Origin of the sequence: Arthrobacter sp. AOP36-A1-22 (genome assembly GCF_052377615.1) — a bacterium.
GTDB lineage: Bacteria > Actinomycetota > Actinomycetes > Actinomycetales > Micrococcaceae > Arthrobacter_H.
In genome coordinates this window covers 57,672-160,272 of the sequence record NZ_JBQSWX010000007.1, presented here as the reverse complement: position 1 = coordinate 160,272, position 102,601 = coordinate 57,672, and the positions used below count along the sequence as shown (strand labels likewise).

Annotated in this window: 96 protein-coding genes and 1 tRNA gene (1 of these 97 running past the window's edge); 48 read left to right on the top strand and 49 right to left on the bottom strand. The window is 66.0% G+C overall.

The features are described from left to right. Nucleotides 1-139: 139 nt before the first annotated feature. From ACT3S2_RS06645 to ACT3S2_RS06630, 4 genes are all read right to left on the bottom strand, one after another. Nucleotides 140-1,318, bottom strand: a complete 1,179-nt coding sequence (locus ACT3S2_RS06645) for a MalY/PatB family protein (protein ID WP_444561445.1) — start codon at nt 1,316-1,318, stop codon at nt 140-142. Nucleotides 1,319-1,448: 130 nt separating this feature from the next. Next, nucleotides 1,449-2,126, bottom strand: a complete 678-nt coding sequence (locus ACT3S2_RS06640; protein WP_444561444.1) for a CbiQ family ECF transporter T component — start codon at nt 2,124-2,126, stop codon at nt 1,449-1,451. Beyond that, nucleotides 2,126-2,848 carry an energy-coupling factor ABC transporter ATP-binding protein gene (locus ACT3S2_RS06635; RefSeq protein WP_444561447.1) on the bottom strand — a complete coding sequence of 241 codons (723 nt, stop codon included), beginning with the start codon at nt 2,846-2,848 and terminating at the stop codon, nt 2,126-2,128. The genes ACT3S2_RS06640 and ACT3S2_RS06635 overlap by 1 nt, the downstream gene beginning before the upstream one ends. Before the next feature lie 3 nt (nt 2,849-2,851). Next, nucleotides 2,852-3,469, bottom strand: a complete 618-nt coding sequence (locus tag ACT3S2_RS06630; protein ID WP_444561443.1) for a biotin transporter BioY — start codon at nt 3,467-3,469, stop codon at nt 2,852-2,854. 150 nt (nt 3,470-3,619) lie between these two features. Here ACT3S2_RS06630 and ACT3S2_RS06625 point away from each other — a divergent pair, with 150 nt between their 5' ends. Beyond that, complete coding sequence (locus ACT3S2_RS06625; protein ID WP_444554701.1) at nt 3,620-5,221, top strand: ABC-F family ATP-binding cassette domain-containing protein; 1,602 nt, start codon at nt 3,620-3,622, stop codon at nt 5,219-5,221. A gap of 82 nt (nt 5,222-5,303) precedes the next feature. Here ACT3S2_RS06625 and ACT3S2_RS06620 read toward each other — a convergent pair whose 3' ends face one another. The 3 genes from ACT3S2_RS06620 to ACT3S2_RS06610 are packed head-to-tail and all read right to left on the bottom strand — an operon-like array spanning nt 5,304 to nt 7,034. Then, a complete protein-coding gene (locus ACT3S2_RS06620; protein WP_444561442.1) occupies nt 5,304-6,197 on the bottom strand; it encodes an SURF1 family cytochrome oxidase biogenesis protein in 894 nt (297 codons plus the stop codon). Between the two features lie 4 nt (nt 6,198-6,201). Next, nucleotides 6,202-6,444, bottom strand: a complete 243-nt coding sequence (locus ACT3S2_RS06615; RefSeq protein ID WP_444554699.1) for a hypothetical protein — start codon at nt 6,442-6,444, stop codon at nt 6,202-6,204. Then, a complete protein-coding gene (locus ACT3S2_RS06610; RefSeq protein ID WP_444561441.1) occupies nt 6,441-7,034 on the bottom strand; it encodes a DUF3099 domain-containing protein in 594 nt (197 codons plus the stop codon). The genes ACT3S2_RS06615 and ACT3S2_RS06610 overlap by 4 nt, the downstream gene beginning before the upstream one ends. Before the next feature lie 107 nt (nt 7,035-7,141). Here ACT3S2_RS06610 and ACT3S2_RS06605 point away from each other — a divergent pair, with 107 nt between their 5' ends. Further along, entirely contained in the window at nt 7,142-7,867 is a 726-nt protein-coding gene (locus ACT3S2_RS06605; RefSeq protein ID WP_444561440.1) for a beta-ketoacyl-ACP reductase, read from the top strand. Between the two features lie 142 nt (nt 7,868-8,009). Then, on the top strand, nt 8,010-8,753 hold the full coding sequence (locus ACT3S2_RS06600; protein ID WP_444554696.1) for an SDR family oxidoreductase: 744 nt from the start codon (nt 8,010-8,012) through the stop codon (nt 8,751-8,753). 86 nt (nt 8,754-8,839) lie between these two features. On the opposite strand, the gene ACT3S2_RS06595 is transcribed toward ACT3S2_RS06600, so the two are convergent. Together ACT3S2_RS06595 and serB are read right to left on the bottom strand one after the other, a co-directional pair. After that, nucleotides 8,840-10,528 carry a VanW family protein gene (locus ACT3S2_RS06595; RefSeq protein WP_444561439.1) on the bottom strand — a complete coding sequence of 563 codons (1,689 nt, stop codon included), beginning with the start codon at nt 10,526-10,528 and terminating at the stop codon, nt 8,840-8,842. A 137-nt stretch (nt 10,529-10,665) separates the two neighbouring features. Beyond that, the gene (gene serB, locus ACT3S2_RS06590) at nt 10,666-11,613 is read right to left on the bottom strand and encodes a phosphoserine phosphatase SerB (protein WP_444554694.1); all 948 of its coding nucleotides are present in this window, start codon (nt 11,611-11,613) and stop codon (nt 10,666-10,668) included. Nucleotides 11,614-11,723: 110 nt separating this feature from the next. Here serB and ACT3S2_RS06585 point away from each other — a divergent pair, with 110 nt between their 5' ends. Genes ACT3S2_RS06585 through ACT3S2_RS06575 form a run of 3 tightly spaced genes read left to right on the top strand, consistent with a single transcriptional unit; the run spans nt 11,724 to nt 14,130 of the window. Then, nucleotides 11,724-12,515: an ABC transporter ATP-binding protein gene (locus tag ACT3S2_RS06585; protein ID WP_444561438.1), complete on the top strand. Its 792-nt coding sequence runs from the start codon at nt 11,724-11,726 to the stop codon at nt 12,513-12,515. A gap of 14 nt (nt 12,516-12,529) precedes the next feature. After that, nucleotides 12,530-13,324 carry a sulfite exporter TauE/SafE family protein gene (locus tag ACT3S2_RS06580; protein ID WP_444554692.1) on the top strand — a complete coding sequence of 265 codons (795 nt, stop codon included), beginning with the start codon at nt 12,530-12,532 and terminating at the stop codon, nt 13,322-13,324. Beyond that, nucleotides 13,324-14,130 carry a TrmH family RNA methyltransferase gene (locus tag ACT3S2_RS06575; RefSeq protein ID WP_444554691.1) on the top strand — a complete coding sequence of 269 codons (807 nt, stop codon included), beginning with the start codon at nt 13,324-13,326 and terminating at the stop codon, nt 14,128-14,130. Before ACT3S2_RS06580 ends, ACT3S2_RS06575 begins: the two co-directional genes overlap by 1 nt. A 468-nt stretch (nt 14,131-14,598) precedes the next feature. Here the strand turns inward: ACT3S2_RS06575 and ACT3S2_RS06570 are convergent, their stop codons facing one another. Then, the gene (locus ACT3S2_RS06570; protein WP_444561437.1) at nt 14,599-15,252 is read right to left on the bottom strand and encodes a hypothetical protein; all 654 of its coding nucleotides are present in this window, start codon (nt 15,250-15,252) and stop codon (nt 14,599-14,601) included. Between the two features lie 361 nt (nt 15,253-15,613). Between ACT3S2_RS06570 and ACT3S2_RS06565 the strand changes: the two genes are divergently transcribed. Beyond that, nucleotides 15,614-15,868 (top strand): type B 50S ribosomal protein L31, encoded by a 255-nt coding sequence (locus ACT3S2_RS06565; RefSeq protein ID WP_444554689.1) that lies wholly within the window; start codon nt 15,614-15,616, stop codon nt 15,866-15,868. Nucleotides 15,869-15,992: 124 nt separating this feature from the next. After that, a complete protein-coding gene (locus ACT3S2_RS06560; protein WP_444561436.1) occupies nt 15,993-17,099 on the top strand; it encodes a lipoate--protein ligase family protein in 1,107 nt (368 codons plus the stop codon). A 71-nt stretch (nt 17,100-17,170) separates the two neighbouring features. Here the strand turns inward: ACT3S2_RS06560 and pepN are convergent, their stop codons facing one another. Genes pepN through glgC form a run of 3 tightly spaced genes read right to left on the bottom strand, consistent with a single transcriptional unit; the run spans nt 17,171 to nt 22,631 of the window. Continuing rightward, nucleotides 17,171-19,807 carry an aminopeptidase N gene (pepN, locus tag ACT3S2_RS06555; protein WP_444561435.1) on the bottom strand — a complete coding sequence of 879 codons (2,637 nt, stop codon included), beginning with the start codon at nt 19,805-19,807 and terminating at the stop codon, nt 17,171-17,173. A gap of 58 nt (nt 19,808-19,865) precedes the next feature. Next, nucleotides 19,866-21,344: an SDR family NAD(P)-dependent oxidoreductase gene (locus tag ACT3S2_RS06550; protein ID WP_444561434.1), complete on the bottom strand. Its 1,479-nt coding sequence runs from the start codon at nt 21,342-21,344 to the stop codon at nt 19,866-19,868. Nucleotides 21,345-21,389: 45 nt separating this feature from the next. After that, nucleotides 21,390-22,631 (bottom strand): glucose-1-phosphate adenylyltransferase, encoded by a 1,242-nt coding sequence (glgC, locus tag ACT3S2_RS06545; protein ID WP_444561433.1) that lies wholly within the window; start codon nt 22,629-22,631, stop codon nt 21,390-21,392. Nucleotides 22,632-22,734: 103 nt separating this feature from the next. On the opposite strand from glgC, the gene glgA reads away from it, so the two are divergent. Next, nucleotides 22,735-23,943, top strand: a complete 1,209-nt coding sequence (glgA, locus tag ACT3S2_RS06540; protein ID WP_444561432.1) for a glycogen synthase — start codon at nt 22,735-22,737, stop codon at nt 23,941-23,943. Nucleotides 23,944-24,033: 90 nt separating this feature from the next. On the opposite strand, the gene ACT3S2_RS06535 is transcribed toward glgA, so the two are convergent. Together ACT3S2_RS06535 and ACT3S2_RS06530 are read right to left on the bottom strand one after the other, a co-directional pair. Further along, nucleotides 24,034-26,145 (bottom strand): acyl-CoA dehydrogenase family protein, encoded by a 2,112-nt coding sequence (locus ACT3S2_RS06535; protein ID WP_444561431.1) that lies wholly within the window; start codon nt 26,143-26,145, stop codon nt 24,034-24,036. Next, nucleotides 26,142-26,894 carry a TetR/AcrR family transcriptional regulator gene (locus tag ACT3S2_RS06530; protein WP_444561430.1) on the bottom strand — a complete coding sequence of 251 codons (753 nt, stop codon included), beginning with the start codon at nt 26,892-26,894 and terminating at the stop codon, nt 26,142-26,144. Before ACT3S2_RS06530 ends, ACT3S2_RS06535 begins: the two co-directional genes overlap by 4 nt. A 64-nt stretch (nt 26,895-26,958) precedes the next feature. On the opposite strand from ACT3S2_RS06530, the gene ACT3S2_RS06525 reads away from it, so the two are divergent. From ACT3S2_RS06525 to ACT3S2_RS06515, 3 genes are read left to right on the top strand one after another with little or no spacing between them, the layout of a single operon-like run. Further along, nucleotides 26,959-28,287, top strand: a complete 1,329-nt coding sequence (locus ACT3S2_RS06525) for an acetyl-CoA C-acetyltransferase (RefSeq protein ID WP_444561429.1) — start codon at nt 26,959-26,961, stop codon at nt 28,285-28,287. A gap of 2 nt (nt 28,288-28,289) precedes the next feature. Next, nucleotides 28,290-29,627 (top strand): 3-oxoacyl-ACP reductase, encoded by a 1,338-nt coding sequence (locus ACT3S2_RS06520; RefSeq protein WP_444561428.1) that lies wholly within the window; start codon nt 28,290-28,292, stop codon nt 29,625-29,627. Next, nucleotides 29,624-30,499 (top strand): MaoC/PaaZ C-terminal domain-containing protein, encoded by an 876-nt coding sequence (locus ACT3S2_RS06515; protein WP_444561427.1) that lies wholly within the window; start codon nt 29,624-29,626, stop codon nt 30,497-30,499. Before ACT3S2_RS06520 ends, ACT3S2_RS06515 begins: the two co-directional genes overlap by 4 nt. A 72-nt stretch (nt 30,500-30,571) precedes the next feature. On the opposite strand, the gene ACT3S2_RS06510 is transcribed toward ACT3S2_RS06515, so the two are convergent. The 4 genes from ACT3S2_RS06510 to ACT3S2_RS06495 form a co-directional block, all read right to left on the bottom strand. Next, a complete protein-coding gene (locus tag ACT3S2_RS06510) occupies nt 30,572-30,982 on the bottom strand; it encodes a DUF308 domain-containing protein (RefSeq protein ID WP_444561426.1) in 411 nt (136 codons plus the stop codon). A 122-nt stretch (nt 30,983-31,104) separates the two neighbouring features. Continuing rightward, nucleotides 31,105-32,382 carry a glycosyltransferase gene (locus ACT3S2_RS06505; RefSeq protein WP_444561425.1) on the bottom strand — a complete coding sequence of 426 codons (1,278 nt, stop codon included), beginning with the start codon at nt 32,380-32,382 and terminating at the stop codon, nt 31,105-31,107. 74 nt (nt 32,383-32,456) lie between these two features. Continuing rightward, nucleotides 32,457-34,157: a peptidoglycan DD-metalloendopeptidase family protein gene (locus ACT3S2_RS06500; RefSeq protein WP_444561424.1), complete on the bottom strand. Its 1,701-nt coding sequence runs from the start codon at nt 34,155-34,157 to the stop codon at nt 32,457-32,459. Nucleotides 34,158-34,383: 226 nt separating this feature from the next. Continuing rightward, nucleotides 34,384-34,468, bottom strand: a tRNA-Leu gene (locus ACT3S2_RS06495). A gap of 159 nt (nt 34,469-34,627) precedes the next feature. Here ACT3S2_RS06495 and ACT3S2_RS06490 point away from each other — a divergent pair. Then, the gene (locus ACT3S2_RS06490; RefSeq protein WP_444561423.1) at nt 34,628-35,956 is read left to right on the top strand and encodes a M20/M25/M40 family metallo-hydrolase; all 1,329 of its coding nucleotides are present in this window, start codon (nt 34,628-34,630) and stop codon (nt 35,954-35,956) included. 71 nt (nt 35,957-36,027) lie between these two features. Here the strand turns inward: ACT3S2_RS06490 and ACT3S2_RS06485 are convergent, their stop codons facing one another. Then, a complete protein-coding gene (locus tag ACT3S2_RS06485; protein WP_444561422.1) occupies nt 36,028-36,273 on the bottom strand; it encodes a DUF5703 family protein in 246 nt (81 codons plus the stop codon). A 41-nt stretch (nt 36,274-36,314) separates the two neighbouring features. Here ACT3S2_RS06485 and ACT3S2_RS06480 point away from each other — a divergent pair, with 41 nt between their 5' ends. The 3 genes from ACT3S2_RS06480 to mshC all read left to right on the top strand — a co-directional run bounded on the left by ACT3S2_RS06480 (nt 36,315) and on the right by mshC (nt 38,811). Then, complete coding sequence (locus ACT3S2_RS06480) at nt 36,315-36,614, top strand: hypothetical protein (RefSeq protein WP_444561421.1); 300 nt, start codon at nt 36,315-36,317, stop codon at nt 36,612-36,614. A 72-nt stretch (nt 36,615-36,686) separates the two neighbouring features. Further along, complete coding sequence (locus ACT3S2_RS06475) at nt 36,687-37,511, top strand: undecaprenyl-diphosphate phosphatase (RefSeq protein ID WP_444561420.1); 825 nt, start codon at nt 36,687-36,689, stop codon at nt 37,509-37,511. Nucleotides 37,512-37,551: 40 nt separating this feature from the next. Beyond that, nucleotides 37,552-38,811: a cysteine--1-D-myo-inosityl 2-amino-2-deoxy-alpha-D-glucopyranoside ligase gene (mshC, locus tag ACT3S2_RS06470; RefSeq protein WP_444561419.1), complete on the top strand. Its 1,260-nt coding sequence runs from the start codon at nt 37,552-37,554 to the stop codon at nt 38,809-38,811. Nucleotides 38,812-38,833: 22 nt separating this feature from the next. Here mshC and ACT3S2_RS06465 read toward each other — a convergent pair whose 3' ends face one another. Further along, on the bottom strand, nt 38,834-40,063 hold the full coding sequence (locus ACT3S2_RS06465) for an FAD-dependent oxidoreductase (RefSeq protein WP_444561418.1): 1,230 nt from the start codon (nt 40,061-40,063) through the stop codon (nt 38,834-38,836). A gap of 44 nt (nt 40,064-40,107) precedes the next feature. Then, nucleotides 40,108-41,007 carry a PAC2 family protein gene (locus tag ACT3S2_RS06460; RefSeq protein ID WP_444561417.1) on the bottom strand — a complete coding sequence of 300 codons (900 nt, stop codon included), beginning with the start codon at nt 41,005-41,007 and terminating at the stop codon, nt 40,108-40,110. A gap of 60 nt (nt 41,008-41,067) precedes the next feature. Here ACT3S2_RS06460 and ACT3S2_RS06455 point away from each other — a divergent pair, with 60 nt between their 5' ends. The 18 genes from ACT3S2_RS06455 (at nt 41,068) to ACT3S2_RS06370 (ending at nt 61,618) form a co-directional block, all read left to right on the top strand. Further along, the gene (locus ACT3S2_RS06455) at nt 41,068-41,799 is read left to right on the top strand and encodes an HAD family hydrolase (RefSeq protein ID WP_444561416.1); all 732 of its coding nucleotides are present in this window, start codon (nt 41,068-41,070) and stop codon (nt 41,797-41,799) included. Next, a complete protein-coding gene (locus ACT3S2_RS06450) occupies nt 41,796-42,974 on the top strand; it encodes a site-2 protease family protein (RefSeq protein ID WP_444561415.1) in 1,179 nt (392 codons plus the stop codon). The genes ACT3S2_RS06455 and ACT3S2_RS06450 overlap by 4 nt, the downstream gene beginning before the upstream one ends. A 29-nt stretch (nt 42,975-43,003) precedes the next feature. Next, a complete protein-coding gene (locus tag ACT3S2_RS06445; protein WP_444561414.1) occupies nt 43,004-44,098 on the top strand; it encodes a tRNA (adenine-N1)-methyltransferase in 1,095 nt (364 codons plus the stop codon). A gap of 114 nt (nt 44,099-44,212) precedes the next feature. Beyond that, nucleotides 44,213-45,985 (top strand): proteasome ATPase, encoded by a 1,773-nt coding sequence (arc, locus tag ACT3S2_RS06440; protein WP_444561413.1) that lies wholly within the window; start codon nt 44,213-44,215, stop codon nt 45,983-45,985. Continuing rightward, nucleotides 45,982-47,589, top strand: a complete 1,608-nt coding sequence (dop, locus tag ACT3S2_RS06435; protein ID WP_444561412.1) for a depupylase/deamidase Dop — start codon at nt 45,982-45,984, stop codon at nt 47,587-47,589. Before arc ends, dop begins: the two co-directional genes overlap by 4 nt. 102 nt (nt 47,590-47,691) lie before the next feature. Continuing rightward, complete coding sequence (locus tag ACT3S2_RS06430) at nt 47,692-47,889, top strand: ubiquitin-like protein Pup (protein ID WP_444561411.1); 198 nt, start codon at nt 47,692-47,694, stop codon at nt 47,887-47,889. Between the two features lie 2 nt (nt 47,890-47,891). Continuing rightward, nucleotides 47,892-48,671 carry a proteasome subunit beta gene (prcB, locus tag ACT3S2_RS06425; protein ID WP_444561410.1) on the top strand — a complete coding sequence of 260 codons (780 nt, stop codon included), beginning with the start codon at nt 47,892-47,894 and terminating at the stop codon, nt 48,669-48,671. Further along, on the top strand, nt 48,671-49,390 hold the full coding sequence (gene prcA, locus ACT3S2_RS06420) for a proteasome subunit alpha (protein ID WP_444561409.1): 720 nt from the start codon (nt 48,671-48,673) through the stop codon (nt 49,388-49,390). The genes prcB and prcA overlap by 1 nt, the downstream gene beginning before the upstream one ends. Before the next feature lies 1 nt (nt 49,391). Beyond that, nucleotides 49,392-50,765, top strand: coding sequence for a Pup--protein ligase (gene pafA / locus ACT3S2_RS06415; protein WP_444561408.1), 1,374 nt, complete (start codon nt 49,392-49,394; stop codon nt 50,763-50,765). 114 nt (nt 50,766-50,879) lie between these two features. Beyond that, entirely contained in the window at nt 50,880-51,842 is a 963-nt protein-coding gene (locus tag ACT3S2_RS06410) for an FKBP-type peptidyl-prolyl cis-trans isomerase (RefSeq protein ID WP_444561407.1), read from the top strand. 33 nt (nt 51,843-51,875) lie between these two features. Continuing rightward, nucleotides 51,876-52,271: an FKBP-type peptidyl-prolyl cis-trans isomerase gene (locus tag ACT3S2_RS06405; RefSeq protein WP_444561406.1), complete on the top strand. Its 396-nt coding sequence runs from the start codon at nt 51,876-51,878 to the stop codon at nt 52,269-52,271. A gap of 77 nt (nt 52,272-52,348) precedes the next feature. Continuing rightward, complete coding sequence (locus tag ACT3S2_RS06400) at nt 52,349-54,406, top strand: helix-turn-helix transcriptional regulator (RefSeq protein ID WP_444561405.1); 2,058 nt, start codon at nt 52,349-52,351, stop codon at nt 54,404-54,406. After that, nucleotides 54,403-54,765: a hypothetical protein gene (locus ACT3S2_RS06395; protein ID WP_444561404.1), complete on the top strand. Its 363-nt coding sequence runs from the start codon at nt 54,403-54,405 to the stop codon at nt 54,763-54,765. The genes ACT3S2_RS06400 and ACT3S2_RS06395 overlap by 4 nt, the downstream gene beginning before the upstream one ends. Before the next feature lie 26 nt (nt 54,766-54,791). After that, the gene (gene tatA / locus ACT3S2_RS06390) at nt 54,792-55,037 is read left to right on the top strand and encodes a Sec-independent protein translocase subunit TatA (RefSeq protein ID WP_444561403.1); all 246 of its coding nucleotides are present in this window, start codon (nt 54,792-54,794) and stop codon (nt 55,035-55,037) included. 48 nt (nt 55,038-55,085) lie between these two features. Then, nucleotides 55,086-55,847, top strand: coding sequence for a twin-arginine translocase subunit TatC (gene tatC / locus ACT3S2_RS06385; RefSeq protein ID WP_444561402.1), 762 nt, complete (start codon nt 55,086-55,088; stop codon nt 55,845-55,847). Nucleotides 55,848-55,898: 51 nt separating this feature from the next. After that, a complete protein-coding gene (locus ACT3S2_RS06380) occupies nt 55,899-58,745 on the top strand; it encodes a DEAD/DEAH box helicase (protein ID WP_444561401.1) in 2,847 nt (948 codons plus the stop codon). Nucleotides 58,746-58,837: 92 nt separating this feature from the next. Continuing rightward, the gene (locus ACT3S2_RS06375) at nt 58,838-60,454 is read left to right on the top strand and encodes an amidohydrolase (RefSeq protein WP_444554675.1); all 1,617 of its coding nucleotides are present in this window, start codon (nt 58,838-58,840) and stop codon (nt 60,452-60,454) included. Between the two features lie 432 nt (nt 60,455-60,886). Then, on the top strand, nt 60,887-61,618 hold the full coding sequence (locus ACT3S2_RS06370) for a polyprenol monophosphomannose synthase (RefSeq protein ID WP_444554674.1): 732 nt from the start codon (nt 60,887-60,889) through the stop codon (nt 61,616-61,618). 107 nt (nt 61,619-61,725) lie between these two features. Here the strand turns inward: ACT3S2_RS06370 and ACT3S2_RS06365 are convergent, their stop codons facing one another. The 4 genes from ACT3S2_RS06365 to ACT3S2_RS06350 form a co-directional block, all read right to left on the bottom strand. After that, nucleotides 61,726-62,073, bottom strand: coding sequence for an RNA polymerase-binding protein RbpA (locus ACT3S2_RS06365; RefSeq protein ID WP_444554673.1), 348 nt, complete (start codon nt 62,071-62,073; stop codon nt 61,726-61,728). Between the two features lie 206 nt (nt 62,074-62,279). Further along, nucleotides 62,280-63,206, bottom strand: a complete 927-nt coding sequence (locus tag ACT3S2_RS06360; protein WP_444554672.1) for an SPFH domain-containing protein — start codon at nt 63,204-63,206, stop codon at nt 62,280-62,282. A gap of 86 nt (nt 63,207-63,292) precedes the next feature. Beyond that, the gene (locus ACT3S2_RS06355) at nt 63,293-63,760 is read right to left on the bottom strand and encodes an NfeD family protein (protein ID WP_444554671.1); all 468 of its coding nucleotides are present in this window, start codon (nt 63,758-63,760) and stop codon (nt 63,293-63,295) included. Nucleotides 63,761-63,882: 122 nt separating this feature from the next. Then, the gene (locus tag ACT3S2_RS06350) at nt 63,883-64,740 is read right to left on the bottom strand and encodes a putative RNA methyltransferase (RefSeq protein WP_444554670.1); all 858 of its coding nucleotides are present in this window, start codon (nt 64,738-64,740) and stop codon (nt 63,883-63,885) included. 40 nt (nt 64,741-64,780) lie between these two features. Between ACT3S2_RS06350 and ACT3S2_RS06345 the strand changes: the two genes are divergently transcribed. After that, complete coding sequence (locus ACT3S2_RS06345; protein ID WP_444561400.1) at nt 64,781-66,886, top strand: prolyl oligopeptidase family serine peptidase; 2,106 nt, start codon at nt 64,781-64,783, stop codon at nt 66,884-66,886. A 20-nt stretch (nt 66,887-66,906) separates the two neighbouring features. Here ACT3S2_RS06345 and ACT3S2_RS06340 read toward each other — a convergent pair whose 3' ends face one another. The 3 genes from ACT3S2_RS06340 to ACT3S2_RS06330 all read right to left on the bottom strand — a co-directional run bounded on the left by ACT3S2_RS06340 (nt 66,907) and on the right by ACT3S2_RS06330 (nt 68,990). Beyond that, nucleotides 66,907-67,593, bottom strand: a complete 687-nt coding sequence (locus tag ACT3S2_RS06340; protein ID WP_444554668.1) for a peptide deformylase — start codon at nt 67,591-67,593, stop codon at nt 66,907-66,909. After that, on the bottom strand, nt 67,590-68,738 hold the full coding sequence (gene zapE / locus ACT3S2_RS06335) for a cell division protein ZapE (protein ID WP_444554667.1): 1,149 nt from the start codon (nt 68,736-68,738) through the stop codon (nt 67,590-67,592). The genes ACT3S2_RS06340 and zapE overlap by 4 nt, the downstream gene beginning before the upstream one ends. Nucleotides 68,739-68,804: 66 nt before the next feature. After that, nucleotides 68,805-68,990, bottom strand: a complete 186-nt coding sequence (locus ACT3S2_RS06330) for a hypothetical protein (protein WP_444554666.1) — start codon at nt 68,988-68,990, stop codon at nt 68,805-68,807. A 163-nt stretch (nt 68,991-69,153) separates the two neighbouring features. Between ACT3S2_RS06330 and ACT3S2_RS06325 the strand changes: the two genes are divergently transcribed. From ACT3S2_RS06325 to ACT3S2_RS06315, 3 genes are all read left to right on the top strand, one after another. Further along, complete coding sequence (locus ACT3S2_RS06325) at nt 69,154-69,531, top strand: GNAT family N-acetyltransferase (protein ID WP_444561399.1); 378 nt, start codon at nt 69,154-69,156, stop codon at nt 69,529-69,531. A 2,663-nt stretch (nt 69,532-72,194) separates the two neighbouring features. Next, nucleotides 72,195-72,452 (top strand): DUF302 domain-containing protein, encoded by a 258-nt coding sequence (locus ACT3S2_RS06320; RefSeq protein WP_444561398.1) that lies wholly within the window; start codon nt 72,195-72,197, stop codon nt 72,450-72,452. 185 nt (nt 72,453-72,637) lie between these two features. Continuing rightward, nucleotides 72,638-73,882, top strand: coding sequence for an NAD(P)/FAD-dependent oxidoreductase (locus ACT3S2_RS06315; protein WP_444554663.1), 1,245 nt, complete (start codon nt 72,638-72,640; stop codon nt 73,880-73,882). A gap of 169 nt (nt 73,883-74,051) precedes the next feature. Here ACT3S2_RS06315 and ACT3S2_RS06310 read toward each other — a convergent pair whose 3' ends face one another. After that, a complete protein-coding gene (locus ACT3S2_RS06310; protein ID WP_444554662.1) occupies nt 74,052-74,405 on the bottom strand; it encodes a VOC family protein in 354 nt (117 codons plus the stop codon). Nucleotides 74,406-74,569: 164 nt separating this feature from the next. Between ACT3S2_RS06310 and ACT3S2_RS06305 the strand changes: the two genes are divergently transcribed. Further along, on the top strand, nt 74,570-74,920 hold the full coding sequence (locus ACT3S2_RS06305) for an SdpI family protein (protein ID WP_444554661.1): 351 nt from the start codon (nt 74,570-74,572) through the stop codon (nt 74,918-74,920). Here ACT3S2_RS06305 and ACT3S2_RS06300 read toward each other — a convergent pair. Together ACT3S2_RS06300 and ACT3S2_RS06295 are read right to left on the bottom strand one after the other, a co-directional pair. After that, a complete protein-coding gene (locus ACT3S2_RS06300) occupies nt 74,913-75,509 on the bottom strand; it encodes a hypothetical protein (protein ID WP_444554660.1) in 597 nt (198 codons plus the stop codon). The two genes, ACT3S2_RS06305 and ACT3S2_RS06300, sit on opposite strands and share 8 nt — an antisense overlap. A 3-nt stretch (nt 75,510-75,512) precedes the next feature. Further along, nucleotides 75,513-76,112: a hypothetical protein gene (locus tag ACT3S2_RS06295; protein ID WP_444554659.1), complete on the bottom strand. Its 600-nt coding sequence runs from the start codon at nt 76,110-76,112 to the stop codon at nt 75,513-75,515. Nucleotides 76,113-76,204: 92 nt separating this feature from the next. On the opposite strand from ACT3S2_RS06295, the gene ACT3S2_RS06290 reads away from it, so the two are divergent. Beyond that, nucleotides 76,205-76,594 carry a DUF3054 domain-containing protein gene (locus ACT3S2_RS06290; RefSeq protein ID WP_444554658.1) on the top strand — a complete coding sequence of 130 codons (390 nt, stop codon included), beginning with the start codon at nt 76,205-76,207 and terminating at the stop codon, nt 76,592-76,594. Between the two features lie 59 nt (nt 76,595-76,653). Next, a complete protein-coding gene (locus ACT3S2_RS06285) occupies nt 76,654-76,932 on the top strand; it encodes an Lrp/AsnC family transcriptional regulator (RefSeq protein WP_444554657.1) in 279 nt (92 codons plus the stop codon). A gap of 65 nt (nt 76,933-76,997) precedes the next feature. Here the strand turns inward: ACT3S2_RS06285 and trpD are convergent, their stop codons facing one another. After that, nucleotides 76,998-78,014 (bottom strand): anthranilate phosphoribosyltransferase, encoded by a 1,017-nt coding sequence (trpD, locus tag ACT3S2_RS06280; protein WP_444554656.1) that lies wholly within the window; start codon nt 78,012-78,014, stop codon nt 76,998-77,000. A 192-nt stretch (nt 78,015-78,206) separates the two neighbouring features. On the opposite strand from trpD, the gene ctaE reads away from it, so the two are divergent. From ctaE to qcrB, 4 genes are all read left to right on the top strand, one after another. After that, nucleotides 78,207-78,845 carry an aa3-type cytochrome oxidase subunit III gene (gene ctaE / locus ACT3S2_RS06275; RefSeq protein ID WP_444554655.1) on the top strand — a complete coding sequence of 213 codons (639 nt, stop codon included), beginning with the start codon at nt 78,207-78,209 and terminating at the stop codon, nt 78,843-78,845. Between the two features lie 56 nt (nt 78,846-78,901). Then, a complete protein-coding gene (gene qcrC, locus ACT3S2_RS06270) occupies nt 78,902-79,690 on the top strand; it encodes a cytochrome bc1 complex diheme cytochrome c subunit (RefSeq protein ID WP_444554654.1) in 789 nt (262 codons plus the stop codon). A 73-nt stretch (nt 79,691-79,763) separates the two neighbouring features. Then, complete coding sequence (gene qcrA, locus ACT3S2_RS06265; protein WP_444554653.1) at nt 79,764-80,807, top strand: cytochrome bc1 complex Rieske iron-sulfur subunit; 1,044 nt, start codon at nt 79,764-79,766, stop codon at nt 80,805-80,807. A 2-nt stretch (nt 80,808-80,809) separates the two neighbouring features. Further along, complete coding sequence (gene qcrB, locus ACT3S2_RS06260) at nt 80,810-82,477, top strand: cytochrome bc1 complex cytochrome b subunit (RefSeq protein ID WP_444554652.1); 1,668 nt, start codon at nt 80,810-80,812, stop codon at nt 82,475-82,477. Between the two features lie 408 nt (nt 82,478-82,885). Here the strand turns inward: qcrB and ACT3S2_RS06255 are convergent, their stop codons facing one another. The 6 genes from ACT3S2_RS06255 to ACT3S2_RS06230 all read right to left on the bottom strand — a co-directional run bounded on the left by ACT3S2_RS06255 (nt 82,886) and on the right by ACT3S2_RS06230 (nt 88,888). Beyond that, the gene (locus ACT3S2_RS06255) at nt 82,886-83,659 is read right to left on the bottom strand and encodes a GntR family transcriptional regulator (protein ID WP_444554651.1); all 774 of its coding nucleotides are present in this window, start codon (nt 83,657-83,659) and stop codon (nt 82,886-82,888) included. A 141-nt stretch (nt 83,660-83,800) separates the two neighbouring features. Continuing rightward, a complete protein-coding gene (locus tag ACT3S2_RS06250) occupies nt 83,801-84,202 on the bottom strand; it encodes a cytochrome c oxidase subunit 4 (protein WP_444554650.1) in 402 nt (133 codons plus the stop codon). A 2-nt stretch (nt 84,203-84,204) separates the two neighbouring features. Beyond that, nucleotides 84,205-85,923 carry an aa3-type cytochrome oxidase subunit I gene (ctaD, locus tag ACT3S2_RS06245; protein ID WP_444561397.1) on the bottom strand — a complete coding sequence of 573 codons (1,719 nt, stop codon included), beginning with the start codon at nt 85,921-85,923 and terminating at the stop codon, nt 84,205-84,207. A gap of 6 nt (nt 85,924-85,929) precedes the next feature. Beyond that, nucleotides 85,930-86,805 (bottom strand): aa3-type cytochrome oxidase subunit II, encoded by an 876-nt coding sequence (ctaC, locus tag ACT3S2_RS06240; RefSeq protein WP_444554940.1) that lies wholly within the window; start codon nt 86,803-86,805, stop codon nt 85,930-85,932. A gap of 208 nt (nt 86,806-87,013) precedes the next feature. Further along, nucleotides 87,014-87,391 (bottom strand): HesB/IscA family protein, encoded by a 378-nt coding sequence (locus ACT3S2_RS06235; RefSeq protein WP_444554939.1) that lies wholly within the window; start codon nt 87,389-87,391, stop codon nt 87,014-87,016. An 81-nt stretch (nt 87,392-87,472) separates the two neighbouring features. Then, nucleotides 87,473-88,888: a dipeptidase gene (locus ACT3S2_RS06230; protein ID WP_444554938.1), complete on the bottom strand. Its 1,416-nt coding sequence runs from the start codon at nt 88,886-88,888 to the stop codon at nt 87,473-87,475. Between the two features lie 61 nt (nt 88,889-88,949). Here ACT3S2_RS06230 and ACT3S2_RS06225 point away from each other — a divergent pair, with 61 nt between their 5' ends. Continuing rightward, a complete protein-coding gene (locus tag ACT3S2_RS06225; protein ID WP_444554937.1) occupies nt 88,950-89,534 on the top strand; it encodes a DUF3043 domain-containing protein in 585 nt (194 codons plus the stop codon). Nucleotides 89,535-89,606: 72 nt separating this feature from the next. Here ACT3S2_RS06225 and ACT3S2_RS06220 read toward each other — a convergent pair whose 3' ends face one another. Beyond that, a complete protein-coding gene (locus ACT3S2_RS06220) occupies nt 89,607-90,680 on the bottom strand; it encodes a quinone-dependent dihydroorotate dehydrogenase (protein WP_444561396.1) in 1,074 nt (357 codons plus the stop codon). 60 nt (nt 90,681-90,740) lie between these two features. On the opposite strand from ACT3S2_RS06220, the gene ACT3S2_RS06215 reads away from it, so the two are divergent. Then, nucleotides 90,741-91,853, top strand: coding sequence for an alpha/beta hydrolase (locus tag ACT3S2_RS06215; RefSeq protein WP_444554935.1), 1,113 nt, complete (start codon nt 90,741-90,743; stop codon nt 91,851-91,853). Nucleotides 91,854-91,866: 13 nt separating this feature from the next. On the opposite strand, the gene ACT3S2_RS06210 is transcribed toward ACT3S2_RS06215, so the two are convergent. The 7 genes from ACT3S2_RS06210 to ACT3S2_RS06180 form a co-directional block, all read right to left on the bottom strand. Beyond that, on the bottom strand, nt 91,867-92,676 hold the full coding sequence (locus ACT3S2_RS06210) for an isoprenyl transferase (RefSeq protein ID WP_444554934.1): 810 nt from the start codon (nt 92,674-92,676) through the stop codon (nt 91,867-91,869). Between the two features lie 3 nt (nt 92,677-92,679). After that, on the bottom strand, nt 92,680-93,432 hold the full coding sequence (gene recO, locus ACT3S2_RS06205) for a DNA repair protein RecO (protein ID WP_444554933.1): 753 nt from the start codon (nt 93,430-93,432) through the stop codon (nt 92,680-92,682). 59 nt (nt 93,433-93,491) lie between these two features. Further along, on the bottom strand, nt 93,492-95,240 hold the full coding sequence (gene leuA / locus ACT3S2_RS06200) for a 2-isopropylmalate synthase (protein ID WP_444554932.1): 1,749 nt from the start codon (nt 95,238-95,240) through the stop codon (nt 93,492-93,494). Nucleotides 95,241-95,450: 210 nt separating this feature from the next. Further along, nucleotides 95,451-96,545: a GTPase Era gene (gene era, locus ACT3S2_RS06195; protein ID WP_444554931.1), complete on the bottom strand. Its 1,095-nt coding sequence runs from the start codon at nt 96,543-96,545 to the stop codon at nt 95,451-95,453. A 5-nt stretch (nt 96,546-96,550) separates the two neighbouring features. Next, complete coding sequence (locus ACT3S2_RS06190; RefSeq protein WP_444554930.1) at nt 96,551-97,876, bottom strand: hemolysin family protein; 1,326 nt, start codon at nt 97,874-97,876, stop codon at nt 96,551-96,553. After that, a complete protein-coding gene (ybeY, locus tag ACT3S2_RS06185; protein ID WP_444554929.1) occupies nt 97,873-98,346 on the bottom strand; it encodes an rRNA maturation RNase YbeY in 474 nt (157 codons plus the stop codon). Before ybeY ends, ACT3S2_RS06190 begins: the two co-directional genes overlap by 4 nt. Before the next feature lie 3 nt (nt 98,347-98,349). After that, the gene (locus tag ACT3S2_RS06180) at nt 98,350-99,489 is read right to left on the bottom strand and encodes a PhoH family protein (protein ID WP_444554928.1); all 1,140 of its coding nucleotides are present in this window, start codon (nt 99,487-99,489) and stop codon (nt 98,350-98,352) included. 275 nt (nt 99,490-99,764) lie between these two features. Between ACT3S2_RS06180 and ACT3S2_RS06175 the strand changes: the two genes are divergently transcribed. Next, nucleotides 99,765-100,694, top strand: coding sequence for a GerMN domain-containing protein (locus ACT3S2_RS06175; RefSeq protein ID WP_444554927.1), 930 nt, complete (start codon nt 99,765-99,767; stop codon nt 100,692-100,694). Between the two features lie 15 nt (nt 100,695-100,709). Here ACT3S2_RS06175 and ACT3S2_RS06170 read toward each other — a convergent pair whose 3' ends face one another. Further along, the gene (locus ACT3S2_RS06170; protein WP_444554926.1) at nt 100,710-101,513 is read right to left on the bottom strand and encodes a 16S rRNA (uracil(1498)-N(3))-methyltransferase; all 804 of its coding nucleotides are present in this window, start codon (nt 101,511-101,513) and stop codon (nt 100,710-100,712) included. After that, nucleotides 101,513-102,601: the 3' portion of a molecular chaperone DnaJ gene (gene dnaJ, locus ACT3S2_RS06165; RefSeq protein ID WP_444561395.1), read on the bottom strand. 33 nt of this gene lie beyond the right edge of the window; the window shows 1,089 of its 1,122 coding nt (coding positions 34-1,122); its start codon lies beyond the right edge, outside the window — the gene reads right to left on this strand; its stop codon occupies nt 101,513-101,515. The genes ACT3S2_RS06170 and dnaJ overlap by 1 nt, the downstream gene beginning before the upstream one ends.

Genomic DNA, 102,601 nt, shown 5'->3' with positions numbered 1-102,601 from the left:
GCAGCCACCGGGGTGTGCAGAACACGACCCGGAAGCGGGCCGGTGAGGGGAAAGAGAGCCGGACAAAGAGCCGAACGGTGTACTCACCTAGTGACTCGGCCAAGGTGTCGATGCCGCTCGGTGGGCACCGCGATCCTCTTTACTTTGCGGCGGTGTTTTTGCGGAATGCCTCGCCCATTTGTCGTACGGCGCGTTTGAGGATGGGCGTCGGCATGGCCAGGTTGAAGCGAAGATAACCCGCACCGTTGTCCCCGAACCCGGCACCGTCTGAACAAGCGACTTCAGCATTTTCGAGAAAGAACTCAGCCGGGTGGTTGCCGAGGTCGAGACTCCGACAGTCGAGCCACGCGAGGTAGGTACCTTCAGGGGCGTGATACCGGACCTCGGGAAGGTGCTCGGCAAGCAGGACAGCCAACTGTTGTCGGTTGTGATCCAGATAAGTGATCACCTCGTCCAGCCAGGGTTTACCCTCGCTGTAGGCGGCAGTCGTCGCCAGGACACCCAGATATCCGACGCCGTGTTCGGCCATGAAGCTCGCCGATGACCAGGTGTGCTGATCAGTACTGTTGCTGAAGATGATCTGTGCGCATTTGAGACCCGACATGTTCCAGGCTTTGGTGGCGGAAGCCACTGTCACCGTGTGTTTGGCGGCTGCTGGTGAGACCGAGGCGTAGGGGACGTGGCGGCTACTCGAGAAGACCAGCGGTGCATGGATTTCATCGGAACAGACTCGTGCACCGTGTTTTTCCACGATCTCGGATAACTCGAGCATCTCGGCCCGTGAGTAGACCTTCCCGATCGGGTTGTGGGGGTTGCAGAAGATCAGGAGGCCCCCGCCCGCGGCGAACGCGGCATCGATTCCCTCCAAGTCGAGCTTCCACTCGTCGGCACCGAAAGTCATGGGGACCTGGATGATGCGGCGATTCAGGCTCGCTGGGATCTTCAGGAACGGCATGTGGGCCGGAGTCGGAAGGACAATCGCCGACCCGGGTGCCGAGTAGTGGGTGATGGCGAGGACGATGCCGGCCAGCACATCCGGGATGGGACGAATATCAGTGGCGGGAACAGTCCAGCCGTAGACGCTCTCGAGCCAGGCCGAGCAGGCACGTGTCATGTCGTCCACGGCGGTCACCGGGGCGTATCCGAGGGCGGCGGATCCCACCGGCTCCTGAAGCGCTGCCTGGACCTCCGGGGCCGTACCGAAATCCATCTCTGCGATGAAGGCGCCGATCGCGTCCGGGTACGTAGTCCACTTCCTGCTTCCAGCGCCTCGTAGTTTGGTCTCCGTCAGACCATCGAAGTAGTCCGCGTGATTCATCTGGGTCCCTCGCTGGTTCGTGGATATCGGCGTAGCTGTGGTTCCCAAGATACACATAAAAGTACGTACATTTAGTGCTGGGAGGACATAGTCAGCACCTTCTTTTTTCGCGCCCTGGTCCGAAAGGGAGCTACAAGCGGTGGTGGACGCCTTTTGTGGGGGTCACGTCGGCAGCTTCGTCGCGGAGGCCTTGTTCAAGGATCCCGCGGGCAGCCAGTGCGTCCCCGGTCTGATGGGCGAAGGCGACGGCCGAAACCACGACCGGGCCCGCCAGCGCAATAGGATTCCGGCCCAGGCCCCGGGCTCGCGCCGCGTCGGACACATCGGCGATGCACCCCAGTACGGCGGGGATGCTGCGCAGCATGAGGCCTACCGCCAGGGCCACCAGCTCCGGGTTGACCCCCACCTTGCGCAGCGGGGAACACGCCCAGGCCATACCATCGATCAGATCGGATTGGTCGGTGGTCAGCAACAGGAGGCGAGCCAGTTGCAGCGCCGCGAACATGCCTCCGACGACCATGAACGCGGTCCACGGGCCGTTCATCCACCATTGGTAGGCCGCGAGCAGGGCGAAGATCCACCACAGCAGCCGCAGTGGGGACGCCCAGGCGGCGAGGACCCGTGCTCCGGCGACCGCATACAGCAGCAGGCCCACCACCAGCAGGGCGGCCGCCGTGGTGGGGGAGCGGAGGAAGACGACGGCGGTTCCTGCCGCGACCAGCACCAGGTACTTCAACCACAGCGGGGCCCGGTGGACCATCGAGGTTCCGGGGATTCGCAGGCCCAGCAAGAGGGCCTGGCCGCGCATCAGGAACCTTCCCTCGACGCGGAAAGCGCCAGCTGTCGGTAGTGCTCGATGGCCTCGCAGGGTGTTCCATCGTGCACGATGTGGCCGCCCTCGACGACCAGGACCCGATCGGCACGGGCGGCGAAGTCCAGGTCATGGGTGGCGTAGATGATCTGCTGATCGAGGGCGAACAGGGTGTCCTGCAGCAGGATGTTGTTGCGTAGATCCAGCAGGGTCGTCGGCTCGTCGGCGACCAGGATGTCCTGTCCCGCAGCCAGCACGCTGGTCAAGGCGACGAGCTGGCGTTCGCCGCCCGAGAGGTCATGGACGCTACGGTCGGCCAGGTGGGCCAGGTCCATGGAATCCAGATGATCCATGGCGACCTGACGACGTCGTACCTTGTTCTTGAGGGTGGGCTTCAGGGACAGTTCCACGTCCTCGCGAACCAGCGGCATGACCAGCTGGGAGAGCGGGTCGCTGAACAGGAAGGCAACGCGTCGGCGCACCGCCGCGACGTCCCGGGCCACATCCTTCCCGTCGACCACGACACGGCCCGTCGACGGGCGGGCCAGCCCGTTGATGAGCCGGAGGAGAGTCGATTTGCCGGATCCGTTGGCGCCGATCACCGCCACTCGGGACTCGCGTAGGTCCAAGCTCACCGGGGCGAGGATGACGGTGTCGTCATCGCTGCCATCGGGGTTCGGGACGCTGAGGCCTGCGGCGTGGAAACTGATCACTTCAATAGCCTAGGCATCGAATTCGCGCCGGGCCATGCGGGGGAACGCCTTGAAGACCATGACGGCCACCAGGGCCGCGATGATGTTCTTGATGATGTCTCCCGGCCAGTACGCCAGGTCGACGACGACTGCCTGCGCCCAGGGGATCTGCCCGTTGATGCTCATTCCGAGGATGCCCAACGGGTGGGTCATCAGGATGGACCCCGCCATCGCGGCGGCGAAGAGCCAGGGCATGCCGGCCGTCCGCTTGCGGCGCAGGATGAACGTGGCCAGGGAGCCGGCCACCAGCGCCGCCAGGGGGAAGGCAAGCAGGTAGCCGGCCGTCGGGCCGGCCAGGACGCCGAGTCCGCCGGTGAATTTCGCGAATACGGGAACACCGGCCAGGCCGACCACCACATAAAGCAGGACACTGACCGAACCGCGGAGGCCGCCGAGGCAGAGGGCCACCAGCGACACCGCCAGGGTCTGCAAGGTGATCGGAACGCCCAAGGGGCCGACCGGGATGGCCGGGACGAGGGTCAGGGCGGCCATCAAGGCGGCGAAGACCGAGATCAAACCCAGGTCACGGGCGCCCCATCTGCTGCGGCGGGCGGACAGCCGAGGGGCGTCGAGATACGAATTCGTCATGCTGCACATAATACTTGATCACTGTTCAAGCCGGTATTTTGGGGTGAGATGGCACTCGTGGGGTGGATCGGCCTTAGGCGGTCATCGCTCGCACGCGTACACTGGAAAGGTTGCGTGACAGCGCATCACATTCCATTTGAGAGGTTCCCATTGATTTCCGTTGCCGACCTTGAGCTCCGTGCCGGCGCTCGACTCCTGATGGAGGGTGTCAACTTCCGCATCGATCAGGGAGACAAGATCGGCTTGGTCGGACGCAACGGCGCCGGCAAGACGACGATGACCCGCGTCCTGGCGGGCGAAGCGGAGCCCACCGGAGGAACGGTGACGCGGAACGGATCCATCGGATACCTTCCGCAGGATCCCCGGACGCCGAACATGGGACAACTGGCCCGCGACCGGATCCTTTCGGCCCGCGGCATGGATGAGATCGTGACCAAGCTGCGCAAGTGCACGGACGAGATGGGCAGCGAGGACGAATCCATCCGCACCAAGGCGATGAACCGGTACGACCGGTTGGACGCAGAGTTCATTTCGCGCGGTGGCTACGCCGCCGAAGCGGAAGCCTCGGCGATCTGCAACAACCTCGCCTTGCCCGAACGGCTCCTCGACCAGACGCTGGACACGCTCTCCGGCGGTCAGCGCCGACGCGTCGAACTGGCACGGATCCTCTACGCCGACGCCCAGACGCTCCTGCTCGACGAACCCACCAACCACCTTGACGCCGACTCGGTGGCCTGGCTGCGCGAGTTCCTGCGCAACCACCAGGGCGGGCTGATGGTCATCTCCCACGACACCGACCTGCTTGAATCGACCGTCAACAAGGTCATCCATCTCGATGCCAACCGCGCGACGATGGACCTCTACAACCTCGGGTGGAAGCGGTACCTCGAGCAGCGGGAAACGGATGAGCGTTCCCGCAAGCGCGAGCGTGCCAGCACCGAGAAGAAGGCCGGCGCCCTGCTGGCCCAGGCCAATAAGATGAAGGCCAGGGCCTCCGGCGCCTCCGCGGCGCAAAGCATGCTCAAGCGCGTGGATCGCCTCATGGGCGGCCTGGAGGAAGCCCGGGCCCAGGAAAAGGTGGCCGCGTTGCGGTTCCCGGAACCGGATCCCTGCGGCAAGACCCCCATGATGGCCAAGAACCTGAGCAAGTCCTACGGCTCCCTGGAGATCTTCATGGACGTGGATCTTGCCATCGACCGCGGCTCCAAGGTGGTCATCCTGGGCTTGAACGGTGCCGGCAAGACGACCCTGCTGCGCATGCTGGCCGGGGTTGCCGAGCCCGATACCGGCGAAGTCATTCCCGGCCACGGACTCAAGGTGGGGTACTACGCCCAGGAGCACGACACCCTCGACGTGGAACGCACGGTGCTGGAAAACATGCGCTCCTCCGCGCCGGATAAGCTCGGCGACGCTGAAGTACGCGGTATCCTCGGCTCCTTCATGTTCAGCGGAGACGACGTCAACAAGCCGGCAGGGGTCCTCTCCGGCGGCGAGAAGACGCGTCTGGCACTGGCCACGATCGTTGCTTCCAGCGCCAACGTGCTGCTCCTCGACGAACCGACCAACAACCTGGACCCGGCCAGCCGCGCCGAGATCCTCAATGCGTTGAGCAACTACAGCGGCGCCGTCGTCATGGTCAGCCACGATGAGGGTGCCGTGGCCGCCCTGAACCCGGAACGGGTGGTCCTCTTGCCCGATGGCGACGAGGACCTGTGGAACGAAGGCTATCTGGACCTGGTCACCCTGGCCTGAGTCACCTTGGCCTCAAGGCCTGCAAGCCCCGCCGGTGAATCCGGCGGGGCTGCTTCCTTTTAAGACCGGCGCGCCCGGCTCACTAGCGTCGGGCCTGGTCCTCGAAGCGGTCGAGGTAGGCGTCCTCGAGCTCTTCGTCGGTGGGCACGTTGCCCTTCCTGCGGGTGGGGCGTTGACGGGGTGCGCGGTAGGCGGAATGGATGACTTCGGTGCCCGCCGCGGCGGCCTCTGCCGCCTCCTGTGCATCCTCGCGATTGAGCCGGGCCTGCTGCCGGGCCGCGTATCCCAAGCCGATGAAGGACAGGACCCCGAAGGCGAACCACTGCAGCGAATAGGACAGGTGGTTGCCCTCATCGATCGAGGGCCGTTCCAAGGCGGTGGGGGTCGTCGCCGGGGCCGGTTGCTCCCGGGCGATCACCCCGTAGGCGCCCGTCGCGATGGGATAGCCCAGATCCTCTTCCAGGGCGGGAAGCTCGACCGAGGCCACCTGCCCTTCGGGGGCCGAGCGGCGGACCGCCGGCTCACCGACCTTCATGCGGGCCGTGATCTGAACCTGGCCCTCCGGCGGGGCAGGGACGCTGTCGGGCCTGCCGGCGGAGTCGTCCCCGATGGGCAGCCAGCCGCGATCGATGACGACCCGGGTTCCTTCATCGGTTTCGAAGGGAACCAGGACCTCATAGCCGGGTTGTCCGTTGGTGGTGCGGTTGCGCACGATGCGCGTATCCCCGGGGAGGTAGCTGCCCTTCATCGTGACCGGGGTCCAGGCCCGGTCCGCCGGAAGCGTGTCGAAGTAGGGGAGCGCCTGCCGGAAATCCAGGGGAGCGGCGTCGTAATTGGCCTTGACCAGGTCGTTGGCGGCCCGGGCTTCATCGAGCCGGTTCATCTGCCATTTGCCCAGCCCCACGCAGGCCGCCGCAAAGACGCAGACCAGCAGCAGCCAGCCAAGCCAGCGGGTGCTGGCCAGGAATCGGTACACGGATTCACCCCTCCTGGGCGTCGGCGGGGAGCGGCTGTGATTCCTTGAAGAGACCGCGTTCCGTGAGGTAGGTGGTCAGCCATCCGCGGTGGTCGTCACAGGCCAACCAGATCTTCCGGCGCTCCGGGGTATGGATCCTGGGGTTGTTCCAGAGCAGTTGCCACTGGGCGGACTGCCGGCATCCCTTGCGCGAGCACTTCGGCACCGCGGGGCCCTCAACGCCTGAGAGTTGGTCGAAAATGCTCATCCGTGCTCCCTTTCGCTTCCTGGCCGGTGGCGGTGGCCGTGATGGTGATGGACCCGTTCTTCCTGCTGTGGTTCCTCCGCCTCGTCGGGGACGTACCAGTGCCCCGAGAGCAGGTCGGGTTCGGCGTCGTCCTGCGGGCTGGTCGAGCCGGAAGCCGGGTCGAAGGGTCCGGTGGTGGTCCCTTCGCTGCCTTCCGTCGGGTCATCAGTGTTCGACTCGTCCTTCGCCGTGGGGTCCTGCGGGGCCTCGTCCTTCGTGCCGTCGGCTGCGGCGCCGGCGAGCATGGCGGGCTCCGTCGGACCGCCGTCGTAGTAGTTGGTCTCCGTACGTTTGGCCAGATCGGCACCGCTGGCGTTGGCCACGACCACCGCGAAGTAGGGCAGGATCACCGCCAGGATGAGCATGACCACCTGGATCCACCCATGGACGAAAAAGGCAGCGATGAAGCAGGCCATGCGCACGGACATCGAAATCGTGTATTTGACGGTGCGCGAATGCATGTCCGCCGAACGTGACTCATCGGCGTCGGTGATCCGCTGCGGGTGGCCGGCGGGGACAGGCTGGTTCAAAGGATACGAATGCTGGCTCATGTCTCTTCCATGGTGTTCCCCTCCATTGTGTCACCGTCGCGACGATCCGCCGAACCCTCCACGGCTAGAATGGTGCGGAACCGTTGACGTACCGACTTGGAGGACCCATGACCGAAACCGCCCAGCCCGCCCCGCGCAGCGTATTGATCACCGGTGGCAACCGGGGTATCGGCCTGGCCATTGCCCGGGCATTCGAAGCGAACGGCGATCAGGTGGCCATCACCTATCGCAGCGGCGAGGTCCCCGAAGGTCTGCTGGGGGTGAAGGCGGATGTGACCGACTATGCGTCCATCGACGCGGCGTTCACCGAGGTCGAACAGGCCCACGGTCCCGTCGAGGTCCTGGTGGCCAACGCCGGGATGACCAAGGACATGCTGTTGTTGCGCATGAACGAGGACGACTTCAGCTCGGTGGTCGACACCAACCTCACCGGCGCCTTCCGGGTCATCAAACGGGCCTCGAAGGGAATGATCAAGCTGCGCAGGGGCCGTGTCGTGCTGATCTCCTCCGTGGTGGGCCTGCTGGGCTCTCCCGGTCAGATCAACTACGCGGCGTCGAAGGCGGGGCTGGTGGGCATGGCCCGGTCGTTGACCCGTGAGCTGGGGTCCCGGGGCATCACCGCCAACGTGGTGGCCCCGGGGTTCGTCAACACCGACATGACCGCCGCACTGCCCGAAGACACGCAGAAGGAGTACCTCTCGGGCATCCCCGCGGGACGGTTCGCCGAGCCCACCGAGGTGGCAGGAGTCGTCCGCTGGCTGGCCAGTGACGAGGCCGCCTACATTTCCGGCGCCGTCATTCCGGTCGACGGCGGTCTGGGCATGGGGCACTAGGCCCACCTGCCGTTCGTCTTTGGAGCATTCCCACAACGGCACGACGCCGGATGGGCTGGCAAGATGGAGGAAAGTGCCCGCGACAGCGGGCTCCCTTGCCGCATCCGCGCCATGGCCGCGTGAACCCCAACTAGGAGAATCCATGTCAGAACTCAACGGAAAAACAGCCATTGTCACCGGGTCCTCCCGGGGCATCGGCGCAGAAGTGGCGAAGAACCTCGCAGCGGGGGGTGCCTCCGTCGTGGTGAACTACCGGCAGAAGGCTCCCCGTGCCCATAAGATCGTCCAGGGCATCACCGATGCCGGGGGCCGGGCCGTGGCCGTCGGTGCGGACCTGACCGCCGAGGGGGGCGCCCAGTCACTGGTGGATGCGGCGCAAGAGAACTTCGGGTCCCTCGATGTGCTGGTGCTCAACGCCTCCGGCGGCATGGAAGCCGATCTCGGCGAGGACTATGCCCTGCGACTGAACCGCGACGCCCAGGTCGACATGCTGCGCACCGCGGCCGCCGTCATGCCCGCCGGTTCGCGTGTGGTGTTCGTCACCAGCCACCAGGCCCACTTCATCGACCAGACGGCGACGCTGGATGCCTACGAGCCCGTGGCCCGTTCCAAGCGCGCCGGGGAGCTGGCCCTGCGTGAGGAGATCCCGGCGCTGGAGGCCAAGGGCATCTCGTTGGTGGTGGTCTCCGGGGACATGATCGAAGGGACCGTCACCGCCACGCTGCTGGACCGGGCCCAGCCAGGGGCCATCGAGGAGCGCCGGCAGGCTGCCGGCAAACTGCTCACCGTCCAGGAGTTCGGGGTCGAGGTCGCCGCGATGGCCACGGCCGACGTCCCCACCGGACATACCGAATACGCTGGGGGAGCAGGACACTTCCTGGACTAGAACACACCGGCAGTACACGGAGCATCAAAGGCGGCGGCTCCACCCTCCCACGGGTGGAGCCGCCGCCTTTGGCGTCGGTGCGGGGGTTAGGGCTTCTTCCCGCAGACGACCTTGTTCCAGGGCTGATACGTCCAGTGCAGGCTGTCCTTGAGCGTCTCCGAGCCCGCCGTCCGGGTGCGGTGCACATCGACCGAGAACCCCTTCTGGCCACCGGACTCCGCGACACACTTCTCGGCGTCGTTGTAGGTGGTCTTGGGGTTGGTCTTGTTGTAGTGCCCCGAGGTCTTGGAGGTGACCTTGTACTTCTTGGTCCCCCAGAGACGGGTCTTCACATGGCTGTCGGTCACCCAGGCCTGGATCATCACGGCGTGGCCGGTGTTGTTCTTCCAGGCCATGTCGATCTGGCCTTCCCACAGGGTGGATTCACGCCCGGCGGGGTAGCGGTCGAACCAGCGGCTATGCGGCCGGTGGGTGACATCGTCCATGCCCCCGAGCCATCCCACGTTGAACAACTGGGTGGAGATCTGCGACAGACCACCGCCGATGGCTTCGGTGGTGAAGCCGTCTTCCACCACGCCGGACTTGAAGTAGCCGTTCGCCTCCGTGATGGGGGCCAGCGCCTTGGTCAGCGAGAAGGTGTCGCCGGGCATGACCAGCATGCCGTTGAGCTTCGAGGCCCCGGCGCGCAGGTTCTTGGTCCGGACCGTGTCAAAGGTGGGGTACGGCGTGGAGAACTCGACGATCACCTCCTTCACACCCAGCTTCTTCGCCTTCGCGGTCGTCAGTTCCGGCTTGGTGACGGCGACGTCGATCTTCGCGGTCCGTGAATCGGTGGTCGCGGCGGTGAGGATCTTCTCGGTGAGGTTCTTCGTCTCGACGCCATGGCCCTTGACCGCGGGGATGATCTTCGGCTTCCCGTCCTTCAGGACGATGCGGGCGTCCTTGGCCGTCGACGCCATCTTGGGATTGGCCTTGAGCAGACGGTCGGCGAGCTGCTGGTTGTCCAACGACATCTTCACCGCGCCGTCAGAGACCTTGAAGGACGCCGCCTGGGCCAGCTCGGCCGGCTTCAAGGTGGCCTTCAGGTCATCGGCGGCCACGGTCACGTTCCCGGCGACCAGGGGCTTGGCCTGCTCATCGCGGACCTTCTCGAACGCCGAGGCGGGGGTCTTGGGCTCCACCGTGGTGGTGGCCACCTCGATGGGTTCGCTCGCGCCGAACCAGGAATTGCCGATGGCGTCGCCGGCCTGGTCCGCGTCGACCTTCTCGCCTTCGGACGGGGCGTCGTACTGGACCTTGGAGTCCTTGAAGGCAATCTTGCCTTCGGTGGCCTTGGTGTCCAGCTTGGGACGCAGATCCTCGATGGCGGCGTGCAAGGCGTCGTCGTCCTGGGTCAGGACCGGCTTGATGGCCGAACCGCCGGTCAGGCGTTGAAAGAGGACCATGGGGTTCAGGGTGTACCCGGTCCGGCCCTGCAGGGTGGCCTCGATGTCCAGGCCCAGGCCGGATTCGTCGGGGGTCAGCGGCGCGGACTGTTCCCCGGCGGCGATCGTGACCGGTTCGGAAGCCAGCGGGTCCAGGTCCCGGTGCAGTCGGGCGGCGGCGTCGGAACTGCTCAGACCGCCGATCTCGACCCCGTGGACCGTGGTCCCGTTGGGGATCTGGTCGCCGAGCAGCGACGCCCCGCCTGCGTAGGCGCCCGCCAACAGGATGATGGCGCCACCGCCGATCAGCCAGCCCTTTTTCTTCTTGCTCGTGTCTTTTTTGTCCCGCATGATTGCCCGCGAATGCTCCATGTTCATCGACGCCGTGCGCCCGTCGGAACGCGCACCACAAAAGATCCTAGCGCCGCGGGCTCGCGCAGATGCGCCGTTGATGTCCGCGGGGCCCGGTAGTTATGCAATCGTCATGATCAAATACCTGCCAGATGACGAATGATGTCCAGCCGTGGCAGATCGATCACCGCGTCGGCGGCGGTACGCAACGCGGGTTTGGCGCAATAAGCGATCCCGAGTCCGGCAGCCCGGACCATCAACAGGTCGTTGGCTCCGTCGCCGGCGGCGATGGTGTGTTCCACGGGGAGGCCCGCCTCGACGGCCCACTGCCGCAGGGACGACTCCTTGGCGGCGGCATCGACGATCTCCCCGTTCACGGTTCCGGTCAGCCGGCCTTCGCTGACGCCCAGATCGTTGGCCCGGGCGAAGTCCAGCCCCAACCCGTCGGCCAGCGGCCGGAGGATCTGGAGGAACCCGCCCGAGACAACGCCCACCAGATGCCCGCCCTCGTGGCAGGCCGCGATCAGTTCCCTGGCCCCGGCCGAGAGAACGACGGCGTCGCACACCCGATCGATGACCCCGGCCTCCAGCCCGGCCAGGGTGGCCACCCGGGCGTGGAGACTTTCGGAGAAGTCCAGTTCGCCGCGCATCGCCGCCTCGGTGACGGCGGCGACTTCGGCCTCACGCCCGGCATGGGCGGCCAGCAACTCGATGACCTCCTGCCGGATCAACGTGGAATCGACGTCCATGACCAGCAGCTTGCGGGGCGCCTCGATCAGGCTGGCCGGGACCAGGGCATGCTGCGCGGAGTCGGCGGCGAGCCGGTCCAGCAAGGCGGCGGAGCGGTCTGCGTCGGGGCCTTCCGGCGTCGTGCGGGTCAACGCCCTGCGTGTTCCGGCGTACCCCAGCCCCGAGAACGCCGTGGAGGAGGCCGTGGAGAACCCGTGGTCCCCCAGGAGCGCCTCGATCCGTGCCGGTTCGAACCGGGTCGCCTCCGGGCCGTCGGCGGCCGTCGGAGTCGCGGCACCGTCGTCGGGGGAGGACGCGGTGCCGTGATGGGAGACGAGGTAACTGCTGATCTTCATGGAACGATTCTCCCGTGCGGTGCCTGCTAGGCGCTACTTCGCGACGTCGCGGGGCGGCACACCCGGTAGCATTTGGCCGATCACCTAGGTATTGCCTTAGTGTTTTGACCATGAATGATGTGCTCTCCTTTACCGGTATCGACGTGGTCCGGGGTCAAAAGAACCTCTTGACGAGCATCGACTGGCAGGTGAAGGAGGACGAACGATGGGTTGTTCTGGGTCCCAACGGGGCCGGGAAGACCACCCTGTTGCAGATCGCCGCGGCCCGCATGCACCCCACCCGGGGCACCGCCGAGATCCTCGACGAGACCCTGGGACGGGTCGACGTCTTTGAACTGCGTCCGCGGATCGGGTTGTCCTCCGGGGCCCTGGCCACCCACATCCCCGCCCACGAGAAGGTGTTGAACGTCGTGGTCACCGCCTCCTGGGGCACCACCGGCCGCTGGCGTGAACAATATGAGGCCATGGACGAACGCCGGGCCTTCTCACTGCTGCACGACTGGGGGATGTCCACCCTGATCAACCGGAAATTCGGGTCACTGAGCGACGGCGAACGCAAGCGGGTGCAGATCGCCCGGGCCCTGATGACCGACCCCGAACTGCTCCTCCTGGACGAACCCGGGGCAGGACTGGACCTGGCGGGGCGCGAGGACCTCGTCGCCCGCCTCTCCGAGCTCGCCGCCGCCGACGAGGCACCGGCCATGGTCCTGGTGACCCACCACCTCGAGGAGATCCCCCCGGGCTTCACCCATGCCATGCTGCTGAACGAGGGCAACATCGTCTCCGCCGGCCCCATCGCCACGACACTGACCGAAGCCAACCTCTCGGAGACCTTCGAGATGGATCTGCGCCTGCGCGTCGACGACGGCCGCTACTCGGCCGTCGCCCGACTCGGCGCCTAGGGCCAGCGCAGCGCATGGATTTATGGAGGGAACTGCTCGTCCTCTTTGCCGGGCTCTGGGCGGGCACGATCAACACGATCGTCGGCTCCGGCTCGCTGGTGACGTTCCCGGTCCTTGTGGCCCTGGGCTTCGCGCCGGTCAACTCCATCATCTCCAACGCCATGGGCCTGGTCGCCGGCGGGTTCTCCGGCGCCTGGGGATACCGGCAGGAAGCCCGCACCGTCCCCAAGACGATGCTCAAACTGGTTCCGGCCTCGCTGCTGGGCGGCATCCTGGGCGCCTTCCTGCTGCTCCACCTTCCCGAAACGGTCTTCGGGTATGTGGCCCCGGTCCTCATCGCGATCGCAATCCTGCTGGTCATCTTCCAGCCGCGGTTGGCCCGGTGGGTGCGTGAGAGGCAAAGCGGCGGGGCCCTGCGGCCTTCCCATGCGGACGAACAGAAACTATCGCCGCTGGTCTACGTCCTGGTCTTCCTCATCGGGGTCTACGGAGGCTACTTCACCGCGGCCCAGGGCATCCTGCTCATGGCCGTGCTGGGCATCTTCTTCCATGGTTCGCTGCAGCAGTCCAATGCGATCAAGGTCATCCTCTCGCTGGTGGTCAACCTGGTCGCCGCCGTGTCCTACCTGCTCTTCGCCTTCGACCGCATCAACTGGCTGATCGTCCTGCTCATCGCCGGCGGTTCCCTGGTCGGTGGGTTCATCGGCGCCCGGGTCGGCCGGAAGCTCTCACCGCTGCTGCTGCGTTCGTTCATCGTGGTGCTCGGGCTCGTGGCCCTGGCGGTCATGATCGGCAAGCTGGTCTCCTGATGCCGATCATCACCCTGGAATCTGCCTCCGACCCGCGCGTCTCCGATTACGTCCGGCTCTCCGATGCGGCCCTGCGGCAACGAACCGATCCGGGGCGCGGGCTCTACATCGCCGAAAGCTCCAAGGTCCTGCGTCGGGCCCTGGCCGCCGGACACGTCCCGCGCTCCTTCTTCCTGGCCGATAAATGGCTCGAGGGGCTCTCCGATGTCCTCGAAGCCCACCCCGAGGTTCCGGCCTTCGTAGGGGCGCCGGGCGTGTTGGAGGAGATCACCGGCTTCCACCTGCACCGGGGTGCGCTGGCTGCCATGAACCGGCCGCAACCGGTTCCGGTGGCCGACGTCGTCGCCGGGGCCCGCCGGGTGCTGTTGTTGGAGGACATCGTGGACCACACCAACCTCGGCGCGATCTTCCGTTCGGCGGCCGCCCTGGGAATGGACGCCGTCCTGGTCTCCGCCCGCTGTGCCGATCCGCTGTACCGGCGTTCCATCCGGGTGAGCATGGGTGGGGTCTTCCAGATCCCGTGGGCGCGGCTGGAGGACTGGAATGAGGGGCTGGACCGGCTGCGCGGGGACGGATTCCGGTTGGCGGCCATGGAGGTCACCGACTCGGCCCGGCCCATCGATGAAGTAGCCGCCGAGAACATCGATCGGTTGGCCCTGGTGCTGGGCACCGAAGGGGCCGGTGTCTCGGACGACACCCTGGCCCGGGTGGACGAGGCCGTGATGATCCCCATGCGCCCGGGCGTCGATTCGTTGAATGTCGCTGCGGCCTCCACCGTGGCCATGTGGGAATTGCGGGCGAGGTAGGCGCGGCGAATGTCGTGGGCGCAGGCCGGGTCTCCTGGATGGTTCGCCGGAGTGGCTCCGGCCCTCTCAAAACGCGCCCTAGAAAGCTGGCATGACTCCAGCAGGGGAGTGCGAGCCCAATGAGAGGCGTGATGGTCGTGGTTCATCAGAGCCAGACGTGGACGTTGGCGCTCGGCACTGAAAGCCAGGGCTTGAATCCGACTGCAGGCCATGGACTCGTTGATCCTGGGCTGACGCCTCGGACGTACTCGAACAACCGGCGCTGAATATTACCCGATGAGCAGTTGGTGAGCGCCCAACGCCGAGTAGTGCCGGCTTTGAGCGGGATCCCGGTAGTGCAAACCATCAGCAGCAGGGCGACGAACCGATCGTTCTTCTACCTGGCGAGAGGGTGTTGTTGTGGCAGCTCGTCCCTGTCCAGGCACTCAGGTCTTCACCAACGACTGGGGCGAGTGGCGGACCGCCGAATCATCCAAGGTCGAGGTCGCCCGTGAGCCACTCATATGCACGATGCTTTTCGGCAGTGAGGGTGAAGTTCAGGACGTCGTCTAAATACGGGTCGAATGCGTCAAGTGTCAGTGAGTCGCCAAGGGGGATAAATTCGGCGTCGTCGTCTTCGGCGCCGAAATCAGCGGTCGCTATTGCCGTACCGGCAACAACGAGCGAGGTGAACAGTCTTGCTTGTCCGACAAGGTGGACCAGTCGAACTTGGACTTCGTTTGTTCGGTTGTTGACGGCAACGTGTTCGAGCGCGGCTGCGGACTCGGGAATTTCCGAGTAGTCGTAGTGACCGTTGCGTTCGCAGTAGCGCGCCAGTTCGATTTGATTGATTGCCGGGCGCGCGTCGCCCAGCAGCTCGGTCAGGAACTCGTCTCTGGGGTGGAGCCCGGTATAGGCATCCTGGAATTTGTCGTAGAGATGGCCCAAGGCAGCGAGCGTGATGAGTTGGGATGCATAGTCAGGACTGGATTCGTCCACGATCGGCTCGAGGTCCCCCTCTCGGGAAATCGCCGCCCAAGCCCACGGGATCCAATGGTGCTTATCGTGGTACTCAAGACCAGAGGTGATGATTTCCAGTGTTTCCTCGGGAATCTGGACGTGCATCTGTGAAACGGTATCCATGGTTGTCCTTTCGTGTGTTGCTCGCTTGACTGTGAAAGCAGGCTGTCATGCAGCCCTGACATTTTGCCCGCGCAGGTAAGCGCTACGTGCGGATGTCAGTGAAGCTGTCCCACGAAACCATCGGGCTGCGGATCCCAGCGTCGATGCCCCCCATCCGGGGACCAGCCAGGGAGGTAGCCGGTGGGGTGCAGGAGGGGCGTGGCTTTTCGTGTTGGCACCGGACTACGCACCCAGTAGGCGCGGCGATTTTTCCGGGCATCTGTCGATGGGATACAGTGAATGGTCGGTTCCGTGACGAACGGAACGGCTGTACCCGTATGGCTGCTGGCAAAATCCAGTGGCTCGAACAAAGGTTTTCCACATGAAGTCCAATACCCACCCGAAGTACGAGGCGGTCGTGTTCAACGACCTCGCCTCCGGCGAAAAGATCCTGACCCGCTCCACCCGGTCCTCGAGCAAGACGATCGAGTGGGAAGACGGCAAGACCTACCCGGTCATCGACGTCGAGATCTCGGCAGCATCACACCCGTTCTACACGGGTAAGCAGCGCATCATGGACTCGGCCGGCCGCGTCGAGCGCTTCAACGCCCGCTTCAAGAACTTCGGCAAGAAGTAAGCGGACCCTTCATGTGGCAAAAGGACCCTTCGGGGTCCTTTTGTCGTTAACGGCCCGGGGCCGACGCCGCCCCGCCGGGCCGTTCCGGGACCCGTGGGCCCGGCGGGTTCACTAGGATGGAACCATGCCAGTCGAGAATCTTCCCCAGCCGGACAGCACGCCCTACACCCACCACGGAGAATTCAAGGTCCACGGAGGAAAACTCGTGGTCGCCGATCTCGAGGTCGCCGGTGAAGGGGCGGAGGCGCGGATCGTGCGCGCCAACATCAACGGGGACTTCTTCCTCGAACCGGATGAGGCGCTGGATGACATCAACTCGGCCCTGGTCGGAATGGAGGCCTCGGCACCGCATGCGGTGATCAGCGGAGCCGTCGGCAGGGCGGTCGGCCACGACGCGGTCATGTTCGGTTTCGATCCCGCGGCCGTGGCCACCGCGGTGCGCCGGGCCCTGGGCCTGGCGACGACGTGGGCCGACCACGACTGGGAAGTCATCGGACCCCGTTCGTTGCCCATCGCCGCCAACGTCGCCCTGGACGAGATCATGACCCGTGAGGTCATGGAAGGGACCCGGAAACCCACCCTGCGGATCTGGGACTGGAACGAGCCCGCCGTAGTCATCGGCAGTTTCCAGTCGGTCCGCAACGAAATCAACCCCGACGGGGCCCGGAAGCATGGGGTGACCGTGGTGCGGCGCATCAGCGGGGGTGGGGCCATGTTCATGGAGGCCGGGAACTGCGTGACCTATTCCCTCTATCTTCCCGCGTCGCTGGTGGATGGCATGAGCTTTGCCGACTCCTACCCGTTCCTGGACGCCTGGGTGATGGAGTCGTTGAAACGCCTAGGCGTGGAGGCGTTCTATAAACCATTGAACGACATCGCGACCGACCAGGGAAAGATCGGCGGTGCCGCGCAGAAGCGTTTAGCCGGGGGAGCGATCCTGCATCACGTCACGATGAGCTACGACATCGACGCCGAGAAGATGACCGAGGTGCTGCGCATCGGGCAGGAGAAGATTTCCGATAAGGGGATCGCCAGCGCCAAGAAACGGGTGGATCCACTCAAGCGGCAGGCGGGCATCCCGCGGGCCGAGATCATCGAGACGATGATCTCGACCTTTGCCGAGCGCTATGGGGCGACCCGGACCGAAATCGATGAGGCCACGTTGACCCGGGCCGAGCGTCTCGCCGACGAGAAGTTCCGGACCGATGGATGGCTGAACCGGGTTCCCTAGCCGGACCGGGCCCCTGGACGGGCCGGCGCCGGATTGGGCCCGGCGCCCGCCTCATCCGATTGCCGGTGAGCTCAGTCCCGTGACGCCAGGACGGCGGCCTGCCCGTGCAGGGTGCGCACCAGCTGGTCGCGCTGTTCGATGATGATCCGACGCAGGGCCCGTGGAGCCTCTGCGTGGTCGGCGAGCCAGGCATCGGCGCTGCGCACGACGCGATGCTGCTCCGGTGCCTCGGTGCCCAGATCCTGATCCAACGGGAACAGGCCCTGCACGATCCGGGTGGCCAGGCCGATGCTCATCTTCTCCCAGATATCGGCCAGGGCCGGCCAGTAGCGTTCGTAGTAGCCGTCGATCTGCTCATGTGAACCGATCAGGAAACCGTTGACCGTGGCACTGAGGACATCGTTGGAGAGGACCGCGCCGTCGGCGTCGGTTCCGGACAGGGCGGCGTCGAAGGCCGCCTGCTTCACCTGCGCCTCCGGGCGTGCTGCCCAGGCGAGCGCCTGCCCCACGGTGGCGACCGCCGACGGGTTGGCCTGGCGCTCGGCCTCCAGGGTGGAGGTGGAGATGTGTCCCCGGGCCGCACCGGCCTGCAGCAGGGCCCAGCGCAACTGCTCGTCGACGGTAAGTCCTTCGACCCGGAGGCTGCCGTCCAGCAGCCCGGCCACGACATGGTCGAGTTCGCCGGCGCGGGCCAACTCGGCCAGGGCCCTGGCGAAGGCCAGCTGGGCGTCGGATCCGGGATCAGCAGCGAGCAGGAAATCATGCAGCGACTGGGCCAGCTGCCGGTGTTCGGCATCCCTGACATGGGGAGGGCAGTACCGTTGGACGGCGGTCTCGGCCTGCCCCAGGATCATCGACAGGACTCCGACATCGGTGATCGTGGAGACATGTCGGCGGACCGCGCTCAGGAAGACCGGTGCCGGAAGCAGGCCATCGCGGACCATGGACCAGAGGGCTGCCCAGGCGGTGGCCCGCGACAGAGGCTCTGTCAACGTGCCGAGGTGTTCGAGCAGGACCTGCAGGGAGGACTCGTCGAATCTGACCTTGGCATAGGTCAGGTCCCCGTCATTGGGCAGGACGACGGCGGGGCGGGGCCGGCCGACGAGTTCGGGGATCTCGGTCCGGGCCCCGGTGGCATCGAGCCTGAATCCTCCGGTGCGCTCCAGCTTGCCATCGCGCAATTCGAAGGTGCCCAACCCCAGGGTGTGTGGACGGATGGCGGCGGATCCCGTCGTGGGATCCGCGCCCTCCTGGACGATGACCGCCGAGGTGACTGCGCCGTCGTGCTCCTCGAACTCGACCTCCAGGGAACCGACCCCCGCGGTGCGGAGCCAGGATTCGGACCAGGCCCCCATATCGCGGCCGGAGGCCTCGGCCAGGACGGCCAGGAAGTCCGCCAGGGTGGTGTTGCCGTATTCGTGGCGACGGAAATAGGTACGGGCCGCGGAGACGAAGGCCTCGCGCCCGACGTAGGCATCGAGCTGCTTGAGCACGGAGGCGCCCTTGGCGTAGGTGATGCCATCGAAATTCTGCCGGGCCGCTTCCAGATCGGGGATGTCGGCGACGATCGGGTGGGTGGTCGGCAGCTGGTCCTGGACGTAGGCCCAGGCCTTGCGGCGGTTCGCGAAGGTGACCCAGGCGGTATCGAAGTCGGTGGCTTCGGCCACGGCCAGGGTGCCGATGAAGTCGGCGAAGGATTCCTTCAGCCACAGGTCATCCCACCAGCGCATCGTGACCAGATCGCCGAACCACATATGGGCCATCTCGTGCATGATCGTATTCGCCCGGCCCTCGTACTGGGATTCGGTGGCGCGGGAGGTGAAGACGTAGTTCTCAGTGAAGGTGACCAGACCGGGGTTCTCCATGGCGCCGAGGTTGTATTCGGGGACGAAGGCCTGGTCGTATTTGCCCCAGGGGTAGGGGTAGTCGAAGAGGTCATGGAAGAAGTCCAGCCCCTGCCGGGTGGTGGTGAACAGGGCATCGGCATCGAAGCTTGCCGCCAGCGAGGCCCGGCAGCTCAGGCCCAGCGGGACGGTCAGCGTGCTGCCGTCCTCGAGGCGGCGGGACCAGCTGTCGGTGACGTAGTGGTATGGCCCGGCCAGGATCGTGGTGATGTAGGTCGAGATCGGCAGCGTCGGGGCGAAGACCGAGGTGGCCATGCCGTTGTCGTGCTCGGTGCGTTCGGCCACCGACTGGTTGGAGGCGACATGCCAGTGGGCGGGCGCCGTGACGGTGAAGCTGAAGGGTGCCTTGAGGTCGGGCTGTTCGAAGTTCGCGAACACCCGGCGGGCGTCGGCCGGCTCGTACTGGGTGTAGAGGTAGGTCTGGCCGTCCACCGGGTCCACGAAGCGGTGCATGCCTTCCCCGGAGGTCGAGTAGAGGGCCGTGCCATCGACCTCGACGAGGTTGTGGCCCGCCGTGGGAGTGAAGTGGATCCGTGACCCACGGACCGCGGTCGCGGGATCCAGGGGCTTGCCGTTATGGACCACCGAGGCGACGCCACCATGGATGAAGTCCAGGAAGGTCTCCTCGCCGGCGACCTGGGCGGTGAGCGCGATCCGCGTCCGGGATCGGTAGCCGGAGACCGTGGGATCCGGGGCGCCGGTCAGATCGAGATCGACTTCATAGGAGTCGACACTGAGGATCCGGGCGCGCTCGGCGGCCTCATCGCGGGACAGGTTCTGGTTTCTGGGCTGCTGATTCTCCACGGGGCCATTCAACCATGAAACAGGTGTTGAAGATCACCGTCCGGCGTGGATCCGTGGATTACCAGGGGGAGGGACGGTAGTCCTTGATGAAGCAGCCCCGCAGATCCGTGCCCTCCTCGCCGGCAACGATCGGATGGTAGACCCGGGCCGCGCCGTCGATCAGATCCAGGGGTGCATGCCAGCCTCCGGCGGCGTGTCGGATCTTGGACTCGTGCGGGCGTTCGTCGGTGATCCACCCGGTGTCCACGGCCGTCATCAGGATGCCATCGGTGTCGAAGAGCTCCTCGGCGGACGTGCGGGTCAACATGTTGATCGAAGCCTTGGCCATGTTGGTATGGGGGTGACCGGGGCCCTTGTAGACCCGGGAGAACTGCCCCTCCATCGCCGAGACATTCACGATGTACTTGCGGTTGAACGAGGAGGCGGCCATCGCCGGACGCAGCAGGCTCGCCAGCAGGAACGGTGCCGTGACGTTGCAGAGCTGGACCTCCAGCAGTTCCAGCGCCTCCACTTGGCCCAGCGTGTGGGTCCAGCTGTTCACGCTGACCAGATCGGGGACCAGCCCGCCGGCATCGATCGCGGTTCCTGCTTCCACCCGGTCCAGGGAGGCCGATCCGGCGGTCATCGCCAGCTCGGCCAGCCGTGCCGGATCCCAGGCGGCGGAGGATTCCAGGGCGTCGGTGTCCAGGTCGAAGGCCGCGGCCAGGGCCCGGGGGTGGGCTTGTGGTGCCTGGCCGGCGCCCCAGAGTTCCGGGCCACCTCGGGCCTGGCTGAGCTCGGGGGGCAACGGCCGGGCCTCGGCATCGATGAGGTGGCGGTAGGCCTGGCCGGAACGGCGGACCGTCTGGGCCGCATTGTTGATCAGGATGTCCAGCGGCCCGGCGGCGATGAGTTGCTCGGTCAACGACACCACCTGGGAGGGGTCGCGCAGGTCGATCCCGACGATGCGCAACCGGTGCAGCCAATCGCCGCTGTCATCCAGGGCGGCGAACCGGCGGGCCGCATCGGCGGGGAAACGGGTGGTGATGGTCGTATGGGCCCCGTCGCGCAGCAGCCGCAACGCGATATGCATGCCGATCTTGGCCCGCCCGCCGGTGAGCAGGGCCCGGCGTCCGGTCAGGTCGATGCGGGCCTCGCGCCAATGCCTGCCGGCGGTGGCGCAGTCGGGGCACAGCAGGTGGTGGAAGGCATCGACCTTCGTGAAGGGCTGTTTGCAGACGTAGCATTTGCGCGGCTGCTGGTATTCCCCGGCGCTGGAGCCCGCGGAGGTCGAGGACAGGTCCAGCCCCTCGGTCTCGTCGTCGAGCCGGTTCGCGGCGCCGGTGGCCGTGCGTTCCATGACCTGGCGGTCGGCCTCGACCACCGCCTGGCGGGCCTCGGTCCGGCGGGCGCGTTTGACCTCCTTGAACATCTTCGCAGTGGCCCGGCGCACGGCGATGAATTGTTCGTCGTCGTCGGGGAGTTCGTGGATGCGTTCGAGGACGCCCAGGCAGGCGGCCAGATCGGCGGCGGCGATGGGGGAGGAATGCTCAGTCATGACGGCAGAACTATACCGCCCCGGCGCGACATCCACCCAGTCGGGTCAGCCGTCGATCTGCTGTCCCTTCGCCAACACGGTCAGCCCCGAGTCGGTGACCAGGAATCCGCGGGCCCGATCCACCGCGTGGTCGATGCCGATGCTGGCGCCGGCGGGGACCACCACGTTCTTGTCGATGATCGCGTGGTTGATCGTGGCACCGGCTCCGATGACGACGTCGTCCAGCAGGACCGAATCGGTGACGCAGGCCCCGTGCTCGACGCGGGCGTCGGTGGAGATCACCGAGCGGGTGACGACGCCTCCGGTGATCACCACACCCGCAGCCAGCAGCGAATCGTGTGCTTCGCCGGGGACGCCGTTCTTATCGCGGACGAGCTTCGAGGGCGGGGAGCTGTGGTGCCGGGTGTGGATCGGCCATTCCTTGTTGTACAGGTTGAACTTGGGGATGGGGGAGACCAGATCCATATGGGCGTCATAGTAGGAATCCAGCGTGCCGACGTCGCGCCAATAACGCACCAGCCCGTCGTCCTCGCCCGGGACGGGGTTGGAGGAGAAGTCATAGACCCCGCAGTCACCGCGTTCGACGAAGCCCGGGATGATGTCCGCGCCCATGTCGTGTTTGGTGTCGTCGCTGAGGTTGTCGGCGTCCAGGGCCTCGAGCAGGGCATCGGTGCTGAAGACGTAGTTGCCCATCGAGGCCAGGAAGGAATCCGGGTCATCGGGCAGCCCGGGGGTCGATGCGGGTTTCTCACGGAAGGCGGCGATACGCCCTGGGTCGTCGTCGTCGACCTCGATGACCCCGAATTGATGGGACTGGTCGATGGGCTGGCGGACCGCGGCGACGGAGGCCGAGACCCCGGCGGCGATATGGGCGTCGATCATCGCCGAGAAGTCCATCCGATACACGTGATCGGCGCCGACCACCAACACGTATTCTGGTTTGGCGTCGTGGATCAGGTTCAGGGACTGGTAGATCGCGTTGGCCGAGCCGAGGAACCAGTCCTTGCCCAGCCGCTGCTGGGCAGGAACCGAGGCGACATAGTTGCCCAGTTGGGTCGACATGCGCCAGGTTTCGGACACGTGGCGGTCCAGGCTGTGGGATTTATATTGGGTGAGCACCACGACCCGCAGATATCCCGAATTCACGACATTGGACAAGGCGAAGTCGATCAGCCGGTAGCTGCCGGCGAACGGTACGGCCGGTTTGGCACGATCCGCCGTCAGGGGCATCAGCCGCTTGCCTTCCCCACCGGCCAGAACCACGACGAGGACTTTTCTCCGGGGCATGCCGTCTCCCTGCTCCTTGTTGCCTCCCGGCGACGTGGACGCCGGGCTTCACCTGCACGCCTCAGACTATGGCAGAAGTCACTTAAACGGCTACGTTGGTGCTGTGAGAGTAGACATTGTGACCAAGGAATTCCCGCCGGCCATCTATGGCGGGGCCGGTGTCCACGTCGCCGAGCTGTCGCGGGTGCTGGCACCGCTGGCGGATCTGCACGTGCACGCCTTCGGAGCGGAGCGCCCCGCGGACTACCACGGCGCCACCGTGGCCAGCTATGCCGAGCCCGGGGACCTGGGGGAGGCGAACCCCGCACTGGCGACCCTGGGGACCGATCTGCGCATCGTTCCCGCGCTGGCCGGGACGGATATCATCCACTCGCATACCTGGTACGCGAATTTCGCCGGCCACCTCGGCTCGCTGATGCATTCGGTCCCACATGTGCTCAGCGCCCACTCGCTGGAGCCCCTGCGCCCCTGGAAGGCCGAACAACTCGGCGGGGGATACGCCGTCAGCTCCTGGGCCGAATCCACCGCCTACCACGGGGCCGACGCCGTCATCGCGGTATCCGCGGGCATGCGCCGGGACATCCTGCGCGCCTACCCCGACGTCGATCCGGAACGGGTCCACGTGGTCCACAACGGGGTCGATGTCGAGGCGTGGCATCCGGCACCGGATCTACAGGCACTGCCCGGACTGGGGATCGACCCGGACCGACTCACGGTGGCCTTCGTGGGACGGATCACCCGACAGAAGGGGGTGCCCTATCTGCTGCGGGCCGCGGCACTGCTGCCGCCCGACGTCCAACTGGTGCTCTGTGCCGGAGCCGCCGACACCCCCGAACTGGCCGCGGAAGTCGCCGGGCTGATCGCCACGTTGCGGGCCACCCGGGAGGCCGTGGTCGTCATCGAACGCATGCTGCCACGCAACGAACTCATCCAGGTCCTGAGCCAGGCGACCGTCTTCGCCTGCCCGTCGATCTATGAACCGCTGGGGATCGTGAACCTCGAAGCCATGGCCTGCGGCACCGCAGTGGTGGCCAGCGCGGTCGGGGGGATCCCCGAGGTGGTCGCCGATGGCGAGACCGGACTGCTGGTGGCCCTGGAACAGCTCGACGACGCCTCGGGCACGCCGGCGGATGTCGAGGGTTTCGTCGCCGATTTCGCCGCAGCGCTGACCCGGGTGCTGGAGGACCCCGAACGGGCCCGGGTGATGGGCGCCGCCGGCCGGAAACGCGCCGCCAGCAACTTCAGTTGGGATGCCATCGCCCAGCGGACGTTGGAGGTCTACCAGGACGCGATCGACTCCTACCGACCCTGAGGGCCCGGGCGCCGTCACGGCCCCGACAGACGACGACGGCGGTGCCTCCGGAATCCGGAGGCACCGCCGTCGTGCCGTGGCCGGGTCGGTCTAGGCGCCGACCTTCTTGCCCTGGGTGGCCGCCGACTTCGCGGCCTTGCGCTTGGCCTTCTCGGCCGCCTTGCGACGGGCGACGAGGATCTTCTCGTCGATGGGGGCATCGGGTTTGGCCCGTTCCCGGCGCAGGTACTCGGCCGCTTCGTCCTGACGCTCCGCCTCGATGCCCGAGGAGATGTCGGCCCGCAGGTGCTCGGGGCCGTAGCCGAAGGCGTCGACCAGGTCCTGGGCGTGCGGACGCAGACGGGCCAGCAACCGGTTGATGTACGGGCCCAGGGTCCTGGCCCGCTGGTTCGAGAGGCGTCCGTGCATCACATACCAGGACAGGTCCTTCTCGATCAGCTGCAGGCCGTAGAGGTCCCGGACCCAGGTCATGACCTGGCGGGTGCCCTCGTCCTGGATCTTGCCCAGGGCCGTGGTGAACGACTCCCAGAGCAGCAGATCGGCGTGGGCGCGGGCCGCCTCGATGATCTCGTTCTGGTGCTCGTTGAAGACCTTGGCGCCTTCGGCCTGGGGCAGCTTGGCGGCCCCGCGCATCGCGTCGGCGACCTCACCGACCGCGGTGCCGACACGGTCGGTCAGCAGACCGCGCTGGGTCTCGGCATCCTTGAGGAAGTTTGCCGAGCGCTTCTCCGAACCGGTATCGGAGAAGGTCTGGGCCAGCTGGCGCAGACCCGAACGGTTGATCGCCACGTTGCCGGCCTGCCGGACCACATAGCGGGCCAGGACGCCGGCATCGAGGTGGCGGAACTCCTGGGCGTAATCGGTCAGCAGGCGCTTGGCGACCAGCTGCAGCAGCACCGTGTTGTCGCCTTCGAACGTCGCATACACGTCGAGGTCCGCGTAGAGGGAGGTGAAGCGGTTCTTCGTCATGTAGCCGGAACCACCGGTGGCCTCGCGGCACTCCTGGACGATGTCCAGGGCGTTCCACGTGGATGTGGGCTTCAACGCGGCAGCCAGGGTCTCCAGGTCCTGCCGGTCCTCATCGGAATCGGCGGTTCCGGAGAACACGCCGTCGAACTTCTCCAACAGCTCCTCGTGGGCGAAGGACATCGCATAGGTGGTCGCGATCCGCGGGATGAGGCGACGCTGGTGGCGCTGGTAGTCCATCAGGGTCTCCTCCTGCACCGTGGAGGTCGCGTTGAACTGGCGACGCTGGTGGGCGTAGGTGGTGGCGATCTGCAGGGCCACCTTGGAGGCGGCCACCGCGGCACCGTCGAGGGAGACCCGCCCCTGGACCAGGGTTCCGAGCATCGTGAAGAACCGGCGCCCCGGGCTGGAGATGGGGGAGGTGTAGGTCCCGTCGACGGCGACATCGCCGTAGCGGTTGAGCAGGTTGGTGCGCGGGATGCGGACCTGGGTGAAGTGCAGGCGGCCGTTGTCGATGCCGTTGAGCCCGCCCTTCAGGCCGTCGTCCTCGCCGCCGACGCCGGGCAGGAACCCGTTGTCATCGCGGATGGGTACGTAGAAGGCGTGGACCCCATGCTTGACCCCGTTGGTGATCAGCTGGGCGAAGACCACGGCGGCGCGACCGTGCTTCGCGGCGTTGCCCAGGAACTCCTTCCACGCGGCCCGGAAGGGGGTGTGGATGACGAATTCCTCGGTGGCCGGGTCATAGGTCGCCGTGGTGTCGATGCTGGCGACGTCCGACCCGTGGCCGATCTCCGTCATGGCGAAGGCCCCGGGGATCTCCAGGTTCATGATCCCGGGAAGCCACTTCTGGTGGTGTTCGGTGCTGCCCAGGTGCTGGACCGCGGAACCGAAGAGGCCCCACTGCACGCCGGCCTTGATCTGCAGGGACGGATCGGCGACCACGAGTTCCTCGAAGGCGGCGATGTTCCCACCGTGGTTGTTCGCACCGCCCATCGTCTCGGGGAAGGCGCGCTGGATGGCGCCTTCGTCCACGAGGATGGACAGCTGGTTGAAGACGCGTTCGCGGTGCTCGTCCATGGACTGGCCCTCGATGCGCTGGAGGTCGTCGCGGCCGGCGAGCCGGCGTGAGGTGCGGCGGTCCTCGGCCCACTGGCCCAAGAGCTGTTCGGCGAGTGCGGCGACGTCGATGCGGGGGTCTGTCCGGCCGGAGCCGGCGGTGTTCTGCTGGGTCACGTCGTGTGCCTTTCCAATTCGGTAGCTTCGTTGCTGGGATGTCGGGGCTGTTCGGTCCCACCGGGGGGATGCCCGGTGATACCGGAGACCAGCCAGGTCGTGATGGTTTGGGTCAATTCGAGTTCATCGGGTTTGCCGGGGCTCGCGGCGGTCCGCAGCCAGGCTTCGCCCGCGGCCCGGACCATGCCGATCGAGGCGGTCGGCCAGAGTTCCAGCGCCGGGCTGGTCGCCCCTGCCGCGCCATGCCGGCCGTTCAGGTAGGCATGCATGCGTTCCTTCATCATGGAGGTGATCTCCGCGAAGAAGTCGTCCAAGGGGGCGTCGCCCGTCGTGGCGGGGGTCGGCCGGAACGGATCACGGGCGGTGTCGGTGACGAAGAAGTAGACGTTCGGTGACGTCTGGGCCATCTGCAGGTAGGCCTTGACCATGGCCCGCAGACCGGCTTCCTCGGTGGTGGCCCGGCGGGCGGCGTCGACGACCTTGGCCCGCATCTGGCCGATCGCCATCTCACCCATGGCCTGGCGCAATCCGTCCTTATCGCGGAAATACCGGTAGAACACGGATTTGGAGGTTCCGGCGGCTGCGGCGAAGTCGTCCATCGAGGCCGAAGGGCCCATGCGGTGGATGACCGAACGGGCGGCTTTGACCAGTTCGGTGCGCCGGGACTGACGGTGGGCGTCCCACCGGGCGGAGCGCCCGTCTCCGGTGGCGCCCGCCCCGCCGGTTGCGGAGGGCTCTGAAGTGTTCACGATACCCAGCGTATCAGGTACGCTAGGTATCGGTAATCAACTTCACATCGTCAGGAGTCATTCCATGGCCGACCCGGCTTCCCCCGCCCAGTCCACGACGACCGGCACCACCGGTCCGCGTCCCGCCGTCGTGATCGGCGGCAACCGCATCCCCTTTGCCCGGTCCAACGGCAAATACTCCACCGCCTCGAACCAGGAGATGCTCACCGCCGCCCTGGACGGCCTGGTGGCTCGTTTCGGGCTGCAGGGCCAGCGCATCGGGGCGGTCGCCGCCGGAGCCGTCCTGAAGCACTCCAAGGACTTCAACCTGGTCCGCGAATCAGTCCTGGGAACGGCACTGTCGCCGACCACGCCCGCCTATGACGTGCAGATGGCCTGTGCCACCGGCATGGAAGCGATCGGGTCGCTGGCCAATAAGATCCGCCTCGGGCAGATCGAATCCGGGATCGGCGGCGGGGTGGACACCACCTCCGATGCGCCCATCGCCGTCAGCGAGGGCCTGCGCGCCGTCCTGCTGGAACTGACCCGGGCCCGCACCCTGCAGCAGCGGCTCTCGGCACTGTCGAAGTTCCGTCCCAAGGATCTTTCGCCCGCCGCACCGGGCACCGGGGAACCGCGCACCGGGCTGTCGATGGGCGACCACCAGGCCGTCACCACGGCCGCCTGGGGCATCACCCGCCAGGCCCAGGACGAACTCGCGCTGGCCAGCCACAAGAACATGGCCGCGGCCTATGACCGGCACTTCTTCGATGACCTCATCACCCCCTTCCGCGGGGTCAGCCGGGATACGAACCTGCGTCCGGACAGCACGTTGGAGAAGCTGGGCACCCTGAAGCCGGCCTTCGGCAAGAACCTGGGGGATCAGGCCACGATGACCGCCGGGAACTCCACCCCGTTGACCGACGGGGCCGCGACCGTGCTGATCGGTTCGGAGGACTACGCCCGCGCACACGATCTGCCGATGCTGGCCAACTTCGTGGACTTCGAAGCCGGGGCCGCCGATTTCGTCAACGGCGGGGACGGCCTGCTGATGGCCCCCGCCTACGCCGTGCCGCGCCTGCTGGCCCGCAACGGACTGACCTTGCAGGACTTCGACTTCTACGAGATCCACGAGGCCTTCGCCGGGACCGTGCTCAGCACGCTGGCCGCCTGGGAGGACGAGGATTTCTGCCGCAACAACCTGGGGCTCGAAGCCCCGCTGGGGTCGATCGACCGCAGCCGATTGAATGTCAACGGCTCCTCGCTGGCCGCCGGCCACCCGTTCGCCGCCACCGGCGGACGCATCGTGGCCACGCTGGCCAAGATGCTGCATGAGAAGGGTTCGGGCCGTGGCCTGATCTCCGTCTGCGCAGCCGGCGGCCAAGGCGTCGTGGCGATTTTGGAGGCACGCTAACCATGGCCGACAACTACCTGAAGCTCGTCAACACCGGGTTCACCAAGGATCTGGCCAAGACGCTGGGTCTCCCGCGTCCCACGATCCTGCGCCGCTATGAGCCCGGCAAGCCGCTGGTCCCGGGACCCGTCGTCGTCCTCGGCGCCGGCTCCGCCGCCCATGACCTCACGGAGACCCTGTTGGGTTGGGGACTCGACGTCCGCCGCCATGCCGGAGGCCCCGAGAAGCTCGGCGCGCTGATCCTGGCCCTGGACGCCGTGGAGGCCCCCGGCGATCTGTCGGCCGTTGCCCTGGAGGCGGGTGCCGCGTTGCGCAGCCTGCTACCCGGTGGGCGCGTAGTCTCCATTTCACGCCCGGCGACCGTCAACGACGCCCCCGCCCGGTCGGCCGCCCGGATGGGCGTCACCGGTCTGCTGCGCTCCCTGGGCCGTGAAATGCGCGGTGGTGCCACCGCCAACGGGATCCTGCTCGCCGAAGGCATCGGCGCCGCAGCCCCCTCGGGGGCAGCCGCCCTGCACTTCCTGCTCTCCGGACGCAGTGCCTACGTCGATGGACAGTTCATCAACGTCGAGTCCGAACGCGGTGTCCTGCCGGCGGACTGGGACCAGCCGCTGGCCGGCAAGGTCGCCGTGGTGACCGGCGCAGCCCGGGGCATCGGTGCGGCCATCGCCCGGACCCTGCACCGCGACGGTGCCACGATCGTGGCCGTCGACGTCCCGCAGGCCGGGGAATCACTGGCCGCGGTCGCCAACGGGATCGGCGGTACCGCACTACAGCTCGACATCACCCGGGACGACGCCGCAGCGGTGATCATGGAGCACGCCTTGGGCCGCCATGGACAGCTGGACATCGTCATCCACAACGCCGGGATCACCCGGGACAAGCTGCTGGCCAACATGGACGCAGCACGCTGGGATTCGGTCATCGCAGTGAACATCCAGTCGCAACTGCGCATGAACGAGGCGTTCCTGGCCGCAGATCTGCCGGGGCTGCGCATCGTGTCTCTGGCCTCCACCAGCGGCATTGCCGGGAACCGCGGTCAGACCAACTACGCCACCTCCAAGGCCGGGGTCATGGGCATGGTCGCCTCCACTGCGTCGGCGATGGTCGAACGCGACGGTGGCATCAACGCCGTCGCCCCCGGCTTCATCGAAACCGAGATGACCGCCAAGATCCCCGTGGCCACCCGGGCCGTGGGGCGGATGCTGCTGCCCTCGCTGATGCAGGGCGGCCAGCCGCTGGACGTTGCCGAAGCCATCGGTTTCCTGGCCTCCGACGCCGCCGGGGGCATCAACGGACAGACCCTGCGGGTCTGCGGACAGTCGCTGGTGGGCGCATGAGCCGCCGCCTCGTCGACCTGGATGCCGTCCCGGCGCTGCCGAAGCTCTACGCCGAAGCGGTGGCCCATCAGGTCCGCAACCAGCTGAGCCGCTCGAGCAGCGAGCTGGTGCTGCCCGAGGTCGAACACCGGGTCCATGGCGTGGTCCCCGACCAGACGCGGTTGGAGGCCTACCAGCGACTGGTGGGCGATACAGTGCGTCCGAACCTGCCGAGCGTCTTCATCCACGGGACCGTCTTCCCGGTGGCCATGTCCGTGTTGGCCTCACGCGACTTCCCGTTGCCCCTGCTGGGGATGGTCCACCTGTCCAACCAGGTCGAGCATCTGCGCCCGGTGGGTGTCGATGAGGTCCTGAAGGTGCGGGCGTGGACAGAGAAGCTGCGCGACCACCAGGCCGGCACCCAGCTGGACGTGGTGTGCGAGGTCAGTGTCGGGGAAGAAACCGTGTGGGTGGGCACGTCGACGTACCTGGCCAAGGGCGTCTGGGCCGGGGAGCGTCCCGAACGCCGGGGCCAACGACCCGAATTCGTCCCGCTCCGGCAGACGGGCGCCTGGCGTTTGGGGGCGGGGACCGGGCGTAAATACGCCGCGGTGCTGGGGGACTACAACCCCATCCACCTCGGGGCCCTGCCGGCCAAGGCCCTGGGCATGAAACGCCAGATCGCCCACGGCATGTTCCTGGCCGGCAAGGCACTGGCCCAGACGGCACCGCTCGAGGGCGGATACCACTGGGACATCGTCTTCGAATCCCCCGTCCTGCTGCCGTCCACGGTGAGCTTCGGGGTGATCAGGAACGAGAAGCTCCTCGGCTTCGAGGGCTGGAACGCGAAGAAGGGCCGCCGGCATTTCCACGGAGCGGTGCGCGCGCTCTAGGTCACTGCCGACCCGGCGAGGCGGCCGGTGGTTTGTGGTCGGAGCAAAACCGGCGACACACCACCGGCCAGGCTAGGCGCGCCGGATGGATCGACGGATCTGGAGGCCCGCCAGCCCGAAGAGGATGGCCAGGATCCCGGAGACCAACCCCGCCCACCAGCAGGACGTCGTCCAGCGGGCGGCGATGGCGACGACCACTTCCGTGATGCCCAGCATCATGGCCCAGGCACCGACGAACAGGGCCACGGCCAACGCCGTCAAGCCGGGGGCGACCAGGCCGGCCAGGACTGAGATGACGGCACCGGCCAGGATCCATTCCGAGTGCCGCCGCGGCCTCGGATCGCGGCGCGCGCTGAACCACTGGGAGCCGGCCGCCACGCCATCGACGATCGCGTGGATCCCGAAGACGATCGACACCAGTCCACGCCACCACAGGGCATTCCCGACGGGCCTGGACGGGGCAACTGTCAGACTATTGGCCACTTTAACTTCTTCGACCGAAACCCCGGTGCCTCCCGAACGGGGGAGCCGGGCCGTGGGAGACTTCGGGCCGGGAGTCGGGGCGTCCTTCGTGGAACCGGCAGGGCACCAGCACACCCTCGGGGTCAGGGGGCTACCTCGTCCGAATCGATGGTGGCCCTGGCATAACTCGCCCGGGTCGCCGTGGCCGTATGCATCCAACTGAATCCATGCGATCTCGCGACGGCCGTATGGCCCATCCGTGCGACGTCGTCCCGGTGCGTCGCCGCGTGGGCGATGGCCTCGGCCCAGCTTTCCGCCGAGAGATCGGGGACGAGGACCCCGGTGGAGCCATCGGCGACACTATGGCGCAGGCCGCCGACGTCATGGGCCAGCACGGGGGTCCCGCAGGCCTGTGCCTCCATGGCGACCAGGCCGAAGGATTCGCTGTAGGAAGGCACGGCCACCACATCGGCGGCCCGGAACCAGGCAGCCAGCTCGTCGGCCGGCGACGGCGGAAGCAGGTGGGCGATCTCCTGGAGCTGTTCTTCATCGATCAGCCGCGCCAGGTCCAGGTCCTTCGAGCCGCTGCGGGAGCCGATGATTGCCAGCTCCACCTCGATGTCCGGCCGGGTGCGCGCCAGCAGCCCCAGGGCGCGCAACAGCACCTGGGGTCCCTTGAGCTTCTGGATGCGCCCGGCAAAGACCAGCCGCAGGGGATCCACTGCCGGACCAGGGGTGTGTCCCGCGTCGGCGACCCACATCCGGGGCCCTTCGGGGTGGAAGGTCTGCAGATTCACTCCGGGGACCACCAGGTCGATGCGGGAGGGCTCGGCGCCGTAGTCGGTGACCAGCTCATCGGCCTCGGCTTGGCTGTTGGCCGTCAGTCGGGTGGCCCGGCGAGCCAACTGCGTCTCGGCCTCGACCCGGCGATCCGATTCCTCAGCATCCTGTTGGAGCCGGCGTTTGACCTTCGCCAGGGTGTGCATGGTGTGGACCAGGGGCAGTTCCCACCGGCTGGCCAGTTCCAGACCGACGATCCCCGACATCCAGTAGTGGCTGTGGATGATGTCGAACGGTCCATGGTCGCCGCCGGCGATCCTTGCGGTGATCTCCGGAAGGTGGTCGGGCAGATCCTCCTTGGCCAGCGGGCCGTCGGGGCCGGCCGGGACATGGTGGACCCTCACCCGCTCGTTCAAGGACACCGACTCGGTGCCCCGGGGGCCACGGGTGAAGATGTCCACCAGCAGTCCGGAGGAGGCCATGGCCAGGGCGACCTCACGGACGTAGACGTTCATTCCCCCGGCATCCCCCGAGCCCGGCTGGTCCAACGGAGAAGTATGCAGGCAGAGCATCGCCACATGCAGCGGTGGCGAATTCTCGGGATCCGGCAGGTGGGTGGCCGGATGAGGGGCGTGCGTCATGGAGGTCCTGGAAGGGCTGGGTGGAGGATGGCCAAGCGTTCCCCTGAAGACTAGTCCGAACGGCCGCCCGGGTACTACTTGCCGGTGTCCCCGGTGTCCTTCGTGCTCTTGGTTTTCGCGATGAAGGCCTTCACCAGGGCCGGGACATCAGCCGTCGGCGTCTGGCCGTCAACTTCGTCAGGGAACCATTCGCCGCAGTGGCGGGCCACCTCCTCAACGGTCAGGGGCGCCGCGAATTCCTCCGTATCGGGCGAGTCGCCGGCCCAGGGGTGGGCCTTGACAGCCCGGGTCAGGAGAGTCATCTCGATCGTCCCCAGGACACGGGATGCCGGGGGCTCCGGGGCCTTTGCCGTGTCCTCTTCCCCGCTGAGGTATTCGTCCTCGTAGGCGAGGCAGAGCCCGTCCAAGGTCGCTGGCTCATCCCTGCCCGGATCCGGCGAAGCGCTCGGCTCACCGGCGGTCGGGGACGGTGTCGGGGTCGGAGTGGAGGTCGGCGGCACCGAGGGCGTCGGGGTGACCGTGGGGGTCGGCGCCGCGGAGGGGGTGGGTTTGGCCGGCGGTGTCTTCGTCGGCGTCTTGGCCGGTGCCTTGGTTGGTGGTTTGCCCGGTGTCGGCGAGGGGGATTTCACCGGAGTCGTGGTCGGGGTGCTGGACGGAGCAGGAGCCGAGGGGGTGGGCTTCGTCGAGGACGAGCGCGGTTTCCGTTCCACGTCCGTGGAATGTGCGGGGGCCTGTTGCTTCGCGGATTCCTTGGTTTGCCCGGGCCGTGGGCGTGTACCCGGTGTGGGGTCCTTCGGGGCAGGGCCGGCAGCGGTGGGGCTCTTCGACGCCGAGGGCTGCGGGGCCGCCGCGGCCCGGTGCGATGCGGCCGGAGCGCTGGAGGAGGCCGCCGTCGTCGTACGCGAGGGGGTGGGCGAGGGGGACGGGGAAGTCCGGCTCTTGGCGATCTGGCGTAGCTCCTGTTCGGAGACCGGCCGCTTCTGGCCCGGGACCCGGGGCAGATACTTCGCCGGGTCGACCCATTTGCCGTGCAGGTAGACCTCGAAATGCACATGGCACCCGGTGGAGTTGCCCGTGGTGCCTGACAGTGCCAAGAGGTCGCCCCGGTGCACGCGGTCACCCTGATGGGCCACGAGCAGCGAATTATGGCTGTACGCGGTTTCGACGCCGCTTCCATGATCCACGCGGACGCGTTGGCCTGAATGTCCGGCCCAGGCCGATTGGACGACGCGCCCATCGGCAGCCGCCCGGACCGGGGTCCCGCACGCGACCCCGTAGTCCTGACCGATATGGATGTAGGAGCCGGGGCCCGTCGGATTCAACCGCCAGCCGAAACCGCTGGTGATCCGGGTGGTTTCCACCGGTGGGGCGAGGGCCAGTCCGCCGGGCAACAAACCCGCCGGACCGGTGGTGACGTGCTCGGCGCCGCGTCGGGAGGGCAGGCCCTCTCCATCGGCCGGGCTGCCGTCGGGGCTGACGATGGAGGTGATTTCCGGTTGGTAGCCCGGGGACCAGTCCCCGCCGCCGAGGCCGGAGCCGGCAGAAGGGTCACGGAGCGGGGAGGTGCCGGCGACCATGGCGAAGACGGGTTGGACCGTACGGCTCGGGCTGGATTCCGTGGAGGCGGTGCTGGTCGCAGCGGCCGCGGGGTCGGGTGCGGGAAGGCTGCCGGCGGCCGGGGCCGTGCCGATGAGCAGTGCGCCCGCCGTGGCCAGACCCAACCATTTGAGCAGTGGGCCTTTGCTGGACGGGCGTGACGGAGCGTGGCGAGGCACTTGCTGGTGCTCTGGCACCCGTGCACCCATGTTTCCCCCGAGTGGTCGGCCCCTATGCCCGCATTGCGACACTCATTGTCGTCCGCGGAGTGGTGGAGATCACGCTACCCGTGCCCGGGAGTTTGGACCAGAGGTGCCGACCGGAAATCGGAGGGAGGGGTGAGCGCCGCGGGGTGGGGCAGCGCCCGGGCATGAAAAAAGCCCCGGAGAACCGGGGCTCATTTCGTGCGCGGAGGGGGACTTGAACCCCCACCCACTATACGTGGACTAGCACCTCAAGCTAGCGCGTCTGCCTATTCCGCCACCCGCGCAGGTGGTGCGATTCGGCCGGTCGGGAGTACTCGTGGGACTTCCTGCCCGGCGAAAGCAGCGAGTAAGACTCTAACATGTCGGTGAGGCAGTTCCCAATTCCACCCTCTTTCCACGGATGACTAGGCTGGAACCACCCGAACAACCCGGAAGGCCAGGCCATGACCGAGCTAGGAAACCACGGTGCCGCAGGCATCACGGCAGCCGACGAAGTCGAAGAAATCTGCCGTACCTTGATCCGTTTCGACACCAGCAATTTCGGCGGCAACGACGCCCGCCCCGAACGTCCGGCAGCAGAGTACGTCGCCGAGCTGATGACCGGGGGAGGGCTCGCCCCGAAGATCTATGAATCCTCCCCGGGCCGTGCCAGCGTCGTGGCCCGGATGGAAGGCACGGATCCCTCGCTGCCGGCCCTGGTAGTCCACGGCCATCTGGACGTGGTCCCGGCCCAGGCCGAGGACTGGAGCGTCGACCCGTTCGCCGCCGAGGTCAAGGACGGGCTGATCTGGGGGCGGGGCGCGGTGGACATGAAGGACATGGACGCCATGATCCTGGCCGTGCAGCGGCAAATGCACCGTGAAGGGGTGAAACCCCAACGCGACCTCATCTTCGCCTACTTCGCCGATGAGGAGGCCGGCGGGACCTACGGGGCCGGGTGGATGGTCGAGAACCATCCCGAGGTCTTCGCCGGTGCGGGGGAGGCCATCAGCGAAGTCGGGGGGTTCTCCTCGACCGTCGGCGGGCGACGGGCCTACTTCCTGCAAACCGCGGAAAAGGGACTGCACTGGCTCACCATGCACGCCGGGGGCCGCGCCGGACACGGATCGCAGATCAACGACGAGAACGCGGTGACCCGGCTGGCTGGGGCCATCAGCCGCATCGGCGCCCATGAATGGCCCATCGAATACACGAAGACCACCCGGGCACTGATGGAAGGTGTCTCCGAGCTCACGGGCATCGAGTTCGACGAACGGAATCCGGAACCGTTGCTCGATGCGTTGGGCAATGTGTCCCGGTTCGTCGGGGCCACCTTGCAGAACACCTCGAATCCCACGGCCCTGAAATCCGGCTATAAGCACAACGTCATCCCCGGCGCCGCCGAGGCCTTCCTGGATTGCCGGACCCTGCCCGGACGCGACGAACTGCTGCACGAGACCCTGCGCGAACTGGTAGGAGCCGGAGTCGATTTCTCCACCGAGCACTCGGATACCTCACTGGAGGTCCCCTTCTCCGGATCGCTGGTGGACAACATGGTCGCGTCGATCTCCGCCGAGGATCCCGGGGCCGTCGTGCTGCCCTACATGCTCTCCGGCGGCACCGACAACAAATCGTTGTCCCGGCTGGGAATCACGGGATACGGCTTCGCCCCGCTGCAGTTACCCGACGAGCTGGACTTCACCAGCATGTTCCATGGTGTGGACGAACGGGTCCCGGTGGACGCACTGAAATTCGGCACCCGGGTCCTGTCCCGGCTGCTGCGCACCTACTAGGGTGCCCCGGGGCCCGAAGGGCGGCTGGGCAGGGTCCGGAAGGATGAAGCCCGGCCCCGCTTCGGCGTTGTTCAGGCGGGGAAGCTGTCCAGGGTGCTGGTCACCCGCATGACGCGGCGGCGCATCCAGTATCGGCGCATCCCGCCCATGTAGATGCGGGTGGTGCGCAATTCCCATTTTCCGTATTCGGCGTGCTCGGCCAGTTCACGCCGGGCATCGGCGATCGACTGGCCGGGACGGACCGTGAGGACCAGATATTCGAAGCCCGCCGCGTGGTCGGTGGACTTCCGTGCTGCTGTGGGGGAGTTTTTCATCATCTTGCCTCCATTCTGCTCGCTCTACGGGTAACGTCTAGACCATGAGCACTGATCCGCGTGTTGCACTGCAGGCACTGGTTGCCTCGTTCGAAGAACATCTCTCCGCCGTGTCCTCACGCCGGGGCGATGACGACCCCGCGGTGGAGAGCGCCGCCTACAGGATGATGGACGCCTTCGAGGAGTACGAGGACTCCCTCTACGACACCTATGGTGAAGTCACCCCGCTGGACGTCTACGACGACTCCGACGATGACGACCTCGACGACGATGACGACGATGGTCCCGACCTGGACGACTCCGACGACGAGGACGACGCCTCCGAGACGGACGACCGCCGCTGAACCGTCCCCTTCCATGCGGCACACCCCACATAAGTGGGCCCGGGCCCTGCCGGGTGAAGTAGTGTTTCACGCGTGAATTGGTTTGAAGCGGCCTTTTTGGGCCTGATCCAGGGACTGACCGAGTTCCTCCCCATCTCCTCCAGCGCCCACCTGCGCATCGTGGGGGAGTTCCTGCCCAATGCAGCGGATCCGGGGGCCGCGTTCACCGCGATCACCCAACTCGGCACGGAAACCGCCGTCGTCATGTTCTTCTGGCGTGACATCGTGCGGATCATCCGGGCCTGGTTCCGGGCCATCACCGGCAAGATCCCGCATAGCGACCCCGACGCACGGATGGGCTGGCTCATCATCGTCGGTTCACTGCCGATCGGCGTGCTGGGGCTGCTCTTCCAGGACGATATCGAGACGACCTTCAGATCCTTGTGGCTCGTGGCCACGATGCTCGTGGTCTTCGGCGTCTTCCTGGCCATCGCCGACTATTACGGCAAACAGAAGCGCGAGCTGAAGGAATTGACCGTCAAGCACGGCATCCTCTTCGGCCTGGCCCAGGCGCTGGCCCTGATCCCGGGGGTCTCCCGCTCGGGAGGCACCATCACCGGTGGTCTGCTCATGGGCTACTCCCGCGAGGCGGCCGCCCGCTACTCCTTCCTGCTGGCCATCCCGGCGGTCTTCGCCTCCGGGCTGTTCCAGGCATTCAAGAGCTTCGGTGAGCCGAGCGTCTATTCCGGGGCGGAAACCATCCTCGCCACCGTCATTGCCTTCGCCGTCGGTTTCGTGATCATCGGGTGGTTCCTGAGATACGTTTCCACCCACAGCTACAGTGTCTTCGTGTGGTACCGGATCGCTTTGGGTCTGGTGCTGTTCCTCCTCCTGGGTTTCAACGTCATCAGCGCCTGATTCCCCCTTCCATACCCCGCTTTCGAAAGGCCGATCCTTCGTGCACGCATGGCCCGCGCCCAGCATTCCCACCCTCCCTGGAACCCCTCCGCCGTTGCGGATCTTCGACTCCTCACGGGGAGAGGTCCTCACCCCGGCCACGGAGCAGCAGGCGGGCATGTACGTCTGCGGGATCACTCCGTACGACGCCACCCACATGGGCCATGCCGCCACCTATGTCGCCTTCGACCTGCTCTACCGTTTCTGGCGCGACGCCGGACTGGACGTGACCTACGTGCAGAACGTCACCGACGTCGATGACCCGCTGCTCGAACGGGCCACCGAAACCGGCGTCGATTGGAAGGACCTGGCCGAAGGACAGACCGATTTGTTCCGCGGGGACATGGAATCGCTGAACGTGATCCCGCCCGAGCACTACATCGGCGCCGTCGAGTCCGTGTCCTGGATCGTCCCGGTGGTGGAGAACCTCCTCGAGGCGGGATTGGCCTACCGGGTGCCCGGCCCCGGGGACGAGCCCGACGGCGACGTCTACTTCGACTCCGACGCGGCCGCCTCCGAGGTCTGGCGCCTGGGTTCGGTGAGCGGTTACGACCAGGAGACCATGGCCACGTTCTTCGCCGAACGCGGCGGGGACCCCGAGCGGGCGGGAAAGAAGAACACGCTGGACCCGCTGCTATGGAGGCTGCGCCGACCCGGCGAACCCTTCTGGGACGGAGCGGGCCTGGGTGAAGGCCGCCCGGGGTGGCATATCGAATGCTCGGTGATCGCCCGGCGTTTCCTGCCCGCCCCCTTCACCGTCCAGGGGGGAGGAAGCGACCTGATCTTCCCGCACCACGAATTCTCCGCGGGCCACGCCACGGCGGGCGACGGGAAGCCGCTGGCCGAGCATTACGTCCACACCGGGATGGTGGGCCTGGACGGCGAAAAGATGAGCAAGTCACTGGGCAACCTCGTGTTGGTGTCGAAGCTGCGGGCCGCGGGGGAGGACCCCATGGCCGTTCGCGCCGTCCTGGTGGGCCAGCACTACCGCACCGATTGGGAATGGACCGATGAACTGCTGAGCCAGGCCAAGGACCGCTTGGCCGCCTGGCGCTCCCGGGCTGCCGGGACGACGCCGGAACGGGCCGAAGCACTCGTGGCACAACTGCGCACGCATCTGGCCGACGACCTGGATTCCCCCTCGGCACTGGCGGCCCTCGACGAATGGGCCGCCGAAGCACCCGGCAATGATCCCACCGCCCAGGGAGCCACCACGGTCCTGGCCGCACTGGATGCCCTGCTGGGGCTGAAACTGGCGTAGCGGCGCCCCCGCGCCCCGGGGCTCACCTCCGGGGACGGAGGGACGAAGTCAGCGGGGCGCGCCGGTGCAAGGAAATGATCGGGCCCAGCGCCGTGGAGACCGTCATGAAACGTGCCGCCAGGTCCCGCAGACTACAGAACGCCCGCCCGGTGGCGAACATCAGTTTCGCGAGCCGGCGGGAATTCTCGTGGGCGGCCAGTACCCGCGGGCGTTGGGCCTGCTCATAGTCCAGCAAGGCGCGGGCCACGCCGGTGGCCGGGACCCCGGCCAGATGGGTATCGAGCACCGCCGCCGATTCGATGGCCATCGCGGCGCCGACCCCTGCGGTCGGCAGGAAGCCGGCGGCCGCATCCCCCAAGAGGATGACCCGCCCCAGCGCCCAGCGGGGGCTGCGCGCATCAGCGAGCTTCCAGAGAAAAGGCGAATCGGCCGATTCGATGGCGACCAGGGCGTCCGCCGTCGGACGGTCCAGCTCGGCGATCCGGGTCCGGAGATGGTCGACGAAGGCGGCCGGACCGGCGTCGGTCCGACCGCGGGGCCCGCCGACGAAGACACCCACCCGGTGACGGACCGGATAACGTCCGATGAAAAACCCGCGGCCCCAGGTTTCGGCATAGAGGTCGTTGCTGGTGGTGTCCGTCCCGGCGTCGGACCAGGCGACCCAACCACCCCACCCCGTATCGAACCTCTCGACGTCGGCGGGATCCACCACCAGCGCCCGGGTGGTCGAGTTCATCCCGTCCGCGGCAATGACGAGATCGAAGCGGGCCACCACCGGGCCGTCGGGGGTCTGGATCCTCGCGGTGGCCCCGGCGGCATCCTGGACCAACGCAGCCACCGACGCCCCCAGGGTGGCCGGCAGTCCGGGGCCGGCCATCGCCTCGATCAGCTCCCCGCGCCCGATGCCGCCGTACCTGCCGTAGCGGGCGAACACCCCGTCGAAGGAGTAGGTGCGGATCACCCGGCCCCGGCTGGAGCGCAATTGGTAGCGATGCATCGCCACGCTCTGCCGGAGGTAACGGTCCCTGGCCCCCAGCCGGCGCAACGGTGCTTCGACCAGCGGCATCAGCCCCAGCATGTAGCCCTCGTCCGCACCGCGGGGGGATCGTTCCAGTACTACGGGATGCAGCCCGCGACGCCGCAGCAGTCCTGCCACGCAGACGCCGGCGACCCCGGCCCCCACCACGAGTACGCGCAACCGGTCCCGGGCCGCGGCCTCGAGCTGCCCGGTGAGCGGGGTGTCCTCCACCATGGTTCCGTGCCTTTCCCCGGCCTGTTCCGGACGCTGCGGTGGGGCTAGCCTTCGGTTCCGCCGTCGCGCCGTTTCAGATAGCGCTCGAATTCGCGGGCGATCGACTCTCCGCTGGCCTCGGGCAGCTTGGTGGCGTCCTGGGTCTCCTCCAGCTGCTGGACATAGGCGGCGACCTCGGGATCCTCCTCGGAGAGTTCGTTGACCCCGCGTTGCCAGGCCTCGGCCTCCTCGGTGAGCAGCGTCAGATCGAAGGGCGTGTGCAGGACCGCCTCCAGCTGGGTCAACAACGCCAGGGTCGCCTTCGGGGAGGGTGAATGGCCCACATAGTGGGGGACCGCGGCCCAGATCGACAGGGTCGGCAGGCCCGCCGAGTCGGCGGTCTCCGCCAGGACGCCCAGGATCCCGGTGGGTCCCTCATAGGTGGTGCGGTCCGCGCCGAGAAGCGCCCGCAGATGCCCGTCCTCACTGGTGATGCTGGCCGGCAGCGGGCGGGTGTGCGGGACATCGGCCAACAAGGCCCCCACCAGGACCACGGCCTTCACGTTCTGCAGTTCGGCCTGGGTGAGCAGTTCCGCAGTGAAGGCCTGCCAGCGGTAGGTCGGCTCCGCCCCGCGCACCAGCAACAGGTCCACGCCGGTATCGGGGATCTCGGCCCGGAACATCCGGGTGCTGGGCCAGCGGATCGTGCGCTTGCCTGCGGCATTGCGCCGGACCGACGGACGCGAATACTGGTAATCGTAATAATCGTCTTCCGAGAGTTCGGCGACCTTCTTGGCCTCGAAGTGCCGGGCGAGGAATCGCAGGGAATCACTGGCGGCCTCGCCGGCGTCGTTCCAGCCACCGAAGGCGACCACCATGATGGTGGGCCGTCGGCCGCTTCCCGGAGGCGCCTCGGCCGCAATCAGCTCGGTGAGCGAGCCCTGCGAATCATTATTCTCAGCCACGCTCTCACCCTAACGCGAACGGTGGCCGTGGCAACGTGCCCGCCCACGTAGAATCGAGGCATGAGTGCCTTCCCCACCCACGCCCCACGGACCACGAACGTTTTTGATGCCCATGACGGGTTGCAAGCCGTACTCTGGGACATGGACGGGACCATCGTGGACACCGAGCCGTATTGGATCGCCGCCGAGAAGGAACTGGTCCACCGCCATGGCGGGACCTGGAGCGATGAAGAAGCCCAGGAACTGATCGGCCAGGCGCTGCCCACCAGCGCAGCGGTCCTGCGTGAGGCCGGCGTCGACCTCGAGATCCGCGAGATCATCGACGAGATGACCGCCAGTGTGGTCCGTGGTTTGCGCGAGCACATGGTCTTCCGTCCCGGCGCCCGCGAGCTGCTGGCCGATCTGCGCGCCCACGGGGTGCCGTGTGCCCTGGTCACCATGTCCGAGGGCCCGATGGCCCAGCTGGTCGCCGATTCCCTCCCGTCCGGGACCTTCGAATTCCTGATCACCGGGGACCAGGTCCCCGCCGGCAAACCGGATCCGGCGCCGTACCACCTGGCGATGGACCGGATGTCGGGGCAGGTCCCCTCGCTGCAGCGCCACCGGGTGGTGGCCATCGAGGACTCCGATCCCGGGGTCCGCTCGGCGGCGGCCAGTGGAACCCCCACCATCGCCGTTCCGCATTATTCGACCCTGCCCGCGACAGGCAACTGGACGGTCTGGCCGACACTCGCCGGTGTCACCGCCGGCGACCTGGACTCCTTCGTCGCCCCCGAAGGCGCCGCCGGATGAGCGGTTCCGCGCAGCAGTCGGGCCACCACGACACCCCGGTCCCCGGCCAGGAGAAGTCCCGCCGCCCCGGCATCCCGTTGGGACGCATCGGCGGCATCCCCGTTTATCTGGCCTGGTCCTGGTTCCTGATCGCCGGCTTCATCCTGTTGGTCTTCACCCCCGATGTGATGCGGATCCTGCCGGGAATCGGTCTGGGCGCCTACGCGGTGTCCTTCGGCTATGCGGTCCTGCTGGCCCTGTCGATCCTGATCCACGAGCTGGCCCATGCCCTCTGTGCCACTGCCTTCGGCTGGCCCAACGCCCATATCGTGCTCACCCTGTGGGGTGGACACACCCAGTTCGGTTCCTTCCATGCCACCCCCGGGAAGTCCCTGCTCGTGGCATTGGCCGGGCCGGCAGCGAACTTCCTGCTGGCGGGGTTGGGGTATCTGGCCATCGTGAACCTGGATCCGATCGGGGTCACCGGGCTGCTGCTGACCATCCTGGTGTGGGCGAACCTCCTGGTCGCGATCTTCAACATCCTGCCCGGGTTGCCGCTCGACGGCGGCCGACTGGTCGAATCCGCCGTCTGGGCGGGAACCGGTTCGCAGGAAAAGGGGACCGTGGCCGCCGGCTGGGCGGGACGGATCATCGTCATCGCCCTGGGCCTGTACTTCGTGGTGCTCCCGCTGTTCAACCGGGAACCGATCAACCTGCAAGTGACCATCATCGCGGTGCTGCTCTGCGGGTTCCTCTGGGTGGGGGCCAGCGGGGCCATCAACGATGCCCGCATGCGGTTGCGGCTGCCACGGATCGGGGCCGGGGAACTCATGGAGCCGGCCACCGCCCTGCCCGGCACCGCCGTCGTCACGGACATCGACCACCGGCTGGCCCGCTCCCCGGGGCATGTCCTGCTGTGTTCGGCCACCGGCCGGCCCGAAGCCGTCGTGGACCGCACCTCGCTGGCTGCCGTGCCCGGGACCTTGCGCTCCACCACTGCGGCGGGGACCGTGGCCCGGGCCCTGGCCCCCGGGGCCGTCGTGGCCGCCAGCCGGTCCGGGCGGGACCTGGTGACCTACCTGGCCAGCCTGGACGGCAGCGAATATGCCGTCGTCGACGGCAACGGCAGGATCGTGGGCCTGCTGCTCCAGCGGACCGTCGTCTCCGCCATCACCGGCAAGAAGTCCGGTTCATGAACCATCCAGCCAACGGAACGAGCCCCAGCATGAACGAAACCCCCCACCAGCCCGCCACCCCGCATGGCGCCGCTCACCGCCGCGGGCCCTTCGCCCCGGGGGACCGGGTCCAGCTCACCGATGAGAAACGGCGGATGAACACCCTGACGTTGACTCCCGGGGGCCAGTTCCACACCCACCGCGGGGTGTTGGACCACGATGCGTTGATCGGCCAGCCCGAAGGCATCGTGCTGGAGAATTCGGAGGGACGGCGCTACCAGGCGCTGCGCCCGCTGCTGAAGGACTTCGTGCTCTCCATGCCGCGGGGGGCCGCCGTCGTCTACCCCAAGGACGCCGCGCAGATCGTCACGATGGGCGACATCTACCCGGGCGCCCGCGTCCTGGAAGCCGGCGTCGGTTCCGGGGCCCTGTCGATCTCCCTGCTGCGGGCGGTGGGAGATGGCGGATACTTGCACAGCATCGAACGTCGTGCCGAATTCGCCGAGATCGCCCGTGGCAACGTGGAAACGATCTTCGGCGGTGAACATCCGGCCTGGAGGATCAGCCTCGGCGACTTCCAGGACCAGGCCACCGCCACCGAGGAACCCGGTTCCATCGACCGCGTCGTATTGGACATGCTGGCTCCCTGGGAATGCGTGGATTCCGTGGCCACCGTGCTGGCCCCCGGCGGGGTCTGGGTGAACTACGTCGCCACCGTCACCCAGCTTTCACGCACCGCCGAGGCCATCCGGGCCAATGGCCGGTTCACCGAACCCGAATCCTGGGAATCGATGGTCCGCGGCTGGCATCTGGACGGTTTGGCCGTGCGCCCCGACCACCGAATGGTCGCCCATACCGGGTTCCTGCTCACCGCCCGCCGGCTCGCCGACGGGGCCGCGGGGATCCCGGGGCAGAAACGCATGAAGAACACCGAATTCGCCGCCGAGGACGTCCAGGCCTGGACCAAGGAGCACGACGACGGGGCCTGGGATGCCACGGGACTGGGCGAACGCGGGGTCTCGGACAAGAAACTGCGTCGGGCCGCCAAGGACGCGAAATCGATGAAGCAGCGCGGGGCCTTCCGTGATGCCGACGGCAACGGCCTGGATCCCGCCGACTTCCCGAAGCCGACCCCCGGGGAGTGAACCCCGGCCTGGACGGCGACACTTGCGGTTAACATCGATGCCCTGACGGGCCGCGGGTGGCTACGATGAAGGGGACGGACCCCATCGGGGCAAGGCGCGACGAAGGGTGCTCATATGCCGGACAACACATCGACCCCAGCCTCCGGGGCGGCCGAGGGGGACGGGCGGCTGCAACGCCAACTCGAGATCGCCGAACGCCAGCTCAACGTCCTGCGCGACAAGTCACGGACCTTGGATCGCCAACTGGGGACGACGACGGCCAACAACGCCCGGCTGACCGCCATGCTCGAACGCACCCGGGAACAGATCGTCACGCTCAAATCGGCGTTGGATCGGGACGGGGACACCCCGTTCAGTTTCGGCACCATCGTGGGGATCAACGCCCGCAGCCATCCCGCAGCCGGAACCGCCATCTCCTCCACCGGGGTCCCGGGGGCGGACATCGTCCAGGGCGGCCGGAAGCTCCGGGTGGCGATCAGCCCGCTGCTGGACCTGGAGAGCCTGCAGCTGGGGCAGGAAGTGCTGCTGAACGAATCCTTGACCATCGTCGCCGGACTCGGCTTCGAAGCCTCCGGGGAACTGGTCTCCGTCAAGGAGGTCATGGAGGACGGGCGGGTCCTGGCCGTGGGCCGGGCCGACGACCAGAAGGTCATCCGGCTGGCCGGGCCGCTGCTGCGCGAAAAGGTCAGGGTGGGCGATTCACTGGCCATCGACCCGCGGACCGGGCTGGCCACCGAACGGGTGCAGCTCTCGGAGATGCAGTCGCTGGTCCTGGAAGAGGTCCCGAACATCTCCTACGCCGATATCGGCGGGCTGGGCCCGCAGATCGAACAGATCCGCGACGCCGTCGAACTGCCGTTCCTGCACCAGGATCTCTACCGCGAACACGGGCTGAAGGCCCCCAAGGGCATCCTGCTCTACGGCCCCCCGGGCTGCGGCAAGACGCTCATTGCCAAGGCGGTGGCCCATTCACTGGCCGAACGGACCGCCGAACTGCGCGGCGGGGAAAGCGCCCGCAGCTACTTCCTGAACATCAAGGGCCCCGAACTGCTCGATAAATATGTCGGCGAAACCGAACGACATATCCGGCTGATCTTCTCCCGTGCCCGGGAAAAGGCCGCCGGGGGCAACCCGGTGGTCGTGTTCTTCGACGAAATGGATTCGCTGTTCCGCACCCGCGGCACCGGGGTCTCCTCCGATGTCGAAACGACGGTCGTTCCCCAGCTGCTCAGCGAGATCGATGGCGTGGAGAAGCTCGACAACGTCATCATCATCGGCGCCTCCAACCGCGAGGACATGATCGACCCGGCCATCCTGCGGCCCGGACGGTTGGACGTGAAGATCAAGGTGCTGCGCCCCGACGCCGAGGGCTCCGCCGAGATCTTCGCCAAATACCTCACCACCGACCTGCCCCTGCACGCCGACGACCTGGCCGAACACGGGGGCAACGCCGAGGCCACCGTGCAGGGGATGATCCGCCAGACCGTGGAGGCCATGTACTCCACGGGCACGGAGAACGAGTTCCTGGAGGTCACCTACGCCAACGGCGAGACCGAGACGCTCTACTTCAAGGACTTCAACTCCGGGGCGGTGATCCGCAACGTAGTCGATCGGGCCAAGAAATCGGCCATCAAGGAACTGCTGACCTCCGGGGAGCGTGGATTGCGGATCGACCACCTGCTGCGCGGTGTCGCCGAAGAATTCCACGAACACGAGGACATGCCCAACACCACCAACCCCGACGACTGGGCGCGGATCTCGGGCAAGAAGGGCGAACGGATCACCTACATCCGCACCATCGTCGCCGATAAGAGCGGCTCCGGCGTCGGACGCAGCCTCGAGACGGAACCGGGGCAGGGATACTCCAATACGGGGCAGTACCTGTGAGTGTCCGGCGGGTCATCGGTCTGGAAACCGAATTCGGGGTGCTGGCCCCCAGCCAGCCCGGAGCGAACTCCACGATCCTGTCCGCGCAGGTCATCAACGCCTATGCCGCCACCGTGCGCCAGGGCTACGGGCAGCTGGCGGGGACGCGCTGGGACTATGCCGATGAGGCGCCGTTGGCCGACGCCCGGGGTTGGAACATGCCCCGGGCCGTGGCCGACGCCTCCCAGCTGACCGACACCCCGCGCGAACTCACGGCCGAGGAGATCGCCTTGGCCGGCGGGGACGTCAGGGCGGGGGAGACCCTGTATGCCGAGCAGGACACGGACGGTCATGTGCTGATGAACATGGTGCTGGGCAACGGGGCCCGGCTCTACGTGGATCATGCCCACCCCGAATACTCCTCACCCGAGACCACCGGACCCCATGACGCGGTCCTCCACGACCAGGCGGGGGACCGGGTCGCCCTGGCCGCCCAACGACGGATCGCCGAGTCCCCGGGCTTCGCCGAGGTCCTGCTGTACAAGAACAACACGGATAACAAGGGCGTGAGCTACGGGGCCCACGAGAACTACCTGATGCCGCGGTCCACCCCCTTCGACGACATCGCCGCAGGACTGATCCCGTTTTTCGCCACCCGGCAGGTCCTGTGCGGTTCCGGACGCGTGGGCCGGGGGATGACCGGGGCGGAATCCGGCTACCAGATCAGTCAACGCGCCGACTTCTTCGAAGCCGAGGTCGGACTGGAAACCACCATCAGGCGTCCCATCGTGAACACCCGCGACGAGCCTCATGCCACCTGGGAGAAGTACCGGCGGCTGCACGTGATCGCCGGGGACGCGAACCTGGGCCAGGTCTCCACGCTGCTGCGGGTCGGGACCACCTCCCTGGTCCTCTCGCTCATCGAAGCCGGTACCGCGCCGCGGATCCAACTCCGTGAACCGGTGGCCGCCCTGCAGCAGATCAGCCACGACCCCACCTTGCAGACCGTCGTCGAACTCTCCGACGGCCGACGGGTCACCGCCCTGGAGATCCAACGGATCTACCTCGACGCGGCACGCGCCCACTGCCGGACCACCGGGGCCGAGGATGCCGCGACCACCGATGTGCTGACCCGCTGGCAGGACACCCTCGACACCCTGGGCCGGGACGTCTTCGCCGCGAAACGCACCGTGGACTGGGTTGCCAAACTGGATCTGATGAACCGCTACCGTGACCGGGATGGCCTGTCCTGGCAGGACCACCGGCTGGCGATGATGGACCTTCAATGGGCGGATCTGCGCCCCGAACGCGGTCTCTACCACCGGTTGGCCGGACGCGGGATGGTCGAGACGCTCTTCAGCGAGGAACAGATCGCCCGGGCCGTCGTCGAACCCCCGGAGGACACCCGCGCCTACTTCCGCGGCCGCTGCCTGAGCCAGTACCCGCAGGATGTGTTGGGGGCCAGCTGGGATGCGGTGATCTTCAGCATCCCCGGCCGCCCCGGCAGCCACCGGGTGGCGACCCCCGAACCGCTGCGCGGAACCAAGGAGCGGGTCGGGCGGCTCTTCGACGCGGGACTCGACGTGGGCCGGTTCGTCGACGAGCTGGCCCGCGGGCGGACCTGAACCGGGCAGGACCGCGGTCCCGCCGATCCACCAGCAGCCGGAACCACCAAGTGAGACGATAGACAGACCGGCGATTCGTCGCCCCGAGGAGAGGAGCAGACCATGGCACAGGAACAGCAGCGGCCGCAGCCGTCCACGCAGGAGCAGGAAGTCGAGGAGACCCCGGCCCCGGCCGCGGCGGCACCGGCCACGCAGGAGCAGACCCAAGGTGTGGACGACCTGCTGGAGGACATCGACGGCGTACTGGAACAAAATGCTGAGGAGTTCGTGCGTGGTTTCGTGCAAAAGGGCGGACAGTAGCCATGCAGATTCCCGAGGGGCCTTCCTTCGTCGAGCATCTGCGGCGCGAACGCCCTGACCTGCTGCCGGCGGCCGATACGGCCGGGGCCACTGAAGGGCTCCGGCATGCCACCACGATCGTCGCGCTGACCTATGACCAGGGGGTGGTCATGGCCGGTGACCGGAGGGCGACCATCGGCAACGTCATTGCCAGCAGGCATATGCAGAAGGTCTTCGCCACCGACCACTTCTCAACGGTCGGGATCGCCGGTTCGGCCGGCATAGGACTGGATCTGGTGAGGCTCTTCCAGGTCGAACTCGAGCATTACGAAAAGATCGAAGGGGCCCTGCTCAGCCTCGACGGCAAGGCCAACCGGTTGGCCGCCATGATCCGTTCGAACCTGGGCCGGGCCATGCAGGGCATGTCGGTGGTCCCGTTGTTCGCCGGCTACGACCCCCGCCAGCAACTGGGCAGGATCTTCTCCTACGACATCACCGGCGGACGTTTCGAGGAGATCGAACACCACAGCATCGGTTCGGGCTCGGTCTACGCCCGCGGGGCCCTGAAGAAGCTCTGGCGCCCCTCACTGGGCGCCACGGGCGCCATCCGGGTGGCCATGGAGGCCCTGTACGATGCGGCCGACGATGATTCGGCCACCGGGGGCCCGGATCTGGTCCGCCAACTCATGCCGATCCTCTACCGGGTCGACGCCGACGGCTCGGCACGGATCCCCGACGACGAGCTGGTCCGTCTCGCCCGGGAAATCGTCGCCGAACGCTCGGCCACAGCCAGGGAGGCCTGATGAGCGCGCAGTTCTACGTTTCACCCGAACAACTCATGAAGGACCGGGCGGATTTCGCCCGCAAGGGCATCGCCCGGGGCCGTTCGGTCATCGTGGCCAGCTGCCGGGACGGCATCGCCCTGATCGCCGAGAACCCCTCCAGGACGTTGCGCAAGATCGGGGAGATCTACGACAGGATCGGTTTTGCCGCCGTCGGCAAATACAACGAATTCGAATCCCTGCGCCAGGCAGGGGTCAGGTACGCGGACACCCGGGGCTACTCCTACGACCGGGAGGATGTCACCGGCCGCGGGTTGGCCAGCGTGTACGCCCAAAGCCTCGGCGCGGTCTTCACCGCCGAATCCAAACCCTTCGAAGTCGAACTGGCGATCGCCGAAGTAGGGGAGGAGCCCGCCTCGGATGAGTTGTACCGGGTGAATTTCGACGGTTCGATCTCCGACGAACCCGGACTGGTCGTCATGGGCGGTGACGCCCGGTCGTTGGCCGAGGCCATGGATGCCGCCTGGGCCGGCCGCGAACTGGCCACCGCCGGATTCGACGAGGTCATCCGGACCGCGGCCGCCGCCTTGCCCGAGGTCTCCGGGCCCGACGCCGTGGACCTGTTGGAGGTCGCCGTCCTCGAGCGCAGCCCGGTCGACCGGCCGCTGACCGGCAGGACCTTCACACGACGGGGCAAGGACGAGATCCTGCGCGCCCTGGCTGGAAAGGACGGTGCCTGAGATGGACCGCCGCATCTTTGGAATCGAAACCGAATACGGGATCGCCTACTCCGATCCCGGAGGACGACCGCTGACCCCCGAGGAAGTCGCCCGCTACCTCTTCAAGCCGGTGGTGGCCTGGGGGCGCAGTTCCAACGTCTTCCTGACCAACGGTTCCCGGCTCTATCTCGACGTCGGATCCCACCCCGAATACGCCACCGCCGAATGCGACGACGTCGCCCAACTGATCGCCCACGACCGGGCCGGGGAGTCGGTCCTCAACGATCTGGTGGCCAGCGCCGAGGAACTCATGAAGGCCGACGGGCTCCGGGGATCCATCTACCTGTTCAAGAACAACACCGACTCGGCCGGGAACTCCTACGGCTGCCACGAGAACTACCTGATCCCGCGCAAACTGGAATTCGCCCGACTGGCCGAGATCCTCATCCCGTTCCTGGTCACCCGCCAGCTCTTCGCCGGGGCCGGGAAGGTGCTGCCGGTGGACGGCGAACACCGTTTTGCCTTCTCCCAACGTGCGGACCACGTCTGGGAAGGCGTCTCCTCGGCGACCACCCGGTCCCGCCCGATCATCAACACCCGAGACGAACCGCATGCCGATGCCGAATATTATCGGCGCCTGCACGTGATCGTGGGGGATTCGAACATGTCCGAAACGACCCAGCTCGTGAAGATCGGCGCCACCGATCTGGTCCTGCGCATGATCGAGGCCGGCACGATCATGGAGGACCTGCGATTGGAGAACCCGATCCGCAGCATCCGCGATATCTCCCACGACCCCACCGGGCGGCACCGGGTGCGGTTGGCCAGCGGCCGCGAGCTGAGTGCCCTGGAACTCCAGGAGATCTTCCACGCCAAGGTGACCACGTTCATCGAACGCCACGGGGCCCATAACGAGCACGTGCCCCGGGTGATGGACCTGTGGCGCCGCGCCCTGGATGCGGTGGCCAGCGGGGACGCCTCGGGGATCGACACCGAAATCGACTGGGCCATCAAACAGCGGCTGATCCGGCAATACCAGGAAAAGCACTCCCTGGAACTCTCCTCCCCGCGGATCGCCCAACTGGATCTGACGTATCACGACATCGATCCGCACCGCGGGCTGTTTTCGCTGCTGCGCCGGAATGGGCGGGCGCAGGCGGTGGTCTCCGAAGCCGAGATCGCCGCCGCGACGACGACCCCACCCCAGACCACCCGAGCCAAACTACGCGGGGACTTCGTCCGGGCCGCCCAGGAAGCCGGCCGCGACTTCACCGTCGATTGGGTCCATCTCAAGCTCAACGACCATGCGGGCCAGACGGTCCTGTGCAAGGACCCCTTCGCCCAGGTCGACCCGCGGGTGGAGGAACTGACGGCCCTGATCCGGCCCCAAGACTGATTTTCCGGCGCGGCCTCAGGACATTCACAGGCGGGAACCTTAAGCTGGACGGGGCCCGGGCGGCGCTGTGGTGCCCCCGGGTCGATTGTTGACCATTGATGTACGACGACGAAAGTGGATTTTGTGCGCAAGCTGCTGGCACTGGTTCTCGGGGTCGCGCTGCTAGCGCTGACCGCCTGTGGAGCCGGAACCCCGAGGACCGTGGGCGCGGCCGAGCCGCTCTCCTCCATCAAACTCACGCCCGGGGAGGATGAGGACTCGGCGCCGAAGGTCGAGTTCGATACCCCCTTGGAAGCCACCGAGCCCGGGGCGAAGGTCCTCGAGGAGGGTGACGGGGCCAAGGTGGAGGAAGGCCAGGACGTCTCCTATAAGTTGGCCGGATACAACATGAAGGACGGCAGCGAGGTCGGCAACACGTTCAAGGAACCGGCCATGACCCTCAGCGTCAATGACGACTTGAAGGAACAGGACGAGCAGATCCACGAGATCCTCGTCGGGACCAAGGTCGGTTCCTGGGTTGCCTACGTCCATCCCAAGAACGCCGACGAATCCGATGACGACGGCGCCTCCGCCAACCCGAAGGATCCGTCCCAGATCGATCAGCTGCTGATCCTGAAGGTCGTGGACGCCAAGGACAAGATCAAGGTCGACTTCACGAAGGAGGACGGCGACGCGAAGAAGGACGCCGAACCCACCGCCGACATCGCCGAAGACGGCAGCGGCACCGTGAAGATCCCCGCCGGCAACGAACCGCCCGTCGACCTGAAGGTCACCACCTTGAAGGAAGGCGACGGCGACAAGGTCAAGAAGTCCGACACCATCACGGTGGACTATGCCGGGGCCCGCTGGGAAGACGGCGAACAGTTCGATTCCAGCTACGAGAAGGGCTCCCCGGCGACCTTCGGCCTGGATCAGGTCATCAAGGGGTGGACCGAAGGCCTCGAAGGGGTCAAGGAAGGCTCCACCGTCCTGCTGACGATCCCCAGCAAGCTCGCCTACGACGGCCAGGACGGCATGCCGCAAGGTACCCTCGTCTTCGTCGTCGACGTGAAGTCGATCGACAAGCCCGCGAAGTAGAAATCCCGGAACGGAAACAGGAGAAGGACGAATATGTCTTTTGGCAAACGCGAGTACGACCGCACCAAACCCGAAGTCGACTTCCCCACGGAAGGCGCACCCACCGAATTGCGTTCGGAGGACCTCATCGTCGGTGACGGCGCCGAGGCGACCGCCGGCGCCACGGTTTCGGCACACTACGTCGGGGTCGCCTGGTCCACGGGCGAGGAATTCGACGCCTCCTGGAACCGCGGCGAACCGCTGCAGTTCCGGGCCGGTACCGGACAGGTCATCCAGGGCTGGGACGAAGGCATCCTGGGCATGAAGGTCGGCGGACGCCGGCGCCTGGAAATCCCCTCGCATCTGGCCTATGGCGAACGCGGGGCAGGGGCCGCCATCGCCGGCGGCGAATCGTTGATCTTCGTGGTCGACCTGGTGGACGTGCGCTAGCAGTCCTCCCGCCACGACGGCGCCGTCCCCCCACCGGGGGGGGCGGCGCCGTCGTGCTTTCTAGTAACGTGGGTCCGGTGTCTGCCAAACGTAATGCGGGTGCGCCTTCGCGCACGGAAAAGCTCGTCAGCCTCACCTATGCCCTGATGTCCCGACGCCGGGGCTACACCCGGGCCGAGCTGCGGGGCATCGTGGATGACTACCAGGATTTGTCCGACGAGGCCTTCGAGCGCAAATTCGAACGTGATAAGAGCGATCTGCGCTCCCTCGGGGTCCCGCTGGAATCCCTGGTCGGGGACACCTACTACGGCAACGACCGCCAAGAGACCCACTACCGCGTCCGCCCCGAGGAATACCGGCTTCCCGCGGTGTCCTTCACCCCCGAGGAAGCCATGGCCCTGGGACTGGCGGCCCGGGTCTGGAAGGATCCGACGATCGCCTCCGCCGCGGACCGGGCCTTCAACCGGCTCTCCCCGGGCGCCGCCGGAAGCCCCGACTCCGCGGGCGCCTCCTTCGAGACCTTCGAACCGAGGCTCCATGCCGCGGACGCCGCCTTCCGCGATGTGCTCGGCGCCGTATGGGATCGAACCCCGATCCGTTTCAGCTACCGTGCGGCCTCCGGGCAGAGCGCCGTGCGCACCATCGAACCCTGGGGCATCGGCAACCGCTTCGGCCACTGGTACCTCGTGGGCCGCGACCGCGACCGGGACGGCCAACGCATCTTCCGGCTCTCGCGGATCTGTTCCGAGATCGCCCGTCGCCCGGGCACCGTCGAGCGACCCGAAGGATTCCGCATCGCAGAGGTCCTGGACGGGCTGGACCCCGACACGGCCCGCCAACGGGCGAGGGTGCGTCTGGCCCCGGGGCGGGGACTGGCCCTGCGGAGCCGGGCGGTCGACCCCGTCGACGGCACGGACCCGGGGCAGCCACCTGCCGGGCAGGACCCCGAGGACACCGCCGATACCGTGTGCCTGGACTACCAGGACGACGAGGCGCTCAGCGCCGAAATCGCCGAACTCGGTCCGGCAGCGGCGGTCCTGGGCCCCGAGGGCCTGCGCGACGCCGTCGGACGCCGCTTGCAGGGGGCCTGCGAAGCACAAAACGCCCCGGTGCCGGCCTACTCCTTCGGACAGGCACGCCCCGGGGGCCGGCCGTCCTCCTCCGACGTCGTGGCCCGGGCCCTGGACATCATCGCCTACGTGGTGCGCGAAGGCGCCCCGCTGCTCGAGGACACCGCCGCGCGGTTCGGATTGTCCCGGCGTCGGCTGATCGAGGACCTGACCATGATCCAGCTCTGCGGGGTCCCCAACGGCCTGCCCGATGAACTGATCGACGTCGACCTGGAGGGGGACCGGGTCTCCATCGTCAACGCGGAGGGCCTCGCGGCCCCGATCCGGCTGAACCTCCTGGAGGCCTTCTCGCTGCTGGTCGGATTGCAGACCCTCCTGGACCTGCCCGGGACCACGGACCGCAGCGCCGCGCGGTCGGCGCTGGAGAAGCTGCGCGGGGCCGCGGGGGAATTCGCGGAAATCGACCGGATCGCCTCCGCGCGGTTGGCAGCCACCGAGTCCTCCGCCGTCCGCGAGACGGTGAGCGCCGCCGTGGCCTCCGACGAGGTGCTCCAGCTGCGCTACCACCAACCCAGCCGCGACGAGATCAGCGACCGGGAGATCGAGCCGATCCGCCTCCTGGAGGACGGTGGCCGGACCTATGTCCAGGCGTGGTGCCGCAGCTCCCGGGCCAGACGGAACTTCCGGCTGGATCGGATCCTCTCCGCACGGGCCACCGGTGAGAGGTTCGTCCGCGAGGCCGAACGACACACCGTGGCGGAGGGCACGCTCTACACTCCGGCCCCGGAGGACATCGCCGTCGAACTCGGATTCGCCCCCCGGCTGCACCGGCTCGTCGAGGAATTCGCCCCGTACCAGAGCGCGAAGGCCAAGGACGGGACCCTGATCGCCGAGGTCGGTGTCCCGGCGCCGGAATTGCTGCCCGGGCTGGTGGCCCGGCACGGCGGAGGCCTGCGGGTCATCGCCCCCGACACCGCCGCCGACACCACGCGCCGCTGGTTGGACGCGGCCCTGGCCGCCCACGAAAACCGTCGCCCCCACCCCCTGACCAAGGAGAACGCATGATGCCCTGGTGGTTCTGGATCCTGCTCTGGGCCGTGCTGGCCCTGGCCACCCTCGTGTTCCTGGGCCTGTGCGCACTGCACCTGTACCGCAAGTTCATGGTCATGTTCGATGAAGTGACCACGGCCGGGGACGCCCTGTCCCTGCCGCCGGGGGAAGCATTGGAAGAGGACCTCGGGGGCCGGCCGCGGCCGCCGGCGGGTACCGCGGTGTTGTTCAGGTCCCGCGACGCGGCCCGGCGGGAATATGACGCCGGGAAACAGGCCCGCCGCACCGCCCGCCGCGAGCGCAGGATCGCCGGAAAACATCGGCGGGGACAGGCCCAACGCGTAGGCGACCTGTACCGGCGTGACGTAGACTGAGAGCCAGACGAAAGGAAGTTCCACCCATGGCTGGTCTACAGGGATGGCATATTGTCATCATCGTTGTGTTGGCGCTGATTCTCTTCGGTGCCCCCAAACTCCCGGGGCTGGCACGTTCCCTCGGGCAGTCCATGCGCATCTTCAAGTCCGAGGTCCGCCAGATGAAGGACGACGATCCACAGGCTCCGCAGGACCCCCAGGATCCGACGGCCACCGACGAGCCCTACGAGGGCAAGGTCGTGGACCCGGAACACCGCGGCCCCAAGCGCTAGTTCCCGGTGGCGGAAAAGACAGGGCGTAAATCCAACCCCGAAGGGAGGATGGCGCTCAAGGCACACCTGATCGAGCTGCGGAACCGGCTCTTCATTTCCCTCGGTGCCCTTTTCGTCGCGGCGGTCGGGGGATTCTTCCTCTACCAACCGGTGCTCGGTCTGCTCTTCCAACCGTTGAAGGACGCCGGCGGGACGGCGAACTTCAATACGGCGGTCTCGCCTTTCGACATCATGATCAAGGTGTCGCTGTTCCTGGCCCTGATCATGGCCTCCCCGGTCTGGCTCTACCAGCTCTGGGCGTTCATCGTCCCGGGGCTGAAGAAGAAGGAAAAGCGCACCGCGCTGTCCTTCATCAGCGTCGCGGTACCACTGTTCCTCGGCGGCATCTACCTGGGCTACTGGGTGCTTCCCCACGCCCTGCTGTTCTTCCTGGGGCTGACCCCCGATATCGCGGTGAACCTCATCACCGTCCAGGACTATCTCACCTTCGTGCTGCGCCTGCTGATCGCCTTCGGCATCTCGATGATCATCCCCGTGCTGTTGGTGGGGTTGAACATGGTCGGGATCCTGCCCGGCAAACTGATCGTGAAGAACTGGCGGATCACCGTCTTCCTGATCTGCCTGGTGGCGGCGATGGCCGCCCCGGGCGGCGACGCACTGACCATGTTCGTCCTGGCCGGACCACTGCTGGTGCTCTTCGCCGCCGCCACCGTTTTCTGCCTGCTCAACGACCGGCGTCGGGCCAAACGCCGCCTCGAACAGCAAGAGGAGAACGAGAGGTTGATCGCCAACGGCGAATCCATCGACTGAGCCGTGGTGACGCCCGGGTAGGCTGGTTTTGTCCCCTGAGACGAGACACCAATGAAGGGGTGGTCAGGCATGGGCTCTCCAGCAGAGCAGTACGCCGCGTGGCGTGAACGCGCGGCCGAGGAAAAAACCCATTTCGGCGCGTTCCGCCGGAGCCTGGAATTCGAACTCGACGACTTCCAGATCCAGTCCTGCACCGCCGTCGAAGAAGGCCGGGGCGTCCTGGTGGCCGCGCCGACCGGCGCCGGGAAGACCGTGGTGGGCGAATTCGCGATCCACTGTGCACTGCAGCGGGGCATGAAGGCGTTCTACACCACGCCGATCAAGGCGCTGAGCAACCAGAAATACAACGAGCTGGCCGCCTATTACGGCCACGATCGGGTGGGGCTGCTCACCGGGGACACCTCGATCAACAGCGAAGCCGACGTGGTCGTGATGACCACCGAGGTCCTGCGGAACATGCTCTACGCGGATTCTGATACCTTGACCGGTCTGGCCTACGTCGTCATGGACGAGGTCCACTACCTTGCCGATAAGTTCCGTGGCGCGGTCTGGGAGGAAGTCATCATCCACCTGCCGCAGAGCGTCCAGGTCATTTCCCTCAGCGCCACCGTCTCCAATGCCGAGGAATTCGGCGGCTGGTTGGATACGGTCCGCGGGGATACCGCCATCGTCGTCACCGAACACCGTCCCGTCCCGCTCTGGCAGCATGTCATGGTCGGTGGCCGGCTTCTGGACCTCTTCGCCGGAAACCTCGCCTTCGACCAGGCGGCGGCCCTGGAGGACCAGGGCGCCGAACACAGCATTGCCGTGAACCCGGAACTCACCCGGCTGGCCCAACGCGATGAACGGCATCAATTCCGTGGCGGTGCCGGTCGGGCCCAGCGCCGGGGACGAGGCCATGCCGGGCCCCGCAACACCTCCGGACCACCCCAGAAACATCGGGTCTCCCGCCCCGAAATGGTGCTTTCGCTGGACCAGTCGGGACTGCTGCCGGCCATCTTCTTCATCTTCTCCCGCAAGGGCTGCGATGCCGCCGTCGCCCAATGCGTGCGCACCGGTTTCTTCCTCACCACCGAGGCCGAATCACGGATCATCGAAGAAGAGATCGACGCCGTGGCCCGGGAGATCCCGGCAGGGGACCTGGAAGTCATCGGTTTCTGGTCCTGGCGTGAAGGCCTCCTGCGGGGATTCGCGGCCCACCATGCCGGATTGCTGCCGATTTTCAAGGAAGTCGTCGAGAAGCTCTTTGCCCGGGGCGTGGTCAAGGCGGTCTTCGCCACCGAGACCCTGGCCCTGGGGGTGAACATGCCGGCACGGTCGGTCGTGTTGGAGAAGCTCGAGAAATTCAACGGGGAATCGCATGTCTCGATCACCGCCGGCGAATACACCCAGCTCACGGGGCGTGCGGGCCGGCGGGGGATCGACATCGAGGGCCACGCGGTGGTCCTCTGGCAGCCGGGCACCGATCCGGCGGCGGTGGCAGGTCTCGCCTCCAAACGCACGTACCCGCTGAACTCCAGCTTCCGCCCCACCTACAACATGTCGTTGAACCTTTCGGCGCAGTTCGGGATGGGGCGGGCACGCACCATCCTGGAATCCTCCTTCGCCCAGTTCCAGGCCGACCGTTCCGTCGTCGGGCTGGCCCGGCAGGTCCGCAGCCGCCAGGAATCAATGGCCGGCTACGAGGAATCGATGGCCTGCCACCTGGGCGACTTCAAGGAATACGCCCGGATCCGCCAGGAACTCGGGCAGGCCGAAAAGGATGCGTCGCGCACCGCCCACCGGATGCGTCGGTCGGCGGCCGAGGAATCCCTGGAACAGGTCGTCCCGGGCGACGTCATCGACGTGGCCGGTCCGCGCCGGCTGGGACGCTGCGTGATCATCGCCGTCTCCGATTCGCTGCGTGATCCCCGTCCGACGGTGCTGACCGAGGACCGCCAGGTCCGCCGGGTCGGGGTCCAGGACCTGGACGGCCCGATCGAGGTCATTTCACGGATCCGCATCCCGAAGTCCTTCACCGGCCGCACGCCGAAGGAACGCAAGGACCTGGCCGCCTCGCTGCGCAATGCGCTGCAGGAACAGCGGCCACCTCGTCGGGGGGCCAGCGGCTTCGACTTCCCGGGCACCGACCGGCAGGAAGCCCGCATCACCGAGTTGCGTCGGCAAATGCGTCGGCATCCCTGCCACGGCTGTTCCGAACGGGAGGACCACGCCCGTTGGGCCGAACGCTGGTGGAAGCTCAAGGCGGAAACCGACAGGCTCTCGGGCCAGATCTCCGGGCGGACCAACACCATTGCCAAGACCTTCGACCGCGTGTGCACGATCCTGGAACACTACGGCTACCTGGCCCTTCCCGAGGGAGGTTCCCCGGACGGGGAACTGGTGACGACGGCCTCGGGGAACCGGTTGCGACGCATCTACGGCGAACGCGACCTGTTGACGTCCCTGGTGCTCGAATCGGGTTGCATGGATCAGCTGGGGGCCGCCGAGCTGGCGGGGTTCGTCACCACGCTGGTCTACCAGGCCAAACGCGAGTCCACCGCCGGGCATCCCAAGATGCCCAGCCGGCAGGTCGAGGAAGCCTGGACGGTTGCGGTACGCAACTGGTCCGAACTGACCGACCTGGAGGAAGCCAACCGGCTCCCGGAGACGGGCGAGCCGGATTCCGGCCTCGTCTGGCCCATGTACCTGTGGGCGCGAGGGAAGGACCTGAAGGACTGCCTGCGCGGCACCGACCTGGCGGCCGGGGACTTCGTGCGCTGGGCCAAACAGGTCATCGACACCCTGGACCAGTTGGCCAAGGTCCCGGACCTGTCCCCGGTGCTGGCCGGGAGGTGCCGGGCAGCGGTGGACGCCGTGCGTCGCGGTGTGGTGGCCTACTCCAGCGTCGCCGACTAGGCACGCTTCCGGCAGGCCAACCACCACCGGGCATCAAGAACCACTTTGGGGGCGAGCCGTCGGGCCGCCCTCCTGCAGGGAAGGAAGTACACATGCCCGCACTGGTCATGTACCGCAACGGAGCCATCTACAGCGCCGCGGATCCATTCGCCACGGCAATGCTCATCGATGGAGGCTCCGTGGCCTGGGTCGGCCAGGAGGCGGCCGCGGACGCGCTGATCGACGAGAGGATGGAGATCGTCGACCTGGACGGGGCACTGGTGGCTCCGGCCTTCGTCGACTCCCACGCCCACCTGACCGAGACCGGCGTCGCTCTGGCCTCGCTGGACCTGTCGGGCTGTACCTCGGTGGACGGATTCCTCGCCGCGGTCTCCGAACGGGCCGCCACCCGGCCCGGCCCGGTCATCGGGGCCGGGTGGGATGAGAGCACCTGGCCCGAGGCCCGGACCCCCACGGTGGAGGAGCTGGACACGGCGGCTCCGGGCCGGGAGGTGTATCTGACCCGTGTCGACGTTCATTCGGGCCTGGTCAGCAGTGCATTGGCTGCTGCTGCCGGAATCCACGGTCTCGACGGTTGGGACGGCGGCCCCGTGGCCGTGCGTGAAGCCCATACCCGGGTGAGGGAGCACATTCTCTCCTTTGACGCCGGATCCCGCGCCGACCACCAGCGCCGGGCCCTGCAGCATCTGGCCTCCCACGGCTACGCGGCCGTCGCCGAAATGGCGGCCCCGCATATCGGGACCCGCGCGGATGTCTCGGCATTGAACGACCTGCTCGACGCCGAGGGCGAGGACCTGCCGGCGGTGCGGATCTATTGGGCCGAAACCGTCGACACGGCACAGCAGGCCCGCAGCCTGTTCGATGACTTCGATAGTCCACGGATGGCCGGGCTCGGCGGGGACCTGAACATCGACGGCTCGCTGGGCTCCCGGACCGCCTCCCTGCGCGAACCCTATGCCGACGCCCCCTCCACCAGCGGCTGTCTCTATCTGGACGCGGAAACGATCGCCACCCATGTCCAGGCCTGCACCGAAGCCGGTATCCAGGCCGCGTTCCACGTCATTGGCGATGCCGGCATGGATGAGGCGGTGGCCGGGTTCCGGCTGGCCGCCGACCGGCTGGGGATCGCGGCCATCCAGCGGGGTCGCCACCGGATCGAACATGCCGAGATGCTGGACGAGACCGCGATCGACACCTGGCTAGAACTCGGGGTCACGGTCTCCATGCAACCGCTTTTCGATGCCCTCTGGGGCGGCCCCCATGGCCAATACGAACAACGCCTGGGGGGTGAACGTTCGGCGCGGATGAATGAAGTCGGCCGTCTGCTGACCAGAGGGGTGCCGGTCTGCCTGGGCTCCGACAGCCCGGTCACGGAGATGAGCCCCTGGGCCACCGTCAAGGCGTGTCTTGAACACCACACCGAATCGTCCCGGATCTCGGCACGGGCCGCCTTCGTCGCCCATACGCGGGCCGGCTACCGGGGCTTCGGGGATCCGGACCCGTTGGCCGGTCAGCTCGTCCCGGGCTCGGAGGCGACCTTCGCAATCTGGGCGGCCTCCGAACTGGCGGTCCAGACCCCCGACGCCCGGGTGTCCTCCTGGAGCACCGACGCCCGGGCCGGGACCCCGATGCTTCCCGTGCTCGAGGACTCCCTGCCGACCTGCCTGGGCACGGTACGTCGGGGACGGAGCATCTTCCGTCGTGCGTGAGCGCCGCCCCGGCGATTTCCGATGCGCGGAAAGGGTGTCGCGACGCGCCGGGCCTGACTAGGTGGTACGCCTGAAAATGCTAGTCAGGCTTCAGTTGACAGGGCGATCTGAGCCGATAGGGTGGATTCTCAACGGCGATGGTAGGGAGTCCTACAACGTCGAGTCGGCATCACGGCAAATAAACAAAGGTCTGGCCCCGGGAGCAGTAGAAAACAAATTGCTTGTGCTTGAATGCACTCTTTTTGGTCCGAAGTTCCCGGGGTCTTTCCGTGCCCTCAGGTCGGTGAACGGTATACTTGGTCATTGGCTTTTCCCCACCCGGTCCTCCGGCGAGGGAGTGGACCGTTGGTCCGCAGTCGTGTCCGAAGGTCCCGAGGGATCGCATCGAGGCCCCTGGGGGGCCGCCGAGACAGTTCAGAAGGGTAAAACCGCGTGCGGGTAATCACCATCATTCCGACCTATAACGAGATCGAGTCCCTCCCCATCACGATCAAGCGTCTGCGCGAATCCGTCCCGGAGTCGGATGTCCTGGTGGTCGATGACAACAGCCCCGATGGCACCGGTGAGTTCGCCCGGAACCTGGGAACCACGGACCCGCAGGTCCATGTGCTGCACCGCAAGGGCAAGGAAGGCCTCGGGGCCGCCTACCTGGCAGGATTCACCTGGGGCCTGGAACAGGGCTATGACGTGCTCGTCGAACTCGATGCGGACGGATCCCACCAGCCCGAACAGCTTCCTCGCCTCCTCGAGGCGCTGAACACCCAGGGGGCCGACCTGGTCATCGGGTCCCGGTGGGTCCGTGGGGGCAGCGTCGTGAACTGGCCGCCCTACCGCAAGCTCATTTCCCTGGCCGGCAGCACCTACTCCCGACTGATGTTGGGGCTGGGCATCCGGGATATCACCGCGGGCTTTCGTGCCTTCCGCCGGGAGACCCTCGAAGCGCTGGATTTCAACGACATAGAATCCGTGGGCTATGGTTTCCAGGTGGACATGACCTTCCGGGTGGCACTGATGGGCAAGAAGATCGTCGAAGTCCCGATCACCTTCGTGGAACGCGAACTCGGGGTATCGAAGATGAGTGGGAACATCGTGGTCGAGGCCATGCTCAATGTCACCCGCTGGGGGCTGGGTGCCCGCTGGAGGAAGCTGACCGGAAAGCTGTGAGATCGTCCCACCGTGCCGTGGAATGAGAAGAGGCCGGTTCCCGCACCCCACAGGTGCGGAAACCGGCCTCTTTATTCTTTGTGCGTCCGGTCGAGCTCGACGAGCGGTTAGGCTTCGATCTTCTCGCCGCGGCCGGCGCGGAGCTTATTCAACCGATCCTTGAGGGTCTGTTCGAGCTCGTCGATGGAACGGCGCTCCAGCAGCATGTCCCAGTGGGTACGGACCGGCTTGTCCTTGGAGGTGTCCGGCAGTTCGCCGTCGACCAGGAGTGCTTCCTTGCCGGTCTTGGAGACCCAGGAGAGGGGAATCTCGGCCTCGGTGGAGAACATCACGAAAACCTGCTCCCCATCGGCGCAACGGTACTCCACGCGCTGACGCGGTGCCGGCTCCACCCCGGCTTCGGTCTCCATGCTCTGTGCGCCCAAACGCATTCCACGCAGACTGCGATCGCTCATGTTTTCTCCCTACTACGTTCTGCTGCTCTTCGGCATCATCCACTGTTTACAACGCCTGGGGTGGGGTAATCATTCCCCTGAGCCCTTGGCGGAAGCCACAAAGACACCAGTATACGCGTTGCCAGCCCACGTTGTCGCTTAACGAGGTGGGGCACGAAGGGTGTTCCCTCCGTGCCCCACCATCTGGTGTTATCAGCCGTGGAAACCTAGGGCTGCTTCGGGGCGCCCGGTGCCGTGGCGGCGCCGGCCGAATCGTCACCGTCCGTGAAGTTGCCCAAGGCCCCACCGATGCCCTTGAGGGCTTCGCCGACCTCGCTGGGGATGATCCACAGTTTGTTCGAGGAGCCCTCGGCCAGCTTCGGAAGGGTCTGCAGGTACTGGTAGGCCAGCAACTTCTGGTCCGGGTTTCCGGCGTGGATGGCGTCGAAGACCTTCTCGATCGCCTGGGCTTCACCATCGGCGCGCAGGATGGCGGCCTTGGCGTCACCTTCGGCAGCGAGGATGGCAGCCTGACGCTGGCCCTCGGCGGTGAGGATCTGGGACTGCTTGGTGCCTTCGGCGGTCAGAATGGCGGCACGGCGGTCACGCTCGGCGCGCATCTGCTTCTCCATCGAGTCCTGGATGGACAGCGGCGGGTCGATGGCCTTGAGCTCCACCCGGGAAACGCGGATGCCCCACTTGCCGGTCGCCTCGTCCAGGACGCCGCGCAACTGGCCGTTGATCTGGTCACGGCTGGTCAGCGCCTCTTCGAGGTTCAGGCCGCCGACGACGTTACGCAGCGTGGTGGTGGTCAGCTGTTCGACCGCCTGGATGTAGTTGGCGATCTCGTAGGTGGCCGCCCGCGGTTCGGTGATCTGGAAGTACACGACGGTGTCGATGGAGACCACGAGGTTGTCCTCGGTGATCACCGGCTGCGGCGGGAAGCTGACGACGTTTTCACGCAGATCCAACAGCGGCAGCAGGCGGTCCACGAATGGGATCAGCAGCGTCAGGCCCGGTCCGAGCGTGCGCTGGTATTTACCCAGCCGCTCCACGATGCCTGCCCGCGCCTGCGGGACGATGCGTACCGATCGCAGGAGCACGATGATCACGAAGACCGCGAGTACTGCCAGGACTATGCCTAGGCCTGTCATTGATGGTTCCTCTTTTCCTTATGGCCCTTCGCAGGGCATTGGACTGACCAGATCCGGATGTTTCCTTCTCCGGCCGTGTCGAAGTACTAGTTCTCGTGTGGTTCCGCGGCGCGCATCGTGATGTACGCCGTGGCTCCATCGATGCTCACGACGGTTCCGTACATCCCGGGAGCCAACGCGGCGTCGTCCTGGCTTCTGACGCTCCAGGTCTCTCCGCCGATCTTGGCGCGGCCACCGAGTTTCGTGGTGGGTTCGAGCACGAGGGCGTCCTGGCCGACCAGGCGATCGACATTGGTCAGCCGGTCGGCGGGGCCCTTATGCAATTGCCGGAGGGCGATCGGTCTGATGAAGAGGATCATGGCCAGGGAAACGAGGCAGAAGGCCAGGGCCTGAAGCCAGAATTCTCCGCCGGCGAGGGCCACGACGACCCCACCGAGTGCGCCGGCACTGAGCATGATGAAGTACAGGTCCAGCGACATCATTTCGATGATCGCCAGGATCAGGAACAGTGCGAGCCAGAAGACCCAACTGTTCTCGAGGACCCATTCGAACATTTCGTCACCCGCATGCGTTGGGAGGGCGCTTGCCACCCTCGGTCCTACCATCTTGCATGATGAGTGCCGGTGGGATCGTCACCCTTGGGAGGTATGTTCGAGTCCTTCCGCTGGTCCGCGCGCTATCGACGGCGAAACACCTGCAGGCGGAAGGCGGCGGTGACCCGGGCCGGCATCGGGTGGGTCTGCAACCGGGAGCGGGTTGACGCGTCATCGTGGTGGTGGCCCGCCGGGCCCATCGTGGCCAACCGGACGGCGTCGTCCGTGGAAAGCTCCAGCGAGGAACGGATTTCCCGGGTGTGGACGGCCTCGAATTCCGGGCCCACCGCCGCGGCCACGGACTCGTCCTTCCCGGCCGCGATGCCGAGCAGCCCCAGGGGCACCGTGGCTTCTGCCAGATGTCCGGGCAGGGGAGTGGCCACCAGGGCCAGCCCGCCCGGGGCGATGACGCGGGCAAATTCCTTGCCGTTGCGAGGGGCAAAGACGTTCAACAGGAGATCGACGCCGGCGTCGGCAACCGGAAGCGGACGCCAGAGATCCCAGACCAGCGCCCGGGTCCGGGGAAGCCTGGCGGCACGCCGCATGGCGTACCGGGAGATGTCCAGCGCAAGGGCGGGCGGCCTCTGGCCGCGGGATCCGGCCAGGGCCGAGGCCACCGCGTCGAGGTAGTACCCCGTTCCGGCGCCGGCATCGAGAAGTCGCGGGACCCGGTCCGGAAATCCCGTCAGGGCCTCCTGGGCGAGGGCGTCGGCCAAAGGTTCGTAGTGTCCGGCAGCCAGGAAGGAGGCCCTGGCCTGGACCATGGCGGCCGTATCTTCCCGAAAGGAGGTGCCCCGGCCGGTCAGGAGATTGAAGTAGCCCTGCTTGGCGGCATCGTAGCGATGCCCTGTGGGGCAGGTGAGCGTGCGCTCCCCGGAGGAAGCCGCTGCCAGGGTCCCGGCGCAGAGCGGGCAGCGCAGGGGGACCAGATCATCGCTCATGGCTATTTCCTTCAATAAGTCTTTCAGATACGCTCACGGGGTGAAACCAGATCAGTTAGAGCTCCTGACCACTGTATCCGCCCCCGCTTTGGACCCGGCCGGTCGCCGGGTGGTGTTCGCGGCGACCAGGCCCAGCTTCGACGCCGATTCCGGGGTGGGGCAGCTCTGGCTGATCGAGCTTGATGAATACGGCAGCGCCGCGGGCCCCGCGCGGAGGATCACCCGCGGGACCTCGGATGCCCAGCCCAGGTTCTCGCCCGACGGGCGGTTGATCGCCTTCCTGCGCCCCAATGGCGAGGGCGTCCCGCAGTTGGCCATCGTCGACGCCCGCGGCGGTGAACCCCGAGTGATCACCAACCGCCATCTGGGGGTGTCGGAGTTCGTCTTCTCCCCTGATGGCCGCCGGGTGGCCTTCGGCAGCCGTACCCCCGAGGAAGGACGCTACGGGACCGTGGAGGGGGTGGGCGTCGGGGCCGAGGCCCCACGCCGGATCACCGGATATAAGTACCGGTTCAACGGGCTCGGATTCGGCAACGACCGCCGGAACGGGATCCACCTCATTGAGGTCCCGGCCCCCGACGCCGAACCCTTCATCAAGCCCGTGGGCCGGGCAGCTAAGACCGTCCAGAAAGCCGCCGCGGCCCGCGAAAACGTAGAGGGGGACAGCCACACCTGCCAGGCACCGGCCGAGGGCTTCCCGGTGACGCGCCTGCTCACCCCCGCCGATGCCGATTGCAACAGTCCGGAGTTCGGGCCCGATGGCAAGCACCTGTATTTCACCGCGGCATTGCATCACGGAGCCGATGCGGATCTGCGCTCGATGATCCACCGGGTCCCGGTGGAGGACGTGGACACCTCGGCAGCGGGAGAACCCGACGTCGAATTGGTGGCCGGCTCACCGTCGGGCGATACTGGTTACGACGCAGCGACCTTCAGCCGCGACGGGGAGAAGCTGTTTCTGCTGGGGAGCAAGGTGGGGGAGTCGGGCACCGACTTCGTGGCTCATAGTGCCGCCGTCCATGTCCTGCCCACCGAAAAGATCGGGGCGGCGGAACCCACCCTCCTGACCGATCCGCAGATACTCGACTACAGCGAAAGCGGAGGCCTCTTCCCCGTGGGCTCCGGTGAGGTCGCCGCCTTGGCCCGGGTGCGGGGCAGTAGCGAACTCCATGTCATCGACGCTTCCGGTGCGACCCGGATCCTGGTTTCGGGCCCGCTGGAGGTGACCGGGGTTTCGGAGGCCGCGGACATCGTCGTCGTGTCCTATACCGACCCGGACACCCCCGGGGAGATCGCCCTGGTGCAGGACGGCGGAGTGGTTGCCTTGACGGATTTCGCCGCTCCGTTGCGCGAGCAGACTCGCATCAGCGCACCACATGAACTGACCGTGCCTTCGGCCGACGGCTATCCGGTCCATGGCTGGCTCTATCTGCCCGAAGGCGAGGGCCCCCACCCGGTGCTGCTGAACATCCATGGTGGCCCCTACGCCCAATATGGTTGGGGTTATTTCGACGAGGCTCAGGTCTATGCACGGGCCGGATACGCGGTACTGCAGTGCAACCCACGGGGCAGCGCCAGCTACGGCCGTGCCCACGGCCTGGCCATCAAGGAGGCCATGGGCACCGTCGATCTGCAGGACGTATTGGCGTTCCTGGATGGTGCGGTCGCCGCCGAGCCGTCGCTGGATGGGAACCGGGTCGGGGTGTTGGGCGGTTCCTACGGCGGATACCTCACCGCCTGGACCATCGCCCACGACCACCGTTTCGCCGCAGCGATCGTGGAGCGTGGATTCCTGGATCCGATCTCCTTCGTCGGTTCGAGCGACATCGGCTGGTTCTTCGGTGACGAGTACACCGGGCGGGATGTGGCCGCAACCCTGGAACAAAGTCCGATGGCGAAGGTCGGGCAGGTGCGGACCCCCACCCTGGTGATGCATTCGGAAGAGGATTACCGGTGCCCCTTGGAACAGGCCCAGCGCTACTACGTGGAGTTGCTGCGGCAGGGGGTCGAGACCGAATTCCTGCTCTTCCCCGGGGAGAACCACGAACTCTCCCGCGCCGGGACGCCGTGGCACCGTCGCCAACGCTTCGAGGCGATCCTGGACTGGTGGGATCGGTACCTTCCGGTGAACCCGGCCCGCGACTGATCGTTGGTGGGCCCGGGGAGCTAGAAGCCCAGGCCCGCCCGGGCGGCAGCAATATCGGCGCCGGCCCAGCGGCTGGCGTATTCCTCGGCGCCCACCAGGCTGCGGGTCATCGCCCGATCGATGTAGACCGTTCCGTCCAGATGGTCGGTCTCATGGGCGAGGATCCGTGCCTGCCATCCATGGAATTTGCGCTGGATGGTTTCCCCGGTGGGAGTCGTATAGGTGGCTGCCAGATCGGCTGGACGCTCGACGACCGCCTGGAAGCCGCTGAAGGACAGGCACCCCTCGTAGAAGGAAGCCGTCCGCGTGCCCACGGCCTGATAGTGGGGATTAATGATCGCGAAGTACTCAAGCGATTCCCGTTCACGCACCCTGGCGATCTCGGCATCGGTGGCGAAGGTGTCCTCCAACACGGCCAGTCGCAGGGGAAGTCCGATCTGCGGGGCGGCCAAACCAACCCCGGGGGCGGCATGCATGGTGGCCCGCATGATCTCCAGCAAGGCCTCCAACACTTCCGGTTCCAGCTGACCGGTGTACTCCTGTGCTTCCATCCGCAGCACGGGATGGCCGAGTTGGACGATGGACGGCAGTGTTTCGGGCAGCAAGGTGCCGTGGTTTCCCCGGGTGGCGCGTTCGAGCATGGTCCCCACCAGATCCGCCAGCCGGCCGGGGGAGTAGGCGGCAGTTACAGATCGGTCCAGGGTCATCGAAGCGGGCTTTCCTGTTGGGAGGGGGCGGGATCGTGGAGGGAATCTTCATCGGAGGTCCCGGGAACCAGCGGTCGCAACGCCATGAGCCGGCTGCCCAGCCGGGCGGCATCGACGGGATGACCTTCCACCGCATCGGGGTCGGGCGGATCCACGCAAATCAGATCGGTGCGCACATCGCGGTCGTACAGGACGTCGATGAGGTTGGCCAGGCGCTTCCAGGCGCTGGTCGTGGCCCGGTCCGGTGCGGGGATGCCATCGATGATGACATGGTGGAAATTCCGGGCCAGGTGCAGGTAATCGGAGGCTGCCGAGGGGCGGTCGCACAGGTCGCGGAAATCGAACCAGGCCTGCCCATGGGCGGCACGCTGGGCCGTGAAGCTGTGCGTCGTGGGCTTGAGGTCGGTGATTTCGTTGTGGTGGGGGACCGCGAGTCCTGCCTGGGCCAGTTGTTCCGCCGTGCCGGGGACGATGATGTGCCCTGCCGCATAGCCGGAGAGGCGGTCTGCTTCGGTGATCCGGGCCCGGTAGTCGGTTCCGCCGTCGAGCATGACCACTTTCATACGTGACTTGATCAGTTCGATGGTCGGTTCGAAGAGGTGGTGGAAGTAGTCATTGGGCAGCAGATCGTCCGGGGCATAGTTCGAGGTCGCGATCAGCAGGATTCCCCGGGCAAAAACTGCCTTGAGTGCGCGGGCAAAGAACATCGCATCGCCGGGGTCGTGCACGTGGAGTTCGTCGAAGCACAGCACCCGTACGTCCCCTAGCAACTCGTCCAGTGCCACCTCGACGGCGGTATCACCGGCGGACTCAGCCAGTTCGGAACTATGCGCCGAGGCATGGAGATCGCGGAAGAAATCGTGGAAGTGCAGCCGGCGGGTGGCCTCGCTCTGTAGTGCCTCATGCACCAGCCCCATGAGCCATGACTTGCCGCGCCCGGGAGGGCCGTAGATGTAGAAGTTCTCCACCGACGCCGTTTTGGAGCGTCGTGAAAGCGCCCGGGCAGCGGCCGTGGAGAGGTCTCTGACCAGGGACTGCTGCTGGGGATCGAGTTCCACACCTGCTGCGTCAACGGATGCCTGGACCCGGGCGATGATCTTCCGCACTGAATTACGCGGGCCGAACGGCAGGGGAGAGGGCCTCATCGGGCCGACTCCCGTGCTTGCGAAGTCTTCATGGGTGCATTCTACAAAGGTTGCTGCACCATTGGGTCATACGTCCTGGGCCACGCCGCCTGCGACCCCTTCCGCATTGACACGAGCCTGCTGATCCTTGTCCTGCTGGGCATCGCGGATGCCCCTTCTGACCGCTGAACGGATAGTGGTGTGAAGGAGATAGAAAAACACCCCGAGGCCGAGCGCGCAAAGGACGATGGAGTTGAGTATCGAGGCATCCATATACTGGAGTGTACTTCGTGATGACGTCCTATTGGAAACGGTTGGAAGATTGTCAAAACATACGCTCATCAGAGCCGCGACGCTGACTGACTCACCATCGATAGCCGATAAAAGCCACGACGGTGGCGCGAGCAGCAGTGCCGTGCCTGGCTATGTGGGTGCCATGAAGGACCCGGATCGTCTGGTGTTGGTGGCAGAAGCCGGCGGACAGGTGGTCGGCTGGGCAAAAACCCATGTCTGGGACCATGCCGACGGCCCTGCGTTGGCCGGACATTATCTAGGTGGCGCCACCGTCGACCCCAGGTGGAGGCGGCAGGGGATTGCAGCTCGCCTCACGCAAGAGCGGCTGGCCTGGATCTGGACCCGTAACCACGAGGCATGGTGCGTGGTGAACGCTGAAAATATTGCCTCGATCGAGCTACACCGTGCGTTGGGATTCGTTCAGGTTGCCGCGGCGGCACGGTTTCACACGACCATATTTGCTGGGGGACGAGGGCTGCTCCTTCGAGCCGAACGCCCCATTGAGAGCCCCAATCACTAGAGTTATGCAGGGGAGAGGTGGTGAGGCCAAGCAGGAATGGTCGTGGGTGTCTCGGAGCTGTGGGCCCACGGAAGGGCTTGGATTCTCCTCCGGCGTCAACCAGGAAGAACGCATCAGCCGAACGGGATGGGCATGGCGGGGTGCGGGTGGAGTCAATGGCCGTGTCGATATCTCGGGGCTCCAGATCGACCGGCGGAGTCGGAACGCGAACGATGGCGTGTGAACGCAATCTGTGACGGTGCCGGAGAACACTCCGTGAGTGAGGCCGATGCACTTGATCTCTTATCAGACCGCGGGCCGGACGCTTTATGGCGGGCGGGATGGCGCTGGCATCAAGAGGCGTCGTCCAGCAGCACATAACCCAGTGGGCACGAATGCATTTCGCCGAAGTACCTGATCAGGACAGTCCGACCTTCACGATTTGATAAAGCGCCGATAATCTACATTATGTCAAGTAATGCTTTGCTCGGGGTTCTTCCTGTCCTTTGCCTACCCGAGTGAAACAGGCAGTCCTGCTGTCCTGTCTCACTACAGTTAGGGCAACTGTCCGCCTGTCTTGCCCAAGGTGGGCCTGCAATAGGTTTCGTCGGCCTAGAGTCGAAGCGTGGGACGTGCACTCACGGCGTCCGATGTTCGCACCGAACGAGAACCGATTCCGGGCACCCTGACGTTCAGGGAACAACACTCCCCTGCGCCCATCAATGGCCACCTCTCTGCATGCTGGTCGACGCCCTGAGAAGACGTCGTTCCCGTTGAACTTGGATGTCGCACCAAGAACCGTGGAAATCTCTTCGTAGCCATTCCGCGTCAGGTACCTTGCAGCACTTCCCTAGCATTCGCGCGTGCCCGAGCATTTGGCCCGACTACCGCGACGGCACGGGTCTCGTGATTTCTGTAGGACTCCGGCGCCATCATGAAATCAGACGACTCGCGGCACAAACCTGCGACGACAGATGTGCACACACAGCTTCGTCATCCGAGGGTCCAACCCTGCCCATCGGGGCATCGAGATCTGTGCTGAGTTCATTCCTTGTCCGACAGTCGGCTGCATAAGTCACAGCAGGGTCCTGTTGCCTGCTTGCGGGACACCAACTATTCACGGGTGAAAAGTGGCAGAAGGCCCCTGAACTTTTACCTGCGCGCGGCCACGAGGAGAGGCAGTGTGATAGCTGTTGCGATCATCCCGATGGCTACAGTCCATCCGAATGCTGAGCGAAAGTCTTCGGCAAACAGCCCGACGACCAGACCGAGCGCCAGACTCGCCAGGAACGAGATCCCTATTAGAGTGAAGGCGCTCGCCACGGGACGGTCTGCGGGGAAGATTCGGGCGAATGAACTAAACACAAGTCGATGGTAATTGCCGTATGACCTACTCGTGCTCCCCCGTCGTTGCCCAAAAGGGCTACCCGTGGACTTCAACGTCGCCCGCACAACGATTTCTTCCCCTTTTGTGTGGCGTTCTACGGGCATCCTGTCATTATTTGGCAGGGATGTGGTCTAGTCGGTCAATTCACGAGGCCACGTCACCCGTAAGCGTTCGAACACTATCCTGTCTTGCTCGGATCCAAACATCGTCGCGGGCGACGCAGTCACGTTCCCTATACCTGCGGTGCCCGCTATTCCAGCTCTCAAGGGATCCAACCCCTGGCAAGTCATCGCCGTGTTCCCTGATCTCGGAAACGAGCTCCGATGTTGCCGGTTTTGCCCCGTGCAGGACCTTGCCTAGGGGTTCGTCGGCGAGGCGAGAGGAATCACCGAAGTGCTCAACGGTGGATTCCGGGCAGGTACTTACGGCCGCCGGATGAGCGAGAGCGGATTCGGCCCAGCGGGTTTACACAGCGGTGACGTTAGGGGCATTGGCGCCGAGCGAGTGTTCCTCCATGCGCTCATTCTCCCGGCACGAGACGCATCTCTCTGGCATTACTCTGTGTTGGTGACTTGTTCGGACCTTCTGATTTCTCGGCTGCAGTCCTTGCCCTAGCCCTGACGTCAACGGGTATGCATATCCGTGAAAGCGCTCGAGGAGACGACGTGGCGAGATCCCCGTAGGCCGCCCTGACCGAGGATGAACGTGGGCCGTCCGTGACCTGATCGCATGTTGGATTTGATGGTTTGGTTCGACTGCCGAGAGATACCTGGAGCAAGCCCGTTTGAAGTCAGTTGAGTCACGCGAATAGTTTCCTGGCTATTCGTGGTCCACCCCAAGTGAGACGGGAAGACTCCACCGCCAGCACCGACTCTGGATGAAGACCGCGTTCCCTACGGGTGTCGGGCGCCGGCGCGGGGAGATCCATTCGACCTTCCAACTGCCGGTCTCCAGGCTGATTCGTGGTTTTGCCGCAACTCGGATATTCCACACCGAAACCATCAGAGTGATTGACGGTTGGAGAAACCCGCTTCGGCGGGCTGCAATGGTATGAAGGTATTCCCACGAACGGTCGTCGCGCCGCGGCCCGGTTGCGCTTCCCCGCGCCTGGAAGTGTTGGCTGTTCGGTCAATTGAGCAGGTGGAGGCTGAAATGAGCAATGCTGAAGAGCGAGGGTTGGTGGTTCGCCCCAGCCGATTTGGCCACGGGGAAACCCTCAGGTTGTTGACCGCTGCGATTGCCCATCACGGGGCCACGTTGTTTGCGGTCATTGATCACGCTGCCAACGCAGCCGAAGTTGATTTGGAGCTCCCCCCCGACCGCCGTGGTGATCTTCGGCAATCCCGCGGTCGGCACACCGCTGATGCGCGGAGAGCCGGACCTGGCCCTGGACCTGCCCAGCCGAGTACTCGTCCGGGAGGACGCGACCGGCATGGTGGAGGTTGTCTACCTCGATCCAGCCCGTCTCGCTGAACGGCATGGGTTGGAGAGCAATCAGGTCAAGGGGCTCGTCGGGCTGACTGCGATCGTCGATGAAGCCCTGGGGTCCCGCTAACGCCGTTGCTTAAACCGTCTGGAGGGGCGGAGGGGCCGTGATGACGGAGCGTCCGTGCAGGGTCCTGGTCCGCGGACCCCCGGATTCTGGGGCGTGGTAACCTCCAGATTCGTCTACTATGACGGGCGTTTCTCCGGTCAGCTCATACGAATGGTGGCCCAAAACGCCCCTCGAAGGAGCAGGAAATGCCTACTGGACAAACTTTCGTCGTTGTCGGTGCCGGGCAAGCCGGCGGGACTGCTATTCAGAAGTTGCGTGCAGAAGGCTTTGACGGGCGGATCGTGCTCGTCGGCGCCGAATCCCACCTTCCCTATGAGCGGCCACCGCTGTCGAAGTCCTATCTGAAAAATGAAGGATGGCTCTCGCATAAGTCATTGCTGGGCCAACAGTGGTACGACAAACAAGAGGTCGAGGTCCGTCTCGGGACTCGAGCTGTAGCGCTGCGGAGCGACGATCACCAAGTGGTTCTCGACGACGATACGACGCTGGACTACGACAAGATCCTGATCGCAACCGGATCAAGTGCCCGACGATTGAAAGCGCCCGGTGCCGAACTTGCCGGTGTGCACTACCTGAGAACCCTTGAAGACTCCGAAGCGTTGGGTGCCGCCTTGGACAACGCGCCGAACGTCGTGATCGTCGGTGCGAGCTGGATCGGACTGGAAACTGCCGATGCCGCTCTGCAGAAGGGATGCCGGGTCACCGTGATCGGTCCGGGCGAAGCCCCGCTCGAGGCATCCATGGGAACGCTCCTGGGCGGGTATTTTGCTGACGTGCATCGAAGCCATGGCGTCGAATTCGAACTGGGGCGTCGTGTGGTCGGGCTGGAAGGCGCTGAAAGCGTCGAATCCGTCGTCGTCGACGACGGCACAAAATTTCCTGCCGACGTGGTGATCGTGGGGGTCGGGGCCGTTCCTGAGTCTGGATTTCTCGAGGAGCGGTTGCTTGCCGAAGACGGCGGCATCCGTGTCGACTCACGGATGCAGGCCGAGGCGCCCGATGTCTTCGCCGCTGGCGACATCGCTAGCGTGGCCAACCCCCTCTATGGCCGGCAAATGCGGGTCGAGCACTGGAATAATGCACTAATGGAGGGAAAAATTGCCGCACATTCAATGCTCGGACAGTCCTCCGATTTCGACCCGGCACCCTTCTTCTTCACCGACCAGTACGACCTTGCCTTGGAGTACGCCGGACGAGTGGATGCCAGGAGGGCCGATGATCCGGTGATCCGCGGGGATCTTGCTGCCGATCGGTTCCACGCTTTCTGGCTTGTTGACGACGTGGTTGTCGCTGGTCTGCATGTCAACGCGTGGGATGAGGGCATCGAACCGGTCCAGGAGTTGATTCGTTCCCAAGCCCGGGTGGATCCAGCTGAACTAGCCAATCCAGCAGTGCCTCTGACGCAATTGGTGCAGGCGTCCCGACCCTAGGTATTTTCCGCCCATGACCCGGGGCCGGCGCGCCGCCCGGTTCCGGGGGAACAAGTCAGTGGGGTTCAGCGGCTCAGGCCGGTTCCACGCGGAGCCCGGTCGAAGACGGGGGGATGATTCTTCGGCGGGGGCACTGCTGGCGACGGCGCCATCAGGTTGTCGCAGAGCGTCAGGGGCGGTGTTGCACGATGTTGACGACGGTGCCGTCGGGCGCACGGACCAGGAATCTGCGGACTCCCCAGGACTCGGTGTTCAAGGGATGCACGATGTCGTACCCCAGTTCCAGGGCCTCCGAGTAGGCCGCGTCGACGTCGTCCGTGTGGATCGACATCTTTGAATCGACCGGGGAGGTCTCGTCCCGGGTGACGAGTTGAACATTGGCTCCACTCAGCGGTGAGGTGAACCGGGCCACCCAACCCAGATTGAATTCCTCATCGGCCAGACCCAGGAATCCGGTGTAGAACGCCTTCGCGGCCTCTATGTCCTCCACCGGCACATTGGGGGTGATCTTGAGCGAATGCATGGGAACCTCCACGTGGATCGTTACCGTCGATCCTCCACCGAAGGCCGGCCCCTGTCGAGGGGCGTCGGCCTACCTCTTCTTCCTCAGCCGGTTCTCCGCTGGGTGTACGCTTTCACGGTCCTCGGCCCCACGGCCGGGACCACACCGACCCTCGGGGGGAAATAATGGAAGATGCCATCGCGACCGGAATCATCATGGCGGTGATCGGCATGCTCATCGCCGTGCTGGGTGGGCTCGGGCGCGCCCGCCGGCTACCGGCCAGCGCGATGATCGGGATCCGGTTGCCGGCCACGAGGGCCTCCGACGACGCCTGGGAAGAAACCCATGTTGTCGCCGGCCCATGGCTGATGCTGGCCGGGCTGGTCCCCTTCCTTACCGGAATCCTCATCCTGATCCCGGGCGCAAGCATGCCGGAGTGGACCGTCCTGGGCGCTTATGCGGCGATGGTCGTCTTCGTCATCGTTGGTGCGGTGCTCGGTGTTCGGGCTGCCAATGCGGTGAACAGCCCTAGCTAGTGGCGAGCACGGCGATGCCCGTGCAGGCGCAGGCCCACAGAACACTGGCAAAGGTGCCCAGGATGAACCGTTCGGCGGCGCCGTCCTTGCCGAGTTCGGCATAGCGTCCAAGCCCCTTGACCGCGAGCACGATCGCCAGACCCTCCGGCCATCCGCACCAGAGCGTCACGGAGATCGCCGTCCGCTCGAGCACGCCGATCCACGCGCCTCCCTGCAGCACGACTTCGCCGTGGAAATCTGCCGGACCGGTGGCGGAGGCCTCAGGCGGAGGTGGCAAATACGAGCGGTCCCCCGAAGCCCGGGTTCCTTCAGCGCGCAGATCGGCAGCGACGGAGCGTTCCGACAGGCGCAGGATGCTCATGGTCACCGGTCCCCCGCCGACGGCTGCCGCGACGACGGCGAACGAGGCGGCCGCTCCCCACGCGATGCCACCCGTGCCTGCCGCGGCCAGGAGGGCCGCCGCGGCCAACAGGGCCAGCTGGACCGACGCCGTGAGGTAGAGCCAGCGGTTCGTGCTTCCGCGAAGACGACGGAAATACTGCGGGAGCCCACACGCTCCGGCCAGGATCAACAAGACCAAAACAGGCATCCGCTACTCCCCTTCCCCGAATTGTGTGTTGTACCGGGCCAGGGCCACCCCGGCCTGCTCGGCCAGTTGGCGGCACGGGAGCCATAGTCCGGTGGCGAGACGGCTGGAAACCGCTTGCTGGGTGATCCCCAGGCGCAGGGCGGCTTCATGCTGCGAGAGGCCCTGGTCGATGAGCAGGCCCGCAGCCCAGGAGGCTTCGGTGCGTCGGCCATTGACCTCGGCGACCAGCTGGAGTTCGGCTTCGAGGCGTTCCGCCTCTCCCCCGCGCCCCGAGACCGCAACGGAGGCCGGGGCGTGCTTGGCGCGTTCGACGGCGTCGCGGGCTGCTTCAAAGGCCTCGCCGGAGCCGGCGCGCGTCTGTTGGGGTAGCGGGGATTTCACGCTCCCCACCCCCAGGCCCACGCTCCACCGAGCGCTCCGGGCCACCTCCAGGAGTAGGCGCACGGCTGCTACGCCGTCATCCATGACGCCCTGCAGCTCGTCCCCCGCGGTACGCTCGAAGGCTCGGAGCACCGGGAAGTCGGCATTCAACCGGGCCACCAGAACTTCGACCCGGTCGGGGTTGTGTCGTGAATCCCGTTGGTCGATGGTCAAGACGATCATGCCAACAAGGATAAAGCTTTGTAGTTACATATACAAGACTGATGGCTTGTCTGAAGAAGTCGGCGGCTTTTGATCTCGATAGACTGTCAGCCATGCGCAATGTTCGACAATGGATTCCACTACTCGTCATCGATCTGCTGCTGGTGATCATCTTCGCCGTGCTGGGCCGTCGCTCGCATGCCGAGGGGTTGGACCTCGCCGGAATCCTCGGGACGGCCGGCCCGTTCCTGATTTCCTTGCTGGTCTTTTCAGGCATCACCGCTCTCTGGCGGGAGCCTCATCGGATCTGGCCGCATGGGGTGATCACCTGGGTGGGAACCGTCGCATTGGGGCTGATACTCCGGATACTCTTCGGGGCAACCGCCGCGGTGCCGTTCATCATCGTGGCAACCGTCGTGCTCGGGGCGTTCCTCCTCGGCCGCAGACTGGTTTCGGGTCTTTTGGTCCGTCGCAAGGTGCACTCCGCTGGTGCTGTGAACTAGGGTCGAAGCACGAAACAAGTACCGGACGCCGCCGGTACCGGAAGGTGGAGGGACACGAGATGATCACCGCGTTTGTCATGATCCAGACCGCAGCGGACCGCATCCCGGAATGCGCGCAGGAAATCTCCGAACTGGAGGGGATCAGTGAAGTCTATTCCGTGGCCGGTGACTCGGATTTGATTGCCATTGCCCGGGTCCGCAACCACGAGGATCTGGCTGAGGTCATCGCCAACAGGCTCTCCAAGGTCGACGGCGTCGTCGAAACCACCACGCATATTGCCTTCAGGTCATATTCCCAACACGACCTCGACGCGGCGTTCTCGCTCGGGCTCGAATAGACCACGGGGGTCGATCCCCCAAGCGGGACCCGGTGCGGCGTCGGTCGCACCGGGTTCTTCCGCGACTACCCCCCGACGGCCGTGGAGGCGATCCAGCGGCTGAGAACCTGATGAGCGGCACCGGAGTCGATGGCCTCCTCCGCGCGCCTGGCAGCGGCCTCCAGACGCTCTGTCAGACTGCCTGTGGCCAAAAGGTCGAAGGCGACCAGGCCGGCCGCCGCATTCAGGACCACCGCGTCGCGGACCGGCCCCCTGGCACCGTCGAGGACTTCGTGGACGACGGCGGCGTTGTGTCGGGCATCCCCGCCGCGCAGATCGTGCAGCGTGGCCCGTTCCAGGCCGAGATCCCTGGCATCCAGGACCGAGGCAGCCACCGAGCCGTCACGGACCTCCCAGACGTGGTTCGCCGTGGTCGTGGTCATCTCATCCAGACCGTCATCGCCCCTGAAGACCAGGGCCCGGGAGCCCCGGGAAGCCAGGACGCCCGCCATCAGCGGGGCCATGCGTTCATCGGCGCAGCCGATCGCAGACGCGGTAGGACGTGAAGGATTCGTCAACGGGCCCATGAAGTTGAACGCCGTCGCGACCCCCAACCCCGAGCGGGCCGCTGCGGCAAAGCGCATCGAGGGATGGAACATCTGGGCGAAGCAGAAGGTGATGCCGGCTTCATCGAGGATCGTGCCCAACCGTTCGGCCGGGGCGTTCAACCGAACCCCGAGGGCCTCGAGGACATCGGCGGAACCGGAGGAAGAGGAAGCGGCTCGGTTTCCGTGCTTGACCAACCGCGCCCCGGCCCCCGCGCACACCAACGCGGCCATCGTGGAGATGTTCACGGTGTTGTGACGATCGCCACCGGTGCCGACGATATCGAGCTTCTCGCCCGGAATTTCCAGCGGCCGGGCATTGGCGATCATGCCTTCGACGAGTCCTGCCAGCTCCTCCACCGATTCACCCTTGGCTCGAAGAGCAACCAGAAAACCAGCGATATGGATGTCGGAGGCATTTCCGCCCATGATCTCACCCATCGCCCACGTCGCATCCGCGGTCGAAAGATCGTCTCCGCGGATGAGGGAGGTGAGCATAGTTGGCCAATTCGGGAACTCTGATGGCGTAGAAATCGTTGACACGCACCTAGGTTATCTACGTTTTGTAGAAAGTGCGGAATTGTTTCTCCCTTGATATTCCGCGGAACTTAGGCCTGACCCGGCCAAAAAGAAGCGACTCGGCCTCGAATGCATTGGTGTCAGGAGCACTTTTGTAGCCATAATGGCTCTGTGACAACTGCGACTCATAACCTCAATGCCCAGGCGCACCCTGCGCCTAACCGTCCCAACATGGTGTCGGTCGGAACCGTCGTCTGGCTTTCCAGCGAGCTGATGTTCTTCGCCGCGCTATTCGCCATGTACTTCACACTCCGTGCTGCCTCGCCGGAGTTGTGGGCGAACGAGACCTCCAAGCTGAACGTCCCGTTCGCACTTATCAACACGCTCATCCTGGTTTCCAGTTCCTTCTCTTGCCAGCTCGGTGTCTTCCGCGCCGAGGATCTCCAGCCGCGTCGCCTCGGCGGCCTGCTGAACTTCCGCAAGTGGGGAATGGTCGAGTGGTTCATCCTCACCTTCATCCTCGGGGCGATCTTCGTCTCGGTGCAGGCGTTTGAATACACCGAGCTGGTCCACCATGGCGTGTCACTGAGCTCCAACGCCTATGGCTCCGCCTTCTACATCACGACAGGCTTCCACGGCCTGCACGTGGCCGGCGGACTGATCGCCTTCGTCCTGATCATCGGGCGAGCGTACGTGGCCAAGAAGTTTGGTCACTTCGAGGCAACTTCCGCCATCGTCGTGTCGTACTACTGGCACTTCGTCGACGTTGTGTGGATTGCTCTGTTCGCGATCATCTACTTCCTGAAGTAGCACCGGCCTCCCAGGCACCCAAGCATCACCAACCAAATCAAGTGAGGAACCAGCAAGTGAAGGCTCTTTCGCAAAGGCGCCGCCATCCGCTCGCCGCCGTAGCGCTGCTTTTGATGGGCCTGCTCATCACCGGCGGCCTGTACGCCGCGGCGGGCAGCGTCAATGAGGCCAAGGCCGCTACGACCTATAGCGCCAGTGACGTCGATGAAGGCAATAAGCTCTTCGTCGCCAACTGCGCCACCTGCCACGGCATGAATGCCGAAGGCACGACCGATGGCCCCTCGCTTGTAGGTGTCGGCGCCGCAGCCGTCGACTTCCAGGTTGGCACCGGACGCATGCCAATGCAGATGCAGGGGCCCCAGGCCCAGGCCAAGCCGAAGCAGTTCGGCGACGAGGAAACACAGAAGCTCGCAGCGTACGTCGCATCCCTCGGCGCCGGTCCCGCAGTGCCGGACGACGAGGCAGTCGACACGACCGAGGGCAACTCGGCCGCTGGTGGCACGGTCTTCCGCGTCAACTGTGCCATGTGCCACAACGCCGGTGCCGCCGGCGGCGCACTGACCCGTGGCAAGTTCGCTCCCGGGATCTCCGATGTCAGCAGCAAGCACATCTACGAGGCCATGGCGACCGGCCCGCAGAACATGCCTGTCTTCAACGACTCGAACATCACCCCCGAGGAAAAGCGTGACGTCATCACGTTCCTCCAGGAAATCGATGCACAGGGCTCCGCCGGCGGTGCCAGCCTCGGCTCCCTCGGCCCGGTCTCCGAAGGCCTCCTCATCTGGACCGGCGGCCTGGCCATCGTCATCGCCTTCACGATCTGGCTGACCTCCCGGCCGTCCTGATCCGGCGCTGCGGGCCACGGCCCGCACACCACACTTCGTACCAAGGAATTTTGAGAAAAGGATGAGAGAGAACATGGGCGACCATAGTCACGGCAGTCCGAACGATCCGGGCACCGTTGCTAAGGCCGGTCAGGGCTCCGTGGAAAGTTTCCAGGACCCGGGCCTGCCCCCGCATCGGCCGCGTCTCGCCGACGTTGACCCGCGCGCCGCTAAACGGGCTGAACGCCAGGTAACCCTGCTGTTCGTGGTGTCCATCCTGGGCACCGCACTGTTTTTCGTCGCCTACTTCGTCGTGGGACGCACGAGTACATTCAGCGGCATCCGGCTGCAGAACACCCTGCTGGGTCTGGGCACCGCATTCGCGATGATGGGCATCGGCGTGGGGATCGTGCACTGGGCCAAGACCCTGATGCCGGACCACGAAATCACCGAAATGCGCCATGAGATCCGCCCCGAGGCTGAACGCCAGGAAGCGGAAGCCATGATCGGCGACATCCTCGACGAGACGGGCATCAAGCGCCGTCCGCTGATCCGCAACTCGCTGATCGCCGCCGTGGCATTGGCTCCGATTCCGGCCATCTTCATGTTCCGCGACCTGGACCGCACCGGCGCCACCGCCAATGAGATCGTCGACCGGTTGCGTTACACGATGTGGGACAAGGACACCAAGCTCGTCCGGGACCCCTCGGGCACCCCGATCAAGGCCTCGGATGTCCAGATCGGTTCGGCATTCCACGTGATCCCCGAAGGTCTAGACGACACCGAGGATCCGCTGAACGAGAAGGCCAAGGCAGTTGTCCTGCTCATGCGTCTTGATCCGCGGGAGATGGAAATCTCCCCGGAGCGCGAGACCTGGCACCACGACGGCATCGTGGCCTACTCCAAGATCTGCACCCACGTGGGTTGCCCCGTTGCCCTGTATGAGCAGCAGACGCACCACCTGCTGTGCCCGTGCCACCAGTCCACCTTCGACCTCACGCAGGAATGCAAGGTCATTTTCGGTCCGGCCGGTCACGCACTTCCGCAACTTCCGATTACTGTCGATTCGGAGGGCTACCTGGTCGCCCAGAGCGACTTCCATGAGCCCGTCGGTCCGAGCTACTGGGAGCGTGGCTAATCATGTCCTCAACTACTGAGTACCGTCCCAAGACCTCGACCGGCAAGATTGCGAACTTCGTTGACACCCGTGTCGGCGGTTCGGCCATGGTCAAGGAATTCGGTCGCAAGATCTTCCCCGACCACTGGTCGTTCATGTTCGGCGAGGTGGCGTTGTACACCTTCGTCATCCTGCTGATCTCCGGAACGTTCCTGACGTTCTTCTTCGATCCCTCGATGGCCCACACCGTCTACGAAGGCAGCTACAACCCGCTCAAGGGCGTCCACATGTCGGTGGCCATGGCCTCGACGATGGATATCTCCTTCGACGTTCGTGGCGGGCTCTTCATGCGCCAGGTCCACCACTGGTCCGCGCTGCTGTTCGTGGCAGCCGTATCGGTGCACATGCTCCGGGTGTTCTTCACCGGGGCCTTCCGCAAGCCGCGCGAGCTGAACTGGGTCGTCGGAGGCACCTTGCTGATCCTCGCGATGGCAGCCGGTTTCACCGGCTACTCGCTGCCGGACGACCTGCTCTCGGGCAACGGCCTGCGCATCATCGACGGTGTCATCAAGGCACTGCCGGTCGTTGGTACCTTCATCTCGGCCTTCCTGTTCGGCGGGGAATTCCCCGGAACAGCGATCATCGGGCGCCTGTACATGATGCACATCATGTTGGTTCCCGCGTTGATCCTGTTGATGATCGGCATCCACCTGTTCATGGTCGTCGTGCACAAGCACACGCAGTACCGCGGCCCCGGCCGGACCAACGACAACGTCGTCGGCTTCCCGGTTGGCCCGGTCTACGCCGCGAAGGCCGGTGGGTTCTTCTTCATCGTCTTCGGCATCGTTGCGCTGATCTCGGGCTTCTTCCAGATCAACCCGATCTGGAACTACGGACCCTACGACCCCTCCCCCGTCTCGGCCGGTACCCAGCCCGACTGGTACATCGGTTGGGTTGATGGCGCCCTGCGTTTGATGCCTGGTTATCTGGGCAACTTCAGCTTGGAATGGATCATCCCGTTCCCGTGGGGCGGAAACAACCTCATCCTGAACGTGCTGATCCCGATGATTCCTGCAGCAATCCTCATCGGCGCCATGTTCGCGTGGCCGTGGATCGAACGATGGGTCACCAAGGACGACCGCGAACACCACCTGCTGGACCGTCCGCGCAACGCCCCGTTCCGCACCGGTGTCGGCGTGGCCGGCGTCATCTGGTACTGCGTGATGTGGTGCGCGGCCTCCTCGGACCTCATCGCCACGCACTTCCACGTGTCACTGAACGACGTGACGTACTGGTTGCGGGTGCTGTTCTTCCTGGGACCGATCCTCGGGTTCATCGTGGCCCGCCGCATCGCCCTGGCGTTGCAGCGCAAGGACCGCGAGATCGTGCTGCACGGCCGTGAGGCCGGCGTCATCCAGATGTCGCCCGAGGGCGGCTTCTCGGAGCAGCACGCCGAGCTGGACGTCTACAAGCGCTATAAACTGGTTGCCTTCGAATCCCACGAGGTCATGCCGGCGGAAGCCGACAGCACGGGTCATGTCAGCCGCGGTGAGAAGGCGCGTGGTGCGGTCTCGAAGTTCTTCTTCGAAGATCGTGTCGCACCGGTGACCCCGTCCGAGCTGGAGGCCGCCCATGGCCACCACGCCCCGGCCATCGAGGAGTCGTCGGAAGACGCATCGATCGATCGCTAGACACTAGCGGCTTCGGCACCACGAGGGACCCCGACCTTTGAGGTCGGGGTCCCTTGTGTTGCATCCACCTCCCGTGCCGAACGCCTCGTCCCCGTGGATCCCTGGCACTGAATCGAAGAACGGGGTTCCGCTCTGTACCGGGTGCATAGCCGGTCGGGGTCGAGGTCAGCCCCGATGGCGGTGGGGATGTTGGGGTGCCGCGCGATCGCTTCCGGACGCCTCGGGGAGGGATGAAGGCGGCACTCCCCCGCTAGCAGTCCTCAGATTAAGCCGGCCGGGCGGGAGCCCGTGCGGTCGTGACGTTGGCCCGGTGCATCGGATGCCGCCGGTTCCGAAGGGGCGCCGTCACCGTACCGTATCCCCGCACGGTCCCAGGGGGCTCCTGTGGGCCCGGGGCCGGTCAGTGCGTCAGAGGGAGCGGGGCTGGCGTGTCCCGGGCCTCTGGAGCGGCACGAAGAGCTTATAGCGGTCCGCGCGGTAGAGCGAGACGGAATAGTCCACGAGCTCGCGTTTGACGTAGGCATGGCGTTGGATCTTCAACAGCGGGGTACCCGCATCGACCCCCAGATGCTTTGCGTCGTGATGGGTCGCCGCCGTCGCCTCGACCTGGTCCTCGCCCCACTGCATGACCAGCCCGTACCTCTCGTTCAATGAGGCGTATAGCTGTCTGGGTGCCGGATCATCAAGGAACCCCGGAACCCGGTGGGAGGGCAGGTAGTTCTCGTCCAAGTTCATGGGCAGGCCGTCGGCCAACAGCAGGCGACGCAGACGGACCACGGGGGTACCGTCATCCAATTCCATTTCGCGGGCCAGTTGACCGGTGGCGGGGACCTCGTCGAAACGGAGGACCCTCCCCGTGGGGACCATCCCGCGGCGGACCATCTCCTCGCTGTAGGAGGTCAGCTTGACTTGGAGATCGACCTTCGGGAAGGCGGCGAACGTCCCGACACCGACGATGCGTTCGAGCACGCCGTCGTCGACCAGTGCATCGATGGCATTCCTGATGGTCATCCTGGCGACCCCGAACTGTTCGGTCAGCTCGCGCTCGGAAGGAATGGCCCGGCCCGGGTCGCAGACCGCCGTGGCATGGTGGCGCAGGATTTGTTTCACCTGCTCATGCTTCTTCAGCGGCGATGAGGCATCCAGGGTTCCGGCAACCGGAACGGGCGGTCTATGCGACATGCGGTACCCACCATTCATCAATGTGCTTCTTGGTGACCATCCTACCGTTGCCGCCGCAGGACCCTGCGGGGCCGTGGGCGCACAAAAAGGGCGGTTCCCTCCTGGAGGAAGGAACCGCCCCTGATGACGTTGGACCGTTGCCTAGTGGGCGTGGTCTCCGCGGCTGAATTCGTAGACCCAGCCGACCAGCGCGATCACACACAGGCCTGCGCCGATGTAGGTGACCCAGAACCCAACGGCGATGCCGAGGAATCCGGTGGCGGCGGCGGTGCCCAGGACGAGCGGCCACCAGCTCCACGGAGCAAAGGTTCCGATGACACCGGCGTTCTCGTGGATTTCGCCGTCGACGCGATCCTCGGGCCGGTCTCCGACGCGCTTGGCGGTCGAGTACAGGTAGAAGCCGACCATCAGGCCGAGTCCTGCGCACAGTCCCAGGGCCAGGATGCCGACCCATTCATTCCAATCGGTCATGATGCCGTAGAAGACCATCACCGGGACGAAGAACAGGAACAGGACGAGGAAGAGTCCGGTTTCAACTTTCATGGCTACACGTCCTTCTGGTCTGCGGGGCCGAACACCGAGGCTGCCATGGCCGTGGGCGTCACCCGGGCCGAAAGCTCCGGATGGTGCAGGTCCAGGGCAGGACGTTCGGAGCGGATCCGCGGGATCGAGTGGAAGTTGTGCCGCGGCGGCGGGCAGGAGGTCGCCCATTCCAGCGAAGCACCGAAGCCCCATGGATCATCGACCTCGACGCGCTTGGCCGATCGGGCGGTGATCCAGACGTTCCAGAAGAACGGGATCATCGACAGGCCCAGGATGAAGGCGAACACCGTGGAGAACTGGTTCATGGTGGTGAAGCCGTCCTCGGGCAGGTAGTCCGCATACCGGCGCGGCATGCCGATCACACCGAGCCAGTGCTGGATCAGGAACGTGCCGTGGAACCCGAAGAACAACATCCAGAAGTGGATCTTGCCCAGCCGTTCGTTGAGCATCCGGCCGGTCCATTTGGGCCACCAGAAGTAGAAGCCGGCGAACATGGCGAACACGACGGTCCCGAAGACCACGTAGTGGAAGTGGGCGACCACGAAGTAGGTATCCGAAACGTGGATGTCCAGCGTGGGTGCCGAGAGGATGATGCCGGTCAGTCCGCCGAAGAGGAAGGTCACCAGGAACCCGATGCTCCAGAGCATGGGTGTCTCGAAGGTGATGGATCCTCGCCACATCGTGCCGATCCAGTTGAAGAACTTCACCCCGGTGGGCACCGCGATCAGCATGGTCATGAACCCGAAGAACGGCAGGGCGACCGAGCCGGTGGCGTACATGTGGTGCGCCCAGACGGACACGGACAGTGCGGCGATCGAGATCGTTGCGAAGATCAGGCCCTTATAGCCGAAGATCGGCTTGCGGGAAAAGACCGGGAAGATCTCCGAGACGATGCCGAAGAACGGCAGCGCAATGATGTAGACCTCGGGGTGGCCGAAGAACCAGAACAAGTGTTGCCACAACACCGGTCCCCCGGCGTCGGGGTCGTATATATGGGCGCCGAAGCGTCGGTCGGCACCGAGGCCGAACAGGGCGGCGGCCAGCGGCGGGAAGGCCATGAGGATCAGCAGTGAAGTGATCAACGTGTTCCAGCTGAAGATCGACATGCGCCACATGGTCATGCCCGGTGCACGCAGGCAGATGATGGTGGTGATGAAGTTGACCGCACCCAGGATGGTGCCGAAGCCGGACAGGGCCAGGCCGAAGACCCAGAGGTCACCGCCGACCCCCGGACTGAACGTCGTATTCGACAGCGGCGCATAGGCGAACCAACCGAAGGAAGCGGCACCCTGCGGGGTGATGTAGCCGGCCATGGCAATGGTGGAACCGAAGAGGTAGAACCAGAAGGCCAGTGCGTTCAGACGCGGGAACGCCACATCGGGGGCCCCGAGCTGCAGGGGCATGATGACGTTGGCGAAACCGGTGAACAACGGGGTGGCGAACATGAGCAGCATGATGGTGCCGTGCATGGTGAACAGCTGGTTGTACTGCTCCTTCGTCTGCAGGATCTGCATGCCCGGCTCGAAGAGCTCGGCACGGATCAACAGCGCCATGATGCCGCCGATGCAGAAGAAGATGAAGGAGGCGATCAGGTACATGTAACCGATCGTCTTGTGGTCGGTGGAGGTGATCCAGTTGACGACGATGCGTCCCTTGGAGACCGGCACGACCCGGGGGGCGAGGGGCTTGGCCTCGTCCGTGGCGTATTCATAAGTAGTCATCGCGGCCTACTCCCCTTCCTCTCCCGGAATGGTGATGGAATTGACCTCGTCCGGCTTGCGGCTGTAGTCCTTGCCGATGTGTCCGTCTTCCATCTCGGAAAGCTTGGACTTGAACTCGGCTTCGGAAACGACCTCGACGTTGAAGAGCATCTCGGAGTGGTACTCGCCGCACAGCTCGGCACATTTGCCGGCGTACGTGCCCTCCTCCTGCGGAGTGAGGTAGATCGTATTGGTCTTGCCCGGAATCATGTCGAGCTTCTGCAGGAAGGCAGGAACCCAGAAGGAGTGGATGACGTCACGGCTGTTCAGCTCGAGCGTCACCGAGGTGTCGACCGGCAGGTACAACGTGGCGATTTCATCGTTCTTGCCCTTGGAACCATCCAAGTGGGCCTGAACGCTGGCATCGTACTTTTCTTCGCCCTGGTAGGAATAGTTGTAATCCCAGGCCCACTGCTTCGCCTGGACATCAACGACCAGTTCGGAATCGACGGGTTCTTCGATGGCGGTCTGGGTGCTATCCGAGAACGTGAAGAACGTCAGGACCATCATCAACGGCACTGCCGTGTAGAGGATCTCCATGGGGAGGTTGTAGCTGAGCTGGCGTGGGAAACCGACTTCGCCCTTACGGCGGCGGTAGGCCACGATGCACCAGATCATCAGCCCCCAGGTCATGATGCCGACCAGAAGGACGGTGACCCATGTGTGGACCCAGAGATCCTGGATGCTTGCAGTGTGGTTGGTGATATCCCGGGATTCGTTCGGGAGCCAGCCACGCTGGACTTGTTCTGAACAACCCGTCAGCAGCAGCGCCCCCGCGCCGGCGATGGCCAGTACCTTGGCCTTGCCCCTGCGACTGCTGCTGGTTCGGTCTTGCGAACTCACAGACGGCCCTTCCTCTTTGTTGGTGCGATACGTGGTCTCGGAGCTGCCAGATTCGGTTCCGGCCGCAGCAAGGCATCCGGCACCGGCACTTCGAGACCAATAGTTTTACTACTCATCGTAGAGCTTACCCTCTCGAACGACGGAATGCCGACCGAAACCCCGTGTCAACCGATGGTTACGTTGACGTGGGATTCAGGTCGGCAGCGTCCTAGTGGAACGAGTCGCCGCAGGCGCAGGAGCCGCCGGCGTTGGGGTTGTCGATGGTGAAGCCCTGCTTGGAGATGGTGTCCTCGAAGTCGATGGAGGCACCGGCGAGGTAGGGCACGCTCATCTTGTCGATGATGACGTCGACCCCCTCGAAGGTGCGCACGGCATCACCATCGAGCTGGCGCTCGTCGAAGTAGAGCTGGTAGATCAGGCCGGAGCAGCCACCCGGCTGGACGGCCACGCGCAGGCGGAGATCGGTTCGCCCTTCCTGCTCCAACAGGCTGCGGACCTTTTCCGCGGCCACATCGGAGAGAAGCACCTCGTGGGTCTTGAGCTCCTCGGTGGAACCGGCGGTCGAATCATTGGTCGTGGCGGTCATCTGGTCCTCCAATATTGCTTGTTCCGGAGGGCGGCACCGTAGCGTGCCGTCCCCTCATGTCCCATGGTACGACAGGCACCCTTATTTCAGTCCTTCTGAATCAAGCCGCGCCAGAAGCAGTGCTTCGGCGATGACGGCCTTGCGGAAATCCTCGAGATGCAGCGACTCGTTGGCGCTATGGGCCCGCGAGTCGGGGTCCTCGACCCCGGTGACCAGGATCTGGGCCTGCGGGTAGACATCGAGCAGATCGGCGATGAACGGAATCGAGCCGCCGATGCCGGTTTCCACGGGGGTGACGCCCCAGGCCTTCTCCAAGGACCACAGGCTGGCCCGGGCGGCTGCCGCCTGGGTGTCGGTGGAGAAGGCATTGCCCTGTTCGACGGCGGTGAAGTCGACCTGGGCGCCGAAGAGGTCCTGTGACTCCACGTGGCGTTGCAGCGCCTCGGCTGCTTCCTGCGGATCCTGGCCGGGGGCCAACCTGACGCTGATCTTCAGCCGGGTCGACGGCTGCAGGGTGTTGGAAGACAGATCCACGGAAGGCATGTCCATGCCGATGACCGACAGTGCCGGTTTGTTCCAGAGCCGGTCGGCCAGCGCGCCGGTACCGGCCAGGCGGTATCCCTCGACCACCGAGGAATCGGCCCGGAAGTCGGCCTCGGCGTAGTCCACCGGATCGGTGTCGCGGGCCAGCAGACCCTCGACGGCGACGTTGCCTTCATCATCATGGAAGGAGGCGATCAGTCGCGCGGCCACGGTGGGGGCATCGAGGACCGGGCCACCGAACATGCCCGAATGCACTGCGTGGTCCAGGACGCGGACTTCGATCTCGGCGCCGACCATCCCCCGCAAGCTGGTGGTCAAGGCCGGGACACCGACCTTCCAGTTGCTGGAATCGGCCACGACGATCACATCGGAGGCCAACAGTTCGCGGTGCTTCTCCAGGAACGGGCGGAAGGAGGGCGAACCGGCTTCCTCCTCCCCCTCGAAGAAATAGGTCACTCCGACGCCGAAGTCCTCCACGACGTCGAGCACCGCGCGCAGCGAGGCGATGTGGACCATGATGCCCGCCTTGTCATCGGCGGCACCACGACCGTACAGCCGGCCCTCGGATTCGGTGGCTTCGAAGGGGGCGGTGTTCCACAGGTCCGGATCCCCCGGGGGCTGGACATCGTGGTGGGCGTACAGCAGGATCGTTGGCTTGCCGGGCTGGGCCGGGCGCCGGCCCACGACGGCCGGGGAGCCCGGCTTGCCCTCGGGGGTGTCCACCGAAAGGATCTGCACGTCCTCCATGCCGGTGGAACGGACCAATGCGGCGACGGCTTCGGCGCTGCGATCGAGTTCGGCGGCATCGAAGGCCTCCCAGGCGATCCCGGGGATGGCGACAAGGGATTTCAGCTCGGTCAGGGTCTGGTCGATGGCACGGTTCACGCGCTCGGTGATCGCTGCCAGATCGACGCCGTGATCGACGGCGGCGGAAACGGGTTCGGAAGTAGTCATGGCTTCAGCCTACAACCGCCCGGCGTTTCGGCTGCGGGAGAGGCCCGGCTAGACTTGGCACGTGTTTGGAAGCAAAAAAGCCGATGCCGCACAGCCGCCGGCCACCCCAGAAGAGTCAGACAGCCCGGCCCTAGGCAAGGGCACGCCGACGCCGAGGCGCAACAGCCAGCAGGCGCAGAACAAGCGTCCCCTGGTGCCCAGCGACCGGAAGGCGGCCAAGGCCCAGGCGCGCCAGCAGCGTTCGGCCGCCCAGGAGCGGATGCGTCTGGCCAACGAGACCGGCGACGAACGCTACCTCTCGACCCGGGACAAGGGTCCGCAGAAGCGTTTCGCCCGCAACTTCGTGGACTCCCGCTGGATGGTCGGTGAGTTCCTGATGATCATCATCCTGGTCTTCCTCATCATCTCCTTCTCGATGAGCAGCAACATCCAGGTCACCGCCTACGTCACCTTCGGTTTGTGGATCGTCCTGGGCGTCACGGTCCTGGACTCGTTCATCATGACGCGCCAGCTCAAACGGCGCTTGACCGATAAGTTCGGCACCCGGGACCGTGGAGTGCTGTGGTACGCGGCGATGCGCGGCCTGCAGTTCCGCAAGCTGCGCCTGCCGAAGCCGCAGGTCGCCCGCGGCGGACCGGTCGACTGACCGCACTGCTTCCCGGAGCATGCAACGAGGGCCCCCACCATCGGTGGGGGCCCTCGTTGCCTGTGTGCAGGATCAGCGACCGGAGAAGGCCTTGCGCAATCCGCGGTTGATCCGGGCGACCCAGAACGGGCCTTCATACAGGAAGGCGGTGTACCCCTGGACCAGATCCGCCCCGGCCGCCAGGCGTTCCAGGACATCGTCCGCCGTCTCCACTCCCCCGACCGAGATCACCGTGGACTCCTGTGGCAAGGTCGAGCGCAGGCGGCGCAGCACGTCCAATGACCTGGACTTCAGCGGGGCACCACTCAGACCGCCGGCTCCGTATTCGCGGATCCGATCGGGAACCGTGACCAATCCGGTGCGCTCGATGGTGGTGTTGGTGGCCACGACTCCTTCCAACCCGAGCTCGGTGACCAGCGCGGCCACGTCATCGACATCAGAGTCCGCCAGATCGGGGGCGATCTTCACCAGGAGGGGGACATGCCTTCCCGTGGTCCGGTCCGCTTCGGCCCCGACGGCGGCCAGCAGTGGACGCAACGAGTCGATGCCCTGGAGCAGGCGCAGCCCAGGAGTGTTCGGGGAACTGACGTTGACCACCAGGTAGTCCGCCGCGCCAGCCAGTTCCCGGGTTCCTGCCAGATAGTCCTCGATGGCATCGTCCAGCTCGACTAGTTTGGTCTTGCCGATGTTCAGGCCCACGACCGGCCGGTCGGGGCCGAACCGTCGGGTCAGGACGGGCAACGCGGCTCGGATCCGGGGGGCGACCGCTGCGGCACCGTCGTTGTTGAATCCCATCCGGTTGATCACCGCACGATCCTCGACGAGCCGGAACAGTCGTGGTTTCGGGTTCCCTGGTTGGGCCTGGCCGGTGATCGTCCCGATTTCGAGATGCCCGAAGCCCAGATCCGCCAAGGCCGCAACCCCGTGGCCCTCCTTGTCGAAACCGGCAGCCAGACCGAAGGGTGAGGGAAAATCAAGGCCCATGACCCGGCGCTTCAGGCTTGGGTGCGGCCGGGTGATCCGGCGCAGCACCGCCGAAGCCCCGGTGGTTTCGGCCAGGCGGATGAGCCGGAAGCCGATCTGGTGGGCCTTTTCGGGATCCATGCCGGAGAAGACCACACGGAAGAACGTCGGGTAGAAGCGCATGCCACCAGTCTTCCCTGCCCATGCTGCCGCTGCCAACTCCACCATGGATATGCTCGACACATGCATAGCGAGGAACCGCAGTACGCGGTCGACACCCGTCCCGGGCAGTGGGTCGAGGATGAACTGGGGCCGGGATTCAGCTACACCACGATTGCCCGCGGACGGGATGAGGAAGGTCCCCTCAGTGCCACGTTGGTGCGCTACCTGCCCGTCGAGGCGTCCTCGCCGGAGCCACCCCGGGAACAGAAGCATTGGCGCGATGCCATGCTCAACCTCCGCCAGGGACTGGACCGGGTCCTGGCCGGCGGGCCGCAGGCCGGCGCCGCCACCGAGGAGCCCACCGACGTCGTGCTGGGGATGCATGGCTGGACCGACTATTTCTACAACGCGGAACTGGCCAGGTATTGGGCCGGACGGGGATACCGTTTCTACGCGTTGGATCTGCGCCGGTACGGTCGCAGCCTCAGATCCTGGCAGACCCCGGGATTCGTCACCTCGCTCACCGAGTACGACGTCGATATCGAAGCCGCGCTGGCCACGATCAGGGAGGATGTGGGTCCGGTGGGCCGGACCCTCTGCGTGGCCCACTCCACCGGGGGTCTCACGGCGAGCCTCTACGCCCATCGCCACCCCGGGGTGTTCACGGCGCTGATCCTGAATTCACCCTGGCTGGAGATGCAGGGCAGCTGGTTGGTCCGCAACGCGGCCGCCGGACTACTCGATCCGTTGGCGAGGGTGCGGCCCAAGGCCAGGATCAAGCTCCCCGAGGTCGACCACTACTGGCAGTCCCTGTCCAACCGGGCGCATGGGGAATGGGACATCCATCCACTCTGGCGCCCACGCCATGCCTTCCCGGTCACCGCCGGATGGATCACTGCGGTCCTGGCCGGACACGCGGAGGTCAACCGGGGACTGGATATCAAGGCACCGGTGTTGGTGATGACCTCAGACCGGACGCATCTGGGGACCTCCTTCGAACCCGAGATGCTGGTTTCGGACACCGTCATCGAGGTGGAGACGGTCAGGCAGCGGGCCCTGAAGCTGGGCCACGAGGTGGCGATCGTGCGGATTGAAGCGGGTATGCATGACCTGTTCACCTCTGCTGCGCGGACCCGTGCGAAGGCCTACGAGGCGGTGACCCGGTTCTGCGACGGGTACGTCCCCGCGCCCTGAGCGGTTCCGGCATTCATTCGGTGGGGGTGTCCATGGCGGCGCCGAAGCGCCGATCGCGGCGGGCGTAGATCCCGACGGCCTCCCAGAGCGTGCGCCGGTCCACATCGGGCCAGAGCACATCCATGAAGACCATTTCGGCGTAGGCGGATTGCCAGAGCATGAAGTTGGAGGTCCGTTGCTCCCCCGAGGACCGCAGGAACAGGTCGACATCGGGAAGATCCGGTTCGTCCAGATAGCGTCCGATGGTCTTCTCGGAGATCCCGCGGGGTTTCAGCCGCCCGGCGGCGACATCCTCGGCGATCGCCGACACCGCGTCGGCGATCTCGGCCCGGCCACCATAGTTCACGCACATGGTCAGATGGCAGACGTCGTTGTCCTTGGTCTGTTCCTCGGCCTCGAGCAGTTCGTTGACCACCGAACGCCAGAGCCTGGGGCGCCGGCCGGCCCAGCGCACCCGGACCCCCCAGGCGTCGAGCTGGTCCCGCTGCCGGTGGAGCACATCCCGGTTGAAGCCCATCAGGAACCTGACTTCCTCGGGGCTGCGCTTCCAGTTTTCGGTGGAAAAGGCGTAGACCGACACGTATTTCACGCCCAGTTCGATCGCCCCGGCCATCACATCGAGCAGCGCGGCCTCCCCCGCCTTATGTCCTTCCGTGCGTGGCAGTCCGCGTTGGTTGGCCCAGCGTCCGTTGCCGTCCATCACGATGGCCACATGCCGGGGCACCAGCTCGGCGGGGATGCGTGGGGCCGTGGCACCACTGGGGTGCGGCCACGGGGCGAGGACGTCGGGACGGTTCGCCCGCTGGCGGGAGGATCGCTTCATCAATCAGGCTCTTTCCACGTGTTTGAGGGACTTGACGACCCGTTCCAGATGCCATTGCAGATACCCCGCCACCATACCGGCAGCCTCCCGTCGGGCCGAGGCATCGGCGTGAAGCGTCGCAGGCCAATCCCCGGTGAGCAGGGCGGCCAGCAGGGAAACGGTCGCCGGGGCCGGGGAGCTGGACCCGGCAGGACGGCATTCGGCGCAGACGACCCCGCCCAGGGGGATGTTCAGGGCGGTATGCGGGCCGGGGGCCCCGCAGTGCACGCAGTCGGTGAAGCTCGGGGCCCACCCGGCGGTGGCCAGCGCCCGGAGCAGATAGGAATCCAGCAGCAGGCCGGGATCCTGGGCGCCGCGGGCCATCGCCGCGATGGCACCGTGGAGCAACCTGAACTGGGTGGCCGCGGATTCGGTATCGGCTTCGGTGAGGCGCTCGGCGGTTTCGGCCATGGCGCTGGCACTGGTGTATCTCGAATAGTCCAGCGACAGGGACTGGCCGTAGGGATGGCGCAATTGGGCCTGGGTGATGATGTCCAGGCTCCGACCACGGACGACCTGGGCCTCTACGAACATGAAAGGCTCCAGGGTGGCCCCCATTTTGGAGCTGGTGCGGCGCACCCCCTTGGCCACGGCACGGACCTGGCCGTGATCGGAGGTCAGCAACACGATGATCCGGTCGGCCTCGCCCAACTTATAGGTGCGCAGGACCAGACCCCGGGTCCGGTAGGACTTCGCGGCGAAACTGGAACGGGGCACGGCTCCAGTATCCCAGAGAAGCCGTGCCCCATGTGCCGCCGGTGGCTGTAGTTGCCGCCTCAGGCCTGCTGTGCGTTGTCCCAGATTGCCCGGTTGACCGCCGAGATGACGGCCTTCAAGGAGGCGGTGGTGGTGTTCGCATCGATCCCCACGCCCCACAGCACACGTTCGCCGACCGCGCATTCGACGTAGGCGGCGGCCTGGGCCGAACCGCCTTCACTCAACGCGTGTTCGGTGTAGTCCAGGACGCGCAGATCCACGCCGTCGGCGGAGAGGATGTTCACCAGCGCGTTGATCGGGCCGTTTCCGGTTCCCGAACGTTCCTGCTCGACGCCGTTGGAGACCAGGGCCATGTCCAGGGTGAACGACCCGTCCTCGTCGGTGCGGGTGCGCGTGTTCCCCAACCGGTAGTGGCCCCAGCTCTCCCCCTCGAAGGTTTCGCAGGGCAGGTACTCGTTCTGGAACTGCTGCCAGATGCTTGCCGGGCTGATCTCCCCGCCGTCGCCTTCGGCCAGGCGTTGGATGACCCCGGAGAATTCGATCTGTGCCCGACGTGGCAGGTCCAGTGAATGGTCGTGCTTGAGCACGTAGGCGACCCCGCCCTTGCCGGACTGCGAGTTCACCCGGATGACCGCCTCGTAGGACCTGCCGATGTCCTGCGGATCGACCGGCAGGTAGGGAACGGCCCACGGGATGTCGTTGATGTCCTTGCCCGCTGCGGCGGCCTTGGCCTCCATATGTTCGAAGCCCTTCTTGATGGCGTCCTGGTGGGAGCCGGAGAAGGCGGTGAAGACCAGATCGCCACCATAGGGTGAACGTTCCGCGACGGGCAGCTGGTTGCAGTATTCGACGGTGCGGCGGATCGACTCCATGTCGGAGAAGTCGATCATCGGGTCGATGCCCTGTCCGTAGAGGTTCATCCCCAGGGTGATCAGGTCGACGTTGCCGGTGCGCTCCCCATTGCCGAACAGGCATCCTTCGATGCGGTCGGCGCCGGCCATGTAGCCCAGTTCCGCGGCCGCTACCCCGGTGCCCCGGTCGTTGTGGGGGTGCAGGGAGAGGATGATGGAGTCGCGGTTGCGCAGGTTGCGGTGCATCCATTCGATCGAATCCGCGTAGACGTTGGGGGTGGCCATCTCCACCGTGGCGGGCAGGTTGAGGATCATCTGGTTCTCCGGGGAGGCCTCGAGGACCTCGGCCACGGAGTCGGAGATGCGGCGGGCGAACTCCAGTTCGGTCCCGGTGTAGGACTCGGGCGAGTACTCGTAGGTGATCCTGGTGCCGGTCAGCTGTTCCTCGAACTTCTTGCACAGCCGGGCCCCGGTCAGTGCGATGTCCACGATGCCGTCCTGGTCCTGCTTGAATACCACCTCACGCTGGAGCACCGAGGTGGAGTTGTACAGGTGCACGATCGCCTGCTTGGCCCCTTCGAGGGATTCGTAGGTCCGCTCGATCAGGTGTTCGCGGGCCTGGGTGAGGACCTGGATGGACACGTCCTCGGGGATGCGGTCCCGTTCGATGAGCTGGCGGACGAAATCGAAGTCCGTCTGCGAGGCCGAGGGGAAACCGACTTCGATCTCCTTATAGCCCATCTTCACGAGCAGATCGAACATCTGGTGCTTGCGTTCGGGGCTCATCGGATCGATGAGGGCCTGGTTGCCGTCCCGCAGATCGACGGCGCACCACCGCGGTGCCTTGTCGATGATCTTGTCCGGCCAGGTGCGGTCGGGCAGTTCGACGGTGATCTGATCCTGGAAGGGGATGTACTTCTGGATCGGCATTCCTGAGGGCTTTTGCATGTTCTGCATGGATCTAGGGGGCCTTTTCAGTGGTGGTTGAAAATGCAGGCCGGCAGCACGAAACTCCGCAACGAGGGGTCGGCCCTAGTGACTGGTGTCCAGAAGATCCCCGTCGCGGCTACCTAGTAGAAGGAGTTCCGCATGCATGAAATTCACCCTAGCATCAGGTCCGGGCCGGTTCGAAGGTCCGCACCGAATGTTTCGTCGGTGGGGCCGGCCCTAGAATCCGAGGCGGCCGAGCTGTTTCGGATCCCGCTGCCATTCCTTGGCGACCTTCACATGCAGGTCGAGGTAGACCCGGGTTCCCATCAGCGCCTCGATCCCCTGCCGGGCCCGGGTCCCGACCTCCCGCAGCCGTGAACCGGCCCGGCCGATGATGATCGCCTTCTGCGAGGAGCGTTCGACGAACAGGTTGACGTGGATGTCCAGCATCGGGCTGTCCTCCGGCCGGTCCTCGCGCGGGATGACCTCCTCGACGACGACGGCCAGGGAATGCGGCAACTCGTCGCGGACCCCCTCCAGGGCGGCTTCGCGGATGAGCTCGGCGATCAACACGGACTCCGGCTCGTCCGTCAGTTCCCCGTCCGGATACAGCGGCGGGGACAACGGCATGGTCTTCGCCAGGACATCCGAGACGGCTTCGACCTGGAAGTCCCCGGTGGCCGAAACGGGCACGACGGCGGCCCAGCCCGACTCCCCCAGGGTCTCGACCCCCAATTCGGTGACGGCCACCAGCTGGCGGGCCAGGGCCGACCGGTCGACCAGATCCGCCTTGGTCACGATCGCCACGATGGGCTTGCGCTTCAACTGGCCGAGTTGGGTGGCGATGAACCGGTCACCGGGGCCGATCTTCTCGTTGGCCGGGATGCAGAATCCGATGGCGTCGACCTCGGAGAGGGTCTCGGCGACCAGATCGTTGAGGCGTTGACCCAGCAGGGTGCGCGGCCGGTGCAGCCCGGGGGTGTCCACGAGGACCAGTTGGGCGTCATCGCGGTGGACGATCCCGCGGATGGTGTGCCGTGTCGTTTGGGGCTTGGCCGAGGTGATGGCGATCTTCTGACCGACCAGGGCGTTGGTCAAGGTCGACTTGCCGGCGTTGGGCCGCCCCACGAAGGAGGTGAAACCGGCCCGGAAATCCTCGGGCCATTCGGTGGGTAGCGCGCTGACGGCGCGCCGCGGGCCCACCCCGGGTTCCTGGACCACGGACTCGGAGACATGCGGTGGCCGGGACTGCGGGGCCCTGGCTGCCTGGTGGGGGTTCTTGCCTGCTCCGCGACGTGCTGGCCCGGGGTTGCGGCGTTGCTGTGCTGCCATCGGTTTCATTCCTTGTTCTCGCGGGGGACGTCGTCGGCGGCCAAACGGCCCAACGATCCCTCATCATTGTCTGCGGCTTCGGGGTATTCGTCGACCCAGGCCAGGACGAAACCGATCCGGTTGCGCCGTCCGGCGAGGCGTTCGGCGTGGATGCGGATGCCGTCGACGGTGACCTCGGAACCGACGATCGGCACCCGGCCCAACGTCTTGGCCAGCAGGCCGCCGACGGTGTCGACCTCGTCGTCGGTGATCCGGCGTTGGAACAGTTCGGCGAAGTCATCGATGCTCATCCGGGCGCTGACCCGGAAGACGCCGTCCTCCAGCTCCTCGGACTCGTTCGTGGAATCGTCGTATTCGTCGTCGATCTCCCCGACGATCTCCTCGATCAGGTCCTCCAGGGTGACCAGGCCCGCGGTACCACCGTACTCGTCGATGACGATGGCCACGTGGGTGGATTCGCGTTGGAGTTCCTGGAGCAGTTCGGCCACGGACTTCGATTCGGGCACGTAGCGTACGTCGCGGCAGGCCTGTTCGACCAGGTGGTGGTCATCGGGCCGGGCATGCAGGCGGGCCGCGACGTCCTTGAGGTAGATGATGCCCACGATCTGGTCGGGGTTGTCGCGGATGACCGGGATGCGTGAGCAGCCCGAACGCAGGAACAGGCTCATCGCCTCTCCGAGGCTGGAGCCGTGGTCGACCGTCACCATATCGGTACGCGGCACCATCACGGCCCTGACCCGGGTATCGCCCAGCTCGAAGACCGAGTGGATCAAATCGGCTTCGACGTCCTCGATGATGTCGGCCTCGTGGGCGCGGTCGACCATGTCACGGAACTGTTCTTCGGTGAAGAACGCCTCCTCGGTCGCCGGGGCGCCCTTGGCCACGCTGCTGCCCAGGCTGACCAGCCAGCCGGGGATCGGTCCCAGGACCAGGCGCAGCACACGGACCATCGGCGCGCTGAGCACCACGACGCTGCGGCTGCGGACCCGCCCGTAACGGCGTGGGGAGACCCCGACCAGGACGAACCCGACCGCTGCCATGGTGACGGTGGCCAGCAGGCCTGCCCACCAGATGTTGTCCAACAGGTCGTGGTAGAGCAGGGCGATCGCCACCGCACCGGCGGTTTCGAACCAGATCCTCCAGAACCGCACGGCATGGGTATGGGCTGCCGGATCGGAAAGGATCAGGCGCAACTGCCGGCGGGGGCGCTCCGCCAGCATGTCTTCCGCCTCCTGCCGGGGCAAGGCCAGGAAGGCCGCTTCGGAGGCCGTGAGGATCGCCGCGCAACAGACGAAGACCAACGCCAGGGCCAGCAGCAGGGCAGGAATCATTCGGTGGTCTCGCGGGGAGCCTTCCGACCGAGGAACTCCTCCAGCAGGGTGCGTTGCAGGGAGAACATCTCTTCCTTCTCCTGGGGTTCCTCATGATCGAAACCCAGCAGGTGGAGGGTGCCGTGGGTGGCCAGCAACAGGATCTCGTCCTCCGTGGAGTGGCCCCCGCTTTCGGCTTGCCGGGCGGCGACCTGGGGGCAGATGACCAGATCCCCGAGCATCCCCGCGGGGGCCAGCGAGCCGGGGCTGCCCGGACGCAGTTCATCCATGGGGAAGGACATCACGTCGGTGGGTCCATCCAGATCCATCCAATCCACGTGCAGGCGCTCGATGCCCTCCTCGTCGAGCAGGATGACGGAGACCTCCGCCTCGGGGTGGACGCGGAGGGAATGCAGGATATGCCGGATGAGGCGCTCGAGTGCCTCGAGGTCGGCCTCGACCCCCGATTCGTTGTTGACTTCGATGCTCATGTTCTAGGACTCCGGCTCGGTGGCTTGTACGGTCGGGGGCTGTTCTTCGCTGCCGGCTTCCGCCGCCCGACGGTGGGCGATCCGTTCGCGGGCCGCGGCGTTGTCCTGTGCGGCGGCGCGACGGCGTTCGGACCCGGTGTCCTCCTGCGGGTCGTCCGCCCATTTCTCATAGGCGCTGACGATGTCCCCGACCAGCCGGTGGCGCACCACATCGGTGGCGTCGAGATGGCAGAAGGTGATGTCCTCGACCGAGCCCAGGATCTGCGAGACGACCTTCAGCCCCGATCTGGACCCGCCGGGCAGGTCGATCTGGGTGATGTCGCCGGTGACGACGATCCTGGAGCCGAAGCCCAGCCGGGTCAGGAACATCTTCATCTGTTCCGGCGTCGTGTTCTGGGCCTCGTCCAGGATGATGAACGCGTCGTTGAGCGTCCGTCCGCGCATATAGGCCAGGGGGGCCACCTCGATGGTCCCGGCGGCCATCAGGCGCGGAATGGATTCCGGATCGATCATGTCGTGCAGCGCGTCGTAGAGCGGGCGGAGATACGGATCGATCTTCTCGTTCAGGGATCCGGGCAGGAAGCCGAGCTTCTCCCCCGCCTCGACGGCCGGACGGGTGAGGATGATCCGGTTGACCTCCTTGGCCTGGAGGGCCTGGACGGCCTTGGCCATGGCCAGATAGGTCTTGCCGGTGCCGGCAGGTCCGATCCCGAAGATCACCGTATTGGCGTCTATGGCATCGACGTAGGCCTTCTGGTTGACCGTTTTGGGGCGGATGCGTTTGCCGCGCCCGGAAATGATGTTCAATCCGAAGGTCTCCGACCCGGAACGGTGCACCGCGCCGTCGGTTTCGACCATCCGGACGAGCTGTTCGACCAGTTGGGCGGAAACGCGGGTGCCCCGCGCGGCCAGCGAGCGGGCTTCCTTCACCACGTGTTCGGCCCGTCCCGCCGGAGCGGACTCACCGGTGATGCGCAGTTCGTTGCCGCGGACATGCAGGTCCACGGAGGGATAGACCCCCTCGAGGATGCGCAGGACCTCGTCGTTCGCGCCGAGCGCACCGATCATCTGCTCGCTGCTGGAAAACGTGATCACCGTGGCCCGGTTCGCTTCCGGTGCGGTGGTGTTGTCCTCGTCGGTCATCCTAGTGGGTTGGCCCTCCCGATCGCGTGCTGGTTGACAGCCGTTCCGACCGCTGCAATGCGGTCGTTCGGCACCCTTCCATCCTACGGGACAAGCCCGCAGGAGGCGCTCGTTATTCATGCAACTGTATATATCGGTCTTGCAACGGTCCTGCTTGGGGCGCCGAAGTGGGGCCCCGACCCCGGCCTCGTGTGCCAATATTAATGGTCGGTCGCGGCACGCGTGTGTCTCCGCCCCGTCTTTGAACCTCCACCGAGCCGAAGGATTCCCCCCACGTGATCGCCGCCCACACCAACCGCCGGACCCGCGGTCGCATGGTGATGCTGATTGCGGTGCTGTCCCTGGGGGCGGTTTCGGCGTGCGTGGGATCCCCGGAGGGCTTCCCGAGCAGCATGCCGGCGGCCACCGACGTCTCCTCCTCCGTGGCGGGACGCAGCAGTTCGGCGGCGTTGGAATCACTGAGCGGTCCGCATCTGTCCCCGATCTACTGGCTGGGTGAACGCGATTCGACCGTCTACCTCTATCGGGAGTACGTCGCCGCCGAGGATCAGGGTGATCCGGTCACCACGGCGATCAAATACCTCACCGAACAGCAGCCCGACGATCCGGATTACTTCAACCTCTGGAGCAAACCCTCGCGGATCGGCACCTCGATCGACGCCGACAACGTCATCACCGTCGACCTCTCGGCCGACGCCTTCCACCGCAAGCTCGACGACGGTCTGGCCCAGCGGGCCATCCAGCAACTGGTCTACACCACGACGGCCGCGGCCGCCGCGTCGGGGCTGATCGGACAGGAACCGGCCGCCAGCGTCAACATCCTGGTGGACGGGCATTCGGGCTTCAATGCCTTCGGGCATGTGGAACTGACCGGGCCGATCCAGCGCAATAGCCGATTCCGGGCCCCCATCTGGATCATCGACCCCCAGCAAGGGGCCGAGGTCCCGGCCGGAGCGCTGAAGATCCAGGGCACCTCGGCCACCTTCGCCGGGGGGACCCACTGGGAACTGACGCGCAGCGAAGAAGACAAACAGGTGCGCGTCGACTCCGGGACCGTGAAGCTCGGTGAGGGTGATCTGGCCGATAACGCCTTCGCCCTGACCTCCGGCGTCGAACCCGGGGAATACACGCTCTCCGTCTGGGGCACCAAGGACGGTTCCAGCGACCGGCAGGCCGAGGACTCCAAGACCATCACCGTGAAGTAGGGCGGCCTCCCCGGCCTAGAGGTCCAGCAGCCCGGCCACCTGGCGGGCGACGACCAGCGCGGCCGGCCCGGCCGTCGAAGCGCGCAGGACATGGCGTCCCAGGACCGCGGTCTTCGCTCCGGCTTCCACGAGCCGGGAGACCTCGGAATCGGCGATGCCCCCCTCGGGGCCGACCAGCAACAGGATGCGCGGACGGGCGGCCGTAGGATCCGGGGTTCCGGACTCGTCCATGAAATCCCGGACGACGGCGGACAGCGGTTCGGTGGCCCCCTCATGCAGGATGACCGCCAGTTCGGGGCCCTTCCCGGCCCCGGTAAGACCCAACCTCGCGGCCAGCTGCGCCGTCGACACGACCGGGGCGACCTCGGGGCGACGACTCCGCCGGGATTGTTTGACCGCCGAGCGGACCGTCGCCTCCCATTTGGCCCTGCCCTTTTCGGCCTTTGCCGCCGGCCAACGGACCACCGAGCGGTCGGACTGCCACGGCTGGATGGCGTCCACGCCCAGCTCCACGGCCGCCTCGACGGCCTGCAGATCCCGGTCCCCCTTGGCGAGGGCCTGGACCAGGACCAGCTGGACCGGTGGCTGCTCCTCGTGCTCGATCCGGTCGATGACGGCGCTCAGGGACGCCTTCCCCGCCTGCCGGACGGTGCAGACGGCGCGGGTACCCGTCCCGTCGAGCAGATCGATCTGCTCTCCGGGACGGACCCTTTTGACCGTCACCGCGTGGTGGCCTTCGGGCCCGTCGAGGTCGACGGCGTCGCCGGGGGCCGCCGTGGCGGGCAGCCCCTCATCGAGCAGGAACGCCTGGTTGCTCATCAGGCGCGGTGGCCCAACTTATCGCGTAGCCGTGAAAAGACCCCGCCCCGTTCGGCCAACCGGCCCTCGGCGAATTCCTCGTCACGCAGGGTGGCCAGACGTTCGAGCAGCTCACGCTGTTCGTCGTCGATCTTCGTGGGGGTCTCCACCTGCAGGTGGACGACCAGATCGCCGCGGCTGCCCCCGCGCAGCCGGGGGACGCCCAGCTGGGAGAGCTTGACCGTATCGGCCGACTGGGTGCCCGGCTCGATCAGGATGTCCTGCTCGCCGTCGAAGGTCTCCAACTTCATGTCGGTGCCCAGGGCCGCCGCCGTCATCGGGATGCGCAACGTGGCATGGAGATCGTTGCCTTCGCGTTCGAAGACCGCATGGCGTTTGACGTTGATCTCCACGTACAGGTCGCCCGACGGTCCGCCGCCGGGCCCCGCTTCGCCCTGGCTGTCCAGGTGGATGCGGGTGCCGGTGGCCACGCCCGCGGGGATCTTCAGCTGCTTGGACACCCGCTCACGCACTCGGCCCTGGCCCATGCATTCGTTGCAGGGGCTGGGCAGCGTGGTGCCGAAGCCACGGCAGGCGCTGCAGGTTTCGATGGTCATCATGTTGCCCAGGAAGGAGCGGACCGGACGCTGCACCTGGCCCTGCCCCTGGCAGATGGTGCAGGTCTCCGGCGAGGTCCCCGGCTGGCAGCAGGTGCCTTGGCAGACGCCACAGGTGACCGCGGTTTCGATGTCGAGGGTGTAGACGGTCCCCTGGACCGCGTCCTTGAGATCGATGCTGGCGGTCACCAGCGCATCCCGTCCACGCTGGGTCCGCGAGGCGGGACCCTGGGCCGCTCCCCCGCCGAAGAACTGTTCGAAGATGTCCCCGAAGCCGCCGAAGCCGCCACCGCCACCTCCGCCGCCGGCGGTGCCGTTCTCATTGCCCGTCGCATCATAGATCTCACGCTTCTGCGGGTCCGACAGGACCTCGTAGGCGTGGGTGACGGATTTGAACCTATCCGAGACATCCTCGCCCGGGTTCACGTCCGGGTGGAGCTTGCGGGCGAGCTTCCGGTAGGACTTCTTGATTTCCTCGGCGGAGGCGTCGCG

Bases quoted from the DNA above. Each gene is read 5' to 3' on its own strand.
- ACT3S2_RS06585 (WP_444561438.1), top strand. From the start codon at position 11,724: ATGAATGATGTGCTCTCCTTTACCGGTATCGACGTGGTCCGGGGTCAA.
- ACT3S2_RS06380 (WP_444561401.1), top strand. From the start codon at position 55,899: ATGAAGGGGTGGTCAGGCATGGGCTCTCCAGCAGAGCAGTACGCCGCG.
- ACT3S2_RS06480 (WP_444561421.1), top strand. From the start codon at position 36,315: ATGAGCACTGATCCGCGTGTTGCACTGCAGGCACTGGTTGCCTCGTTC.
- ACT3S2_RS06610 (WP_444561441.1), bottom strand. From the start codon at position 7,034: ATGAGCCAGCATTCGTATCCTTTGAACCAGCCTGTCCCCGCCGGCCAC.
- ACT3S2_RS06355 (WP_444554671.1), bottom strand. From the start codon at position 63,760: ATGTTCGAATGGGTCCTCGAGAACAGTTGGGTCTTCTGGCTCGCACTG.
- ACT3S2_RS06520 (WP_444561428.1), top strand. From the start codon at position 28,290: ATGGCCGACAACTACCTGAAGCTCGTCAACACCGGGTTCACCAAGGAT.
- ACT3S2_RS06395 (WP_444561404.1), top strand. From the start codon at position 54,403: ATGATGCCCTGGTGGTTCTGGATCCTGCTCTGGGCCGTGCTGGCCCTG.
- ACT3S2_RS06465 (WP_444561418.1), bottom strand. From the start codon at position 40,063: ATGGTGGAGGACACCCCGCTCACCGGGCAGCTCGAGGCCGCGGCCCGG.
- ACT3S2_RS06565 (WP_444554689.1), top strand. From the start codon at position 15,614: ATGAAGTCCAATACCCACCCGAAGTACGAGGCGGTCGTGTTCAACGAC.
- ACT3S2_RS06595 (WP_444561439.1), bottom strand. From the start codon at position 10,528: ATGCGGGACAAAAAAGACACGAGCAAGAAGAAAAAGGGCTGGCTGATC.
- ACT3S2_RS06445 (WP_444561414.1), top strand. From the start codon at position 43,004: ATGAACGAAACCCCCCACCAGCCCGCCACCCCGCATGGCGCCGCTCAC.
- qcrB (WP_444554652.1), top strand. From the start codon at position 80,810: ATGTCCTCAACTACTGAGTACCGTCCCAAGACCTCGACCGGCAAGATT.
- tatA (WP_444561403.1), top strand. From the start codon at position 54,792: ATGGCTGGTCTACAGGGATGGCATATTGTCATCATCGTTGTGTTGGCG.
- ACT3S2_RS06255 (WP_444554651.1), bottom strand. From the start codon at position 83,659: ATGTCGCATAGACCGCCCGTTCCGGTTGCCGGAACCCTGGATGCCTCA.
- leuA (WP_444554932.1), bottom strand. From the start codon at position 95,240: ATGCAGAACATGCAAAAGCCCTCAGGAATGCCGATCCAGAAGTACATC.
- ACT3S2_RS06375 (WP_444554675.1), top strand. From the start codon at position 58,838: ATGCCCGCACTGGTCATGTACCGCAACGGAGCCATCTACAGCGCCGCG.
- ACT3S2_RS06570 (WP_444561437.1), bottom strand. From the start codon at position 15,252: ATGGATACCGTTTCACAGATGCACGTCCAGATTCCCGAGGAAACACTG.
- ACT3S2_RS06615 (WP_444554699.1), bottom strand. From the start codon at position 6,444: ATGAGCATTTTCGACCAACTCTCAGGCGTTGAGGGCCCCGCGGTGCCG.
- ACT3S2_RS06295 (WP_444554659.1), bottom strand. From the start codon at position 76,112: ATGATCGTCTTGACCATCGACCAACGGGATTCACGACACAACCCCGAC.
- ACT3S2_RS06600 (WP_444554696.1), top strand. From the start codon at position 8,010: ATGTCAGAACTCAACGGAAAAACAGCCATTGTCACCGGGTCCTCCCGG.
- ACT3S2_RS06230 (WP_444554938.1), bottom strand. From the start codon at position 88,888: ATGACTACTTCCGAACCCGTTTCCGCCGCCGTCGATCACGGCGTCGAT.
- ACT3S2_RS06350 (WP_444554670.1), bottom strand. From the start codon at position 64,740: ATGAGCGATGATCTGGTCCCCCTGCGCTGCCCGCTCTGCGCCGGGACC.
- ACT3S2_RS06455 (WP_444561416.1), top strand. From the start codon at position 41,068: ATGAGTGCCTTCCCCACCCACGCCCCACGGACCACGAACGTTTTTGAT.
- ACT3S2_RS06290 (WP_444554658.1), top strand. From the start codon at position 76,205: ATGCGCAATGTTCGACAATGGATTCCACTACTCGTCATCGATCTGCTG.
- ACT3S2_RS06315 (WP_444554663.1), top strand. From the start codon at position 72,638: ATGCCTACTGGACAAACTTTCGTCGTTGTCGGTGCCGGGCAAGCCGGC.
- zapE (WP_444554667.1), bottom strand. From the start codon at position 68,738: ATGAGGCCCTCTCCCCTGCCGTTCGGCCCGCGTAATTCAGTGCGGAAG.
- ACT3S2_RS06220 (WP_444561396.1), bottom strand. From the start codon at position 90,680: ATGCGCTTCTACCCGACGTTCTTCCGTGTGGTCTTCTCCGGCATGGAT.
- tatC (WP_444561402.1), top strand. From the start codon at position 55,086: ATGGCGCTCAAGGCACACCTGATCGAGCTGCGGAACCGGCTCTTCATT.
- prcB (WP_444561410.1), top strand. From the start codon at position 47,892: ATGCAGATTCCCGAGGGGCCTTCCTTCGTCGAGCATCTGCGGCGCGAA.
- ACT3S2_RS06285 (WP_444554657.1), top strand. From the start codon at position 76,654: ATGATCACCGCGTTTGTCATGATCCAGACCGCAGCGGACCGCATCCCG.
- pafA (WP_444561408.1), top strand. From the start codon at position 49,392: ATGGACCGCCGCATCTTTGGAATCGAAACCGAATACGGGATCGCCTAC.
- ACT3S2_RS06180 (WP_444554928.1), bottom strand. From the start codon at position 99,489: ATGACCGACGAGGACAACACCACCGCACCGGAAGCGAACCGGGCCACG.
- ACT3S2_RS06490 (WP_444561423.1), top strand. From the start codon at position 34,628: ATGACCGAGCTAGGAAACCACGGTGCCGCAGGCATCACGGCAGCCGAC.
- ACT3S2_RS06360 (WP_444554672.1), bottom strand. From the start codon at position 63,206: ATGACAGGCCTAGGCATAGTCCTGGCAGTACTCGCGGTCTTCGTGATC.
- ACT3S2_RS06450 (WP_444561415.1), top strand. From the start codon at position 41,796: ATGAGCGGTTCCGCGCAGCAGTCGGGCCACCACGACACCCCGGTCCCC.
- ACT3S2_RS06525 (WP_444561429.1), top strand. From the start codon at position 26,959: ATGGCCGACCCGGCTTCCCCCGCCCAGTCCACGACGACCGGCACCACC.
- ACT3S2_RS06235 (WP_444554939.1), bottom strand. From the start codon at position 87,391: ATGACCGCCACGACCAATGATTCGACCGCCGGTTCCACCGAGGAGCTC.
- ACT3S2_RS06310 (WP_444554662.1), bottom strand. From the start codon at position 74,405: ATGCATTCGCTCAAGATCACCCCCAATGTGCCGGTGGAGGACATAGAG.
- ACT3S2_RS06560 (WP_444561436.1), top strand. From the start codon at position 15,993: ATGCCAGTCGAGAATCTTCCCCAGCCGGACAGCACGCCCTACACCCAC.
- ACT3S2_RS06640 (WP_444561444.1), bottom strand. From the start codon at position 2,126: ATGCGCGGCCAGGCCCTCTTGCTGGGCCTGCGAATCCCCGGAACCTCG.
- qcrA (WP_444554653.1), top strand. From the start codon at position 79,764: ATGGGCGACCATAGTCACGGCAGTCCGAACGATCCGGGCACCGTTGCT.
- ACT3S2_RS06365 (WP_444554673.1), bottom strand. From the start codon at position 62,073: ATGAGCGATCGCAGTCTGCGTGGAATGCGTTTGGGCGCACAGAGCATG.
- ACT3S2_RS06485 (WP_444561422.1), bottom strand. From the start codon at position 36,273: ATGATGAAAAACTCCCCCACAGCAGCACGGAAGTCCACCGACCACGCG.
- ACT3S2_RS06430 (WP_444561411.1), top strand. From the start codon at position 47,692: ATGGCACAGGAACAGCAGCGGCCGCAGCCGTCCACGCAGGAGCAGGAA.
- ACT3S2_RS06330 (WP_444554666.1), bottom strand. From the start codon at position 68,990: ATGGATGCCTCGATACTCAACTCCATCGTCCTTTGCGCGCTCGGCCTC.
- ACT3S2_RS06575 (WP_444554691.1), top strand. From the start codon at position 13,324: ATGCCGATCATCACCCTGGAATCTGCCTCCGACCCGCGCGTCTCCGAT.
- ACT3S2_RS06630 (WP_444561443.1), bottom strand. From the start codon at position 3,469: ATGACGAATTCGTATCTCGACGCCCCTCGGCTGTCCGCCCGCCGCAGC.
- arc (WP_444561413.1), top strand. From the start codon at position 44,213: ATGCCGGACAACACATCGACCCCAGCCTCCGGGGCGGCCGAGGGGGAC.
- ACT3S2_RS06405 (WP_444561406.1), top strand. From the start codon at position 51,876: ATGTCTTTTGGCAAACGCGAGTACGACCGCACCAAACCCGAAGTCGAC.
- ACT3S2_RS06305 (WP_444554661.1), top strand. From the start codon at position 74,570: ATGGAAGATGCCATCGCGACCGGAATCATCATGGCGGTGATCGGCATG.
- ACT3S2_RS06605 (WP_444561440.1), top strand. From the start codon at position 7,142: ATGACCGAAACCGCCCAGCCCGCCCCGCGCAGCGTATTGATCACCGGT.
- glgC (WP_444561433.1), bottom strand. From the start codon at position 22,631: ATGCCCCGGAGAAAAGTCCTCGTCGTGGTTCTGGCCGGTGGGGAAGGC.
- ACT3S2_RS06645 (WP_444561445.1), bottom strand. From the start codon at position 1,318: ATGAATCACGCGGACTACTTCGATGGTCTGACGGAGACCAAACTACGA.
- trpD (WP_444554656.1), bottom strand. From the start codon at position 78,014: ATGCTCACCTCCCTCATCCGCGGAGACGATCTTTCGACCGCGGATGCG.
- ACT3S2_RS06580 (WP_444554692.1), top strand. From the start codon at position 12,530: ATGGATTTATGGAGGGAACTGCTCGTCCTCTTTGCCGGGCTCTGGGCG.
- serB (WP_444554694.1), bottom strand. From the start codon at position 11,613: ATGAAGATCAGCAGTTACCTCGTCTCCCATCACGGCACCGCGTCCTCC.
- ACT3S2_RS06190 (WP_444554930.1), bottom strand. From the start codon at position 97,876: ATGATTCCTGCCCTGCTGCTGGCCCTGGCGTTGGTCTTCGTCTGTTGC.
- ACT3S2_RS06340 (WP_444554668.1), bottom strand. From the start codon at position 67,593: ATGACCCTGGACCGATCTGTAACTGCCGCCTACTCCCCCGGCCGGCTG.
- ACT3S2_RS06250 (WP_444554650.1), bottom strand. From the start codon at position 84,202: ATGAAAGTTGAAACCGGACTCTTCCTCGTCCTGTTCCTGTTCTTCGTC.
- ACT3S2_RS06215 (WP_444554935.1), top strand. From the start codon at position 90,741: ATGCATAGCGAGGAACCGCAGTACGCGGTCGACACCCGTCCCGGGCAG.
- era (WP_444554931.1), bottom strand. From the start codon at position 96,545: ATGGCAGCACAGCAACGCCGCAACCCCGGGCCAGCACGTCGCGGAGCA.
- ACT3S2_RS06505 (WP_444561425.1), bottom strand. From the start codon at position 32,382: ATGACGCACGCCCCTCATCCGGCCACCCACCTGCCGGATCCCGAGAAT.
- ACT3S2_RS06300 (WP_444554660.1), bottom strand. From the start codon at position 75,509: ATGCCTGTTTTGGTCTTGTTGATCCTGGCCGGAGCGTGTGGGCTCCCG.
- ACT3S2_RS06515 (WP_444561427.1), top strand. From the start codon at position 29,624: ATGAGCCGCCGCCTCGTCGACCTGGATGCCGTCCCGGCGCTGCCGAAG.
- ACT3S2_RS06550 (WP_444561434.1), bottom strand. From the start codon at position 21,344: ATGACTGAGCATTCCTCCCCCATCGCCGCCGCCGATCTGGCCGCCTGC.
- ACT3S2_RS06210 (WP_444554934.1), bottom strand. From the start codon at position 92,676: ATGAAGCGATCCTCCCGCCAGCGGGCGAACCGTCCCGACGTCCTCGCC.
- ybeY (WP_444554929.1), bottom strand. From the start codon at position 98,346: ATGAGCATCGAAGTCAACAACGAATCGGGGGTCGAGGCCGACCTCGAG.
- ctaD (WP_444561397.1), bottom strand. From the start codon at position 85,923: ATGACTACTTATGAATACGCCACGGACGAGGCCAAGCCCCTCGCCCCC.
- prcA (WP_444561409.1), top strand. From the start codon at position 48,671: ATGAGCGCGCAGTTCTACGTTTCACCCGAACAACTCATGAAGGACCGG.
- ACT3S2_RS06170 (WP_444554926.1), bottom strand. From the start codon at position 101,513: ATGAGCAACCAGGCGTTCCTGCTCGATGAGGGGCTGCCCGCCACGGCG.
- ACT3S2_RS06325 (WP_444561399.1), top strand. From the start codon at position 69,154: ATGAAGGACCCGGATCGTCTGGTGTTGGTGGCAGAAGCCGGCGGACAG.